Below are 110,142 nucleotides of genomic sequence, written 5' to 3'. Positions count from 1 at the left end.
GGCCGCCGGCGTCGGCATCAACCTGCAGGTGGCCTCCAACGTCGTGCTCGCCGAGCTGTCCTGGACCGCGGCCGAGCAGACCCAGGCGATCGACCGGGTGCACCGGATCGGTCAGGACCAGCCCGTCACCGCTTGGCGCGTGATCGCCGCCCAGACCGTCGAGGCCAGGATCGCCGACCTGATCGACTCCAAGGCCGGTCTGGCCGCCCGCGCGCTGGACGGCTCGGAGGAGGACGTCACCTCCTCGGCCGACCTGCAGACCGAGGCGATGGTCGGACTGCTGACCGCAGCCCTGGAAGCCCGTGGAAATACCGGCGGGTAACCCGTTGTTGCAGACCGCGTGAGCCCCTCCGATTCCCAGTCCCTGTTCCAACCCCTGACCGTCGGCGCCGTCGAGCTCCCGAACCGGATCCTGATGGCTCCGCTGACGCGGATGCGCGCGACGCCGCCCGGCGACGTCCCGAACGACCTCATGGTCGAGTACTACCGGCAGCGCTCCGGCGCCGGTCTGATCGTCTCCGAGGGCACCCAGATCTCGCCCATCGGCAAGGGCTACATGGACACCCCGGGCATCTACTCCGAGGAGCAGGTCGAGGGCTGGCGCAAGGTCACCGACGCCGTGCACGCCGAGGGCGGAAGGATCGCGGCCCAGATCTGGCACGTCGGCCGCGTCTCGCACGAGTCCTTCCACGACGGCGGCCTGCCGGTCTCGGCCTCGGCCGTGCCGTACCGCAACCGCGCCACCATCAAGGGGCCGGACGGCAAGCCGTTGCGGGCGAACTGCCCGACCCCGCGGGCGCTGAGCGTCGAGGAGATCGGCGGCACCGTCGAGGACTACCGGCGGGCGACCGTGAACGCGCGCGAGGCCGGGTTCGACCTGGTCGAGATCCACGGCGCCCACGGCTACCTGCTGCACCAGTTCCTCAGCGCCGAGAGCAACTTCCGCGAGGACGAGTACGGCGGCTCGATGGAGAACCGAGCACGGTTCCCGCTCGAGGTGGTCGATGCGGTCATCGGAGCCTGGGACGCGAGCCACGTCGGCATCCGGCTCTCCCCGCAGGGGTCGTTCAACGGTCTCGAGGACAACGCCGGTCTTCCGATGGGCCTGCACCTGGCCGGAGAGCTCGGCAGCCGCAACGTCGCCTTCCTGCACCTCTCCGAGCCTGACTGGGCCGGCGGTCCGGCGATCGAGGACGAGTACCGGCACTACCTGCGCGCCACCTTCGGCGGCGCGATCATCGGGGCCGGCAACTACACGCTGGCCAAGGCGCAGCGCCTCCTCGACGCCGGCCTCATCGACGCCGCCGCTTTCGGGCGCGCGTACATCGCGAACCCGGACCTGGCCGAGCGGTTGCGCACCGGCGCCGAGCTCACCGAGCCGGTCGGCGCGACCTTCTACGGCGGGGGCGCCGAGGGCTACACCGACTACCCGGCGCTGGCGGTCAGCTGACCGCGGCGCGCTTGACGATCTCGGTGAGGCGGGCGGTGAACACCTCTTCGGTGAACGCCTCCGCGTGCTCCTTGATCGCCTCGGGATCCCACGTGCGCGCCTCGAACCGGGCGATGCCGTCACGCAGTGCTGTCGGTGACGGTTCGTCGACGAACACCGCTGTCAGGTCCTCGACCATCGTGTCGAGGTAGCCGCCCCAGCGCAGCACGATGCACGGCGTCCCGGTGGCGGCGGCCTCGATCGGGGTCAGGCCGTAGTCCTCGTAGGCGACGGCGACCAGCGCGCGGCTGTCGTGGTACAGGCGGGTGAGGTCGGCGTCGCTGATGTCCTTGAGGAACTGCACGTTGCTGGTCGCGACCTCCTTCAGCGGGCCCTCGAGCGGGCCGTTCCCGACCACGACGAGCCGCTTGTCCGGCTCGGCGGCGAAGGCCTCGACCACGGCGGCCACGTGCTTGTACGGCAGCAACCGGGAGACGCAGAGGTAGAACCCGGGGGCGGGCTGGTGCGCCGGCCCGTCGGGGTTCTCGGCGGCGTAGGCGATCCGCTGCGGGACCGGCGCCGGCACCACCTCGGCGCTGCGGCCGTAGTGCTGCTGGATCCGGCCGGCGACCTCGGTCGAGTTGGCCAGGTACACGTCGGCACGCCTCGCGGCGCGCTTGTCCCACCAACGCAGCGGCCGACCGAGGAAGAACATCGCGATCCGGGCGACGGGGGAGCGTCGGCCCAGGTAGTCCTCGCCCTGGTAGAGCCAGTGCGCGGGAGAGTGGCAGTAGACGACGGACGTGCCGGACGTGCGGAACCCGTGCGCCCAGCCCGAGGTGCTGGCGACCACGACGTCGGCGTCGATGGTCGTCGCCCCGACGACCGGCGCGTAGAACGGCAGCGCCGCCCGGTGGTGCCGGCGGAAGAACCCGACCCTGTTCAGCGGGGTCACCCGGACGTCGAGATCGGCGAACTCCGGGTAGGTGCCGTCGGGCTCGTAGACCGTCGTGTAGATCGGCGCCCCGGGGAACGCGCGCGCCATCGCCAGCACGACTCGCTCGGCCCCGCCGCGCTGGGTGAGGTAGTCGTGGGCGATCGCGACCGGTACCCGGGTCATGAGGGAGGTGCCTTCCGGGACAACCGACGCCCCAGCTGCATCGCGGGGTACTCCACGAACCGGTAGGTGATCGACCCCAGTGCCAGGGTGATCGCCGTGACCAGGCCGACGTTCCACGCGGCGCCGGGGACCGTGTCCGGACCGAACCACCCCCAGCGCGTCACCAGCATCAGCACCGGAAAGTGCCACAGGTAAAAGCTGAGCGAGATCGTGCCCAGGTACTTCACCGGCCGTACGTCGAGCAGGTCGCCGAGCCGGGACCGGTCGCCGCGAGCCACCGGTTCGGTGATGAGCACCAGCAGGATGCCGCCCGCGACCGCGAGGAACGCGCTCGCGAGCACGGAGTGCGCCGAGAGCGCAGCCAGCGACAGCACGGTGAAGACCACCAGGAGCGGCAGGCTCCCCAGCCACAACCGCGTGCCCCGCAGCCCGCCCAACCGACCGTTCTCGATGAGCACGAAGACCAGGCACGCCGCCATCCCGAAGCCGAACACGTCGGCGTACGTCAGGGTGCTCTCGGTGAGCACGGCGACCGGGTGCGGGCCGAAGGAGATCTCCTGGAGCTCCTTGGCCGAGGTCGCGTCCACGTGCTGCAGGTACCCCTTGGTCGCCCAGCCCACCAGCACCATCAGCCCGACCGGCAGCGCCAGGACCGCGGTGACCGGGCCCGTACGACGGGCGAGCCGCGCGGCGCCCAGCGCCAGCAGGGGCACGATCACGTAGAAACCCAGCTCGGCGGTCAGAGTCCAGGCGACGTTGAGACCGGTCTGCAGCTGGCTGGGCACGAACGTCTGCGCCAGGGTCAGGTGCAGCAGCACCTCGGCCGGGCTGGTCATTCGTCCGGTGCCGGCGTCCGAACGGGTGGTCTCGGCGACGAACACGTTCTGCACGAACACCGCACCGAGGACGAAGTTCGCGACCAGGAAGATCACCAGGTAACCGGGGTAGACGCGGAACAGCCGGTGCAGGCCGTAGGACCGCAGGTTCGGCAGGGGCCGCGCGGTGACGAGCGACCGGCAGAACGGCAGGAAGATCAGGAAGCCGGACAGTGCGAAGAACGCGATCACCGACTGGGCGAGCAGCCCCAGGTGCAGCTTCTCCGCCGTGGCCGGGGTGAGCAGGCCGGTGGTGTGCGCGACCAGGATCGCGACGGCGAGCAGGCCGCGGACGCCGTCCAGGCCGCTGAGGCGGCCGCTGGTCCGGACGTGCGGCGTGGCGGTCTCAGTCATCGGTGAACTCGTCGCTGAAGGCGTCGGGTCGGCTGACGAAGACGAGCAGGATCGCGAAGGCCAGCGTCGCCGCCGAGATGGTGACGACCGGGAAGTCGAGCTGCAGCGCCACCAGCATGATGCCGAGGTAGCCCGCTCCGACGGCGGCGGGCTCGAACGCCGATCCGCGCATCAGGCGCCAGCCGAAGAGCGCCGCCGTCAGCATCAGCACGGTGAACGCGAGTCCGACGACGATCCCGCCGCGGTACACGGTGAGCAAGGGCGCGTTGGCGACGTAGTTCGTCGCCGCGGCCGCCGAGGCGTCGACGAGCTCGGGAGCACCGAAGCCCCGGCCGAGGAGCCAGTGCCCGGACATCTGGTCGGGGAAGATCTCGAACGCCTCCCACCGTGCCGAGGAGCCGCGGTCGTTGGACCCGAACGAGTTCGTGAGCCGGGAGCGGATCGCGGGCAGCGCGAGCATCGCCGTCCCGGCCAGCACGCCGAGGCCGAGCAGCCGCCCGCGGATCCGTCCGGACACCCCGCTGAACAGCACGACGAGCACGGCCGCCACCGCGACCGCTCCGATGTCGGCGCGACTCAGCGTCAGAGCGATCGCCAGGACCAGCAGGCCCACCGACAGCACCCGCAGCCGCCCGCGGAGCAGAGCCAGGGCCAGCAGCAGGCCGACGGCCATGATCAGACCGCCGAGGTTGGGGTCGACGTACGTGCTGGTCAGTCGGGCGAAGTTGCCGTTCGCGCCGAAGACGAACCGGCCGTTGCCGCCGTCCGCGCTGTAGCCGAGGAACGTCAGCCGGTCGAGCTTGGATCCGTCCCGGTCGACGGCGACCAGGGCGATGCCGAAGGCGGCTGCGGCCGTGCAGCCGTAGACGAACCAGCGGCCCACCCGGGCGAGCTGCCGCGCCGGCAGCACCGAGAGCGGGTAGACGGCCGCTGCGGTGATGCTCCACCGGACGAAGTCCTGGACCGCCGCACCGGTGATCGGGTTACCGACGAAGGTGAAGAACGCGAGCCCGATGAGCACGGCGCTCAGTCCGGCCGCCCAGTTCACCCGGTGCTGCACCTCGGGCATCACCGCGAGCGCGCCCCACATGGCGGCCGAGAGCACGAAGGTGATCGACACCCCGAGCACCGGGGTCTGCACGTTGGGGGCGGCGCCGAGCGTGAACCCCATCAGGCAGAAGACCAGCACCGGCTGGTAGGCGAGCACACCGAGCCCGGCGGCGGCGACGAGGAGCAGGACGACGATCGCCGCGAGCCAGGTGATGCCGGCGAAAGCCGCGAGCGCTGCGATACCGAGTGACCCCAGGACGACGAGCTCGGTCAGCGGCGACGGCAGCCGCTTCACCGGCCCGGCCGGCACCCGTGCCGGCTTCACCCCCGGCGACGGTGCGGGCGGTTCGTCGATGATGACCGGCAGCCGGAACGACGTCTCGGTGAGCTCCTCGAGAACCGGGGCAGCGAGCAGTGCAGGCACCGGAGGAGCCGTCGCCGGCTCCTCGAAGATCGGCGGAGCGAGCAGGGCGGGCGGCGGCAGCACCAGCTCGGGGTCCAGGCGCGGCACCTCGCGTCGCACGGTCAGGTCCTCGTCGGTCATGACGCCAGCCACTCGTCGACGATGCGCTGCGGTTCGCCGGTGGACCAGTGGCCGGCGTTGGCCTGGTGCAGCCGGAGTCCTTCGGCCGCGGCGAGCGCGGCGTCGGAGAGCAGCTGCCGGCAGCGGGCGACGAAGCCGTCCTTGTCGTCGTACGGAGTGATCCCGAAGATCGAGCTCAACGACCCGATCCCGGTGGTCGTCGACACGACGGGCAGCCCGCGGGTGGCCGCCTCGAGGATCTTCACCCGGACGCCGCCGCCCGTGCGGATCGGCGCGGCCAGGCCCCGGCACGAGGCCAGCAGGGCAGGGAGGTCCGCGACGAACCCGAGCTCTCGGATGCCGGGACGCTGCACGATCTTCTCGCCCCGCGCCGGTTGCCCGACGACCACGAGCTCGTGCTCCGTCGATCCCGGCCGAGATCTCCGGCCACCACGACCGGACCAGCTCGGCCGCCTCGAGGTTCGGCGGCCAGGTCCGGTCGCCGAGGAAGACCAACCGCGGCCCGGAGCCGGTGATGTCGATGCGATCGGTCGGCGGCAGCGTGATGCCGAGCCAGGACACCCGGGCGGCGCCGCCGTCGCGGTACCACTGGGCCTCCTCGGCGTCGTACGTGCCGACGGCGTGCGCGGCGAGCGCGGTGCGCATCTCGTCGCGACGGATCCGGGGCTGCTCGATCCTGCCGATCCGACCGTGCAGGTGCTCCCAGATCAGGGACTCGGAGTTCGTCGTGTTCACGAACAGCCGCCCCGGTCCTCCGGCGCGCGAGGAACGCAGGAACGGTTCGGCCATGTAGTTGTGCTCGGCGACGTAGACGTCCGCCTCCACCTCCTCGATGGCGGCGACCATCGCGTCGGAGTTGAACCTGGCGTGCACCAGGCTCTGGCGGTGTCGGAGCGCACGGGCGACAGTCTTCCAGGACCGGGCGGGCTCCTTGGGGACTCTGACCAGACCGGGCTCGGCCGGCAGGGTGTCCGCGTCGGGGGACAGGCAGATCCGCACGACCTCGTGGTGGGTCGAGGCCAGTGAGGTGATCAGCTTCGACATCATCACGTCACCGCCGTGCGCGGTGGTCGGGTCCTTGGGGATGAGGAACGCGATCTTCACACCGCCACCTCCGACCGAGCCGCGTAGAGCGCCCGGTAGGCCCACGCGAAGGCCACCAGGTCGGCCAGCACGAACGCGATCGCCGCGCCGATGCTGCCCAGCGACCAGGCCAGCGCCAGGATCCCGGCGGTCTTGATCGCGACGGCGACCAGCGACATCCGGGCGCGCAGCTCGTCGCGGGACTGCAGGGCAAGCACCGTGGTGAACACCGCTCCGTAGAACCGGGTGCTCGCGGCGACCGACAGGACCACGAAGGCGAGCCACAAGTCGTTGTCGGTCCCCAGCAGCCACAGCACCACCCCGGTGCCGATCATGCCGGCACCACCCGCAACCGCGAGTGCACTGGTGATCTTGAACGGCGGGCCGGCCTCGACCGCGCCGCCGTGCTCGCGCAGCGGCTCGTGGAAGGTGAACGAGTAGTTCTGGCCGACCGCGGCGATGGACCAGAGCGCGAGCGTCGCGTAGGAGTAGTAGCCCGCCGCAGACTCCCCGGCGATGAGGCCGAGCAGGACGATGTCACCTTGGGTGTACGCCGCGCCCCCGAGCGCCTCGGCGACCAGGGCCACCGTGCTGCGGGTCCGCTCGGGGAGCTCGACCCGTACGCCGACGACCCGCGGCAGCATCGCCACCGCGAACGGCACGAACCCGAGGACGTAGACCAGGCTCAGCAGCCACACGGACGCGTCCTCGACAGCGACGATCACCACCATCCCCGCCACCAGGCTGAGCCCCTGGCGTGCGGAGTCGAGCGCGAACGCGTTGTCGGGTCGACCGGTGCGGATCGCCGTGCTCTTCTGCGCGTTGAAGAAGACGTCGCCACCGGCCTTGCTCAACGCCAGCCCAGCGGGCAGCCACACCGCGAACAAGCCGAGGCCGAGCGCGAAGATCAGGACGCCGAGCCAGTAGCGCGAGGCCCGGTCGACCTCGAACTGCTCGTCGTCGACCCGGGGAGACCGCACCAGGTAGTACGCGTCCACCGGGATCGAGATGAGGGCCGCGGCACTGATGCCGACCACGAACTGCCCGTAGCCGGAGATCCCGAGCTCGTGCGTCAGCAGCAGCGCCCAGAGCAGGCCGAGCCCGCGGCCGCCGAACATCCACACCGCCGACAGGACCGTGCGCCGGGTGCTCTTCTCCGGTCCGGCGGTCACGGTCGGCTCCAGACCTCGAGGAACGGCTGCGCCGGGTCCCGTACGGCGTCGGCCGCCAGGTAGGCGTCGAGGTCGCCGACCAGCCGGTCCAGCTCGCTGGCCCAGGTGGCCAGACGGCCGGCCGCTGCGGCGAGCTCGGCGGCCCCGCCGTCCACGACCACCGCGAGTCCCTCGGCCTCGAGGAACGCGGTGTCGGGCGAGCGCAGTGCCAGCGTCGGGGTCCTGTAGGCGAGGGCGTGCGTGTGCGTCGCCGAGGCCGGCAGCATCGCGTGCGCGCCGACCGGGGGGCGCGCATAAGGCATCAGCAGCACCCGGATCGAGGCGAAGAACGCGTCCTCGTCGGTTCCTTCGACCGCGCCGAGGATCTCGACCCCCGGGGTCCTCGGCAGGTTCTCGGTCCCACGACCGGCCACCCGCAGCGCCACGTCGTCGGGCAGCGCGCGCCGCAGCGCCGGCACGAGGTCGAAACCCTTGCCGGTGTAGACGTGCCCGAACAACCCGACTGCAAGCGGTCGTTGCGTCACGGGCGGAAGGGCATCGCGCACCGGCAGGATAAGCCGCGCCTCGGTGACACTCCGTCCCATCCCCAGCGCGCGGGTCGCAGCAGCCCCGGTGCTGGTGAGCACGAACAGGTCGGTGCCGGCCAGGGTGCGCCGCTCGACGCCCTCCAGCACCCGGTGCAGCGGCCGGTGGATCGCCTGGTTGAGCACACGTCCCTTGCTGACGCCGCGGGTCAGGAACGGGTACCAGACCGGCCGCGGCGGGTCGTGCAGCGTCGCGGTGACCCGGACGCCGTCGCGGATCAGCGGCCGCACCGCCCAGAACGGCACGGCTGCACCACCGCTGAGCTCGCAGTGCACGACGAGGGGTGTGCCGTCGTCGTACCGGCGGACCAACTCGCGCAGGCGCCGGCGCTCCCGGAGGATGCCCCGTGCGCTGTCGGCCCGTGCCGGCCCGTGCCGGAACTGGACCAGCTCGCGCACGTGCGGGCGCACCGCGGCCGCGAAGTCGTCGGCGTAGTCGCCCACCCCCGAGGAACCGGAGCTTGGCGCCAGGTAGATCACCCGCACGTCGGTGCTCACAGGAACCAGGGACGCCAGAACGTCTCGTGGGTCAGCGGGGCCTCGCGCTTGCCGACCACCTTGGCCGGGACGCCGGCGACCATGTCCATCGGCGCGACGTCCCTGCGGACCAGCGAGCAGGTTCCGACCACGGCACCGCGGCCGATCCGCACGCCGCCCTCGATCGTGGACCGGCTGGCGATCCAGGCGTAGTCCTCGACGTAGGTCTTGCGGCGTACCGGCGCGAAGTCGACCGAGTTCGGGTCGTGACCGCCCGGCAGGAACTGGGTGTCGCTGGCGATGATCACGTGGTCGCCGATGGTCAGACCGTCGGTGCGGTCCTTGTACAGGCCAGTGGTGCCGCGACCGTCGAGCAGGCAGCGGAAGCCGATCGAGCAGTCCTTACCGATCTTGATGCCGTGGATGTCGATGACCGTGGTGCCGCGCAGGATGTGCGAGCCCTTGCCGATCTTCGCGCCCCAGATCCGCAGGTGGGTCACCCGCACCCACTGGAACGGCTGGTAGGTGATCAGGTAGTTGTAGAGCAGCATCCCGATGTGCGCCCAGAGCTGGAAGCCGTGGTTCGGGAAGACCCACTCCTCGCCGGTCTCCGGGTCGTACTCGGGCATGTCAGCGCCTCGTTCGCTTGCCCGACCGCTTCGGGTTGGTCGGCGCCTCGGTCTGGCCCATCGCGGTCAGGACGCTGGGGGCCGGCGGGGCAGGCGGGGCCGGCACGACGGGCGGGGCCGGCGGGGCCGGGTGCACCGGCAGGGCCGGCTGCGTCCCGGCGATCGCAACGGGCCGACGCACGTACCGCACCAGCGCGACCGCCAGCCCGAGCAGCAGTCCGAGCATCGTGCCGCCCGCGACGTAGAGCTTGAGGTCCGGGGAGCTGGCAGAGTCCGGCTTGACCGGGTTGGAGATCTGGGTCCCGGTCACCGAGCTCCGCGGAGCCTGGGCCTGGCCGTCCTGGACAGGTGCCTGCAGCTCGGTCGCCGCGACCTGGGCGATGAGGCTCTGGGCGACGGCACCAGCGACCTTGCGCGCGGTCTCGGCGTTCTCGTCCTCGACGTTGATCGTCATCACGGTCGAGCCGGTGCTGAACTCACCGTTGACCCGCTCGCTGAGCTGCTTGGGCGTCTCGTTGAGCCCGAGGTCGTCCTCGTCGACGACCGGGCCGAGCACCTTCTCGCTCTTGACGAGCTCTTGGTAGTTGACCATCCGGCCCTGGGCGTAGGTTCCGGCGAAGGCCATGTCCTGACCGCCGCCGTCGCCGATGTCGGGCGTGAAGAGCACCTGGGCGGTGGCCGTGTACATCGGGGTCAACGCGAACGTGATGCCCGCACCGACGGCCGCGCCGAGCACGGTCACGACCAGGATCGACTTCCAATACGTCCGGAGTACTCGAACGTAGTCACCGAACGCCACGGGTCCACCTCGTCTGCGGGGTTACTGAGCAGGCCCAACCCTAGGCGTCACACGTGCCTCATGCGTACCGAACAGGGGATTCCGGACGGTCGTGTCCCTCAGCCCTCGGTGCGTTCCGCGAGTGCTCGCTCCACCTTCTCGCGGATGCCCGGAGCGTCCTCGAGGAGGCGCCGGAAGGCATGGCCTTCGATGACCAGAGCGTGCACCGGCGTCACGGCGACGACGCTGGCCGTGCGGGGCGTGCCGTTGATCAGCGCGATCTCACCGAAGAAGTCACCGGCGCCGATCTCGTTGACGACGGCGTCGCCCTGGGTGACGTTCGCGGTGCCGTCGATGATGACGACGAACTCCTGCCCGTCGGCGTGCTCGGTCGCCAGCCGGCGACCGGCCGCGAGGTCGATCTCATCCGCGATCGCGGCGACCTCGGCCACCTCCCCGGAGGTGCATCCGGCGAACAGCGGCAGGGAACGGATCAGCTCGGCCTTGGCGTCCTTGTGCAACCTCATGGAACGGAACCTAGACCCGCCGCGGGGGCCTTGTCTGCACCCCGACGACGGCGGTCTAGCCGGTCGCGGCGGCCGTGTATCAGGCCGGAGCTCCCGGCCCTCCTCAACTGGCTCGGGCGAGCCTCTCGGCCACGGCCGTCTCGACCCGGGCGCGGATGCGGGGGGAGTGCTCGAGCAGGCTCAGGAAGGCGTGCCCCTCGATCACCAGGGCCCGCACCGGGCTGGTCGCGACGACCGTTGCGTTGCGCCGGCGGCCGGTGACCAGGGCGATCTCGCCGAAGAAGTCCCCAGGCCCCAGGTCGGCGATCGACTGGTCGCCGTGCTGGACCTCCGCGGTCACCTCGGCGGTGCCCTCGGCGATCACGATGAACTCGCCACCTTCGGCGTTCTCACGTGCCATCACCCGCCCTGCGGGCAGCTGGATCTCGTCGGCGATGGCGGCGACCTCGGCAAGTTCCCGGGTCTTGCAGTCAGCGAAGAGCGGCAGTGCGCGGAGCATGCGGATCTTCTTGTTCTGGGGGTGCAGCCTCATGTCTTCGACGGTAGGCCGCGATCTGCCCTGCTGTCTGTGGCCCAGGTCTCAGTTTGGCCATGTGATCAAATATTTACATTCCGTTCATGTTCACCGGGCTCGGTACTGCAGCGGGCAGGGGCCGTCGGCGCGGGCCACCCCACCGATCTGCGCGGGCACCGGCACCGGGTACGACGACCAGCCCGGCTCGAGCTCGTAGGTGTTCATCAGGTGCGTGACCGCCATCGACATCGCCGCGAGCGAGAACGGTTGCGCCGGGCAGGAGTGCTTGCCGTGGCCGAACGCCGTCACGAGCGCGGGCGACGCGAGGGCGCTGGGGTCGGCCAGCCGGCTCCGGTTCCACCGCTCCGGCTGCCAGTCCTCGTAGCCGGGGGCCGAGGAGGTGTTCGTCAACGGGAGCAGCGTCGCGATCGTGGCGCCGGGCCCCACGGTGTACGTCGTGGTCCCGTCGTCGAGCTCGACGGGTGCCATCACCGTGCGTCCCATGATCGAGCGCTGAGCGAGCCGCGTGGACTCCAACGTGCAGCGCTCAGCGAGCGCCTGGTCGCCGGCGACCACCCGGGCCGCCTGCTCCGGGTGCTCGACCAGGTCGACCAGCGACCACCCGAGAGCCGCGGCGAGGTTGGACATCGACGCGATGTGGATCAGCGCTACGTCCCACGCGATGCCCTGACGTCGTACGTCGTCGGGCTCGCCGGCCCAGGCCTCCGCGATGCGGACGAAGAGGTCGCTGCCGCCCGGACGACCCAGGGAGTCCCCGACCACCTCGGTGATCTCCGCCAGCGCGGCCCGCTCGTCCGCCTTCCCCGAGGCCTCCACGGCCGCCATCGCGTCCGGGTGCACGAACGCGTCGGACCCGTCGAGGGCGTCGAAGGCGACGACCAGCCGCTCGAAGGCGTCGCCCTCGGCGCAGCCGGGCCCGGCCCACGAGGCCAGCCCCATCCGGTGGCCGAGCCGGCGGGTGACGGCGAAGACGTCGAAGGTGCCCTCGGTCCCGAGCTCTGCGCTCGTCGTCTCCAGCGCCGCCTGCAGGTTCTCCAGGTAGTGCGCGACGTCGCCCTTGCGGAACAGCCCACCCGGCAGCGTGCGCCGTCCGTCGAAGATCTCCTCAGGCAGCTTGCGGCGCAGCATCAGGTAGTCCGCGACGCCCTTGCTCGCGCTCTCCTCGGGCAGCGCGTAGAACGACTCGACGCCTACGGGGGAGAAGGTGAACAGGTAGCGGTCGCGGCCGGTCTCGACGACGAACGTGTCGCCGTACTGCTCGCGTGCCCGGGCGAGCTCCTCGACCGCGTCGTCGACGGCGACGTCCCAGGGAAGGCCGATGCCCTCGGCCAGCGGGGGGAGCGGCGAGATCTCGTTGCGGCGCACGGCCGACGGGGGAGGGGTTTTCACACGAGCATCTTTCACCGCTTCCGCACCGTCCGGAGCCGATCTAAGGTCGGCAGATGAAGAAACTTCTCGGAGCAGCCGTCGGCCTCACCCTCGTCGTCGCCGCTGCAGTACCCGCCCTCGCCGCCGACCGGAACGCCGCACCGGTTCGCACCATCAGCGGCCCGTCCTCGCAGATCCAGCACGTCTCGGACATCGCGTTGCGCAGCGACGGGACGGTGTTCGGTGCGAGTCCCTACTGGGACGCGGTCTTCGCCTACGCCCCCAACGCAGGGGCGGGTGCGAGCCCGCTGCGCGAGATCAAGGGTTCGAAGACGCTGATCAACACCCCGGCCGTGGTGGCGGTCGCCCCGCGGACCAACCGGGTCTGGACGGTGCTCAGCGCCCAGGCGCCGTACTCGATCGGCGCTTTCCCGCTCGGCTACTACAACAACGCCTCGCCGCTGAAGACGATCGGTGGGAGCAACACCGGCCTGAGCGACGTGCGGGGCCTGGCTGTCTCTTCGGGCGGTGACGTCTACGCGGTCGAGGCGTCGACCAGCTCGATCCGGGTCTTCTACGACGGCGCCGGCGGCAACGTCGAGCCGACGCGGGTGATCGCCGGCGCGAACACGCAGATCGTCGACCCGACGGACGTCGCGGTCGACAGTGCGGACAACGTCTACGTCAGCCTGGCCGGCAGTGCGAAGATCCTGCAGTTCCGTGCCGGCACCGCCGGCAACGTGGCGCCCGCCCGGATCATCGACGGTCCGGCGACCGGTCTGGTCGCACCGACCCGGCTCGCTGTCGACAGCGGTCGCCGCCTCTACGTGACCGACGTGGCGAACGACTCGGTCTCGGTGTTCGCGCCCCTGTCGAACGGCAACGTCGCGCCGGTCTCGCGGTTGATCGGTGCCAGCACGGGGCTGGTCAACCCGTCGGCGATCGCGGTCGCCGCGGACCGCAAGGTCTTCGTCCTGGACGGCGGCGGTCCGGCGATCCGCGTCTTCGACCCGTTGGCTCCGCTGGTCCGTGCCGGCGCCGTACGGGGGCTGAAGGTGGGCGGCAGCAAGGGTGCGTCCAAGCGACGGGTCTCGTGGAAGCCGCCCACGACCACCCTGGACACCGCCGAGATCTACGCCTACCGGGTCGTGGTGAAGAAGGGCTCGAAGGTCCTCGTGGCCACGAACGTTCCCTTCGGGATCAACGGCCTGACGCTCAAGCGGAGCAAGCTCCGTGCGGGGTCGCTCAAGGTCACGGTGAAGGCGCTCAACAGCAAGGGCTACGGGCCGACGAAGACCAAGAAGTTCACGGTGGTCAAGTAGTCGGCGGCGACCGGGGAACAACGGCGGCGACCGGCGTTGTTCCCCTGGTCGAGGCTCGCGAGGAGCCCCCGAAGGAGCGACGAGATGACGATGCAGGCCACCTGGAACGGTGCGGTGCTGGCGGAGAGCGACGACACGGTCGTCGTGGAGAACAACCACTACTTCCCCGAGTCCTCGCTGAACCGCGAGTTCTTCTCGACCTCCCCGACGCACACGCTGTGCCCGTGGAAGGGGACCGCGTCGTACTACACGGTCACCGTCGACGGCGAGGTGAACGCCGATGCGGCCTGGTACTACCCGGAGCCCTTCGAGAAGGCCTCGATGGTCGCCGACCGGGTCGCGTTCTGGAAGGGCGTGCAGGTCCGCGCGGTGGCGTGAGTCCTACTCGGTGATCCAGCTGGTCCGGGCGCCCACCGCGATGACCTCGCAGGCCACCGAGATCCGCTCGCGCAGCTCGGTGGAGACCTCGGGGCAGCCGAGCTCGAGGAGCAGCGAGGCGGAGTTGCGGGCGCGCTGACCGACGTGACCCTCGGTGAGGTTCTTGCTCAGCGTCCAGGAGAAGCCGATCGCCTCGGAGCAGAGCCTGATGACGAAGGCGCGGTCGGTGCCGGTGCGCAGCAGCTGGTCGTCGAGGTTCTCGACGAGCGCGGTGATGAGCTGGGGTGCCGGAAGAGCGTGCATCGGGATGTCCTTCGTCCGAGTGGGTGGTTCGGGACGTTCAACGAGCGACTCGGACATTTGTTACGAAAGGCTGCGTCTCTCGACGGGCTCACTAGGGTGTCCGCGTGAGCACCACATCCCGAGGCCCCGGCCGAGCCCGTCAGGAGAAGATCTACCGCGAGGGCGTGTTCGGGCGAGTGCCCGCCGTACCGACCGACTTCGCGACCCTCGAGGCCCGTGCGCAGAAGGCCAGCACCCCGACCGGGTGGGCCTACGTCGCCGGTGGTGCCGGCGAGGGTCGCACCATGCGCAACAACCGCGCCGCGTTCGACCGCTGGGCGATCGTGCCGCGGATGGCGCACGGCAACACCACTCGCGACCTGTCCCTGGACCTGCTCGGCTCGCACCTGCCGGCCCCCGTCCTGCTCGCGCCCGTCGGCGCCGGTGCGCTGATGGCCGAGGACAGCGACCTGAAGATCGCGCGCGGGGCTGCCGCCAACGGGGTGCCGTACGTGTTCTCCAACCAGGGCTGCAACCCGATGGAGGACTGCGCGGCCGAGATGGGGGACACCCCGCGTTGGGTGCAGCTGTACTGGAGCACCGACGAAGGACTCGTCGACTCGATGATCCAGCGCGCCGAGGCGCTCGGTGCCGGCGCGCTGGTCGTCACGCTCGACACCACGCTGCTCGGGTGGCGGCCGATGGACCTCAACATCGGCTCGTTGCCGTTCAGCCGTGGGCAGGGCATCGCGCAGTACACCTCGGACCCGCGGTTCATGGAGATCGTGCGCGAGCGGGTGGCCGCGGCCGCCGGTGCCGCGAAGGAGTCGACGGAGGTCACCCTCGGTGCGATCCGAACGCTCCTCTCGATGACCCGCAACCACCCGGGTTCGTTCGGCGCGAACCTGCGCTCGCCGGAGCCGCGGGCGGCGGTCGAGACCTTCCTCGACATCTACTCCAACCCGGGCCTCAGCTGGGACCACCTCGCGACGCTGCGCGAGCGCACCAAGCTGCCCGTCGTGCTCAAGGGGATCCTGCACCCGGACGACGCCACGAGAGCGTTCGACTCAGGCGTCGACGCGATCATCGTGTCGAACCACGGCGGTCGCCAGGTCGACAACGCGATCGCCTCGCTCGACGCGCTGATCGCTGTCCGCGAGGCGGTCGGCGACGAGCCGACCGTGCTGCTCGACAGCGGCATCCGGACCGGTGCCGACGTCTTCACCGCCCTCGCCCACGGCGCCGACGCCGTCCTGCTGGGGCGGCCCTACATGTACGGACTCGCTCTCGCCGGGGAGCGCGGGGTCACCGAGGTGGTCGCCAACGTGATCGCCGAGCTCGACCTGACGATGGCGCTGTCGGGTGCTGCCGACCTCGCATCGATCACCCGGGACCGGCTCGTGGAGAACCCCAGTGTCCGCTGACGCGGCCACGCCGCCCCTGCTCCTCGTCCACGGTGCCTGGCACGGCTCGTGGTGCTGGCACGAGAACTTCGTGCCGTACTTCGAGGCGCTCGGGTACGACGTGCACACCGTCGACCTCCGCGAGCACGGGCGGGCCCGCGGGTCGCAGCGGCTGGGCTGGCACTCGGTCGCGGACTACGTCGCCGACGTGCGGCACGCCGTCGAGAAGCTCGACCGACCTCCGGTGCTGGTGGCGCACTCGATGGGTGGGTTCGTGCTGCAGAAGTACCTGGAGAAGTTCGACGCCGCTGGCGCGGTCCTGGTCGCGTCCGTGCCGCCACGCGGGGTCATCGGCGTGGTGCTGGGCCTTGCCCGCAAGCACCCGGCCCGCCTGGCTCGCGCGCTGACCACCTTCGACCTGTACCCGATCGTCGCGGGCCCGGAGCGCACCCGCAAGATGTTCTTCTCCGACGCGATCGACGAGGACTCCGTGCGGACCTACGCCGCCGCGCTCGGCAACGAGTCCTACCGCGCGTTCCTCGACATGCTCGTGCTGAAGCTCCCGCGACGGAGGAGGATCCGCGGCAAGGTCCCGATGCTGGTGCTGGGCGGTGAGCTCGACCGGATCTTCCCGCCCGGGGACGTCCGCGCGACGGCGGCTGCGTACGGGACCGCCCCGGTGCTCTTCGACGAGATGGCCCACGACCTCATGCTCGAGGTCGGCTGGGAGCGGGTCGCGGACACGATCGACGCCTGGGTGAGCGACCTCAGGCGAGCGTGATCGATCCGCCGGCGTCCTTGTCGAGGGAGCGCCCGATCACCATCCGCTGGATCTGGTTGGTGCCCTCGAAGATCTGCATGACCTTGGCTTCGCGCATGAACCGCTCGACCGGGAAGTCGCGGGTGTAGCCGTAGCCGCCGAGCACCTGGACGGCGTCGGTGGTCACCTTCATGGCGTTGTCGGTCGCGACCAGCTTGGCGATCGACGCCTCCCGGCTGAACGGGAGCCCCGCGTCCTTGAGCCGGGCGGCGTGCAGCGTCGCGGCCCGGGCGGTCTGCACGGCCGCCTCCATGTCGGCGAGGACGAACGACAGTCCCTGGTGGTCCAGGATCCGCTTGCCGAAGCTCTCCCGCTCGCGGGCGTAGGCGAGCGCGTGGTCCAGCGCTCCCTGGGCGAGCCCGGTCGCGACGGCGGCGATGCCGAGCCGGCCGGAGTCGAGCCCGGCCAGCGCGATCTTCAACCCGTCACCCTCGGCACCGAGCCGGCGCTCGACGGGGACCCGCACGTCGTCGAGCAGCATCGTCGCGGTCGTCGAGCCGGTCAGTCCCATCTTCTGCTCGGGAGCGTCTGCGGTCAGCCCGGGGGAGTCGGCGGGCACGAGGAAGCACGAGATCCCGTTCCGGTCGTCGCTCGTCCGCGCCATCACCTTGTAGAAGTCCGCCTGACCGCCGTGGGTGGTCCACGCCTTCGCTCCGGTGAGCACGTACTCGTCCCCCTCGCGGCGCGCCCGGGTCCGCATCGCCGCCGGGTCGGAGCCCGCGTGCGCCTCGGACAGGCAGTACGCGCCGAGCAGCTCGCCGCCGAGCATGTCGGGCAGCCAGGCCTGCTTCTGCTCCTCGGTCCCGGCCGTGGCGAGCCCGAAGCAGGACAGCGCGTGCACGCTGACACCCACGCCGACGCTGGACCACACCGCACCGATCTCCTCCAGCACCTGCAGGTAGACCTCGTAGGGCTGGCCGCCGCCGCCGTACTCCTCGGGGTAGGGGAGGCCCAGGATGCCGGTGCGTCCGAGGAGTCTGAACACCTCCCGCGGGAACTCCTCGGAGCGCTCGGCGGCTGCGGCCAGAGGCAGCAGCTCGCGCGAGCCCAGGTCGCGGACCAGGGTGAGCAGGTCGACGGCTTCGGCGCTGGGTAGGACGCGGCGTGCAGGCATGAAGTCACGGTAACAGAGTCAGTACCAGAGTATCTATTCTGGTACTCCCCCTGGTACCGTACCTGTCATGGCAGCCGATGAGCGTGGCGACGAGGTCCTCGAGTCGCTGATCGACCTCTACCTGGCCGAGGGCTTCCTCGCCTTCGGCATGGGCGAGCTCGCCGCCCGGCTGCGGTGCTCGCGCTCGACGCTCTACCTGGTCGCCTCCAGCAAGGAGCAGATCATCCGCACCGCCGTACGCCGGTACTTCCGACGCGCGGCCGAGCGGATCGAGGCGCGGGTGCAGGCCGAGCCCGACACGGGCCAGCGGCTCCAGGTCTACCTGGCCGGGGTCTCCGACGAGCTCGCGCCCGCCTCCGAGCGGTTCCACGCCGACCTCGCCGCGTACCCGCCGGCCCGGGAGCTCTACGAGGACAACACCCGCCGCGCCGCCCAGCGGGTGCAGGACATCGTCGCGGCCGGCGTCGCCGACGGACGGTTGCGGCCGGTCAACGCCCGCTTCGTGGGTGCCGCGGTGGCCGAGGTGATGACCGCGATCCAGGCCGGTCGGATCGAGGCCGCCGCCGGCATCGACGACGCTGCGGCGTACCGGTCGCTCGCGGAGCTGGTGCAGCGGGCGGTCGAGTCCGACTAGCGCAGCAGGAACGCGTCCAGGTCGATGGCGCCGGCGGCGTACAGGCCCAGGGAGACCAGCAGCACCGTGCGCGCGGCGACGTCCGACCACGGCAACCTGCTGGCCGCCACCGACTCCTCGACGCGGTCGAGGTCGCGGCCGCGGCTCCGCTTGCCCGGTCCGCTGCCGGTCAGCATGCGCACGAAGCCGACCACCAGCGGGATCGCGTAGTAGGAGTAGAGCGCCATGAACACGACCAGGACGCTGTACCGCTCGAACCCGTAGCGGTGCACGTCGAGGGCGAACGCGGTCCACGACGCGATCACCGACGTACTGATGGCCACGACGGCGAGACGGCCGACCTGGGTCGCGATAGGGCCGACGGCTGACCCGGCCCCGGTCGGCACCCAGGCTGCGGATCGACGTCGTACGGCGTGGATCAGTGCGACCAGGTGCGCGAAGCTGTACGCCAGCTGCACTCGGACGACGTCCGGGCGCCAGCGCGTCGTCATCAGGCGCGGCATCACGACCATCTGGACGAAGAGCGCGGGCAGGAAAGGGAGCAGGTGCTTCGGCTGGATGTCCTCGGCGTAGAACGCCAGCATCACCAGACCCGGGATCGGGAGCACCACGGCGTTGACCGCGGTCGAGAGGTAGTACATGAACCCCGACCAGAAGCAGAGCCGCTGGCGGTACGGGACGTCGTAGTGCCGCTTCAAGCCCTTGGCCAGCAGCGACAGCGAGCCGGTGCACCAGCGGTACTGCTGGTTGACGAACGAGGCCAGGTCGTCGGGGCACAGTCCCTGGGAGAGCACCGCCGGCACGTACTGCAGCCGACTTCCGGCATCGACCACGGCGACACCGGTGTGCACGTCCTCGCTGTGCTCGATCTGCACGAAACCACCAGCCGCCTCCAGCGCCGTACGCCGGTAGATCGCACAGGTGCCGACGCAGATGGCAGCTCCGAGCGCGTCCCGGGACGTCTGGATCCAGCGGTAGAACATCTCCTGGGTCGATCCTGCCCCGCGCTCGAGCCAGCCCATCGTCGCCGTGGTGGCGAAGTACTGCGGGCTCTGGACGATGCCGACCTCGGCGTCGTCGAAGTACGGCACCAGCTGCAGCAGGTAGTCCTCGCGCGGACAGAAGTCGGCGTCGAAGATCGCGACCAGGTCGGCGTCGCTGTGCTCGAAGGCGTACTTGAGGTTGCCGGCCTTCTTCATCTCGCCCCGGTTCGGGCGGGACAGGTACTCGAAGCCGAACGAGGCGGCCGCCTCGGCGACCCTGCTCGACCCGCTGTCGTCGAGCACCCAGACGCGCAGGCCGGGACCCCACTGCAGCCGGCTGACGTGGCGGTAGGTGTTGCGCAGGACCTCCAACGGCTCGCCGCAGCAGGGGAGGAAGACGTCGACGCTCGGGAACGCCCCGTCGACGTAGCGGTCGTCGAGCCACTCGCTCCACTGCAGCTCGTGGGTCTCAGCCGTGATCGTTCCGCGGCGCAGCGCGGTGAAGGCGGTGAGGAGGAGGCCGGTCAGGTTCATCACCACGACCACGAGGAACGGCCACAGCCACGGGGACCGCAACGAGAAGATGCCGATGCACACCACGGCGGGCAGGTAGCCGACCAGGCTCGCGACCTGGACCCAGCGGCCGCCGGAGCTCAGGTAGCGGTCGACGGAGCTGCGAGCAGGAGCCGTGTGGAGCGACGGGACCTGCGGAAGCGGGTCGAGGACGTCGATTTCGGTGCTACGTTGCAGCGCCGTCATCCTGTCCCCTCCCTCCCTTGTCCCGATGCGTGGTGGGTCTCCCGCGCACCGAGGTTATCGGCACTCGGGCGTTCAGCCGGAAGGAACCGACAATCAGCACCAGGAGCAAAACGCCCGTTCGACTGCGAATCGGTCGGTACCTGACATTCCTCGCGGCCGTGGTCGTCCTGGCCGTCACGGTGGTCCTCGTCGTGGTGCCCGACCGGGTCATCCGGGACACCGTCGCCGGTGACCGCAGACCCATCTGGTCCGACGACTTCTCGGGCTCGGCCGGCGCGTCGCCGGACGCAGGACGCTGGCGGCACGCGGAGGGTGGCGACGGCTGGGGCAACGACGAAACCCAGTGCTACACCTCCGACGACGACAACGCCCAGCTGGACGGGGACGGCCACCTGGTCATCACCGCCCTGCGCGCTCCCGGGGCCGGTCACCGGTGCGTCGACGGCAACCTCAACCCGTTCACGTCGGCGCGGTTGGACACCCAGGACCGGTTCGAGTTCACCTACGGCCGCGTCGAGATCCGCGCCAAAGTTCCGAGCGGGATCGGCGTCTGGCCGGCGTTCTGGGCGCTCGGCTCCGACGACGAGGGCAAGAAATGGCCGGCCTCCGGCGAGTTCGACGTCCTGGAGTACGTCGGTCGACTGCCGCGCCGGGTGCTCGCGGCAGCGCACGCGGCGACGGCGGACGGCAAGCACGTCCCGCTGAGCAAGGAGACCCGGGCGACCGTCGACATCGACGAGGACTGGCACACGTACGGCGTCAGGTGGACCCGCGGTGCGCTCGTCTACACCTTCGACGGCGAGGAGTTCGCGACCTTCACGCGGGCCGAGGTCGAGGAGGCCGGGGGAGTCTGGCCGTTCGGACACGACTTCTACCTGGTCCTCAACCTGGCGATGGGTGGCGGCTACCCCGGTCCCGTCGCCCCCGACATCGAGAAGCAGGAGTTCGTCATCGACTGGGTGCGGATCTACCGGGTCTGAGAGACTCGTGGTTCTCTGAATTGCGAGGAATGCTGATGATTCGTGGTCGCCACGCGCAGGTTGCTGGGCTTGCCGTCGCGCTGCTCGCCGTCCTGGTGTCCGGCCTCTTCTCGTTCGGCGGAGCGTCGAACGCAGCCAGCGCGCTTCCCGACAAGAAGCCGAAGCCGATCTGGCGCGACGAGTTCAGCGGCAAGGCGGGGAGCGCTCCCTCGTCGAGGACCTGGACCGCGCAGGTCGGCGGCAACGGCTGGGGCAACGGCGAGGTGCAGTGCTACACCAACAGCCGCACCAACAGCCACCTCAACGGCAAGGGCGTCCTGGTGATCTCGGCGCGGCGCCAGCCGGGGCACACCTGCGCGAACGGAACGACGAACGACTACACGTCCGCCCGGCTGGTGACGCTGGGCAAGATGCACCGCAAGTACGGCCGGATCCTGATCCGGGCGAAGGTGCCCGCCGGCAACGGCGTGTGGCCGGCGTTCTGGGCGATCGGCGCGGACGAACCGAAGGTCAAGTGGCCGCGGTCGGGCGAGTTCGACGTGCTCGAGGCGCTGGGTCGGAAGCCGAAGATGCTCAAGACGACGCTGCACGGGGTCGACGCGCAGGGCAACCACCGCTCCGTCACGAAGGAAGGCGTCGCGAAGAAGAAGCTCAGCAAGGGATGGCACGTCTACGGCCTGACCTGGACCAGGAAGTCCTTCACCGCGACGTACGACGGCAAGGTCTACGCCAAGATCACCAAGAAACAGGTCCGTCGTACGGGGATGCTCTGGTCCTTCGACAAACCGTTCTACTTCGTGCTCAACCTCGCGATCGGCGGCGGCTACGCCGGTCCCGTCGCGGCTGGGACGACGCGCAAGGACTTCCTGATCGACTGGATCCGCGTCTACAAGCGCTGACCGGCGCGGGACACCGATCGATAGCTGTGACCGGTCGGCGTGATCGTGGTGACGGTGTGACGGCGTCCTGGCCCGGCGCGCTCGGGAACGCTCCGCCAGCCGGGTGACTCCTTGGTCTGGTTGCAGTCCTCGCAGAGCCCCTGGCCGTTGAGGTCGCTGGTGGGTCCGTCGTTCGCGCGCGGCTCGACGTGGTCGAAGTGCTTGATCCTGGCGCCGCAGTAGGCGTTGCGGCACCACTGGTCGCGAAGCTCGAGGAACTCCGCCAGCGAGCGTGGGAACAGGCGGGCGTGGGAGTCCATGGCGATCAGCTCGCCGCTGCCGGGCTGCTGGAAGAGCCGCTTGAGCCAGACCTTGTTGCCTGCCTCGAGGCTCTCGGCCACGAGCAGACGCGCGAGCTCGGCGGGGATCGGACCGTGCAGCCCCAGGTCGGCGGGCGCATCGCTGCCGCCGAGGAGGGTCTCGGCCGGCATGGTCAGCCGCAGACCGACCGGCTGCCCGGTGACGGTGCCGGTGGCGCGGCGTACGAGCTCGTCGGCCATCGCCTGACCCTGGTTGGTCGCCTCGCCGGTCCCGATCGCGGTGGCTGCTGCCTGGCGGAGCGCGGCGAACGCGGCCACGCCCTGGGCCACCGGGAGCAGTGCGGTCAGGTAGACCATGGTGTCGGGCGCGGGGCGGATCGTGACCCGGCGCCCGGACTCCGCCCGCCGTCGGCGGCGCGCGACCGAGGCCGCGTCGCGCCGGGCTGCCTCACGGATGACGAAGCTGGTGATCTCCCGGTCTCCGCGACGGGAGAGTGCGACCCCGTCGGCGGCGATCTGCTCGTCGATGGCCTGCCGGTCCTCCAGGGTCAGGCAGGCGGTCTCGCGGGCGATCAGGGTCGCTCGCCACTCGCTGATCAGGCCGGTGTCGAAAGCGGCCCGGGTGTGCGGGAGCTCGTGGAGCACCCGGGCCAGCGCCAGCACCTGACGACCGCGGTGCGGGGAGATCCGACGGGCCAGCGCGATCTCCGCGTGAGCGCCGGAGTCGCGCTGCTCGTCGAGCACGAGGGCGAGGCGCGCCTGACGGGCCTCGGCTGCGCACTTGATCTCCTCGAGGGCGCGGATCTCGTCGATCACCGCTGTGGCGTCCCGGGGCAGGGGAGTCGTCGCGACAGCGTCGAGGAACTCCCGGGTGGGGAGCTGGGCGGCCTCGAATCGTTCGAACATGTGTTCGATTTTAGAACGCCGAAAGTCCTCCGCAACGCCCCAGACCGAGAATGTGGATAACCCGCGCGAGCTCAGTCGTGCTGCGGGAAGCCCAGGTTGAGCCCGCCGTGGCTCGGGTCCAACCAGCGCGCCGTCACCGCCTTCTCGCGGGTGAAGAAGTCCACACCGTGCGGGCCGTAGGCCTTCGCGTCACCGAACAGCGAGTCCTTCCAACCGCCGAACGAGTGGTAGGCCACCGGAACCGGGATCGGCACGTTGATGCCGATCATCCCGGCGTCGACCTCGCGCTGGAACCGCCGCGCGGCACCGCCGTCGTTGGTGAAGATGGCGCTGCCGTTGCCGTAGGGCCCGGCGTTGATGATCTCGACGCCCTCGGCGTACCCGGAGACCCGCACGATCGAGAGCACCGGTCCGAAGATCTCGTCCGTGTACGCCGCCGAGGTCGTCGGCAGGTGGTCCAGGAGCGTCGGTCCGAGCCAGAAGCCGTCCGCCTCACCGTCGACGTCGGTGCCGCGGCCGTCGACGACCACCGCCGCTCCGTCGTCGGCCGCGGTGTCGATGTAGGACGCCACCTTGTCGCGGTGCTCGCGGGTGATGAGGGGTCCCATGTCGCAGGAGCGCCGGCCGTCACCGATCTTCAGGGTGGACATCCGCGAGGTGATCTTCTGGACCAGGCTGTCCGCGATCGCGTCGGTGGCGAGCACGACGCTGATCGCCATGCAGCGTTCCCCGGCCGAGCCGAAGCCGGCGTTCACCGCCGAGTCGGCGACCAGGTCGAGGTCCGCGTCGGGCAGCACCAGCATGTGGTTCTTGGCCCCGCCGAGGGCCTGGACCCGCTTGCCGTGCCGGGTGCCCGTCTCGTAGATGTAGCGGGCGATCGGCGTCGAGCCGACGAAGGAGACCGAGGCGATGTCGGGGTGCTCCAGGATGGCGTCGACCGCCTCCTTGTCGCCGTGCACGACGTTGAAGACGCCCGCGGGCAGGCCGGCCTCGGCGAGCAGGGCCGCCATCCAGTTCGCCGCCGAGGGGTCCTTCTCGCTCGGCTTGAGGATCACCGTGTTGCCGGTCGCGATCGCGATCGGGAAGAACCACATCGGGACCATGGCCGGGAAGTTGAACGGGGTGATCACGCCGACCACGCCGAGCGGCTGCTTGAGCGAGTAGACGTCGACGTCGCTGGAGACCTGCTCGCTCATCGCACCCTTGAGGACGTGCGGCAGCGAGCAGGCGAACTCGACGACCTCCTGACCGCGGGCGATCTCGCCCGCGGCGTCCGAGAGCACCTTGCCGTGCTCGGAGGTCAGGATCTCGGCCAGCTCGCCGCTGCGCTGGTTGAGCAGCTCGCGGAAGTTGAACATCACCTGCTGACGTCTGGCGATCGAGGCCTGGCTCCACTCCGTGAACGCCTTGGACGCGACCGCGACGGCTGCGTCGACGTCGGCGCTCGAGGCGAGCCGCACCTGCTTGGTCACGACGCCCCGGGCCGGGTCGAACACGTCGCCGGTGCGGCTCGAGGTGCCGGCGCTCGGGGCGCCGTCGATCCAGTGGTCCAGGACGTCGGTCATGCGATTCCTCCGGTGGTGAACAGGGTGAGTACTTCGTCGTACGCGTCGATCGCCTCGGCGACCTCGTCGGGCGTCACGGTGCAGGGCGGGACGACGTGGATGCGGTTCTCCACGGTGAACGGCAGCAGGCCGCGGGCGAGCAGCTCCATCTTGACCTGACCGACGAGAGCCGCGGCGAGCGGCTCGCGGGTCTCGCGGTCGGCGACGAGCTCGATCGCCCAGAACACGCCCGTGCCCCGGACCTCGCCGACGACGTCGTGCTTGGCGGCCAGCTTCTCGAGGGCGGGCGCGAGGTGCTCGCGCCCGACGGTGGCGGCGTTCCCGACGACGTCCTCCTCGGCCATCGCGTCCAGCGTCGCGACGATCGAGGCCATCGCGAGCGGGTGGCCGGAGTAGGTGAGGCCGCCGGGGAAGACGGTGTCGTCGAAGTCGGCCGCCACGTGGTCGCTGATGATCACGCCACCGGTCGGCACGTAGCCGGAGTTCACGCCCTTGGCGAAGGTGATCAGGTCGGGCACGACGTCGTAGGCGTCGAAGGCGAACCACTCGCCGGTGCGGCCGAACCCGGCCATCACCTCGTCGAGGATCAGCACGATGCCGTGCTTGCTCGCGAGCTCGCGCACCCCGGCCAGGTAGCCCGGGGGCGGGAGGAGCACGCCGGCCGTGCCCGGGATGGTCTCGAGCAGGATGGCCGCGACCGTCGAGGGGCCCTCCGCCTCGATCACCCGGCGCAGGTGCTGCAGTGCGCGCTCGGACTCCTGCTCGGGCGAGGTGGCCCAGAACTCCGACCGGTACAGGTAGGGGCCGAAGAAGTGCACGTGGCCGCGCGCGAACTCGTTGGGCATCCGACGCCAGTCGCCGGTCGAGACGATCGCTGCGCCGGTGTTGCCGTGGTAGGAGCGGTACGTCGAGAGCACCTTGTCGCGACCGGTGTGCAGTCGTGCCATCCGGATCGCGTTCTCGTTGGCGTCCGCGCCGCCGTTGGTGAAGAACACCTTGCGCAGGCCGTCGGGCGCTCGGTCGGTGATCCGCTTCGCCGCCTCACCGCGCGCGAGGTTCGCCGTCGCCGGGGCGATCGTTGCCAGGGTCGCCGCCTGTTCCTGGATCGCCGCGACGACCTTGGGGTGCTGGTGGCCGATGTTCAGGTTGACCAGCTGACTGGAGAAGTCGAGGTAGCGGTTGCCGGCGTGGTCCCAGACCCGGCAGCCCTCACCGCCGGCGATGACGAACGGCTGGAGCGTCCCCTGCGCCGACCAGGAGTGGAAGACGTGGGCGCGGTCGAGGTCGGCCGCGCGGGCGTCCAGGTCGTCGGTCATGCCCGGGCCTCCTCGTTGGTGTGTTGGCGGTGGATATCGTTGCGCCGGAGAGATTCTGCAACGATATTCGCGCTCGCGATGCCCATCATGCCACCGTATCGGCGGCACCCGTCACCCCAGTGTCACCCGCGCAGCCGTGTCCGCGCCAGGGGTCGTAATCTTGCGCTCGTGACCACAGATGCGACCGCCCCGGCGGCACCCGACCTGACCGGCAAGACCATCGCTGTGCTGGGTGGAACGGGCCCGCAGGGTCGGGGTCTCGCGCGACGCTTCGCCCAGGCGGGCCTGACCGTCGTCCTCGGCAGCCGTACGGCGGAGAAGGGCGCGGCTGCGGCGGCCGAGCTGTCCGAGGCGATCGGCGTGCCGGTCTCCGGGTCCGACAACCGCGGCGCGTCCGAGGCCGGGGACATCGTCCTGGTCGTCGTCCCGTGGGACGGTCACGGTGAGCTGCTCGCCGAGCTCAAGCCGGCTCTGGACGGCAAGATCGTCGTCGACTGCGTGAACCCGCTGGGCTTCGACAAGCAGGGCGCCTACGCCCTGCCGGTCGCCGAGGGTTCCGCCACCCAGCAGGCTGCTGCGATCCTGACGGACTCGATCGTCGTCGGCGCCTTCCACAACGTCTCCGCCGTGCTGCTCGAGGACCCGGAGGTCACCGACCTCGGCACCGACGTCCTGGTGCTGGGTGACGAGCGCGAGGCGACCGACCTCGTCCAGGCGCTGGCCGACACCATCCCCGGGGTCCGCGGCGTGTACGGCGGTCGCCGGCGCAACGCGCACCAGGTGGAGGCGCTGACCGCGAACCTGATCAGCATGAACCGTCGTTACAAGGCGCACGCGGGCGTGCGCGTCACCGACGTCTGATCACCGACGTCTGATCAACCGAGCACGTCCGGCTTGAACCGCCGGTAGAGCGCTTCCTGCGCGACGCTGGCGACCATCAACCCGTCCTGGTCGAACAACGACCCGGTGTACATACCGCGGTTGCCGGCGATCGCGCGCGCCGTGTAGTCGGAGAAGATCCAGTCCTCCAGGCGGGCCGGGTGGTGGAACCACACCGCGTGGTCGAGGCTCGCGGCCGGGATGAAGCCGTCTGTCTTGAACGAGTGCATGTCCGCGGAGACGTCGGACAGGTAGGTCAGGGCAGCCGCGTTGAGCAGGATGTCGTCGCCGAGCTCGGTGGTGAACCGCGACCAGAACCGTGACGGCCAGGCGGTGATGCCGTCCTCGGGCGGGATCCGGACGTCCATCGAGAACATCCGCGGCACCACCCAGCTGACGCCGTCCTCGGGAGGCGTCACCTCGGGCAGCTGTGGTGCCTGGCGGTCCATCTCGTCGCCCGGGATGGCGAACGAGGTGGACGCCGAGAAGATCACCTGGCCGCGCTGGATCGCGACGACGCGGCGGGCCGAGAACGACGAGCCGTCCCGGTCCCGGTCGACCTTGAACATCGTCGGGCGCGAGGCGTCCCCGCGGCGCAGGAAGTAGCCGTGCAGCGAGTGCGGCAACCGGTCGCGGTCGACGGTGAGTCCGGCGGCGAGCAGCGCCTGGGCTGCCACCTGGCCGCCGTACAGGGGCCACTCCTCGTCGAAGACGTAGTTCGCCCGGTAGGTGTCCTCCTCGATCTGCTCGAGCTCGAGGATGTCGCGCAGGTCTCCGGTCTCGGCGGCGTGCTCACTCACCCGGCGTACGTTAGCGCCGTCGTAGGCTCCGCCCATGAGCACCCACGTCTCCTACGCCCACGCCGACGGCGTCTCGACGATCACGCTGGTCGACGGTGATCGCGGCAACGCGATCAACGCCGTACTGGTCGACGAGCTGCACGACGCCGTACGCCGCGCTGCTGCCGACTCCGCCCGGGTGATCGTGCTGGGCTCGACCGGACGGTTCTTCAGCGTCGGCGGCGACATCGGCGCGTTCGGGTCGACCGACGACCTCGCGGCGTACATCGACGACCTGGCGGAGGCGCTGCACCGCGTGGTCAGCGAGCTGGTCCGGAACCCGGCCGTCGTGATCTCGGTGGTGCACGGGCCTGCCGCCGGCGCGGGCTTCCCGCTCGCTGCCGCGGCTGACATCGTGCTCGCCGGACTGAAGGCCAAGTTCACCCTCGGCTACACGAAGATCGGCCTCTCGGTCGACGGCGGCACCAGCCTGCTGGTGAACAGCCTCGGCCTGCACCGGGTGCTGCGGCTCGCGCTGATGAACGACACCATGGACGCCGAGGAGGCGCTCGCCGTCGGCCTGGTCGCGCGGCTCTACGAGAACGACGAGCTGACCGAGGCGGCCGAGAAGCTGGCCCGCGACCTGGCGGCCGGTCCTGCCGGTGCGTTCGCCGCGACGAAGAAGCTGATCCGTGACGCGGCCGAGCCCGCGCCGGAAGCGGTGCTGCGCGCCGAGTCGCTGTCGATCCGCGAGCTGTCCGTGCAGCCGGACGGGCGCGAGGGCGTGGCGGCGTTCCTGGAGAAGCGAGCGGCTTCGTTCAACGCAGCGCACTCGTGAGCACCGAGCCGCTCGATCTGCGCGAGCTGTTCGCGACGCCGTGGTCCGGCCCGGTGACGCTCTGGCGTCCGTGGTGGTTGCGATGGCTCCCGCTCGCGGCGCCGGTGCACTTCCGCACCGCGATCGCTGACGCCCAGCTGGCCGAGACCACCGGTCTGGTCGTGACCGACACGATGACGTTCTCGAACGGGAAGGTCTCGGTGCGCACGATGACAGCGCAGCTGATCGGACCCGGGCGTTGGCGGGTCAGCGCCGAGGACATGCCCGGCGGTGCCGAGCAGACGGTCAGCGCCGACGGGTTCGCGTTTCACGCCGTTCACGATCCTCGCGCCGGTCCTCGGGCCGCTCCGGGTGCGTCTGCGGTGCACCGATGACATCGAGCTGGTCGACGGCACGATGGTCGACACGAGCGAGATGCGGTTTCTGGGCGTGCGGGTCGGTCGGATGGTCATGCGGCTGGAGCGGGAGTAGCGCGTTAGGAGTGCGGTCCGCTCGTCGTAGCGCTGACGCGAGCCACGGACTCGAGCCACTGGTCGAGTTGCTTCCTGCCATAGATCCGTTGGAGGGGCCGCAGGATCCTCGGCACCTCGACTGACATCGCGTAGGCGAGGACGCACGCCGTGCCGTCCGCCCGGAGGTGAGCCTCCTGTGACCCCCGGGCGCGACCGTTCCACTCGATTGTGGTGATGTGCCGCGCCCCGGGCTCGGCATCGGTGACCGTCAGGCGCATCGGCGGCCGACCGCGCATCGCGAGCTCGTACCCCGAGCCCACCGTGCCCGGCTGGCCCCACTCGGTGACGAGGTGGACTCGGTCGTCGATCAGCGGCTGCTGGGTCGGTGTGGCTAGAACCCACCACACGGTCGAGGCGGCGGCGGGAATCCGGATCTCGCGACTGATCGTGACCATCGACGGGAGACTAGCAATCGGGGCGAGAGCCCTAGTCCGGCATCAGCTCCGAGGCCACCAGCCGCGCGCTCGCCAGGATCTCCTCGTCCGGGGCGTCGATCCCTGCGCCGACCATGCCGGCCATGTTCACCGTCATCAGCGCCAGCCGGACGCGCAGCTGCTCGGTGACCGACGCCGTGGCAGGCGCGAGGATCTCGTAGAGCTCGCCCATGATCGTGTGCATGCCGCTGCGATCGGGACTGAGCTCGAGGACGATGCGGCGGTTCGCGACGAAGAACCGGAACGCCGTGAGCCCGTGCGCCTGCATGATCTCCGACCATCGAGCCAGGACCTCGACCCGCAGCTCGGTGGAGAACGGTTGCTCGCGCGCCCACGCGACCAGCTCGGTCGTCTGCTGCTCGATGTCGGCGAGCAGGGTGCGGACGATGTCCTCCTTGCTGTCGAAGTGGTAGTAGAGCGCCGGCTTGGTGATGCTCAGCCGCTCGGCGATCTCGCGCATCGAGGTGCCGTCGTACCCGTTCTCGGTGAACAGCTCGAGCGCGACGTCGAGGATGCGGTCGCGCGTGCGCGGTGCCTCGGGGTCGGCCGGGGTGCTCATGGCGCGGAGTTTAGCGTTTGCTTACCGATCGGTCAGGAGAGTACTTTCCGGATCGTGACCGACCAGCCCGCAGCCCCCGTCGCCCCGGCCCTGACTCCCCGCCAGATCATCACCGCAATGAGCGGCCTGATCGTCGCGATGCTGCTGGCCCAGCTCGACAACATGATCGTGGCGCCGGCGCTGCCGACGATCGTGGGCGAGCTCGGTGGCCTCAAGCACCTGTCCTGGGTCGGCACCGGCTACATCCTGGCCTCGGCGGTCGCGACCCCGATCTGGGGCAAGCTCGGCGACCTGTTCGGTCACAAGCGCACCTTCATGATCTCGATCGTGCTGTTCCTGATCGGCTCGGCGCTCTGCGGTGTCGCGCAGAACATGACCGAGCTCGTCTTCTTCCGTGCGTTCCAGGGCCTCGGTGCCGGCGGCCTTCTGGTCGGCATCATGTCAGTGCTGGGCATGCTCGTCCCGCCGCGGGAGCGCGGCAAGTACATGGGCGTGATGATGGCGGTCATGCCGGTCTCGATGATCGGTGGCCCGCTCGTCGGCGGTTGGATCACCGACCACGTCTCGTGGCGGTGGGCGTTCTACGTCAACCTGCCGCTCGGTGCCCTCGCGCTCTTCGTGATCTGGTCGACGTTGCACCTGACCACCGAGACCAAGCGGACCGAGAAAGTCGTCATCGACTGGTCCGGGATCGCGGTGCTGACGGTCTGGATCGTGTGCCTGGTGCTGGGCATCACCTGGGGCGGCACCGAGTACGCCTGGGACTCCTGGCAGATCATCACGCTGTTCGCGGTGGCCGCGGCCGGTCTGCTCAGCTTCGTGCTGATCGAGCGGAACGCCGTCGAGCCGGTCATCGGCCTGCACCTGTTCGCCAACAAGAACTTCACGCTGAGCACGGTGGTCGCGTTCGTCGCCGGGTTCACGATGTTCGGCACCATCTACTTCCTGCCGCAGTTCCAGCAGTTCGTGCAGGGCAAGTCCGCGACGAACTCCGGCCTGCTGCTGATGCCGCTGATGTTCGCCCTGATGGCGACCTCGATCGGCGGCGGTCAGGTCATCAGCCGCACCGGTCGCTACAAGGCGTTCCCGATCGTCGGCACGGTGCTGCTCGGCGTCGGTCTGTACCTGTTCTCCACGATGGACGTCGACACCACGACCTTCACCTCGGCGCTGTTCATGATCGTGATGGGCCTGGGCCTGGGCTGCCTGATGCAGACGACCAACTTGATCGCGCAGAACAGCGTGGAGATCAAGGACCTCGGCGCAGGAACCGGGACTTTCACCTTCGTGCGCACGCTCGGTGGCTCGATCGGACTGGCGATCCTCGGCAGCATCTACACCCACCAGCTGACCGGTGAGCTGACCAAGGACCTCGGCGGCAGGCTCCCGAGTGCGAGCGGGGAGTCGATCCAGAGCCTGACCCCGGAGCTCTTGAAGGAGCAACCGCCGCAGTTCATCGACGCCTTCCAGCACGCGGTCGTCGCCGGCACGCACTCGATCTTCTTCTGGGGTTCGCTCCTGGTGATCGTCGGCTTCGCCGCGTCGTGGTTCATCCGCGAGGTGCCGCTGAGGGGGAGCGTCCCACCGGCCGCTGCCGAGGAAGCGGCGTCGGCCGAGATCAGCCACCCAGCTGTTTGAGAGATACCCCTGGGGGGTATATGCTGCCTCCATGAGCGAGCACCAGCACTCCTACCTCGCCTCCGGGCGCAAGGACGACTACCTCAAGCGGCTCCGACGCATCGAGGGTCAGGCCCGCGGTCTGCAGCGGATGGTCGACGAGGAGGCGTACTGCATCGACATCCTCACGCAGGTCTCGGCGATGACGAAGGCGCTGCAAGCGGTCTCCTTGAGCCTGCTCGAGGAGCACGTCGGGCACTGCGTCGTCGGCGCTGAGGGCGCGGAGCGCGAGGTCAAGCTCAAGGAAGCCATGGATGCGATTGCGAGGTTGGTCAAGTCATGAACACATCGATCTACACCGTCACGGGTATGACCTGCGGCCACTGCGTCGCCTCGGTCACCGAGGAGATCAGCGAGCTCGCCGGCGTCACCGCGGTCGACGTGGTCCTAGAGACCGGCGCCGTGACGGTGACGTCGGATGCACCCCTCGACGACGAGGCCGTGCGGGCCGCAGTCGCCGAGGCCGGCTACGCCGTGGCATGAGTACGGCGGGCAAGGTCGCTGCGTTCGTCGCCGGACTGGCGGTGCTGTGCGGTGCGGCGTTCGGAGCGGGGACGTTGTTCGCCGACGATGAGCCGAAGTACGCGCTCAGCGTCGAGGCGGGTGAGCCGGATAGCGCCGGCGAGGTCGCGATCGAGCTCACCGTTCTCCGGGACGGCGAGGCCGTCACGAAGTTCACGACCCGGCACGAGAAGAAGTTGCACCTGATCGCGGTGCGGAAGGATTTCGGTTCCTACCGGCACCTTCACCCGACGATGAGCTCCGAAGGTGAGTGGACGGTTCGGAGCTACCTTCCCGGGGGGCGCTGGCGGCTTTATGCCGATTTCGACGAAGCCGGTGACCGTGAGGCGGCGGTCGCGCACCACGACGTGACGATTGGCGGGGACCCCGGATCGAAGCGAGAGGTCTCGACCTCGTTGAGCCAGTCGGTCAACGGATACGACATCGAGTTCGGCGGACCGGACACCTTGGTCCCGAACCAGGAGAGCGCCGTCAACTTCCTCGTGACCAAGGACGGCAAGGACGTCTCCCTGGAGCCGTATCTCGGCGCGTACGGGCACCTGGTCGCGATCCGGGAGGCGAACTTGTCCTTCCTGCACGTGCACCCGGATCCGGGAGGTGCGAATGGCGGGTCCGGCGTTCCGTTCCTGGTCAACGTGGGTGCGCCCGGGCGGTACCGCCTCTACCTCGAGTTCAAGCACGCCGGGGTCGTGCACACCGCGGCGTTCATCGTCCAGGCGAGGACCGGTGAGCAGATCGAGCAGCACGAGGACATGGACCATGGCGACCACTGAGCTCGAGCTCACCGGCATGACCTGCGCGTCCTGCGCGAACCGGATCGAGCGCAAGCTGAACAAGCTCGACGGGGTCACCGCCTCGGTCAACTACGCGACCGAGACTGCCCGCGTCGAGTTCCCCGAGACTGTCAGCACCGGTGACCTGGTCGCGGCGGTCGAGGCTGCGGGGTACGGCGCGTCCGTGCCGTCGGCGGAGCCGGTCGCCGAGGCGGGGGACGAGTCGGACCCGCTGCGCGAGCGACTGGTGATCTCGGCGCTGCTCAGCGTGCCGGTGATCCTGCTGGCGATGGTGCCCGCCTGGCAGTTCGACAACTGGCAGTGGCTCTCGCTGACGCTGGCCTCGCCGGTCGTCGTCTGGGGTGCCCTGCCGTTCCACCGGGCCGCCTGGGTCAACGCGCGGCACGGCGCGACGACCATGGACACCCTCGTCTCGGTCGGCACGCTGGCGGCGTACGGGTGGTCGCTCTACGCACTGTTCTGGGGGGATGCCGGGATGACCGGCATGAGGCACCCGTTCAGCTTCGCGATCGAACGCACCGACGGGTCCGGTGAGATCTACCTCGAGGCCGCCGTCGGGGTGACGACCTTCCTCCTGGCGGGCCGGTACGTCGAGTCCCGGTCCAAGCGCCGGGCAGGCGCCGCGCTGCGGGCGTTGCTCGACCTGGGCGCGAAGGACGTCGCGGTGCTGAGGGGCGGTGCCGAGGTGCGCGTGCCGGTCGAGGACCTCCGCGTGGGCGACGAGTTCGTCGTCCGCCCCGGGGAGAAGGTCGCAACGGACGGCGTGGTCACCTCGGGCACCTCCGCGATCGACGCCGCGCTGCTCACCGGGGAGTCCCTCCCGGTCGAGGTCGGGCCGGGTGCCGCCGTGGTCGGTGCGACCGTCAACGCGGGCGGTCGTCTCGTGGTCCGGGCGACGCGCGTGGGTGCCGACACCCAGCTCGCGCAGATGGCCAGGCTGGTGACCGAGGCGCAGCACGGCAAGGCCCAGGTGCAGCGGCTCGCGGACCGGATCTCGGGTGTCTTCGTCCCGGTGGTGATCGGTCTGGCGGTGGCGACGCTCGGTTTCTGGCTCGGTCTCGGAGAACCCACGTCCGCCGCGTTCACCGCTGCTGTCGCGGTGCTGATCATCGCCTGCCCGTGCGCCCTCGGGTTGGCCACACCGACCGCACTGATGGTCGGTACCGGCCGCGGCGCCCAGCTGGGGATCCTGATCAAGGGCCCCGAGGTTCTGGAGTCGACGCGCGAGGTCGACGTGGTCGTCCTCGACAAGACCGGCACCGTGACGACCGGCGAGATGGCCGTCCGCTCCGTCGAGGGTGGCGACGAGGTGCTGCGGCTCGCGGGCGCCGTGGAGGCGGCCTCGGAGCACCCGATCGGCCGCGCGATCGCCGCTGCGGCGGGAGTTGTTCCCGAGGTCGTCGATTTCGTGAGTACGCCGGGGGTCGGGGTGGCGGGTGTCGTTGACGGGCGCCGGGTCGAGGTGCGTCGTGCGGCAGGCCAGAGCGACGGGACCGCCGTCGACGTCGTGGCGGACGGCGTACGCATCGGCACCATCGTGGTCGCGGACGAGGTGAAGCAGACCTCGGCCCAGGCCGTCCGGGAACTCCGTGGGCTCGGGCTGCGGCCCTTCCTGCTGACCGGCGACAGCGTCGGGGCTGCTCGCGCAGTCGCGGCGCAGGTCGGCATCGACACGACCGACGTGATCGCCGAGGTGCTGCCTGCCGACAAGGTCGCGGCCGTGAAGCGGCTGCAGGGCGAGGGGCTGGTGGTCGCGATGGTCGGTGACGGGGTCAACGACGCGGCCGCCCTCGCCCAGGCCGACCTCGGCCTCGCGATGGGCACCGGGTCGGACGTCGCGATCGAGGCCAGCGACCTGACGCTGGTCCGCGGTGACCTGCGGACGGCGGCGGACGCGATCCGGTTGTCTCGTCGGACCCTCGGCATCATCCGCGGCAACTTGTTCTGGGCGTTCGCCTACAACCTCGCCGGCCTGCCGCTCGCTGCGGCCGGCCTGCTGAATCCGATGCTGGCCGGCGGAGCGATGGCGCTGTCCTCGGTGTTCGTCGTGCTCAACAGCCAGCGGCTGCGCTCGTTCCGCTGAGGAGCGGTCAGGCGCCCGGGCTGCTGACGACCAGCTGCATGCCGGACTCGATCAGCTCGCGCTGGTAGGCGGCGTACGACGCCCGGAGCTCCTCGGCGACCCAGGCGTCGGGGAGCAGCTCCGCGGGCAGGGCAGGATCCAGCCGCAGGTGCCGGACCACGGCTGCGGCGACCGTGAGGCGCTCGGATGCCGTGTTGGCGGAGGCGATGTCGTCGAGCAGGTGGCGTCCCGCCAGGTTCCACCCGTCCAGGTCCCAGAGCTGGGCGGCCAGGGCGCGCGGGTCGCCGGAGGGGGAGCTCGTGAAGGAGCGGATGAGGCCTTCGGGCCAGACCGGCAGCGTCCGGTCGAGGTTGGCCGGGCGGAGCCAGACACCTTCGCGAAGCTCGGCGAGCCGGAGGTCGGTGAGGTTGGCGCGCAGGCCGGCTCGGTCCGAGGCGCTGCGGCCGACCGAGGTGACGACGACCATCTCCCAGGTGCCGTCCCAGGACCCGGCAGGGTCGAGCGCCGCGTCCTGGCGACGCTGCCGCTCCAGCAGGCGGGCGCTGAGCCGGTAGGTGCCGTGGGTCCGCTCGAGGTCACCGTTCGCGACCATCCGGGTCAGGGCGACGCGCAGGGTCGGCTCGGCGATGTCGAAGAGCTCACCGGCGTCGATGATCGCGCTGACCGGCAGCTCCGGCGGGTGGGCGCCGAGCAGCAGGCTGAGCACCACGGAGCGGGCGCTGAGCGGGCGCTGACCAGTCAACGGCAGTCCTTACACTCTTGAAACGGTTGTCGAGAAGGCGTAATACTACCGCCATGACGACCAGCATCGAGCGTCCGGGCCAGACCAGTGCCGCAGCGTCGCCTCAGTACGTGACCCACGAGGTCACCAATCAGCCGCCGCCGCACGCGCCGTACGACGCCGCTGCGGACGCTGCGTTGATCGAGGGTCTGCACCGCGAGGGGGCCGGCTGGGCCGAGGCCGACGTACGCCGGCTGGGCGCGCTTGCAGGCTCCGAGGAGGCCCAGCAGTGGGCTGAGGACGCGAACCGGTTCGAGCCGGAGCTCAAGACCGTCGACCGCTACGGCAACCGGATCGACGAGGTCGAGTTCCACCCGTCGTGGCACAACCTGATGCGCACCTCGGTCGCCGAGGGCGGAGCCGGTGCCGCCTGGGTCGACCCCCGACCGGGCGCCCACGTCGCGCGCACCGCCGGCGGTCTGGCCTGGCAGCACACCGAGGCCGGGCACGGCTGCCCGATCACGATGACGTACGCCGTGATCCCCGCCCTGCGCCACCAGCCCGACCTGGCGGCGCTCTACGAGCCGGGTCTGACCAGCCGCGTCTACGACCCGGGCCTGCGCGTCCCGACCGAGAAGCGCGGCCTGCTCGCGGGCATGGGGATGACCGAGAAGCAGGGCGGTTCCGACGTCCGGACGAACTCGACGGTGGCTGTCCCGACCGCGGAAGCCGGGGTGTTCACCCTGACCGGCCACAAGTGGTTCACCTCGGCCCCGATGTGCGACGTCTTCCTCGTGCTGGCTCAGTCGCCCGGGGGCCTGTCCTGCTTCCTGGTGCCGCGGATCCTGCCCGACGGCACCCGCAACACCTTCCGGATCGTCCGGCTCAAGGACAAGCTCGGGAACCGTTCCAACGCCTCCTCCGAGCCCGAGTTCGACGGCACCGTCGCGTGGCTCGTCGGCGAGGAGGGTCGCGGCGTGAAGACCATCATCGAGATGGTCAGCTGCACCCGCCTGGACTGCGTCACCGGTTCGGCCGGGATGATGCGCAAGGCGCTGGTCGAGGCCGGTCACCACGTGAAGCACCGGGCCGCGTTCGGGAAGACGCTCATCGACCAGCCGCTGATGCGCAACGTGGTCGCCGACCTGGCGGTCGAGTCCGAGGCCGCGACCACCCTGGCCCTGCGCCTCGCCGGCTCGGCAGACCGCGCCATCCGCGGCGACGAAGGCGAGCAGGCCTTCCGCAGGATCGCCACCGCAGTGGGCAAGTACTGGGTCACCAAGCGCGGTGCAGCGTTCACCGCCGAGGCGATGGAGTGCTTCGGCGGCAACGGGTACGTCGAGGACTCCGGCATGCCGCGCCTGTACCGCGAGGCGCCGCTGAACTCGATCTGGGAGGGCTCGGGCAACGTCAACGCGCTCGACGTGCTGCGCGCGCTCGGTCGCGAGCCCGGCTCGCTGGACGCGCTGAGGGGGGAGCTGTCGCTCTCGGCCGGCGCCGACGCTCGGCTCGATGCTGCGGTGGGACGCCTGGAGCGGTCGCTCGGCGATCTCGAGGACATCGAGGTTCGGGCTCGTGGTCTCGTGGAGCAGATGGCGCTGGTGCTGCAGGGCTCGCTCCTCGTGCGCCACGCGCCTGCGGCCGTGGCGGATGCCTTCTGCGCGACCCGGCTGGACGGGCAGGGCGGGTTGGCGTTCGGGACGTTGCCGGCCGGGACGGACTTCGACGGCATCCTCGCCCGCGCGCTGCCGGAGAACTCGTGAGCGAGTACCGGACGCTGACCTACGAGGTCGACGACCGGATCGCCCGGATCACCTTCAACCGCCCTGAGCAGGGCAACGCCATCACTGCGGACACCCCGGTCGAGCTGGCCGACGCCGTTGAGCGGGCCGACGTCGACCGGCGCGTGCACGTGATGCTGGTGTCGGGGCGCGGCAAGGGGTTCTGCGGGGGGTACGACCTGGGGGTCTTCGCTGAGGGTGACATGGGCGCGTCAGAGGCCGGCTCGGACTCCGTCCTCGACGCCTCCGTGCAGCTCGCGAACCACGACAAGAACAGCACCTGGGACCCGATGGTCGACTACCAGATGATGTCGCGGTTCAACCGCGGCTACGCGAGCCTGCTGCACGCCAACAAACCGACGATCGCCAAGCTGCACGGGTTCGCCGTCGCGGGGGGCACGGACATCGCGCTGCACTGCGACCAGATCATCTGCGCCGACGACGTCCGGATCGGTTATCCGCCGACCCGCGTCTGGGGAGTGCCCGCCACCGGCCTGTGGGCGCACCGGATCGGCGACCAGCGTGCCAAGCGGATGCTGCTCACCGGCGACCTGATCAGCGGCACGCAGGCCGTGGAGTGGGGGCTGGCGATCGAGTCCTGCCCGGCCTCCGAGCTCGACGAGCGCGCCGACGCACTGGCCCGCCGGATCGCGCAGATGCCGCTGAACCAGCTCATCATGGTGAAGCTCGCGCTCAACAGCGCGCTGCTCGCCCAGGGAGTCGCCACCAGCGGCATGGTCAGCACCGTCTTCGACGGGATCGCGCGGCACACCGCCGAGGGCTACCGCTTCGTCGACCGCGCCGGCGAGGTCGGTTTCCGCGAGGCTGTCCGGGAGCGCGACGAGCCGTTCGGTGACGCCAAGGCACAATCTCCTTCGTGACACCGGACGACATCGCGGCACGGCTCCTCACCGCGGACCAGGCGAATGCGATGGACGCGAGCGGGAGGGTGGATGCCGCCGTCCTGATCCCGCTCTACTGGGACGGGGACGAGCCGGTCGTCGTCTTCACCGAGCGGCACGCGGACCTGCGCAAGCACGCGGGCGAGATCTCGTTCCCGGGCGGTCGTCAGGACCCGGCCGAGGTCCTCCAGCACACGGCCCTGCGCGAGGCGCACGAGGAGATCGGCCTCGACCCGGACGACGTCCGGGTGCTCGGGGCACTGCCGCCGCTGGGCACCTTCGTCAGCAACTTCTCCATCTACCCGTACGTCGGCGCCCTGTCCCCGACAACCGGCCCGGCCGCACGCGCGTGGAGGCTGTCGGAACGCGAGGTCGCCCAGGTGCTCGAGTTCCGGCTCAGCGACCTGGCGGCCGCCCACCAGCTCGAGCGGCTCTGGAGCAAGGGCGTTCCGGTGCGTACCTCGACATTTCGGATGGGCGAGCACCTGATCTGGGGAGCGACCGCACGGATCCTGCACGACTTCCTGCGCAGGGTCGGTAGCCTCCGGGCATGAAGCTGGCCTCTCTCGGTGTGATCACGGTGGCGCTCGGTATCGGACTCGGGCTCCCCGGGCTGATCGGGATCGGGATCTGGTGGATCCTCCTCGGACCGGTGATGCGCCAGCACGGCAAGAGCCTCACCGAGCGGCAGAAGGAATCGCCCGACGGCAAGCCTCCGGCGGACCTGGGCACGTTCCTCTACGGCACCCTGCTGTGGGCTCTCCTCGCCGTCCCGTCACTCATCGTCGGCATCCTGCTGCTCGGCATCGACGCGGACCACGAGGCCTGGCGCTGGTTGCCGATCGCGGTCGGTGGGCTGGCAGCCGCGATCGGCGGTGTCGCGCTGCTGCTCTACTCGATGGGCAACGCCGCCCAGGCGTACGCCGACAAGATCGGCGTCCCCGAGTCCGCTGCGACCATCTGGATCGAGAAGGTCACCGAGACCGGCACCTACATCAACGAGCGTCCGCGGATGGAGTTCGAGCTGCGGGTCGAGCCTGATGCGGGGACCGGACTGGCGTCGTACCAGGTGACGAAGAAGGCGACCGTCCCGTTCACCGCGATGTCCGGGCTGCGGGTCGGCGACGGGTTCCGGGCCCTGGTCGTCGGGGCGGAGAACCCCACCGCGATGGAGATCCACTGGGACCAGCCGGTGGCCGGTTCCGGGGCGCCGGCCGGGGACGTGACGGCGCGGCTCGAGGCGCTCGACCGGCTCCGCACGGACGGCAGGGTGACCGAGACCGAGTACGCCGAGCAGCGGGCGAGGATCCTCGGCACGCTCTGAGTCATTGCCAGCTGAGTCATTGCCAAGACCCGGCACAGCCGCCACGATGCGGAGCATGCGCCGCCTCTACGACCTGCACGGGCTGCACGGCCCGGACCTCCGCGGGGTGCGCCCGTTCGAGGTGATCGGACTGGTCTGGGCGGCCAACGTGATCGGCGCGGCGATCCTCATCGTCGACTACCTGGTGGTGCTGCCGTTCCCCGACGACGTCTCCACGCCGGAGGTCGTGCGCGGCAACGTCTTCCTCGGGTTCGCGCTGGTCGGGTTCAGCTGGCTGGTGCTCGGCGTGGTCGGTGCTCCTCGCGCGCGCCGTGCGCTCGGCTGGACGGTCCGCGGTACGCCGCCGAACGCCGAGGAGCGCGAGCTCACCCTGAACCTGCCGTGGTGGCTGTTCTGGATGCAGGTCGCCCTCTGGGCGTTCTCCTGCGTGGTGTTCTTCTACGCCAACCTCGACGTCAGCGCCATGTACGCGCTGCAGCTCTCGACGGCCACGATCATCAGCGGCCTGGCGACGGCGGCGACGTCGTACCTGCTCTGCATGCGGCTGTTCAAGTCCGCGATCACCCGGGTGCTGGCGCTCTCACCGCCGAAGGCCGGCACGTCCGCAGGGGTGGCGCAGAAGGCGATCTTCATCTGGAGCCTGACCACCGGGGTCCCGGTGCTCGGCCTGATCGGGCTGGTGGCCTTCGCCGGCGAGACCGGGGTGTCGCTGCGACAGGTCGCCGTCAGCGGTCTGGTCGTCGGCCTGGGTGCACTCGCGACGGGGTTCGTCGCGACCGTGCTGTTCGCCAAGTCGGTGGGCGAACCGCTCGGGGACCTCACCGAGGCGTTGGCCGCGATCGAAGAAGGTGACCTCTCGGTGGAGGTCCCGGTCAACGACGCGGGGGAGATCGGCCAGCTGCAGTCCGGCCTCAACAACATGGTCTACGCGCTCAAGGAGCGTGAGCAGCTGCGCGACCTGTTCGGCCGGCACGTCGGTGAGGACGTCGCCCGGCTGGCGCTCTCGCGCGGCGTCGACCTCGGGGGCGAGGAGCGCGAGGCGGCGGCGCTGTTCGTCGACGTGATCGGCTCGACCACCTTCGCCGCGACGCACTCCGCCGCCGAGGTGGTCGCCGCGCTGAACCGGTTCTTCGAGGTCGTCGTCGCGGTGGTCTCCGAGTTCGGCGGCCTGGTCAACAAGTTCGAGGGTGACGCCGCGCTCTGCATCTTCGGTGCCCCGCTGGAGCTGCACGACCCGGCGGCGTCCGCCCTGGCCGCGGCGCGCACCATGGCGCAGCGGCTGCGCGCGGAGGTCCCCGACCTCGACGCCGGGATCGGCGTCTCGCACGGCCTGGTGATCGCGGGCAACATCGGGTCGACCGAGCGGTTGGAGTACACCGTCATCGGTGACGCCGTGAACGAGGCCGCCCGGTTGACCGAGCAGGCCAAGGACCGGCCCGAACGGGTGGTGGCTTCCGAACGGATCATCGACCGGGCCGGGTACGGCGAGCAGCGGCGGTGGCGGTTGCTCGAGCCGATCCTGCTGCGCGGGCGGTTGGAGGAGACCACGCTCGCGGTCCCGCTCTAGTCGGTCATCGAGCGCGCCCGGTCATCGAGCGCGCCCGGTCATCGAGCCTGCCCGGTCACCGAGCCTGCCCGGTCACCGAGCCTGCCCGGTCACCGAGCCTGCCCGGTCATCGAGCTTGCCGAGATGTGGTGACCTGAGTACGCGTACCGATGTGCACGCTCCCGCGTCCGCAGAGGCTGGATCCATGAACCGACACCGTGCACTCCAGGCCCTGCTCGCGCTCACCCTCGCCTCTGCCGGACTCACCGGCTGCAGCTGGGTCGAGCACATCTGTTCCGACGGCGAGTACACCGTCGAGTACGCCGAAGGCGGCGCTGAGTGCAAGAAGCTCGCCGCCGACGACCCGGAGTGCCCGGACGGGCGGATCCTGCGGAAGGCCGAACCGAGTGGCCGCGAGGACTGCATCGTCGACGACACGACCAAGGACCCGGACCCCGTGCCGGTGGAACGCTAGCCGGCCTCGCTCGAGTGCCGGCTGCGTGCCAGCTCCAGCAGGTGCTCGAGCGACTGCCCGACCAGGTCCAGGAAGTGCGCGATGTCCGGCATCGCGGACGGCGTGGCCACCGCTCCCACCCACATCCGGCCCGCGAACCGGTGCACCGAGATGCTGAGCGCTGCCGGCGGCACCGGGACGGCGCTGGAGATCCAGCCGACAGCCTCCACGTCGTAGAAGTACCGGGGCTCGGACGGGTCGACGATGAACGCGGTGTGCAGGTGCACCGGCGTGACGGGGGAGACGTTGCCGAAGAGCTTGTGCAGGATCGGGATGATCCAGCCGAACTCGACGGCGGCAAGCTGCAGATCCATGCCGCGATGACGACGCAGTGCCAGCGCATCGCGACAGCTCTCCGCCGTGAGGCGGGCCAGCTCCAACGGGTCCTCGACGTCGATCGGCATCCACACCCTGGCGGTCGCGACGATGTTGCCGTCGCAGCGAGGGTCGCGGACGTTCTCGACGGTGCCGAAGTTCGCGACCATCCTGTGCTGGGGCAGGGCGTCGTTCTCCCGCAGGTAGGTCCGCACCGCTTGCGCGATGGCGGCGTGCAGGGCACCCATCACGTTCATGTCGAGCAGGCCGCCGAGCTCCTGGAGGTCTTCTGTCGCGATCGTCGAGCCCGCCCAGACACGTTCCGGCTGCCCGACCTTGGGGTTCACCTTGGTCCGGGGCAGGAACTTGCGGGGGATGCTCGCACCGGGACCGAACTCCTTCGTCCGGGCACGCTGCTTGCGCAGCAGCCGAGCGACGTGCGCCCACCGTTTCGGCAGCGGGGCGCGGGGCGCCGGGGTCGGAGCAGACCGGTCGACGATCACCGGAGCGGCGCCGTAGGTGTCGGTGCTCAGCTCGCGGAACAGGTTCGCCGCCGCCAGACCGTCCATCATCGAGTGGTGGATCCGGGCCAGCACGGCCTGGCGTCCGTCGGGGAGGCCGTGAACCAACGTCACCTTCCACAAGGGACGGGAGCGGTCGAGGTGGGTGCCACCGAGCTCGCCGATAAGGGCGGCCAGCCCGTCCTCGCCGTCGACCGTCCGCTCGTCGACGTGCTGGGTGATGTCGAAGGTGTCGTCGTCGACCCAGTGCCACTGACGTCGGCGCTTCTCCACGCGCTGGGTCAGGCGCGGAGTGAGTCCGAGGTGGGCCGGGCCGACGGCGATGATCTCGTCCAGGGAGACCGGGCGCCCGCGCGCGGCGGTGTCGAGGTACCACCCGTTGATGTAGTGGAACGTGACGTCGCGGCTCTCGAACTGGAGCATGAATGCGTCGCCGTACTCCATGCGTGTGGTGCCTGGCCTGCTCATGCTTCAACGTCCCGAGTTCGTTGCATGCAGGAAAGGTAGGGGAGGGCGGCGCGGACCCTTGCCCCTGAGAACGGTTGGTCTAGACAGAACTGTCGACCGGCTCCTCGCCGCCACTCTCTCGGCATGGCGATGAGCAGACGGATGGCGATTGCCGTGGTGGTCGCCACCAAGAAGGTGCCGTCCGACGCCACGGACTGCCGCACGACCTCCCATGACGGCAACGCCGGTCGTCATCTACGTCAGCCGAGGAGACGAGTCCTGGTTGTACGGCCTCGTCGGTGGGCCCTAGTCCAGAACCCGCCTACTTCAACGCCTCCGCCAGCGCGCTGATCGTCGCCGCCGGGTGGGTGCTCCCGGGGAAGTAGGCGCAGATGCGCTCGGCCACGTCGCCGAACCGGGTCTTGATCTCGGCGGCGCACTCGGCGGGCGTGCCGACGACCGCCAGCGTGCGCATCACGTCGTCGTCGATCAGGTCGATCATCTTCATGATGTCGCCGGTCTTCGACAGCGCGTTCAGCTCGGGCTGCAGGTCGCCCCAGCCCTCGATGTCGAGGACCGACTTGTACGCCGGCGTCGAGCCGTAGAACGCGAGCAGGCCCTTCACCCCGAAGCTCGCTGCGGTGATCTCGTCGGGGGTCTCGCCCATCGCGACGATTGCCTGCGGGTAGATGTCGATGCGGTCGCGTCCGGCGAGCTCGAGACCCTCGGCGACGGCCGTCAACGTGCGCTCGCGGAAGTGCCGGTGGCTGTGGAACGGCATCACCAGCAGGCCGTCGGCGACCTCGGCCGCGGTCCGCGTCATCACAGGGCCGAGGGCTCCGAGCAGGACCGGCGGGACGCCGTACGGGTTGGGGCCGGGGACGAAGGTCGGCGGCATCAACGTGTGCTTGGTGAACTCGCCGCGGAAGTCGAGGCGGGTGCCGTCCTGCCACGCGTTCAGGATCGCCTTCACGGCGAGCACCGTCTCGCGCATCCGCGCGGCCGGTCGGCTCCACTCGGCGCCGTACCGGTTCTCGATGTGCGGCTTGATCTGGGAACCGAGCCCGAGCCGGAACCGGCCGCCGGAGAGCAGCTGCAGGTCGTAGGCCATGTTCGCCAGGTGCATCGGGCTGCGCGGGATCGCGATCGCGACGTTGGTCATCAGGTCGGTCGGCGGTACGTCGGACGAGCCGGCGGCGACGATCAGCGGCAGGAAGACGTCGTGCGGTCCCTCGAAGGTGAACAGGCCGTCGACGCCGGCGTCGATCAGCTCGCGAGCACGCTGGGCCGCCTCGTCGGGACGGCCGTCGAGCTGCAGGTCGAGCTTCACGACGCCCCCACCAGGTCCAGGGTCCCGAGATCGCGCATCGCCGTGCAGGACCGGTTCACCATCGCCGCGAACATCGCGTCGCCGCGCTCGGTGCGCGCGCCGTACGCGCAACCGAAGACGCTGACGAGCGGCCCCTGCAGCATCGCGAACCGGTAGTCGTCGAAGGCCTGCTCGGCGGTGTAGTCCGTGACCCCGTAGACCAGCAGGTCGGCGTGGTACTCCTCGACGATCGCGCGTTCGTGCTCACGGCGGTCCTCGACCGAGAGGCCGGTGCCGAGCAGGTAGGCGAGGTCGCGGGCAGGGAGCCCGAGGCTGAGCGTCTGCCAGTCGACCGCGCTCACCGGCAGCGCGTCCGCGCCAGGGTCGGCGAGGAAGAGCAGGTTGTCGAGGCGGTAGTCGCCGTGCACCAGCCCGAAGCGCTCGGACTGGCGGGCCAGCGACCACTGCTCGGCGGCGCCGACGCACCGGCGCAGGGTCTCCTGCGTCTCCGGGGTCAGCGCGTCGCCCAGCTGCTCGAGGAAGGTGTCGGTGGCCGGTCCGTAGACCTCGGCGAGCAGGGCTGCGTCGTCCGGTCCGCTCAGGGTGAGGCCCTCGACGTCGTGCAGCGTGGGGTCGGACCAGCGCGGTCCGTGCAGGCCGGCCAGGTTCACCGCGGCGTCGCGGGCCTGGTCCGGGGTGCAACCGGCTATCTGGTCCCCTTGCTGCGCGGGTGCCATGTCCTCGAGCAGCATCGCGAACAGACCGTCGTCGCCGACCGTGCTGGTCGCGTAGCGGCGCGGGGTGTGGATGCCGACGGTCGGCAGCACCTCGGTGTAGAACCGCACCTCGGTGCGGTACGCGCCTGCCACCATCGCGCGGGTGCCTTCGTCCGCTGACGGCAGCTTGAGCAGAGCCGTGCCGGGCAGGGCGGTGTCACCGGTCAGGGTGATCCGGTAGCAGGACCCCATCTGTCCCGTGCCGACGGGCGACAACGTGAAGCCCTCGACCTCGGCGCCGAGCGCGGTGCTGAGCCAGGTCGTGCTGAGCTCGTCGAGGGAGCCGAGCACGGGCAGGTCGACGGGAGGGGAGCCGAGCGACGATCGCGTCATGGGCGGAACACTCCTGCGGCGGTGAGGCCGGGGTTGTCGGGCAGGCCGGCGAACCGGTCGGCAGGTCGGATCTTCTCCCACGCGGTGAGCACCGGCGCGAGCTCGGTCGGGGTCGCACCGTGCAGGATCACGCTGTCCGCCCCGGCGTCGAACTGGTCGAGCACGCGCTGGGCGCACCGCTCGGCCGTGCCCGTCGCCGAGGCGGCGAGCCAGTGCTCCGGCAGGGCTTCCTCGCGCAACCGGGTCAGCTCCTCGGTCGTGCCGATCGCGTCGAACGCGCCGGGGTAGCCCTGCACCAGCGGGTGGTTGCGGAAGGCTTCCAGATCGGCAGGGTCCCACCCGTTCGCGGTGACGAGCGCGGCGCCGTACCCCTGCAGGTAGGTGGCCAGCCGACCGACCAGCTTGCGCAGCCTCAGCTCCTCGGGCAGCGAGTCCTCGACCGTGGCGAGCACCGACCAGATCCGTACCGAGGACGGGTCGCGCCCGGCCCGCTCGGCGGCGTCCCGGATCCGGGTGACCGCGCGCGCCAGGGTCTCGTCGCTGAAGAAGGTGTGCAGCACGACGCCGTCGGCGATGCGGCCGGCCAGGTCGAGCGTGTTGTCGCCGATGGCCATCATCAGGACCGGGATGTCCTCGTCGAAGGAGGCGTCCTGGTTGAGGTAGGCGTACTGGCCCGCCGGACCGTCGTGCCCGGCGACGGCCTCGCCGTGCCAGAGCTTCCGGTAGATCCCGACGGCGTCCTCGAGCTGGGCGCTGGTCACCTTCGGCACCCCCATCAGGTCGAAGAGCAGCCCGAAGCCGCGGCCCAGCCCGAGCGCGTACCGCCCCTCGGAGAGCCGGTGCGCCGTGGTCGCCATCGTCGCGGTGACCAGCGGGTGCCGGGTGTTGTGGTTGGTGGCCGCGGTGCCGATGCCCAGCGTGCTGGTCGCGGCGATCGCGGCACCGGCCATCACGCCGGCGTCCTTGGTGTTGAACCGCTCGGACAGGAAGATCGAGCCGAGGCCGAGCTGCTCGGCCAGTCGGGCTTCGTCGATCAGGTCCTTCGGGCTGGCGGAGTGCCCGGCCAGGCCGTAGCAGCCGAGCTCGGGGAAGCGCTGGACCGAGGCGCTCATTCGAGCGGGATCCCGGGTTCGGGGGAGCGCTCGTTGGGGAACGCCTCGACGAAGTCGTCGATCGCGTCGGCCTCGACGCCGCCGCAGTAGAGCCAGTTGCCGCGCTGGGCGTCCAGGTCGGCCGGGTCGTCGGGGTCGGCCGACCAGCGGGTCAGTGCGACGTGCATGTCGTCTGGGAAGTCGTCGCCGTCCGAGGACTTCCACGGCACGGCGATGAACCGCTCCTGCTCGTCCTGGTAGTCCTGGGCGATGTCGGCGAGGTCGTCCATCGCATCCTCGTCCTTCGCGATGGCCTCGTCGTACCAGGCGATCGTGTAGCCGTGCTCCAGGTTGTGCACCAGGTGCGAGACCGGCGGGCGGTCGTCGCCGTAGAACGCGCGGCCGAACGGCTCCCACCGGGGGAAGTGCTCGCCGAAGGACGGGGGAGCGTCGGCGTAGTCGACGTCCTCGTCGTCGGTGTGCTGCTGGGTCTTGTCGGTCTCCCGGGAGATCACGCTGCCGCACGGTGCCGGGGTGGCGCCGGTGGTGCCGTCGTCATCGCTGTCCTTGGTCGCGATCAGGACGCCACCGACGGCGAGGCCGATCGCGGCCAGGACGGCCACTCCGACGAGGACCAGGCGGGTGCTCTGGCCCGTCGGGGTCGGCGGGTCGACGGGCTCGGACGGCGCGGGGGTCAGGTCGCTCATCGCTGCAGCATTCCATTCGCGGCGAAGAAGTCGACCAGGTCGCGGACCGTGTCCTGGGTCGACCTCGGTTCGTAGCCCAGCTCGGCGCCCGCCTTGGAGCGGTCGACCACCGGGCTCATCGAGATGTTCTCCAGGGCCGCGGGCGCGAACGACTCCGACCCGAACCGTCGGGCGATCGGGTCGACGAGCGGTGCGACCGTCTGCAGCAGCCGCATCGGGATCCTGATGCGGGGACCCTGCTGGCCGGCGTACGTCGCGGCGAGCACCTGCGCGTCGAACAGGTCGAACCGGTGGCCACCGAGCAGGTAGTTGTGACCGGTCCGACCCTTCTCGGCGGCGAGCAGGAAACCTTGGGCGACGTCGCGGACGTCGACCATGTCGAACAGGCCCGGCACGCTGGCCGGGAGCCTGCCGCAGGCGGCGTCGAGGAGGCTGACGTTCATCCGGGAGAGCCGGTCCGGGTGGTCGACCGGCCCGTAGATGCCGGTCGGGTTGCAGGTCAGCGCGTCGAGACCTTCGTGGACGACCTTGAGCAGCTCGACCTCGCCGTAGTACTTCGACCGGTGGTAGACCGGCAGGCGCGGGTCGGTGGAGCGGCGCGAGCCCTCGTGGACGGTGCCGTTCCGCTCGTAGTCGAAGGAGGCCAGCGAGCCGCAGTTCACCATCCGCCGTACGCCGGCGCGCAGGGCGGCGCGAGCCACCGCACCGACGCCGTGGACGTTGACCCGCTCGGCGAGCGGATCCTCCTGGCGCAGGCTGATCACGGCCACCAGGTGGTAGACGACCTCGATGCCCTGGAGGGCCGCGGTCATCGCCTCCTCGTCGAGGACGTCGACGATCTGGGAGGTGACTCGCGGGTCGTCCAGCGAGACCCGGTCGATCGCGAGCACGTCGTGGCCCTCGGCGAGCAGGGCGTTCACGACGTTGAGCCCGAGGAAGCCGGCGGCGCCGGTGACGGCGACCCTCACGACGGCGTCTCGACAGGCTCGACGACCGGACGGTACGCGCGGCCGCGCTCCTCGCGCTCCCACAGCGGGTCGGTGGTGTTCGTGCCTTCGGTGCGCAGCGCCCGCTTGAGCACCTTGTTGGTCGCCGTCGTGGGGACCTCCTCGGCGATCCGCACGTAGCGGGGCCAGCCCTTGGGGGAGAGGTCGGGCTGCTCGGCGAGGAACGCCTCGAACGCGGCGGGCTCGAGGCTCGTGCCGTCGCGCAGCACCAGGGTGACCATCAGCTGGTCGCCCACGTTGGCGTCCGGGACGGCGTACACGGCAGCCTGGCTGATGGCGGGGTGACGCAGCAGGAGGGCCTCGATCGGGGCGGCAGCGAGGTTCTCGCCGTCGACCCGCAGCCAGTCGTCGGTGCGGCCGGCCAGGTAGATGAACCCGGCCTCGTCGCGGTAGCCGAGGTCCCCGGACCAGTACATGCCACCGTCGAGGCGGTCGTTGGTCGCCTTCTCGTCGTTGTAGTAGCCCGAGAAGAATCCGGCGCCCTGGGTGTTCACCAGCTCGCCGACGGCCTCGTCGAGGTTGGTCACCGCACCGGAGGCGTCGAAGACGGCCCGCGGGCACTCGGTGCGGGTCTCCTTGTCGTAGACCGCGACGCCGTCGAACGGCTGGCCGATCGAGCCGAGCGGCGTGTCGTCGGTGCGGGTGATGATCACCGCGGTCTCGGTCGAACCGAAACCGTCCCAGACGGTGCAGCCGAAGCGGCGGCCGAACTCGGCGATGTCCCGGTCCGAGGCCTCGTTGCCGAACGCGGTTCGCAGCGGGTTGTCGGCGTCGTCGGGCAGCTCCGGGGTGGCCAGCACGTACGCGAGCGGCTTCCCGACGTAGTTCATGTACGTCGCGCCGTAGGAGCGGATGTCGCTCAGGAAGCTGGTGGCGCTGAACTTCCGGGCCAGCGCGATCGTCGAACCGCCGCAGAGCGCCGGGGCGAACGAGGCCATGATCGCGTTGGAGTGGAACAGCGGCATCGCGCAGTAGCAGACGTCCGCGGGGGTCAGCCCGTACTTGTCCGACAGGACGCTGCCGGACATCACGACCATGAAGTTGCTGACCTGGACGGCCTTGGGCTCACCGCTGGTGCCCGAGGTGAAGATCAGCATGAAGGTGTCCATCGCACCGACCTCCTCGAAGCCGTCGGTGCTCCGGTCGGCCGCGCCGACCAGGGAAGCCCACTCCTCGCCGTCGGTGTTCACCACCCGTGCGCCGCCCAGGTCCAGACCGTCGAGCAGCGGGAGGTGCTCGGTGTCGGTGAGCAGCACCTGGCAGTCGGCGCGGCGTACGTCGGCCGCGAGCGACTCGCCACGGCGGGTGGCGTTGATGCCGGCGGTGACGTGCGCGCCGATCGCTCCGGCCAGCAGGGCACGGATCATCTCGGGGGTGTTCTCGAGGAGGACACCCACGTGCAGGGGTCGGTCCGGTGCTGCCCAGCCGCGCAGCACGTGCGCCCGGGCGGCGGCGTCCCCGACGGTCTCGCGCCAGGACCAGGAGTCCTCGCCGAAGGCGAGGCCGGGGGAGTCGGAGTCGGCGAGGGCGCGGACGAGCTGCTGCACGGTCTCAGCCACGGTGCGCTCCCTGCGTCGGTGCGGACGTCTCGACGAGCTCGACGGCCGAGCCCTCCGGTCGTCGAGCTTGCCGAGACGTGGTGACCTCAGCACCCAGCTTCCGGGTCAGGAAGCTGACCGCGTGCTTCACGGCCGGCTCGTGGAACGGCTTGCCGGGGAAGGTGTCGAAGTGGTCGCCCGGGTAGTGCCGTACCTCCGCCTGGGCGGCGAAGGCGGCCTTGGCCGCGGCGTGCGGGGGAGAGCTCTGGTCGAAGTCGCAGATCTGCACGAGCACGGGGGCTTTGATCCGCGAGGCTGCCTTGGCGGGGGCACGCGTGCCGAGCTCGAGGGTCACGTGGGCGGCGATCTCGTTGCGCCAGGTCGGTCCGGCGATGCTGAGCATGTCCTCCAGGGCGCCGGCGACCGTGAGCGCGCCGACCTCGCCGGGGCGGGCGACGATCGGGATCATCGAGGCGCCGCGTCCGCGGGCCTCGGAGATCTTGCTGGCGATGCCGAGGCCGGTGGCCTTGAGCAGCTCGCGGGCGCTGTGCGACTTCGTCGCGTGCAGCCCGGCGGCGATGCCGTCGACCATCGGGACCACCGAGACCACCGCGGCGATGTCGGTGCGGTCGGCCGCGGCGCTGAGCACGTGGCCGCCGGCCAGGGACTCGCCCCACAGCACGATCCGCTGGGGGTCCACCCCGGGCAACCTGCCTGCGGCGGCGATCGCGGCGCGCCAGTCCTCGAGCTGACCCGGGAGCGAGACCGTCTGTCGCGGCGCCCCCTCGCTCTCACCGAAGCCGCGGTAGTCGAAGACGAACGCGTCCAGGCCGGCCGCGGCGAACGCCTCGGCGAACGGGGCGAGCCCGGAGTCCTTGGTGCCACCGAGGCCGTGCGCCATCACGACGACCGGGCGACCAGTGGCCGTCGTCAACCCGTCGTCGGTGGCGGGGAAGTGCCAGGCCGCGCAGGTCGTGCCCTGCGAGCTGAAGGTGAGGTTCTCTGGGGTCATCGGTTCTCTCCGTAGATGGTGCGCAGCCAGGTGAAGGTCAGGGTCGCGATGTGCTGGTCCCGCGGTGGGCCGGAGCCGAGCGAGTGCCGCTCGACGGCGTGGTCGTTGAGGTCGAGCAGGACCGAGGCCAGCACCTCGGCGTCCGGTCCGGAGGTCGCGCGTCCGGCGGAGCGCTCGGTGGCGATCATCCCGGCGATCACGCTCGCGAATTCGGCGCGACCGGCGTCCCACATCGCGCGCACGCCCGCGCTGGACGCCCGCGCCTCCAGGAGCGCCCGGTAGGTGTGCGGGCTGCTGTCGACGGAGTCGAAGAGGCCGGTGATCGCCGTGCGCACCCGGTCCTCGGCGTCGCCCTCGGCCGCGACCAGGAGCTCGTTGGCGGCGGCAGCGGCGTCGTACAAGTCGCTCATCAGCGCCATCACGGCCATGGCCTTGGACTCGAAGTAGAAGTAGAAGGCCGAGCGGGTCACGCCGGCGCGTCCGGAGATCTCCGCGACGTTGACCTCCTCCAGCGTCTTCTCCTGGAGCAGCTCGTCGAGCGCGGTGAGCAGCGCGTCGCGGCGGACGTCGCCGCGGTTGCCGCTGCGCCGGTCGACGAGGCGGTTCCAGGCTCCGGGCTCGGGAGCCGCCTCGGAGATGGCCTCGCTCACCGGGCGGCCAGGGTCGACTGCTGAGCCTTCGCGCGCGCCCTGCCGGCCGGGATCTCCTTGGCGCGGATGTCGTGCTCGTAGATGAAGTAATCGACCTGCTGGGTGTGCCGGGCCGTCTTGAGCACGTGGCCGATGTACTTCTCCTCGTCCTCGGCGATCACCCGCTCCATGGTCGCCTCGTCCGGCAGTGCGTACTCGCCGATCAGGTGCGCGGCCGCGAGCCGCGACTGGCTCTCGACGAACGGGAACAGCGTCGGGGTCGACTGGGCGAACCCGATGAAGGTCAGGTCCTCCTGGCCCGGCTTGAACATCCGCTTGTACAGCGGCAGGTGGTTCTCGGGCGCCGAGAGGAAGTCGCGGTCGAAGAACGGGAAGGTGATGTTGTAGCCGGTGGCGTAGACGATCACGTCGAACTCGCCGCTGGTGCCGTCCTCGAAGTGGACCGTGCTGCCGTCGAGGCGGGAGATGTTCGGCTTGGGGATCACGTCACCCGAACCGAGCCGCAGCGGCAGCTCGACCGACTGGGTGGGGTGGGCCTCGAAGAACTTGTGGTTCGGCTCCTTGAGCCCGTACAGCGCGCCGTTCGAGCCGTTCATCGGCTGGGCCAGCTGCATGATCTTCCGCTGCCACGACAGCGGCAGGTACGGCGTGGTCCGGTACATCGTGTCGGCGGGCTTGCCGTAGACGTACTTCGGCACGATCCAGGCCCCGGACCGGGTCGAGAGCGAGACCTCGGTCTGCAGCGACTTGCTGGACAGCTCGACCGCGATGTCGGCGGCGCTGTTGCCCAGGCCCACCACGAGGATGCGCTGACCGAAGAAGTCCAGCGGCGCCTTCGGGTCGATGTAGTGGTGGCTGTGGATCGAGACGCCGGAGAACTCGCCGGGGAACTCGGCGAAGCGGGGGTCCCAGTGGTGGCCGTTGGCGACGACGAGGTGGTCGAAGTGCCGGGTCGCCCCGGCCTGGTCGAGGATCTCCCAGCCGAGACCGTTTCCCAGGTGGGTGGCGTGCTCGACGCCGTTCTCGAACTCGATGTTCTCGCGCAGGCTGAACGCGTCGGCGTAGGAGTCGAGGTAGGCCTTGATCTGGGTGTGGTGCGGGAAGTCCGGGTACTCCGGCGGCATCGGGAAGTCCCGGAAGGAGAGCCGCTCCTTCGAGGTGTCGATGTGCAGCGAGCGGTAGGCGCTGCTGTGCCCGTTCGGGTTGCCGAAAGCCCAGTTGCCGCCGACCCGGTCGGAGGACTCGAAGACGGTGTGCTGCACGCCGTAGTCGGTGAGCATCTTCGAGGTCGTCAGGCCGCTGATGCCGGCGCCGATGATCGCGACGTTCTTGCTGGTGCTGGGCACGGGTCCTCCGAAGGGCTGGGCTGCGCGGAGCGAGGGGGTGACGGGCGTCACGTTAGGCGCTATGTTGACACGTGTCAATCAACCCAGACACCTGTCAGGAGAGCAGATGAGCCTCACCACCGTCGTCATCGGCGGAGCGTCCGGAATCGGTCGGGCGACCGTCGAGGACCTTCGTGCGCACGGCCACACCGTCGTCGTCGCGGACATCACCCCGGGGGACGACGTCATCGCCGTCGACGTCGCGGACGAGGACTCGGTGGCCGCGCTGTTCGACCGGGTGCTGGCCGAGCACGGGTCGTTCACCGGCGTGGTCAACTGCGCCGGCGTGAGCACGCTGGGTGCGGTGATCGACCACGACGCGGCCGAGTTCCGACGGGTCGTCGACGTCTGCCTGACGGGCGCCTTCCTGGTGCTCAAGCACGCGGGTCGCCGGGTCGCCGACGGGGGATCGCTGGTGACGCTCTCGTCGCTCAACGGACGGCAGCCCGGTGGCGGCCTGGTCGCGTACTGCTCTGCCAAGGCCGGGGTGAACATGCTGACCGAGGTCGCGGCGCTCGAGCTCGCGCACCGCGGCATCCGGGTCAACTCGGTCGCTCCGGGTCTGGTCGTGACGCCGCTGACCGCCCCGGCGATGGACATTCCCGGGATCGAGGACGACTACCTGGAGAACACCCCGCTGGGTCGCAGCGGCGAGCCGTCCGAGATCGCGGCGGCGCTCCGGTTCCTGCTGTCCGACGACTCCCGCTGGATCACCGGGGAGAGCCTGGACATCAACGGCGGCGCGCACCTCAAGCGCTACCCGGACCTGCAGGCGCACGTGATGAAGGCGTTCGGGTGAGCCGCCGGGCCACCGTGCCTCCTGACTGGTACGTCGGCAAGACCGCGATCGTCACCGGCGGTGGCTCGGGCATCGGCGCCGCGCTGGTGACGGCACTGCGGCAGGCCGGGGCCATCGCGGTCGTCGCCGACCTGGAGCCAGGGGCAGAGGGTCGCGCGCTGGACGTCACCGACGCGGAGGCTGTTCAGGCGCTGGTCGACGACGTCGTCGCCGAGCACGGCCGTCTGGACCTGCTGTTCAACAACGCCGGCATCACCTTCATCGGCGAGACCCAGGACATCACGCTGGCGCAGTGGAACAAGATCATCGACGTCAACATCCGGGGCGTCGTCCACGGCGTCGCGGCGGCGTACCCGCAGATGATCAAGCAGGGCTCGGGCACCATCGTGAACACGGCGTCGATGGGCGGGTTGATGGCGGCCGGCTTGATCACCTCCTACGTGACCACCAAGCACGCGGTCGTCGGTCTCTCGGCCGCGCTGCGCTCGGAGGCGGCGGCGTACGGCGTGGGGGTGACGGTGGTCTGCCCGGCGGCGGTCGACACCCCGATCCTCGACCAGGGAGAGATCGGCAGAATCTCCGGCCGGGACTACTACCTGAAGGGCCAAGGCGTCCGGAACCCGGTCGATCCCGCCGTCCTGGCCGGCAAGGTGCTCGAGGCCGTAGCGGCAGGTGAGGCGATGGTCATCGAGCCGGTCCAGGCCCGGATGGCCTACCGGTTGCAACGTCTCGCGCCCGGTTTCACCCGCCGAGCGTCCGTCAAGTTCGTCGACAAGCAGCGCAAGCGCGCTGCGCGGAAGAAGAGGTGAGCTCGTGGCCGAGCTGAAGAAGAAGCCCGAGGGACTCGACTCCCCGATCGTGCCGAACGTGATGAAGTACGCCGGCAAGGCGCACGTCCGGGTCTACCGGTTGACGAAGGGACGCATCGGCGGCAAGTGGCGGATCGGTGCGGGCTGGAAGAAGCCGGTCCCGACACTGCTGCTCGACCACGTGGGCCGCAAGTCCGGCAAGGCGTTCACCACGCCGCTGCTGTACCTGGTCGACGGCCCCGACGTCGTGATCGTCGCGTCCCAGGGCGGGTTGCCGAAGAACCCGCAGTGGTACGCGAACCTGATGGCGACCCCGGACACCCGGGTGCAGATCAAGGGCGAGGTCCGCGCCGTGCACGCCCGCACGGCGAACGCCGAGGAACGCGCTGCGGTGTGGCCGAAGCTGGTCGACCTGTACGCCGACTTCGAGAACTACCAGTCCTGGACCGAGCGCGAGATCCCGGTGGTCATCCTCAGTCCCCGGTAACGCCGAGAGGGCACAGATGTCCCGCGTGGCGACGCCGAGAGGGCACAGATGTCCCGCGTGGCGACGTCGAGAGGGCACAGATGTCCCAGATCTCGCTGCCGAGATCCGGGACATCTCAGACCGGTCGGCGCGTGTGGGTGGGACATCTGAGCCCGGTCGGCGTCAGGGGGAGGTCTTCTTCTCCAACGGCCACACGACCCACCTGTACGCCGCGAAGTTCAGCACGAAGCTGATCCCGATCGTGCAGGCCTTCGCGACCAGCACCCGGTCGACGGGCAGGTCGTGGGGGAGCACGCCGAGGAGCAGGTGGATCGCGATCGGCTGCACCACCCACAGCACGGTCCCGGTGGTGCCGATGAAGGTGAGCGCGTGCCGCAGCGTGAGGCGCTCGGCCTTGAAGGTCACCAGCCCGTTGACCACGAAGCTGAAGGTCATGCCCGCCGCCGTCGAGAGCAGGTTCCCCAGGGTGATCCCGAGCGGGTCGTGCAGCAGGGCGAACAACCCGAAGTCGATGATCGTGTTGATGACGCCGACGACGGCGAAGGTTCCGGCGGTCCGGCGCAGACCGTGCTCGAGCGCGGTCACGAGTCGTCCGGTTTCCCGCGCGCGACCAGCGCCAGGGCGTACAGCGGACGGTCCTGGGTCTCGACGTAGACCCGGCCGAGGTAGCTGCCGATGACGCCCATCATGATCAGCTGCAGCCCGCTCAGCAGGAACATGCCCACGCCGAGGAAGGCCCACCCGGGTACGGAGTCCTCCGGCCGGAACAGACGCACGAAGAGCACGTACGCCGCCAGCAGCACCGAGATCCCGGAGATGGCGAACCCGAGCCGCGAGATCAGCTTGAGCGGGGTGGTCGAGAAGCCGATGATGCCGGTCGCGGCGAAGCTGAAGAGCTTGCGCAGCGGATACCCGGTCTCGCCGGCGAACCGGGCGTCGCGGTCAAAGAGCAGTGCCTCCTGGCGGAAGCCGACGTGCGCGACGATGCCACGCAGGAAACGGTCCTGCTCGCGGTACCGGTTGACCTCCGTGACGACCCGGCGGTCCATCAGCCGGAAGTCGCCGACGTTGCGCGGGATGTCGATCGACGCCAGCCGGTCCAGGACCCAGTAGAACGCGTACGCCGTCGAACGCTTGAAGACGCCGTCCTTGCGGGTGCGCCGTTGGGCGTAGACGACGTCGACGCCGCCCTCCCACATCGTGATCATCTCCATGCTGACGGCAGGGGGGTCCTGGAGGTCGGTGTCCATGACGACGACCGCGTCGGCGTCGCCGGCGGCGTCCAGGCCGGCGGTGACGGCGATCTGGTGGCCGCAGTTGCGCGACAGGCTGAGCACGGTCGCCCGCGGGTCCTGCGCGCGCACCTCGAGAAGCTTCTCCAGGGAGGCGTCCTTGCTGCCGTCGTCGACGTAGAGGAACTCGAAGTCCAGGTCGGGCCGGGTCGCGGTCGCGGCGGCCAGCGCGTCGTGGAACGCGCCGATGGCCTCCTCCTCGTTGAACACCGGGAGCACGTAGGCGATCGTCCGTCGTCCGGTGCCGGTCATCGTGCGTCCTCCTGGTCGGTGGGCGACCAGTCGACCTGGTCCCCGACGTGCAGTGTCCCGGATTCGAGGACCCGGAAGACAGTTCCCGCGCGGCGGCGCAGCGCGGCCGCTGCTCCCGGTCCGAGGTTGTCGTCGAGCAGACGGCAGGGCGCGGCCACCCGGACGACCTCCAGCAGGCAGTCCCCGATGCGCACCCGCGTGCCCGGTGCGGTCGGCACCTCGCCGACGTCGACGGTCACGTTGCGCCGTGTTCCCTCCGGCGGGACCGCACGGCCGAGGTCCTCGCCCGCGAGCGCGAGCGCCTCGGCGGACTGCAGGGTCACGTGGCGGTGCTTCGCGCCGTGGTACCGGTCGCCGACCAGGCCGCGTCCGGCCTCGGCGAGCACGGCGTCGACGGACTTCATCGGGAGCCGGCGGCCGGGGGCGACGTGGATCGAGGTGATGGTGCTCATCGGTCGACGACCGTAACAACAAGTGCGGTGCGGTTCAGGCCCCGGTCGCCGGAAGGGCGACGCCGGAGGTGGCGTCAGGGGTGGCGGCCTCGACGACGCAGGTGCCGCCCAGACCCGACTGGCTCACCACCTCGTCGCCGACGAGCAGGTTGATCATGCCCGTCGGGCTGAGTGCGGCGAGCTCGCCCATCTCGGTCTCGCCCAGGACCCGCTCGTACGCCGGCGTGGAGGAATCCAGGGTGAAGGTGTCGATCGGGGTCGGCGGCACGTCGAGGGGCAGGCCGACGCCGTCTGCGTCGGTGGCCCACGGCTGGAACGACAGGGTGAAGGTGACCGGCTGCAGGTCCGCGGTGTTCCCGCCGATCGGCTCGTTGGTGGCGGTGACCACGGCCTCGTTGCCGCAGAAGACCTCCACCGACCCCTTCGGGTTGGTGTAGGCGCCGACCGGGGCAGCGTCGCACGCGACCTCGCGGGTGGTGCTGACCAGGTTCTCGGGGTCCGACTCCGGGTCCGATCCTGGGTCCGATCCTGGGTCCGCCCCCGGGTCGCCGGGGAGGACGACGTCGAAGGCGTGGCCGCCGTCAGCCAGTCCCGCCACCGTGATCGTGGTGCTGGTGCCCCCAGGGACGGCGACGGCCTCGTCGCCGTACGGCTCACCGTCGAGGTACAGCTCGAAGTCGGTCGCGGCGGCTCCGGCGGTGAGCGTGACGGGCACTGAACCGTCCTCGGCGTCGCAGGTCACCGACCCCACGACCGCCTCCACGCCGACCGGGACGTCGGCCCGGGTGGGCCCGGTCCAGGCGAGCGCGCCGAGTACCAGAACTGTGACAGTGCCCAGGCGGGGGCCCAGGCGCAGGGACGGGGCGGGAGCGGGCATGGGCCGACCCTACGGCGGTGACCAATTCGGTGGGAGGGGTTTCAACCGGTCCGCTGACCCGGCATACTCCCCAAATAGAACACGTTCCAGAAAGTAACTTTCTGCCCGCTTCGCAGTTATGTGATGCACATCTACTTTCTGGTTCGTCCTCACCTGGAAGAACTGGCGTCAGGAGTATGGCTGTGCAGAGCGTTGTGGAATCCACCCGGATTCGTCGACTGCTGGGGATCGGGGCACTCGCACTTGTGCTCGCCGTTCCCACGGCGTGCGGGGGCTCGGCCCTCAGTCCGGAGAAGGTGAAGTCCGCCAACGACAAGGTGAACGGCATCACGGGCGCGACCGGCAACGGCGGCGTCGGGGACCCGGGCACCGGCACGGGCACGGGGACCGGCACCGGGACGGGAACCGGCACGGGTACGGGGACCGGCACCGGGACCGGCACGGGAACCGGGACCGGGACGGGGACCGGCACGGGGACGGGTACCGGCACGGGCACGGGGACCAGCACCGGTGGCAGCAAGCCGCCGGCGGTGGCCGCCGGTTCCTGCGCAGGGTTCAAGAACCAGAAGGGCATCACCGCGAGCACGATCGAGATCGGGAACTCCTCCGACATCTCGGGTCCGGTGCCCGGTCTCTTCACGGCCGCCCAGCAGGCGACCAAGGCGTACGTCGCCTACTTCAACTCGACGTCCAGCATCTGCGGACGCAAGCTCAAGCTCACGACCTACGACTCGCGGACCGATGCTGGTGCAGACCAGCAGGCGTACCAGAAATTGTGCGACAACGTGTTCGCCTCGGTCGGTTCCATGTCGGCCTTCGACTCCGGTGGTGCCGGTGTCGCGCAGGGCTGCGGACTCCCCGACATGCGGACCGCCGCGGTGACCGCGACGCGCAACGAGTGCAAGACCTGCTTCGGTGCCCAGGCAGTCGGTCCGCGCGAGTTCTCGAACGCCGTTCCGGACTACATCGTGAAGAACTACAAGGCCGCCAGCCAGAAGGCTGCCTTCCTCTACCTGAACGCCGGTGCGGCCGCGGAGAACGCGAAGTACCAGCAGAAGGTGGAGGAGCAGAGGGGCATGAAGTTCCTGTACAGCGCGGGAATTGACGTCGCCGACTTCAACTACGGGCCCTACGTCCAGCAGATGAAGAGCAAGGGCGTGGAGTTCGTGCAGTTCATCGGCGCGTACCAGCAGTCGGTCCGTCTGGCCCAGGCGATCCAGCAGGCGAACTTCAAGCCGCAGGTCCGTCTGTACGACCCGTCGGTCTACGACAAGAACTTCCTCAAGACCGGCGGAAGCGCCGTCGAGGGCGTGTTCATGTTCATCAACTTCACGCCGCTGGAGGAGAGCCAGCCCGAGCTGAACCTCTACAAGAAGTGGCTCCAGCAGGTCGCGCCCGGCGCCGACCCGACGTTCTTCGGCGAGTTCGCCTGGTCGGCCTCCAAGCTGTTTGTCGAGCAGTCGATCAAATTGGGTGGCAAACTCAGCCGAGCATCCCTGGTGGCGGCCCTCAAGTCCCAGCACAAGTGGACCGGCGGCGGGATGCACGGTCCGATGGATGTTGGTGGCAAGCACTCGCCGTCCTGCATCCGTTTCATGCAGGTCAAGGGCGGCAAGTTCGTCCCCCTCGGCTCGAAGGAGTACACATGCCGCGGAAGCAGTGTCGGGCGGTGACCGCATGAGCGCGTTCATCTCCTACACCCTCCAGGGTCTGTTCACCGGCGCGGCTTTCGCGATCGCCGCCAGCGGCCTGGTGCTCACCTACAGCACCACCCGGGTGTTCAACATCGCCCACGGTGCCGTCGGCATGCTCTTCGGCTACATGTACTGGGACTTCTCGGTCAAGCAGGGGATCCCGGTCTGGATCTCGTTGATCCTGGTGCTGCTGGTCATCGCTCCGCTCCTCGGTGTCTTCTTCCAGCGGGTGCTCACCCGGGGGCTGGGGTCCGCGCCCATCGGCGTGTCCCTGGTCGTCACGGTCGGCATCCTGGTCGCACTCATCGGTGTGGCCACCCAGATCTGGAAGGCCGACGAGGCGCGGGTGATCCCGCAGTTCTTCCCGGACCAGTCGCTGAGCATCGGCAGCGAGGTCAACATCAGCTACCACCGCGTGCTGACGATCGTGCTGTCCGCGCTGGTCGCGGCCGGCCTCTACGTGCTGCTGACCCGCACCCGGGTCGGTACGGCGATGCGGGCCAGCGTCGACAACCCCGACCTGCTCGAGCTGTACGGCGGACGTCCCAAGTCGGTGGCCGCGCTGTCGTGGGCGGTGGGCACCTCGCTCGGTGCGCTGTCGGGCATCCTGCTGGCACCCGAGATCGGGTTGGAGTACTACCAGCTCACGCTGCTCGTCATCTCGGCGTACGCCGCGGCGATGCTCGGCAAGCTGACCAGCCTGCCGCTGACCTACGTCGGCGCGCTGGCCCTGGGCCTCGCCCAGTCCTACCTGGTCGGCTACCTCGACAAGCTGCCCTTCAGCGAGAAGCTCGGTGGGCTTCCCGCCGTCGTCCCGGCGCTGTTCCTGTTCGCCATCCTGGTGATCCTGCCGCAGGCTCCGCTGCGCATCGGTCAGGTCAAGGGCCTGGTCGCCGCACCGGTCCCGAGCCTGACCAAGAGCCTCGGCTGGGGAGGCGCGTTCATCGTCGTCTCGATCGTCCTGGCCGGCACGCTCAGTGACGCCAACCTGATCCTGATGGGCACCGCCGCGACGTTCTCGATCGTGATGCTCTCGCTGGTGCTGCTCACCGGCTACGGCGGCATCGTGTCGCTGGGTCAGTTCACCTTCGCCGGCGTGGGTGCGATCGCGTACTGCAAGCTCGACCAGCCGAACCTGTTCGGCCTCGCGCTGGTCATCCTCATCACCGCTGCGGTCGGTGCCCTGGTGGCCTTCCCGGTGCTGCGGCTGACCGGTCTCTACCTGGCTCTCGCGACGCTCGCGTTCGCGCAGCTGATGGAGAAGCTGATCTTCCAGCAGAGCTTCGCGTTCGAGTTCTCGAACCTGCTGTCGGCCAAGCGGCTCTCGATCGCCGGGTTCGAGTTCGACAGCTACAAGTCGTACGTCGTCCTCATGGTGATCTTCTTCGTGGTCACCGCGGTCGGCGTCCTCGCGATCCGCCGCGGACGCCTCGGTCGGATCCTCATCGCGATGCGTGACAGCCAGGCCGCGTGCGGAACCCTCGGACTGGACCAGCGCTGGTTCCGGGTCGGCCTGTTCGCCGCCTCGGCCGGTATCGCGGGTCTCGGTGGCGCGCTGTTCGCCGGTCTCCGCGGGACCGTCGGCTCGGCGGACTTCATCTACTTCCAGAGCCTGCTGCTGCTCCTGTTCGCCGTCGTCTGGGGCGTCACCTCGGTCACCGGCACGGTCTTCGGCGGCTTCTCGATGATGTACCTGCCCGTCGCCCAGGGCGACCACCCCGAGATCGGCGGGTTGCTGTTCGTCCTGCTCGGCATCGGCGCGGTCGTCATCGGTCGCGACCCGAACGGTCTGGCCAACAAGCTGTTCCAGTTCCCGGGCTGGATCCAGAACACGGTCTACCCGGCGCTCGTCGAGCGGTACCCCGGCATGGCCCTGCGCCCGAAGGAACCGGGTCTCGCCGATCCGGGCCACGACGACCTGACCGAACCTGTCAACGAGCTCGAGGAGGTGGATGCGGATGCCGCTGCTTCACGTTGACGACGTCGTCGTCCAGTTCGGCGGCGTGACCGCTGTCAACCACGCCAACTTCGAGGTCGAGGAAGGCACCATCACCGGGCTGATCGGCCCCAACGGTGCCGGCAAGACCACCACGTTCAACGTGGTCACCGGCCTGCAGACGCCGACGTCGGGCCGGGTGGTCTTCGACGGCAAGAACATCAACCGCCTCCCGGTCAACCGCCGCGCGAAGCGGGGGATCGGTCGCACCTTCCAGCGCCTCGAGGCGTTCGGGTCGCTGACCGTGGCCGACAACGTCCGGGTCGCGCTCGACATCAACGACGGCTTCAGCGGGATGTTCCGCTCGGCCGACAACGACGTCGACGACCTGCTCGAGCTGGTGGGCATCGCCTCCTACGCCTCGGACCGTGCCGACTCGATCCCGACCGGCACGGCGCGGCTGCTCGAGCTCGCCCGTGCGCTCGCCTGCAACCCGCGGCTCCTGCTCCTCGACGAGCCCTCCTCGGGTCTGGACGAGGACGAGACCGAGGCGTTCGGTGACCTGCTCAAGCAGCTGGCTTCCGAGGGCAAGACCATCCTCATGGTCGAGCACGACATGGACCTGGTGATGAGCGTCTGCGACGACATCCACGTCCTCGACTTCGGCACGATCATCGCGCACGGCACGCCCGCCGAGATCCGCGTGGACCCGGTCGTCCAGAAGGCCTACCTCGGCTACTCCGACGAGGGCCCCGCGAACGACGACACCGCGATCATCCCGCTGGTGGGCGAAGGAGCACAGGCATGAGTGTCCCCATTCTGGACGTGATCGACCTGCACGCGGCGTACGGCCGTATCGAGGTCCTCCGCGGCGTGAACCTGACGGTGCCCAAGGGAGCCGTCGTCGCGCTGCTGGGACCCAACGGTGCCGGCAAGTCCACGCTGCTGAAGGTGATCTCGGGACAGATGGAGCAGACCTCGGGTGACATCCACCTGGCGGGCGTGCACGTCACCGGCGCGAAGTCCGACGACCTGGCCCGGCTCGGTCTGACCACGATCCCCGAGGGCCGCAGTGTCTTCCCGAACCTGACGGTCGAGGAGAACCTGCTGCTGATGTCGTACGCCGGGGTCGCTGCCGACGCCGTGTTCGACACCGCCTACACCTATTTCCCGCGGCTGCACGAGCGCCGCTACCAGCTTGCCGGAACCATGTCCGGTGGAGAACAGCAGATGCTCGCAATGGCGCGCGCTCTGGCTTCCGACCCGGCGCTCCTGCTCCTCGACGAGCTGTCGATGGGCCTGGCGCCGCTGATCGTGGACGAGCTCTACGAGACGGTCGCGCAGATCGCGCAGACGGGTGTTTCGATCCTGGTTGTCGAGCAGTTTGCCCGGACGGCACTCCGTGTCTCCGATTACGCTGCCGTCATGACGGGTGGTCGGGTCGTCGCCACGGGCGAGCCCGACGAGATCAGCGACATCATGGCCGATGTGATTCTTGGGGGTGCCGCATGACCTGCGTGCAATGCAATGAGAAGACTCTGTACGACAAAACGATCGCGCGCCGCGTCCGGACGGCGAGCCGCCGGTCGAAGCGCACGGCGGCGTCGGTGCTGGCGCTCGGCCTGCTGGCGGGGGCCAGCGCGTCGTCGATGAGCCCGGCCAACGCTGCCCCGGACTTCACCGGTTTCACCACCTTCGCGCTGGCGACCCCGCTGCGCGTGGAGATCTACGAGCCGGCCATCCCGGTGCCGTCCTCCCCGCAGCTGGAGTTCAACTTCTCCTACACCAAGGTGCAGGGTGCCTCCGGCCCGATCGGGTCGGCCCGTGCCTCGGCGATGTGGCCCGGCGACGCGGTCGGTGAGGGTCTCAAGACCTTCGGCGAGCAGCTCGGTCTGCCCGGACCGCTCACCGACGGTGGTTACCCGGTGCAGGTCAACGCCCAGAACCCGGGCGACACCCAGTCCGCCAGCCAGGAGTTCCTGCCCGGCAGCGTGGGTCGTGTCAGCACGACGGACAAGAAGGCGACCGCCAAGGTCGGCTACGGCACCGCCGGCGACGTCGCCGACGGCGACACCGGGTCCACCCCGCCGCCGAACCTGCTCGACCTGCTCAAGGACCCCACCGGGCTGACCGGCATCCTGCTCGGTACCAAGACCGACAAGGACGGTGGGTCCACCCCGTCGGGCAGCCCGCTCGGTGCGCTCAGCGCCCTGGTCAACGTCGCGGGCATGGACAGCATCTCCTCGACGTCCTACGACCCGGAGTCCGACACGGTCACGGCGAGCGCAACGGCACGGCTCGGCACCGTTGGCCTGCTCGGTGGTCTCATCAAGCTCAACGGCGTCGAGGTCGTCACCAAGACGGTCAGCAACATCGCCCAGGGCGCGGTCACCACGAAGAAGATCGACATCGGCTCGATGAGCATCCTGGGCAACAAGTTCGGGTACACCGGCAAGGGCTTCGAGGCGATGGGCAAGGAGAACCCGCTCCCGGGCCTGCCCGACGACGCGATCAAGGCGCTGGCCAAGCTCGGCGTGAAGTTCGAGATCGGCGAGTCCAAGGTGACCAAGGAGGGGCCGGTCGGCTCCGTGTCCGCCGAGGGCCTGCGGATCGAGATCGACACCCAGCCGCTGCTCAGCCTGCTGCCCAAGCTGCCGCTCGACGAGCTCGTCGGCCAGCTCCCGGACCTGCCGGGCCAGGCCGCGATCCTCAAGGGCCTCATCGTCGCGCTCGGCGACGCGCACCCGAAGGTCGCGCTGGTCCTGGGGCAGAGCCGGGCGGACGCGCAGACGGTCAAGGGCATCGACCCGGACGCCGTGGTGACGCCGCCGGTGGTCGACACCCCGGTCACCGACACCCCGGTCGCGGACGTCCCCGTCGGCGACGTGCCGATCACGGATCCGGGTGCGCCTGCGGAGACCCCGCCGGGCAACGCGCCGACCGACCCGTTCGTGCCGCAGAAGGTTTCGGGTCTTCCGCCGCTCGGGAGCATCCCGATGGCGCTTCTGCTCGGAGGTCTGATGCTCGCTGCAGGCCTGGGCTGGTACATCCGACGTGCCGGCTTGATCATGTTCGGGGGATCCGCAACCTGTGCACACGGCCTCAAGGCCGGCATCCCCGACCTCAGGAAGGTATGAGATGACCACCATCGAAGTTCCCGGAGCAGCCGCCGCCCCGGCCCAGAAGATGCCGAAGGCGAAGGCCAAGGAAGGGGTGGCCCCGCTGAAGGGCAACCCCATCCAGCAGCTGCACTTCATCCTGTTCATCGCGGGTGCGGTCCTGCTGCCCGGCGGCCTGATCGTGATCGGGCTCGGCTGGTACGGCGCGGCGCACACGCCGTACGAGTACGACCAGACCTCCTACCTGATCTCGGGCGGCATCCTGGGCCTGGGCATCACCTTCGTGGGTGGCTTCCTGTACTTCGGTTCCTGGCTCGCCCGGATCGCCGCCGAGCAGAAGGAGTCGGCGCAGAGCCTGTCCGACACCATCCTGGTGCTCGCCGAGGCGATCTCGGACCGGCACGCCTCGGACCAGGCCGCGCTGGCCACGGCGGTCGAGTCGGCCGCCGCTGCCTCCGCCGCCCCGGCTGCTGCTCGTACGGCGGCGACCCCGGCGCGCGCGAAGAGCAAGGTCGACGGCGCCGAGCTGGTGGTCGCCGGTCGCGGCAAGACGGTGCACCGTGCGGACTGCGACCTGATCGCCGGGCGTGAGGACCTGCGTCCTGCCGGCAGCGACGTCTCCGACCTGACGCCGTGCAGGCTCTGCCAGTCGTCCTGACATGACGGAGGTTCGGACTCCCGTCCCGGCTCAGCCGGGCCCGGGAAGCCGGCCTCGGCGTACCCAGGCCGAACGTCGCGCCGAGAGCGACCGGCGGTTGCTGGAGGCGACTGCCGAGCTCGTCGTGGAGCGCGGCATCGAGGGGACGTCCCTGGCCGAGATCGGACGGCGCGCTGGCTACAGCCACGGGCTGGTGCACGCCCGCTTCGGTTCCAAGGACGCGCTCATCGAGCGGCTCAACGCCGAAGCCGTCCGGATGTTCACCACCACGACGGTCGGCCGGGTGGGGGACACCCACGGCGCCGACGCGCTCCGCATCGTCGGCGAGACCTACCTGCGCCTGGTCCTCGGCCCCGACCCTGTCGCCCGGGTGCACCTGCTGGTGTGGAGCGAGGCGATCGCCACGGGCGTAGGCAAGCGTCCCTACCGGGCGGCCTGGGACCGGCTGTTCCGCTCGTCCCTGGTCTCGATCATCGAGGCCGGGATCGCCGACGGCAGCATCCGGCCGAGCATCGACCCGGAGGCTGCCGCGGTGATCATCGTCGGTCTGCTCCGCGGTGTCGCCCTCCAGCTGCTGCTGGATCCCGGGGCCGGGTCGGCGGCGGCCGTGACCGAGGTGGTGCTGAACCACTTCGACCGGGTGCTCAGGCCCGCAGCTCCGCCAGCACCAGCGACCGTACGAGCGACTTGGAATCCGGCAGGCTGACGCCCTCGTCGAGCATCAGCTGCATCGCGATGCCGCGCAGCACCCCGACGATGGTCAGCGCCGTCTCGGCGACGACCAGGTCCGGCCGGATCGTGCCCGCCGCGATGCCGTCCTCGATGAGCTGGGACAGGAAGTCGCGGAACTGCCGGTCCCACTCGGTCTGCGCGGTACGCCGGGTGGCGGTGTTCGCGATCGCCTCGCTCCACAGCACGACGTGCACCCGGCCCAGCGGGTCGGCCCCCACCACCAGGTCGAGGTAGAGGTCGCCGACCACCAGGACAGCGTCCAGGCCGGTGAGCCGGCCGATCCGCTCCGCCGCGACCTCGGCGTAGTGGGCGGTGGCCACCTCGATGATCCGGTCGACGAGCTCGTCCTTGGAGCCGAAGCGGTGGTTCACCAGCGCGTGGCTGGCGCCGGCACGACGGCCGATGTCGGCCAGCGAGGTGTTCGCCAACCCCTGCTCGACGATGAGCTCCACGGACGCCTGGATCAGGCGCTGCTCGCTGTCGGCACGCCGCTCCGCCTGGGTGCGGCGCGAGGACTCCGCGGGTGGGCACGCACCGACGTTAGTGCACCGCTTTCGGGCCGGGTGCGACCCAGGTCACATCCGCAGCGCCGTCGGCCGCGAATACCAGGTGTCGACGGTCGGTCGTCGACCTTGACCGAGGTGGTGCGCGATGGTTCCCATGTTCGTGGTCGGAAGTCTGGTGGCGATGGCGTTCGTCGTCGCCCTGGTGGCTGCGGAGGTCGCCGACCGACGACGCGCGCTGCGCGTCGTCGCCGATGCGTCCCGGTTCGCGGGGCCGGCGGTCGACCCCCGGCTGCCCTGGCTCTAGACCGACGCCAGGTACTCCAGGACCAGCTGGTTGACCAGCTCGGGCTGCTCGAGCTGGAGGAAGTGCCCCGCGCCCGGCACCATCGCGACCGAGCTGCCCGCCGGCAGGTTCGGTTCGGCGGTCGCGACCAGGCGCGGGTCCAGGCAGCCGTCGTCGGCGCCGTGCAGGTAGAGCAGCGGGACCAGCGGGTCGCGCAGCTCGGCGCCCTTCCAGCGCCGGTACGCCGCCGGCGGACCGAAAGGGCTGGCCAGCGCCCGGTAGTAGCCGATCACGGTGCGCCGGTTCGCCGGGCCGGCCATCGCGGTCAGCACGTGCGGCAGGTCCTCGCTCGCGTCGAAGCCCGGCGACCAGTCCTTCCACAGGCGCCGGACCAGGCGCGCGTGGAAGCGCTCGGGCAGGCGCGGCAGCTGGTTGAACAGGATGTACCAGGAGTTGCGGAGCTGCCGGGGCAGCGCTCGCAGCACCTTCGCCCCCTTGATGGCGGTGAACGGCGGCACCGAGAGCACGACGACCGCGGCGAACGGGTTGTCCTCGTGCGCGGCCAGGGCGTTGGCCGTGATGGCACCCCAGTCGTGGCCGACGAGCACGGCGTCCGGACCGCCGCCGAGCTCGCGGTGGATGCCGAGGACGTCGGAGACCAGGGCGGCCACGTCACCGGCTCCGTCGGCCGGGACCTCGGAGGGGGCGTAGCCGCGCAGGAACGGGGCCACCACCCGGTAACCGGCCCCGCCCAGCGCCGGCCCGAGGTGCCGCCAGGTGTGCGCGGTGTCGGGGAATCCGTGCAGCAGGATCGCGAGCGGCCCGTCCGTCGGTCCCCAGGTGAGGGCGGCCAGGGTGACCTCGGGGAGGTCGATCCGGATCTGGTTCATGGGTCCATCGTGGCAGCGCCTAGACTCCTCCAATGACTTCTGGGCGGAATGAACCGGTGCACCCGCGCCGGATCGTCGTCATTCCGACCTACAACGAGGCCGGCAACGTGCTCCGCGCGGTCGATGCCGTGCGCCAGGCGGCGCCGGAGTGCCACGTCCTGGTCGTCGACGACAACAGCCCCGACGGCACCGGTCCGCTGGTGGCCGGGCACCCGGCGTACGGCGACACGGTGCACCTGCTGACCCGTCCCGGCCGCAGCGGCCTGGGAGGTGCCTACCGGGCCGGCTTCGCGTGGGCCCTGGACGCCGGGTACGACCAGATCGCCCAGATGGACGCCGACCTCTCGCACCCGCCGGACCGGCTGCCGGCCCTGTTCGCGGCGCTCGCCACTGATCAGGTCGCAGGGGCCGACATCGCGGTCGGCTCGCGCTACGTCAAGGGCGGCGGCGTGAAGCACTGGGGCTGGCACCGGCAGCTGATCTCGCGCGGCGGCAACCTCTACGTCCGGCTGCTGCTCGGCACCACGGTGCGCGACACGACGGCCGGCTTCAAGGCCTTCAACCGCGAGGCGCTCGAGGCGATCGACGTGCTCGACTCGGAGTCCAACGGCTACTCCTTCCAGATCGAGAACACCTGGCGCGCGACGCGCCGCGGACTGCGGGTCACCGAGGTCCCGATCACCTTCACCGACCGCACCACCGGGCAGTCGAAGATGTCCGGATCGATCGCCCGGGAGGCGCTGGCTCTGGTGCTGTCCTGGCGGATCGAGGAGTGGCGTGGCCGCTCCAGTGCCGGGAAGCGCCGTTCGACGGTCTGACCCCCGGGAATTCGCTGCGGCGAAACTCTTGTGCGGGGGACGAATCTGCCGAATCCTTGCTCATCGTGCCGGTACGTTGCGGTGACCGGTCCGACTGAGGGGGTTGTTTCGATGGGCGCACGCTCGCAGGCAACGACGGCACTACGTCTGGTCTCCGACCTCGAGGTCGCCGAGGTCCTTCCGACCCGGGTCGCACGCACCGAGTTCGGTGGCGGTTCGGTCCGCTCCTCGATGCTCTCCGCCGCCCTCTCGCGCACCGTCAAGCCGTTCATCGGGTTGTGGTCGCGCGTGCCGCTCGCGCCCTGGCCCTACTTCCTCGCCGACTACGTCGGCCTGGCGCTCAGGACCGTTCCCGGCACCACCTTCGAGCCGATGCGACTCCCGCACTGCACCGCCGAGGTGCTGCGCACGCCGTCGGTCGAGGACCGGGTGATCGTCTACCTGCACGGCGGTGCGTTCGTGGTCGGCGGCCGCTACCTGCACCGACAGCTGATGTCGCGGATCGCCGAGGACACCCGCTCCAGCGTGATCGCGGTGAACTACCGACAGCTCCCCAAGCACCCGGTGAGCGCGTCCATCGCCGACGGGCTGGACGCCTACCGCTACGTCCTGGACTCCGGGGTCCCCGCGTCGCAGGTCGTCATCATGGGGGACTCCGCGGGCGGCTACCTGACCTTCCAGGTCGCGCTGGCCGCACAAGCGGCCGGCCTGCCGATGCCGGCGGGACTGGTGGCGATGTCGCCGCTCATCGACTTCGACGGGACCGCCAAGGTGAGCGCCGCGTCGGCCGGGACCTGCGCGCTGTTCCCGCTGAGCTGCTTCGACGCGCTCGGCCAGGTCGTCCTGCGTGCCGCGCACCGCGCCGGCGAGGCGCACGGCCTGCCCGACAGCCCCAGCCGCGCCGCGCTGCACGGTCTGCCCCCGTCGCTGATCCAGGCCAGCTCCTCGGAGATGGTCTTCCCGGACGCCGAGGCGATGACCGCGGCGCTGATCAGCGCCGGGGTGGACGTCGAGCTGCAGGTGTGGGACCACCAGGTGCACGTCTTCCAGGCCGCTGCCGCGATCGTCCCCGAGGCGGCGCAGGCCGTCGAGGAGATCGCCGCGTTCGTCGACGAGGTCATTCCGGACCAGGTCTGGGCGCTGGACGCCTGACCGCTAGCCTCGGGGTGTGACCCTCGACGCCTGGTTCGCCGCGAACACCAGCTCCTGGTGCGACCGGACCCTCGCCGAGCTGCTGGAAGCGAAGTCCGCCCGTGGGCTCACGGTCAGCCTGGTCGTCCCGGCGCGCAACGAGGCCGCCACGGTTGGCGACGTGGTCTCCCGGGTGCGCACGGCACTGACCGAGACCAACGACCTGCTCGACGAGGTGGTCGTCATCGACTCCGACTCCACCGACGACACCTACGCGGTCGCCGAGGACGCCGGTGCGAAGGTTTACCGCTCGGCCGAGATCCGGCCCGACCTGGGTTCGTTCCCCGGCAAGGGCGAGGCGATGTGGAAGGCCCAGTTCGTCACCACCGGCGACGTGCTGGTGTTCATGGACGCGGATCTCCTGGACTGGGACACGCACTTCGTGCCCGGTCTGCTCGGCCCGCTGCTGACCCGGCCGGAGATCGCGCTGGTGAAGGGGTTCTACGAACGCCCCCTGGCAGACGGGTCGGAGGCCGGCCGGTTGAACGAGGGGGGAGCCTACGAGGGCGGTCGCGTCACCGAGCTCGTCGCGAGGCCGCTGCTCAACCTGCTGTTCCCCGAGCTCGCCGGCCTGGTCCAGCCGCTCGCGGGCGAGTGGGCCGTGCGCCGCAACCTCTTCGAGAACCTGCGTGTGCCGACCGGGTACGCCGTCGAGACGGCGGCGCTCATCGACACGCTGCGGTTGCGCGGCGTCGACGCGATCGCCCAGGTCGACCTCGGCACCCGCGCGCACCGGCACCAGTCCCTGCGCGACCTCGGGGGGATGGCCACCCAGATCCTGGTGGCGGCGCTCGAGCGGGCCGGGCTCGAGACGGGCTCCGGGTCCGTCTCCGGGGAGGGCACCGTGCTGCGCCAGTTCCTGCCGGTCGACGGCGTGGCCACCGCCGCGGACAGGTTCGTCCCCCGGGCCGAACGTCCCCCGGCTGCGAAGTACCTGTCGTGACCCTGAAGCTCGGACGGCAGTCCTTCACCGACGACACCACGCTGGTGATGGCCATCGTGAACCGCACGCCGGACTCGTTCTACGACAAGGGCGCGACCTGGGCCGAGGACAAGGCCTTCGACCGGGTCGTCCAGGTCGTGGGGGAGGGTGCGGAGATCGTCGACATCGGCGGCATCAAGGCCGCTCCGGGCGTCTTCATCGACGAGGTCGAGGAGAAGGACCGCGTCGTCGGCTTCGTCGCCCGGGTGCGGGAGGCGTTCCCGGACCTGGTGATCTCGGTCGACACCTGGCGGGCCAGTGTCGGTCGCGCGGTCTGCGAGGCCGGCGCGGACGTGCTCAACGACGCCTGGGGAGGTGCCGACCCGGGGCTGGTCGACGTCGCCGCCGAGTTCGACGCCGCGATCATCTGCACCCACACCGGGGGAGCCACCCCGCGCACCCGTCCGTTCCGGGTGGAGTACGACGACGTCGTCGCCTCCGCGATCGGCGACACGATCTCCTACGCGGGTCGTGCGCTGGCGGCCGGCGTCGCCCGGGAGAGCATCGTGATCGACCCGGCGCACGACTTCGGCAAGAACACCTTCCACTCCCTCGAGCTGACCCGCCGGCTGGGCGAGATGGTGGCCACCGGGTGGCCGGTGCTGGTCTCGCTGTCGAACAAGGACTTCGTGGGCGAGAGCCTCGACCTCCCGGTGGGCGAGCGACTCAACGGCACCCTGGCCGCCACGGCGATCAGCGCGCTCGCCGGTGCCCGGATCTACCGGGTGCACGAGGTGGTCGAGACCCGCCAGGTGGTCGACATGGTCAACACGATCGCGGGACGGCGACCGCCGCAGCGCGCGATCCGGGGGCTCGCGTGAGAGTCGTCGTGGTGCCCTCGACCCTGGCCCTGCTGCCGCGGTACGCCAGCACCGAGGACCCGATCGCCGACCTCCGGGCGGCCGTCGGCGACGCCGTCGCGTGGCTGGTCGAGGACGGGCCGGTGGCCGCCGTCGCCGCGACCCCGTCGGCCCAGAAGGTCGCCGACCACCTGGTCGCGCCGGCCGCGCACACGGTGCCCGGGCTGCTCCTGGTGGCGAACGGGTCGGCCACCCGTACCGAGAAGGCCCCCGGTCACCTCGACGAGCGGGCCGAGGCTTTCGACGCCGCGATCGGCGCGGCCCTGGCGGCCGGCGACCTGGAGGCTCTCGGTGCGATCGACCTCGAGCTGGCCGGCGAGCTGTGGGCCCCGGACGCGGTGGCGCTGGTGTCGCTCGGGAGGCGGTTGGTCAGCCAGGGAGTCCGTGTCACCGGGGTGAGCGTCGACTACGACGACGCGCCGTACGGCGTCCAGTACTGGGTGGTGAGGTGGCAGTGCGAGTCCTCCTAGACGCCTTGTCCTCCTCGAGCGAGGAGCTCGCCGAGCTCTACCGGCCGCCGCGGTTGCCGTGGCTGCGGGTCAACATGGTCTCGACGCTCGACGGCGCCGCCACCGGCGAGTCCGGCCAGAGCGGCTCGATCAACAACCAGGCCGACAAGGCGGTCTTCGACGCCTTGCGCGCCCAGGCGGACGCGATCATCGTCGGGGCCGGCACGGCACGGACCGAGAACTACCGGGTCGCCGACGTCCCGCTGGTGCTGGTCTCGCGCTCCGCCCAGGTGCCCGAGCAGCTGCTCGAGGCTCCGGCGGGCAAGGTCCTGGTGGCGACCTGCGCGTCGTCGTCCGGGCTCGCGCACGCCCGCGAGCTGCTCGGTGACGACCAGGTCGTCGTGGTGGGGGAGACGGAGGTCGACCTCGCCGCGCTCAAGGCCGCTCTGGTCGACCGCGGTCACCTCAACCTGCTCAGCGAGGGCGGGCCGCACCTGCTCCGCGACCTCGTCGCCTCCGGGGCTGCCGACGAGCTCTGCCTGACGACGGTGCCTCGCCTGATCGGGGGCTCCCACCCGCGGATCCTCGGGGGCGACCCGGTCGGTGCCGACCTCGAGCTCGCGCTCCTGCTGGAGGACGACGGCACCCTGCTCGCTCGCTGGTTCGTGGCATGACGCACTACGACGTCCTCGTCATCGGGTCCGGGTTCGGTGGCAGTGTCAGTGCGCTCCGGTTGAGCGAGAAGGGGTACACGGTCGGGGTTCTCGAGGCCGGTCGGCGCTGGGACCCCGAGGACTTCCCGGACACCAGCAAGGACCCGCGCCAGCTCGTCTGGCTGCCGCGGCTGAAGATGACCGGGACGATGCGGATCAGTCCGATCGGCACCTGCACCGTGGTCAGCGCCGCGGCCGTCGGAGGTGGCTCGATCATCTACGGCAACACCCTCTACGAGCCGCTCGAGGAGTTCTGGACCGATCCCCAGTGGGCGCACATCACCGACTGGAAGGCCGAGCTGGCGCCGTACTACGACCAGGCCAAGCGCATGCTGGGCGCGGAGCAGAACCCGCGGACCAGCGCTGCCGACGACCTGCTCCTCGACGTCGCGCGCGACCTCGGGGTGGCCGACACCTTCCACCGCACCCAGGTCGGCGTCTTCTTCGGTGAGCCCGGCCGGACCGTGCCGGACCCGTTCTTCGGCGGTGCCGGTCCGGACCGCACCGGCTGCACCTTCTGCGCCCGGTGCTTCTCGGGCTGCCCGGTCAACGCCAAGAACACCCTGCTCACCAACTACCTGTACCTGGCCGAGTCGGCCGGTGCTCAGGTGCACGAGCTCACCACCGTCACTGACGTCCGGCCGTTGCCGGACGGCGGGTACGAGGTCACCGCGTCGCGGTCCGACGGCTGGTTGCGGCGGGGACGCCGCACCTTCACCGCCGACCAGGTGATCTTCTCGGCAGCTGCCCTCGGCACCCAGAAGCTGCTGCACCGGCTGAAGCAGACGGGCGCCCTGCCGCACCTGTCGGACCGCTTGGGCGAGCTGTCCCGGACGAACTCCGAGGCCGGTCTGATGGCGATGAGCCGGACCCGGAGGGACATGGCCGACGGTGTCGCGATCAGCGCGTCGATCCATCCCGAGCCGCACACGCACGTCGAGATCTGCCGCTACGGCCCCGGGCAGGACGCCCTGCTGTCCAGCAGCGCGCCGCTGATCGACGGCGGCCCGCGGCGTCCGCTGCGGCTGCTCGGCCAGCTGCTGCGGCACCCGCTGACCCAACTGCGGCTGATGACGATGAAGCAGAAGGCCGAGGGCTCGGCGTTCATCCTGGTGATGCAGTCGTTGAACAACTCCGTCACCTCCTACCTCGAGCGGGGTCGGTTCGGGTGGAGGTTCCGAACCCGGCAGGGGATCGGCGAGCCGAACCCGGACTGGATCCCGATCGCGCACCGGATCACCCGGTCGTTCGCGGCGAAGATGGACGGTGAGCCGCGCGGCTCGATGGCTGATCCCTTCAACCAGCCGGTGACCGCGCACTACCTCGGCGGGGCGGTCATCGGCCTGACTCCGGCCGACGGGGTGATCGATCCCTACCAGCGCGTCTTCGGGCACCCGGGCCTGCACGTCGTCGACGGGTCGGCGGTCTCGGCCAACCTCGGGGTCAACCCGTCGCTGACCATCACCGCCCAGTCCGAGCGCGCGGTGGCGCTGTGGCCGAACAAGGGCGAACCGGACCCTAGACCGACGGTCGGGGAGCCGTACGTCCGGCTGGACCCGGTCCCGCCGCGCCGTCCGGTCGTTCCGGTCGGCGCGCCGGGGGAGCTCCGGATCGGTGGCTGAGGCTCAGACGGTGTCGGCGGGCAGACCGAGCGCCAGCCGGCCCGCGTGGACGAGGGTGTCCTCCGGGCTCAGCGGGTGGAACTTGGCTGCGCGGATGTCGCGGTAGGCGCGCTCGATCGGCGAACCCTTGAAGAACGCCGGACCGCCCGCGACCTCCATCGCCAGGTCGCAGACCTCGACCCCCGCCAGCGCGATCTCGCGCTTGGCCGTCATCACCGCTGCCACCGTCTCCAGCGACGGTGCCGGGTCGTCCCCGACGGCGCGCAGTGCCCCTTCCAGGGCCCAGCCGGCCACCTGCAGGCGGTTCGCCATCAGGCCGACCTGCCGCTGGACCAGGGGGTCCTCGCCGCGGTGGCCGGCGAAGGCCAGCGATGCCTGGTACGCCGACTCGGCGACCCCGAGGTAGACCGCCGAGACGATCGGGAAGGCAACGCTGGAGATCACCTGCAGCGGCGCGTCGATGACGCCGTACGGGCGGTCGGCGAGCACCTTGTCCTCGGGCACGAAGACGTCGGTGACCTGGAGGTCGTTGCTGGCGGTGCCGCGCATGCCCAGGGTGTTCCAGTTGTCCGCCACGGTGATGCCCTCGGCGGCGATCGGCACGGCCATGTTCAGCACCCGCCGGCCGCGCTCGGGGTCGTCGTAGGTGAACATCGTCGACATCACCGTGCCGACCTCGGACTGGCTGGCGAACCGCTTGGTGCCGGAGACCCGGTAGCCGCCGTCGACCTTGACGGCCTCGCCCCGCGGCTGGGTGTAGTCGCCGCCGCCGGTCGAGACGAGCACGATGCCCTCCTCGGCGACGCGGCGCAGGGTGGCCTCCGCGCCGGGCAGACCGCGGCGGTACCGCCACGCGGTGAACGCCACCACGTGCTGGTGCATCGAGCTGGCCAGCGCGGTGGAACCGCAGTGGTGGGCCAGCTCGCGCTGCAGCGCGGCGAGGTCCGCGATGGTGGCGCCGTCCCCGCCGAGCTCGGTCGGTACGGCGGCACGGAGCAGGCCGGCCTCACGCAGGGCTGCGTGCGACTCGGTCACGAAGGTGCCGTCGGCGTCGTGGCGGACGGCGTGCTCGGTCAGGGTCGGCGCCAGGGCGCGAGCCCGCTGGACAAGGGTGTCGGCGGTGCTCTCGCTGGTGGACGCGCTCGGGGGGATCTCGGTCATCGTGGTCATGTACCGAGGCTGCTCCTGCGACCAGGCCCCGGATAGTCCAAGAAAACGACCTGGCCGGTCCAGATTCGGGACTTCCGGTCGGGTGGGGTCGGTGGGAGCATCAGTCATGCCCGAATACGGACGCTACTGCCCGGTCGCCCTGGCCAGCGAGGTCATCGCGGACCGGTGGACCCCCTTGATCCTCCGGGAGCTCATCCTCGGGAACACCCGCTTCAACGACATCGCTCGCGGTATGCCGGGGATCTCCCGGTCGCTCCTGGTCGCCCGGCTCCGGCACCTGGAGAAGAACGGCGTGATCGCGACCTACCCGTCCCCGACCGGGAAGGGCAGCGAGTACCACCTGACGCCGGCCGGCAAGGACCTCGAGCGGGTCATCGACAGCTTCGGTCGCTGGGCGATCGAGTGGCTCTTCGACGAGCTCCGCCCGCACGACGTCGACCCGGTCACGCTGACCTGGTGGATGCACCGCCGGATCGCTGCGGACCGGTTGCCCCCGGTCCGGACCGTCCTGGAGTTCCGGCACGTCGGCGCCGAGCAGGAGGTCATCTGGCTGGTCCTGGAGCGCGGCGAGGCGTCGGTCTGCATCCAGCACCCCGGCTACGAGGTCGACCTGCGGGTCACCGCCACGACGGCGGAGCTCGCTGACGTGTTCCAGGGGTACCGGCACTGGGACGAGGCGGTCAAGGAGGGCCGGATCGTCGTCGACGGGCTGCCGCGCCTGGCCCGGGCGCTGCCGACCTGGTTCGAGTGGAGTCCCTGGGTGGAGGTCACCCACGAACGGGCGCACCGCCCGGTCGAGGTGCGCGCCGAGGTGCGCTGAGGGTTCAGGCCCAGGGGTTCTCGCGTTCCCACACCGTCGGGAACGAGAGGGCGACGCCGTCACGCGTCGCCAGCCGGGTGAGCACCCGCATCGTCACGTCCAGGTCGTCACCGGCGTACGGGAGGGCGCGCAGCTGCTTGTCGCCGGGGTGCATCGGCAACGGCCGGAAGAAGTCGTCCCAGTGCGTCAGGACGGCGCGGCGGGCACCGACGGTGCGCACGGTCTGGTCCCAGTAGGTCTCGATGTAGGTCTCGCTCTGGAGGCCGAGTTGGCCGACGCCGAGGTACGCGACCTCCGCGCTGCGCCCGGTCAACGCACCCTCGACGAAGCCGGCGCTGCCCTGGACCAGCGCACTCGGCCCGCTGCGGTGCCCGACCAGGATCGACCAGGCTTCCCCGCAGCGGTAGGCGCCCGCGCGCACCGGCGGTACCACCGGCGTCGTGATCTCACCGGGGTAGCGGTCGGGCGGGCAGTGGTGGGACTCGACCAGGGTCAGGGTCCAGGCGCCGAGCTCGATCGGCTCCCCGGGCTGCGCCACCGTGATCCGGTCGGCGGGCAGCCGGGCGCCCCGGCCGACGTTCGCGGTCGAGGACCCGCCGATCAGCCGGGCCCCGGTGCGGTGGGCGACGACGCCGGAGTCCATGGCGTGGTCGAAGTGGCTGTGCACCGGCACGACGGCCTCGACCGGACGACCGCCCAGCGCCCGGTGCAGGCAGGCGTCGATCCGACCGACGTCGGGACGCATCTTGCTCAGCAGCACCTCGAGCATCGGCGGACGGCTGAAGAAGCCGTCGGTCAGCACCGCGGACTCACCGTCGTCGAGGAGCAGCGTGCTGACGCCGAGGAAGGTCACGGACAGGTCGCCCTCGGCCGCGGGGACGTCGAACCGGTCGGCGTACGCCGTGATGTCCGGGCGTCCGGGCTTCAACCTCACGGTGCTGTCCTCATCGTCGGCCGTCCACGTGGAACAGCTCGTGCTCGCCGTCGAAGCCCTTGAGCTCCACGGCCTCGGCCGGGGTGAACCCGAAGACGTCCTCGGTGGAGCTGACGATGTCGCCGGTGACCAGGATCTCGCCGCCCTGGGCCTGGCCGGCGACCCGTGCCGCCAGGGCCACGTTCTGGCCGAAGTAGTCGCCGCCGCGCTCGATGGCGGTCCCGGTGTGCATCCCGATCCGGATCCTGATCGGCGTACGCCGCAGCTCGCGGCTCCGGTTCCAGCTGGCGTTGAGTGCCCGCTGGATGTCCAGAGCGGCCGCGATCGCCAGCTCGGGTGTCGTGAAGACGACCATGTGCCCGTCGCCGAACGACTTCACGATCAGGCCGCGGTACTTCTCGACGTAGGTCTCGACGAGGCGGTCGTGCGCGGTGAGGACCTTGAGCCAGCGGGAGTCGCCCAGCTGGTTGTTGAGCGCCGTGGAGTTCTCGATGTCGGAGAAGAAGATCGTGACGGTGCCGTCCTCGTCCGCGATCCGACCGATCGCGGTGCGCTGGTCGGCGGCCCAGCGGTTGAAGTCCTCCAACGTGCTGACCAGCATCCCGCCGACACCCTGCTCCCGGACCCGGCTGACCGCCTCGAAGACCGAGCGGACGGCGGTGCCGGCGGTGAGCACGGCCCGCTGGGTGGGGTTCTCCGGGGGCGGGGGTGGGACCCGCAGGTTGGCCTCGGCGAGCTCGGCGGAGGTCCGGCGCCAAGCCATCACGGCCGCGGCGAGCGCGCCGGTCACGACCACCAGGGCGGCCCCCAGGATCCAGACCAGTGTCGTCGCCTCCACGCGTGAACTCTGGCACACGCGGATGACGCCCGGGTTACCGCGTGAGATAGTGAGAACCTGTTCTAGTTTGGGAGGACCCATGACCGCCACCCCGGCCATCGAGGGCTGGTTCACCGACGGGGCCGAGCCTGCACTGCTCGGCTCGAAGTGCACGACCTGCTCGACGGTGTTCTTCCCGAAGACCTCCGGTTACTGCAAGAACCCCGCCTGCGACGGCGAGGAGTTCGCGGACACCGAGCTCTCCCGGACGGGTCGGATCTGGTCCTACACCGACGCGCAGTACCAGCCGCCGCCGCCGTACATCCCCGCCAGCGACCCGTACGTGCCGTTCGCGCTGGCCGCGGTCGAGCTCCCCGAGGGCCTCGTGATCCTCGGCCAGGTCGCCGACGGCTTCGGCGTGAAGGACATCAAGGTCGGTGACGAGGTCGAGCTCGTCGTCGAGACGCTGTACACCGACGAGACCGGGGAGCGTACGACGTGGCGCTGGCGCCCGACGGGAGTGGACGCATGAGCAACGACATCGCCATCGCCGGGGTGGGTATGCACCCCTGGGGCAAGTGGGGCAAGAACTTCGTCGAGTACGGCGTCGTCGCCGCCCGCGCGGCCCTCGCCGACGCCGGCATCCCGTGGACCGACGTCGACCTGGTCGTCGGCGGCGAGACCGTGCGCAACGGGTACGGCGGCTACGTCGCGGGAGCAACGTTCGCCCAGGCTCTCGGCTGGAACGGCGCCCGCGTCGCCACGTCGTACGCCGCCTGCGCCACCGGCGCTCAGGCGCTGGACACCGCTCGTGCCCGGATCCTGGCCGGCCTGTCGGAGGTCGCGCTGGTCGTCGGGGCCGACACCACCCCGAAGGGGTTCCTGGCCCCGAACGCGGGCGAGCGCTGGGACGACCCGGACTGGCTGCGCTTCCGCCTCATGGGCATGACCAACCCGGGGTACTTCGCGCTCTACGCACGGCGCCGGATGGACCTGTACGGCGCGACCAGCGAGGACTTCGCGCAGGTGAAGGTCAAGAACTCCCGGCACGGCCTGAGCAACCCGAACGCGCGCTACCGCAAGGAGGTCGCTGCGGCAGACGTCCTGGCCAGCGCGATCGTGTCGGACCCGCTTCACCTGCTCGACATCTGCGCGACCTCCGACGGCGCGGCGGCGGTCGTCGTGTGCTCGGTGGAGTACGCCCAGAAGCTCGCGCAGCAGCGCGGGTCCGGTGACCTCGTGAAGATCAAGGCGATCAGCACGGTCACCCCGACCTTCCCGAACACCGTCATCGACATGCCGCTGATGTCCACCGACTCCTCGGCCGTGGCCGGGGTGCCGGAGCGGACCTTCAAGGAGTCGATCGGCGACGCGGCGTACGAGGAGGCGGGCATCTCGCCCGAGGACGTCGACGTGGCAGAGGTCTACGACCTGTCCACCGCGCTCGAGCTGGACTGGATCGAGGACCTCTCGCTGTGCAAGCGCGGCGAGGCCGAGCAGCTGCTCCGGGCCGGGGACACCACCATCGGTGGTCGGATCCCGGTCAACCCCTCAGGCGGTCTGGCGTGCTTCGGTGAGGCCGTCCCCGCGCAGGCGCTGGCCCAGGTCTGCGAGCTCACCTGGCAGCTGCGCGGCCAGGCCGAGGGCCGTCAGGTCGAGGGAGCCCGCGTCGGGATCACCGCCAACCAGGGTCTGTTCGGTCACGGCTCGTCGGTGATCGTCGCGCGCTGAGCGTGACGATTCGGGCGTTCGGGTCGTTGGACCTGCTGTGCGACGTACAGGTACTCCCGCCCGCGCGCTGGGCCCCGTCTTGGGCCCCGCGCTGGGTCTCGCGCTCTGCCTCGTTCTGGGCGGCCTCGGCCTGACCGCGGCGTACGCCGACGACGGTCCGTCGGGGCACGGGTCGCCCGGCGACCCGTTCGGTGGCCAGAGCATCCCGCCGGGGCCGGTCTACATCCTGACTCCGGGGGCGAGCCCGGGCACGGGCCTGCCGGCGACCAGCGACCCCGACGACGTCGAGAAGCAGATCCAGGAGGACATCGAGAAGAACCGGACGGCCTCGGTCACACCGGGAGCACCGTCGGGGACACCGACGTCCTCCGGCACGCCCGTCACCGGCTCGGAGGAGGACGTCGACGGCTCCCCGGGGACCGCTGGTGCAGCGGACGCGGTCGCGGAGAAGACCGACGCCGACGGCTCCAGGACCTGGGTGATCGTGGTCGGCGCACTGCTCGCGATCGTCGTCGCGGGTGGGGCTGCCCGGGTGGTCCAGGTGCGACGCCGGTCGGCGTGACCGCACCGCGCGCTGCTCGTTGATGCAGGTATGCGTCGTACTGCTGCCCTCACCCTGTTCGCCTTCCTGGCTGCCGCCCTCGTCGCCGACGTCGAGGCCGGGCCGCGCAAGGCCTCGGCCGCGGGAGCGGTGCCCCTGCGCGACGTCATGCTCGTCGGCAACAACTGGGCCGGCACGGCGACCGTCGTCGACGCCCGGACCCACAAGCTCCTCAAGACGGGGATCAACTTCGTCCCGGACGCCTCCCAGGAGATCGCCGACATCCGGAAGAAGCCCGACCAGCTCGCGTTCTACTACCTGATCCAGCAGGGTCCCGGCGAGGGCCACGACCAGTACGTCGACGACATGTTCACCACCAACGACGGGAAGTACGTCGCGGTCTCGCGCCCCAGCTTCGCGGACGTGGTCTGGATCGACCTGGCCAAGGCGGCAGCCGCGGGCCCGGCAGGCAGCGTCAGCAGCATCGTCCGCGAGCAGCAGATGGACGGCTACCGGACCGACCACATGGGGGTTTCCCCGGACGGCCGGCGGCTGCTGGTCAGCGACTCCACCGAGAACCAGGTGATCGAGTACTCGATGGTCGACGAGGTCGTCGGTGGCAAGACCATCAAGATGGGCGACCGGCTCCGCAGCTTCGAGTCCGGGGAGACCCCGCACGAGAACAACTTCTCACCCGACGGCTCGCTGATCTACCACGCCTCGATCGGCAAGGTGTACCTGCCGGGCGACCAGCACTCGCTGGGCCCGGTCAAGATCGGTCCGCTCCACGACGCCATCAAGGGCGACCGCTGGTACGAGATCGTCGACAACACCGACTTCTCCATCAAGCACCGCTGGGACATGGGCAAGGAGCTCGAGGAGGCCGGCCACCCGGGGATGAGCTCGGCCGTCCGTCCGATGGCGGTCGCACCGGGAGGACGGTTCATCTACTTCCAGGTCTCCTACTTCCACGGCATCGTCGAGTTCGACACCCAGGCGGCCGACCTGGACGGCAAGGTCACCTACAAGGCGGGCACGATCCCCGAGCCGCGCACGGGCGCCGTCACCCGGCTGATCGACCTGCCCAACCGCGTGCCGAAGATGCCGCTGGAGGAGTACGTGAACGACTCCGCCCACCACGGTCTCGCGATCAACGGCGCGGGCACGACCCTGTGCGCGGCGGGCACGATGGACGACTACGTCGCCTTCGTCGACCGCGCGACCGGGACCCACCGGATCTTCGACAAGGCGACCACCGGTCACGACTACCTCAAGCCGTACTGGACGACCGAGGGTCTGGAGGACACCTGCTGGGTCTCGCTGTCGGACTCGGACGCGGTCGCGGTCATCGACTTCGCAACCGGCGAGGAGCTTGCGTTCCTGCCCGTGGGCGACCACCCGCAGCGGGTCCGGCACGGCTACGTCCCGGAGTCCGTGGTGAGCACCTGGGCTCCCGTCGAGCCGGGGCCGATCGGTGGCCCGAACGGCGGTGGCAAGGGCCTGATCAACACGGTCAGCGCTCTCCTGGGCGGGGTCATCGCGCTGCTGAACCCGGTGCTTCCGGTACGGTGACGCCCGAACGGCTCGACGAGCCCAACACGTGCGGGGAGGCGGACGGTGCTGCTCGGTCCCCGCGTGTCCCGACGGGCGCGGTCCGCGGTGCTGGTGCTTGTTCTGCTGCTCGGCGCGGTCGTCCTCACCAGCTGCTCGCGAGTCCCGAAGGACGCCACCAAGGAGGACTTCTGCACGGCTGGTGAGAAGTTCTCGGCGCTCCAGAAGGTGCCGTTCTCCGAAGGTCAGAAGGCCGTGGACCGGCTGGCTGACATCGGGACCCCGAAGGACATCGACGACTCCGCCCGGGACGGGTTCACCGAGCTGATCGACCGGATGAACGACTCCGACGACGCTGCGGACTTCATCCGGCGTACCCGGACGATGACCGACGACGAGCGCAAGCACCTGCTCGCGCTCGACACCTACATCCAGGGCACCTGCAGCGACCGGCTGCCGGCGACCGCGTCGCGCAGCGCCTTCTGCGCGCCGGGCAAGGACATCCCGGCGCTGAACAAGGCGACCTACGAGGCGGCCAGGACGACGGTGGCGTCGCTGATGCAGGTCGGGACGCCGAACGACATCCCCGCCGGTGCCCGGCTGGCCACCATCGAGCTGATCGACCGGATGAACGCCTCGAAGGACGCCGACGACTTCGCCGAGGCCACCCGCACGATGAACGACGCCGAGCGCAGCCACTACAAGGCGCTGGTCGCCTACGCCCGCAAGACCTGCTGATCCCCGGGCGACCGTTCCGGTGGACATGCACCCCGGACGCTCACATCCCGGGGTCGATTCCTCAGTTTGAGCCTCGGCGGTTCAGAACCAGGACTGGCAACGCGGGTTGTGGACCTCGCAGGCTCAAAAGTCGATGAGGGGCTCGGGTTCTGGACCCCGTCGGGTCGGCTCAGGTGTCGCGGGTGTCGCCCTCGACGTAGACCCAGCGACCGCCGCGTACCTCGAACCGGCTGCGCTCGTGCAGGGCACCGGTCTGGTCGTTCCAGGTCCAGTGCGCCCGGAACTCCACGACTCCGTCGGTGTCCTCCTGCACGACGTCGACCACCTCCAGGCCGGTCCACACCAGGTTCTCGTCGGGGGTGAGGTCGAGCGGCCGGGTGCGGGGGTGCCAGGTCCGGAACAGGTGGTCGGAGGCTCCCACGACGTACGCGCTGTAGCGCGAGCGCATCAGCTCCTCCACCCCGTCGGCAGCGCGCTCGTTGCGGTGCAGCGGACCGCAGCAGGCGTCGTAGGGGAGGCCCGATCCGCACGGACACGCAGAGGCCGGGCCGAGCACAGACATATTCGGGAGGTTAGCGTCACCGGGAGTGAGTAGCCTGCAAAGGTGACTTCGAACTCCTCTCCCACCCCTGCTCCGGCTGCTGCGACCGTCGGAGAGCTCCGCGCCACCGGGCACGTCCACCTGACCCTGCGTGAGGAGCTGCGCGGCAACCTCCTCGCGGCGCTGGCGTCCGGTCGGGACCCGTGGCCCGGGTTGCACGGCTTCGAGAGCACCGTCATCCCGCAGGTCGAGCGCGCCATCATCGCCGGACACGACATCGTCCTGCTCGGTGAGCGCGGGCAGGGCAAGACCAGGTTGCTGCGCACGCTGGTGGGTCTCCTGGACGAGTGGACCCCGGTGATCTCCGGGTCCGAGCTCGGCGAGCACCCGTACGACCCGATCACCTTCTCCTCGAAGGCGGCCGCGGCGCAGTACGGCGACGACCTGCGGATCAGCTGGCGCCACCGCGACGAGCGGTACGCCGAGAAGCTCGCCACCCCCGACACCAGCGTTGCCGACCTGATCGGCGACGTCGACCCGATGAAGGTGGCCGAGGGTCGCTCGCTGGGCGACCCGGAGACGATCCACTTCGGCCTGATCCCGCGCAGCCACCGCGGCATCGTCGCGATCAACGAGCTGCCCGACCTCGCCGAGCGGATCCAGGTTGCGATGCTCAACGTGATGGAGGAGCGCGACATCCAGATCCGCGGCTACGTGCTCCGTCTCCCGCTGGACCTCCTGGTCGTGGCCAGCGCCAACCCCGAGGACTACACCAACCGCGGTCGGATCATCACCCCGCTCAAGGACCGCTTCGGCGCGGAGATCCGGACGCACTACCCGATCGACATCGCCGACGAGATCGCCGTCATCCGACAGGAGGCCGACCTCGTCGCCGACGTGCCCGACCACCTCGTCGAGATCCTCGCCCGGTTCACCCGTGCACTGCGCAGCAGCCAGTCGGTCGACCAGCGCTCCGGCGTGAGCGCCCGGTTCGCGATCGCCGGTGCCGAGACGATCGCGGCAGCCGCACTGCACCGCGCGACCGCCCAGGGCGAGCCCGAGGCCGTGGCCCGGGTCGTCGACCTGCAGACGGCCGTCGACGTGCTCGGCGGCAAGATCGAGTTCGAGTCCGGGGAGGAGGGTCGCGAGGACGAGATCCTCACGCACCTGCTCCGGACCGCCACGGCAGAGGCCGTCCGCGGCCACCTCGGCGGCCTCGACCTCGGGTTGCTGGTGGAGACCCTCGAGCAGGACGGCGTCGCGGTGACCACCGGTGAGCAGGTCACCGCCGCCGACTTCCTGGCCAGCCTGCCGGCACTGCCCCCCACCGAGGCCAGCGAGTCCGACCTCTACGACCAGATCGCCAGCAGGCTGGGTGCGACCAACGACGGCCGGCGCGCGGGTGCGATCGAGCTGGCCCTCGAAGGCCTCTACCTGGCGCGCAAGGTCGCCAAGGACGAGGAAGACGGAGGCACGGTCTACCGTGGCTGACGGCCGTTCGCGCAGGCGTCGCTCCCGGTACTCGCGCTACGCGGGAGGACCTGACCCGCTCGCGCCGCCGGTCGACCTCGCGGAGGCGCTGGAGTACATCGGGGACGACGTCATGGCCGGCTACTCCCCGGAGCGTGCGATGCGGGAGTTCCTGCGCCGTGGTGGTTCGGAGGGGCGGGGGCTCGACGAGCTCGCTCGCGAGGTCGCCCGCAAGCGACAGGAGCTGCTGAGCAAGCACTCGCTGGACGGGACGCTCCAGGAGGTCCGCGACCTGCTCGACAAGGCGGTCCTGGCCGAGCGGCAGCAGCTCGCCCGCGACGTCACCATGGACGACGGCGACCGGGCCTTCCGCGAGATGCAGATGGAGGGCCTGCCGTCCTCGACCGCTGCCGCTGTGAGCGAGCTGGCCCAGTACGACTGGCAGAGCGCCGAGGCGCGCGAGAACTACGAGAAGATCAAGGACCTGCTCGGGCGCGAGCTGCTCGACCAACGCTTCCAGGGCATGAAGCAGGCGATGGAGGGAGCGACCGAGCAGGACCGCCAGGCGATCAACGAGATGCTCGAGGACCTGAACGAGCTGCTCGAGAAGAACCGCCAGGGGATCGACACCCCTGAGGACTTCGCAGACTTCATGGACAAGCACGGCGACTTCTTCCCGGAGAACCCGCGGAACATCGACGAGCTGATGGACGCCCTGGCCCAGCGCTCGGCCGCGGCCCAGCGGATGCTCAACTCGATGACCCCCGAGCAGCGGCAGGAGCTGATGGAGCTCTCCGCCCAGGCGTTCGGCTCGCCCGCGCTCATGGAGAGCCTGAACCGCCTCGACGCGAACCTGCAGGCACTGCGCCCCGGGGAGGACTGGGGCGGCTCCGCGGAGTTCAGCGGGGAGCCGGGGAGCTCCACCGGCCTCGGACTCGGCGACGGCACCGGCGTGCTCCAGGACCTTGCCGAGCTCGACGACCTGGCCGACCAGCTCTCCCAGTCCTACGGCGGGGCGCGGATGGACGACCTCGACCTGGACAAGCTCGCCCGTCAGCTCGGCGACCAAGCGGCGGTCGACGCGCGCACGCTCCAGGACCTCGAGCGCGCGCTGCGCGACTCGGGCTACCTCAAGCGCACCTCGGACGGCCAGCTCCGACTCTCGCCCAAGGCGATGCGCCAGCTCGGCAAGGCGCTGCTCAAGGACGTCGCGACCCGGATCTCCGGGCGTCAGGGGCAGCGCGACCTGCGCCAGGCCGGCGCGGCGGGGGAGCGCAGCGGATCCTCGCGCGAGTGGGCATTCGGTGACACCGAGCCGTGGGACATCCCGCGGACGGTGCTCAACGCCGTACGGCGGCGAGCGGAGTCTGCCGGTGATCGAGCCGAGTCGAGATCAGGTCGCCTCTTCGAGATGTCCGACATCGAGGTCCACGAGACCGAGGCCCGCACCCAGGCCGCCGTCGCGCTCCTCGTCGACACGTCGTTCTCGATGGCGATGGACGGACGCTGGGTCCCGATGAAGCGCACGGCGCTGGCCCTGCACCAGCTGGTCAGCAGCCGGTTCCGCGGCGACCACCTCCAGCTGATCGGCTTCGGTCGGCACGCCGAGGTGATGGAGATCGAGCAGCTCACCGCACTCGACTCGATGTGGGCCAAGGGCACCAACCTGCACCACGGGCTGCTGCTCGCCAACCGGCACTTCCGCAAGCACCCGAACGCGCAACCGGTGCTGCTGATCGTCACCGACGGCGAACCGACGTCGCACCTGGAGCCCGACGGCCAGGTCTTCTTCTCCTACCCGCCGCACCCGGTCACGATCGCGAACAGCGTCCGCGAGCTCGACAACGCCGGTCGGCTGGGGGCGCAGGTGACGTTCTTCCGGCTGGGGGAGGACCCGGGTCTCGCCCGGTTCATCGACCAGATGGCGAAGCGTGTCGACGGGCGGGTCGTCGCGCCGGAGCTCGATGACCTAGGAGCTGCGGTCGTGGGGAGCTACCTGGGGTCCCGCGGAGGCGGACGCCCGTCGTCCGACGACTTCGGGATGGGCGGGTTCCCCGGTTTCTACGGCGGCAACCGAGGCTTCTGGGTCGGCTGACGTTCCCGGTCGTCGAGGCCCCGGTCGTCGAGCCTCCCGGTCGCCGAGCCTGCCGAGACGTGGCGACCTACGGAGCTTGCCGCACCACATCTCGACAAGCTCGATGACCGAGGTCAGCCGCCGAAGAGCTGCTTGCCCATCGCCGCGATCACGACCTCGAGCGCCTGGAACGGGCGCACCATGACGGTGAAGTCGGTGATCAGGCCCTCGTCGTTCCAGGTGATCATGTCGATCCCCTCGACCTGCTTGCCGTCCACGACGGTGTGGAAGCGGAGCACGGCGTCGTTCTCGTTCTTCCAGGTGTCGGAGTAGCGGAGCTCGGGTCCGAGGACGACCAGGGCGGCACCGAGGTAGGCGCACACGGTGTCGCGGCCCTTCTGCGGCGTGTGCACGGCGGGGGAGTGGAAGACGGCGTCCTCGGTGATCATCGCGGGCAGAGCCGCGGCGTCACGGGACTCGACGACGTCGTGCCAGCGCTGCAGGCCGATCTCGGCAGGGGTGGGCATCTCAGTACTTCGCGATCGCGCGGATCTTGAACATCTGGTTGTTGTAGTAGCCCGTGCTGCCGTTGGTCATCGTGATGACGGTGGTCCGCACCTTCTTGGGGTTGAACGGGAACCGCTTCTTACCGTTGCCGGCGGCGTTCAGCGGCATCACGTAGGTGGCGACCTTGCCGGACCGGTAGCGGACCTGCACCCGGATCTCGGTGCCCCGGTTCGTGTTCGGCGCGTCGATGATCAGCTTCAGCTGTGCACGGGAGGGGAGCTTCTTGCTCGGCTTCAGCACCAGGGGCGCCGTGGCCAGGTGGTTGACCCGGACGTCGAGCGTGCCGGTGTCCTTCGCCTTGCGGCTCAGCGTGCCGCGCGCCCACGCGCCGGGCGACGGGTACGCGCCGCGCTCGGAGTAGGTCCCCGGGGGCAGCGTGTTCCAGACGGCGTACCGGGCGAACTCGAGAGGGAAGTCCTTGTACCCGCGCGCCTTGAGCACAGCCACGACCGCCTGGATCGCGTTGCGTCCGCCTGCGGAGACGCGGGCGGCGTTCCAGACCTCGCGGATGATGTTGTTGCTCCTGAAGCGCTCGGACATGTACTTCCACCAGGTGACCGCGCCGTAGCGCTCGAGCCCGCCGGCGTAGTCGAGCGCGTTGCGCGGCTTCACGATCTGGCTGTAGTTCAGGTACTGCAGGTAGTCGTTGATGCCGTCGTAGACGAAGTCCTCCATCCAGACGGCAGTGCCCTCCATGAACCAGTCGCTCTCGTTGGCGTCGTAGCCGAACTGGATCGCGTGGAAGAACTCGTGGGCGGCGGTGACCCGCAGCGACGCGCCCGGGTCGGCGCCGAACTCGCTACGGGCGAAGTCGTTGTCCAGGCCGCACCACGCCGTCGAGGTGGAGGCGCCCGAGTCGGTGGTACAGAAGCCGTAGTAGCCCTGGTCGCCGAGCTGGTCGAGGAAGACGTCGGTCTTGCCGTCGCCGTCGTTGACCGGCGGCTGGTAGCCGAGGACGCCGACCTCCTTGACGTAGACGACCTTCTCCATCACGTAGAGCGTCTCCTGCGCCTGCGCCAGCGACGCGCCGCCGCTCGAGGCCGACAGTCCGTCGCGGTAGTGCACGCAGAAGTGCGCGCTCTCCACGACCTTCCAGGGTGACAGGAACGGGGTCGTGCAGTTGGCCGACTTCGGGACCGGCCGTCCGCCGTCGATGATCGAGGCCTGCCGTGCGGTCATCGAGCCCTTCGCCAGCTGGGCCTCGCGCATCAGCCGGCCCAGGTCCTTGCGGGGCAGCGGGTCGCCGAGCTTGCGCTTCGGCAGGTCCTTCGGCGAGAGTGCCGCCTGCAGCTCGTGGAAGATCGCGGTCGCCTCGGCGCGGGTGTACTTCCGCGGCTTCTCGGCCTTCGTGGATGCCCCGCCAGACGTCACAGCCGATGCCGCGACCGGCGTCGCGCCCGCCGTCGTCGCGGTCGCGGCCGCGGAGAACGTGGGAACGCTGAAGACCACGGCCGTGGTCAGGACGGCTCCGAGGGCGGCCTTGAAAGAGGTGTGCACCCCCGAAGCCTAGGTCAGGGACCTGTGCATGCCGAAGTGAACCTGGACGAAAGGGGCGAGCGATCGGCCGCGGCTCCCTCCGGTAGCGTCGGGGTCACGATGACGATCCCGATGGTGATCCCCGACGGCGCCTCCCCGGACGCCGTGCGCCGCCGCCGACTGCGGCAGATGAAGTCGGTGGCGTTCGGCCTGCTGGTCCTGGCCGCCGTGGTCTACGTGGTCACCCGCGACCACCACGGGTTCCTCGGCTACGTCAACGCCGGGGCCGAGGCCGCCATGGTGGGCGCGATGGCCGACTGGTTCGCCGTGACCGCGCTGTTCCGCCACCCGCTCGGCCTGCCGATCCCGCACACGGCGCTGATCCCGCGGAAGAAGGACGAGTTCGGGAAGAGCCTCGAGGACTTCGTCAGCGAGAACTTCCTCCAGGAGGAGATCATCCGCGAGCGCCTGTCCGCGGCTCGGATCGCCGAGCGCGGCGGGGAGTGGCTGGCCGACCCGACCCACGCCGCCAAGGTCGTCGCGGAGGGCTCCTCCCTGATCACGCTGGGTCTGAACCGGCTGCGCGACAGCGACGTCGAAGCGGTGGTCGCCGACGTGCTGCTGCCCCGGCTGATCAACGAGCCGATCTCGCCGATCGCGGGCAACCTGCTCGCCGAGGTACTCCAGGACGACGCCCACCACGGCTTGGTCGACCTGGCGCTGGAGGAGGGCCATCACTGGCTCGTGCACAACCAGGACACCTTCACCGCGGTGCTGGGGGAGCGTGCACCGAAGTGGGCACCGGACCGCCTCAACGAGATCGTCACCGAGCGGATCCACCTCGAGGCGATCCGCTGGCTCGCCGACATCCGGGCCGATCCGCAGCACCGCGCCCGTCAGGCGTTGGACAGCCTGCTGACCCAGCTCGCCCAGGACCTGCTCACCCGCCCGGAGACCCAGGCACGTGCCGAGCGGCTCAAGACCCGGCTGCTCGAGCACCCGCAGTTCATGGCCAGCGGGATGGCGCTCTTCGACGCCGTCAAGCAGGCGCTCCTCGATGCGCTGGCAGACGACCAGGGGCCGCTGCGCGCGCGGGCGACCGCGGAGCTGGTCCGGTTCGGCACCCGGCTGCAGACCGAGGCGCGGCTGCAGCAGCGCGTGGACACCTGGGCCGCCGACGCGGTGGTCTTCGGCGTACGCCGCTACGGCGGCGAGCTGACCGCCGTGATCACGCACACGATCGCCCGGTGGGACGGCGAGGAGGCCGCCGCGCGGATCGAGCTCCAGGTCGGCCGGGACCTGCAGTTCATCCGGATCAACGGCACCATCGTCGGTGGACTGGTGGGCGTGGCGATCCACGCGATCAGTACCGTGCTCGGGTGAGGAGGCCCGCATGAAGGAGATCGAGATCCGCGACGACGCGATCCGGCTGGGGCAGCTGCTCAAGCTGGCCGACTTCATCGACCACGGCAGCGAGGCCAAGGAGCTGCTGCTCCAGGGCCAGGTGCAGGTCAACGGCGAGGTCGAGACCCGCCGGGGTCGGCAGCTGGTCGTGGGAGAAACCGTGACTGTCCACGGCCAGACCGTTGTCATCGCCGCCCGCGAACTCTAGATTCGCCAGCATGAAGATCAGTGAAGTAGTTGCCGGCAAGGCCAGCCAGAACATCATCACGATCAAACCCGACGCGAGCGTGCGGGACCTGGTGGCCCTGCTCGCCACCAACAACATCGGTGCTGCGGTCGTCTCCGGCGACGGCACCACCGTCGCCGGGATCGTCAGCGAGCGCGACGTCGTACGCCGCCTGAACGGCAACGACGGCGCCCTGGACGCGGCGGTCTCGGAGATCATGACCAGCAACGTGCGCACCTGCGAGTCCGGTTCCTCCCTGGACGAGGTCCGCTCGATCATGACCGAGGGTCGCTTCCGGCACCTCCCGGTGGTCGACGACGGCCGGCTCGTGGGCGTCGTCAGCATCGGCGACATCGTCAAGAACCACATCGACCAGGTCGAGTTCGAGCGCGACCAGCTGGACTCCTACGTCCACCAGACCTGACGGCTACCAGTCAGTACCCGAGACCCCCGCAGGGACCGGACCTCGTCACGGCATAATGAGGCCATGACTTCGATGTTCGACCAGCTCGCCAGCAGCATCCTCGACGGGAAGCCGGCGACGGCCGACGACGCCCTCGCCGTCCTCCGGGCGCACGACGACGAGCTGCTCGACGTCGTCGCGGCTGCGAGCCGGTTGCGCCGCGAGCACTTCGGCAACACCGTCAAGGTGAACTACCTGGTCAACCTGAAGTCCGGCCTGTGCCCCGAGAACTGCAACTACTGCTCGCAGGCCGTCGGCTCGACCGCGGACATCCTCAAGTACAAGTGGCTGAAGACCGACGAGGCGCTCGCCGCGGCCGAGGCCGGCCTCAAGGGTGGCGCCACCCGGGTCTGCATGGTCTCCAGCGGCCGCGGACCGACGAATAAGGACATCGACCGGATCACCGACATGGTGGGCGCGATCAAGGACGAGTACCCGCAGGTCGAGGTCTGTGCCTGCCTGGGCCTGCTCAAGGACGGGCAGGCCGAGCGCCTCAAGGACGCTGGCGTCGATGCCTACAACCACAACATCAACACGGCCGAGTCGCACCACGACAACATCGTGCAGACGCACACCTACGCCGACCGCGTCGACACCGTCGGCAAGGCGAAGTCGGCCGGCCTGTCCCCGTGCAGCGGGTTGATCGCGGGTCTGGGCGAGTCCGACGAGCAGCTCGTCGAGGCCCTGTTCGCGCTGCGCGACCTCGACACCGACTCCATCCCGGTGAACTTCCTGATGCCCTTCGACGGCACGCCGTACGAGAACACCTGGGAGCTGGCTCCCACCCGGTGCGTGAAGATCCTCGCGATGGCCCGGTTCGTCTGCCCCGACAAGGAGATCCGGATCGCCGGCGGTCGCGAGATGCACCTGCGCAGCCTGCAGGCGATGGCTCTCCACGTGGCCAACTCGATCTTCCTCGGCGACTACCTGACCTCCGAGGGCCAGGCGGCCGAGGAGGACCTGGCGATGATCCGCGACAACGGTTTCGTCGTCCTCGGCGCCGCTGAGGACACCGCCGCTCCTGCCGCCACCGCCACGCACGACCCGGTGAAGCGCCGTCGCGGCGCCGGCACCGACCTGCCCGCCAACGCATGATCCGACGCATCCTCCAGTCCCTCACCACCCCAGGAGCACCCATGTCCGAGAAGCCCGAGGTCGAGTTCTACGAAGGTCCCGTCCCGACCGACCTGGTCGTCACCGACATCACCGTGGGTGACGGCGACGAGGCCGTCGCCGGCCGCGACGTGTCCGTGCACTACGTCGGTGTCGCGCACTCGACCGGTGAGGAGTTCGACGCCTCCTACAACCGCGGCTCGGCGTTCCGGTTCCCGCTCGGTGGCGGTCGCGTCATCGCCGGCTGGGACCAGGGCGTCCAGGGCATGAAGGTCGGCGGCCGTCGTCAACTCGTCATCCCCGCGCACCTCGGCTACGGCGACCGTGGCGCCGGCGGCGCGATCAAGCCCGGTGAGACGCTGATCTTCGTCGTCGACCTGCTGCAGGTCCACTGAGCGTCCGCTAGACCCCTTGGCCCCGGCCCTCGAAGGGGGGCCGGGTGTCCTCGTCCGCGCGACGCATGTCCGCGGGCTGCTCGTTGATGCTCGTCATCGACCGGCGCAGGCTCACGGTCAGCGCGATCGTGCCGACGATCGCCGCGACCACCACGATGCTCCAGAAGACGCTCATGGGCGCGCGGTAGACGGCCCGGGTGAACGCCGGAAGAACTAGTCCTCCTCGGTGAGCCGACGGAAGTCGGCGAGGTCGTGCACCGAGCCGCCGCCGCGCTGAGCGTGCCGCGACTCGTCGTCGACCGACCCGAGGAACGCGAGCGCCTGGTCGTGCAGCTTGCCGTTCGAGGCGATGGCGTTGCCGCCGGTCGGCCCGGGCTCGCCGTCGAGCGAGGTGAAGATGCCGCCGGCCTCGCGGACGATCACGTCCAGCGCCGCCATGTCGTAGAGCTCCAGCTCCGGTTCGGCGGCGATGTCGACGGCCCCCTCGGCGAGCAGCATGTAGGACCAGAAGTCGCCGAACGCCCGGGTGCGCCAGCAGCGGCGGGACAGTGCCAGGAAGTCGTCGAGCTGGTCGCGCTCCTCCCAGCCGCCGATCGAGGAGTAGGCGAACGACGCGTCCTCGACGCGGGAGACGTCGGAGACCTGGATCGCCGAAGCGCGCAGGAGCGACGTACCGGTCCAGGCGCCACCGTCCTTCATCGCCCACCAGCGCCGGTTCAGCGCGGGCGCGGACACGACACCGACGACGACCTCGTCGTCGACCATCAGCGCGATCAGCGTGGCCCACACCGGCACGCCGCGCACGAAGTTCTTGGTGCCGTCGATCGGGTCGACCACCCAGCGGCGCTGGCTGTGCCCGGCCGACCCCTGCTCCTCGCCGAGGACGGCGTCGCGGGAGCGGGCCCGGGACAGCGTGCGACGGATTCCCTCCTCGACGGCCTGGTCCGCGTCGGTGACCGGGGTCAGGTCCGGCTTGGTCATCACGTGCAGGTCCAGCGCCTTGAACCGCGCCATCGTCAGCGCGTCCGCGTCGTCCGCGAGGACGTGGGCGAGCCGGAGGTCGTCGGTGTAGTCCAGAGCCATGGGGACAGGCTAGCGAGCAGGTGCCGGCGGCGCGGCGGCGAGGGCGACCTGCTCAGTCGCCTTCCTTGACGTCCCGCGTCGCCAGCAGGCGTCGGAACGACTCCACCCGGTCGCGCTGATCGCCCTCGGCTTCGTCCAGGCCGCACTCGGGCTCACCGAACCCGTGCGTGCAGCCGCGCGGGCAGACCTCGGTCAGCTCGTGCAGGTCCGGGAACGCCTCGATGAGCTGGTCGGGCTGCACGTGCGCGAGGCCGAACGAACGGATGCCCGGGGTGTCGATGATCCAGCCGTCCGGCGGCCCGGCCTCCGACGGCAGCGGCAGCATCAGGGCGTTGGTCGAGGTGTGCCGCCCGCGCCCGGTCACCGCGTTCACGATGCCGGTGGAGCGCATCGCGGTGGGGACCAGCGCGTTGACCAGCGTCGACTTGCCGACGCCGCTGTGCCCGACCAGCACGCTGGTGCGCCCCGTCAGCAGTGCGCGCACGTTGCTCACGTCCGTCCCGCGCTCGGTGACGACGTACGGGACGCCCAGCGGGCGGTAGATGCTCACCAGGGTCTCCGGGTCGGCGAGGTCGGCCTTGGTGAGGCACAGCAACGGGTCCATGCCCGAGGCGTACGCCGCGACGAGAGCACGGTCGATGAGCCGGGGGCGGGGCTCGGGGTCGGCCAGCGCCGCCACGATGACCAGCTGGTCGGCGTTCGAGACCAGCACCCGCTCGACCGGGTCGGTGTCGTCGGCGGTACGTCGCAGCGTCGTCTCGCGCTCGTCGACCAGCACGATCCGCGCCAGGCTGCCGTCGTCCCCGGAGGTGTCGCCGACGATCCGGACCCGGTCGCCGACCACGACGCCCTTGCGGCCCAGCGGCCGCGCCTTCATCGCCATCACCACGGTGCCGTCGTCGAGCAGGCAGGTCAGCCGGCCTCGGTCGACGGTGACCACCCGGGCCGGGACAGCGTCGTCGTACGTCGGGCGGTCCTTGGTGCGCGGACGGGTACGCCGCCGAGGTCGCTCGTAGGACTCCGGGTCGTGCTCGTCGTAGCGCGGGCTCACGGTCGGGCAGCCCCGTCCAGCAGACCGGACCAGACCCGCTCGAAGCCCGGGAAGGTCTTCGAGGTCGTGGTCACGTTCTCGACCAGCACGCCGTCGACGGCGGAGCCGATCACCACACCGGCGTGGGCCATCCGGTGGTCGGCGTAGGTGTGGAAGACGCCGCCGTGCAAGGGAGCGGGCGTGATCTCCAGGCCGTCCTCGTGCTCGACGACCCCTGCGCCCCGTGCGGTCAGCTCGGCGGCCAGCGCCGCGAGCCGGTCGGTCTCGTGCCCGCGGATGTGCGCGATCCCGCGCAGCCGTGAGGGGGAGTCGGCCAGAGCGGCCAGCGCGGCGACGGCCGGCGCCAGCTCGCCGACGTCGTGCAGGTCGATGTCGAGCCCGGAGATGATGCCGGTGCCGGTCACGGTGAGCCCGTCGCCGTCCAGGGACACCTCGGCGCCCATCGTGGCCAGGATCTCGCGGAGGGCGTCGCCGGCCTGGGTGGTGGCGGTGGGCCAGTCAGCCACCTGAACCCGTCCGCCGCTGGTCATCGCCAGCATCAGGAACGGCGCCGCGTTGGAGAGGTCGGGCTCGATGGCCACGTCGAGCGCACTGATCGGTCCGGGGTGCACCCGCCACCGGTCCGGAACGCTGTCGTCGACCTCGACGCCACGGGCGCGCAGGCAGGCCACCGTCATCTCGATGTGCGGCAGGGAGGGCACCGGGGCGCCGACGTGCAGCACCTCGATCCCGTCGTCGTACCGGGGTGCGGCGAGAAGGAGAGCCGAGACGAACTGGCTGGAGGCGGACGCGTCGATCCGGACGCTGCCTCCGGCGACCGCGCCGGAGCCGTTGATCGTGAAGGGCAGCCGGTCCTCCGCCGCGTCGACCTCGACGCCCAGTCCGCGCAGCGCGGTCAGGATCGCGCCCATCGGTCGGGTCCGGGCGTGCGGGTCGCCGTCGAAGGCAGTCGGGGCGCCGCGCAGTGCAGCGAGCGGCGGCACGAACCGCATCACCGTGCCGGCCAGGCCGCAGTCCACGCTCGCTGGTCGGTCGGCGGTCGCGAGGATGCCGGGCGTAACGCTCCAGTCGGAGCCGCGGGTGTGCACCGCGGATCCCAGGCTGGTCAGGGCGGCCGCCATCAGCGCGGTGTCGCGCGACCGCAGGGCACGGCGTACGACGCCGGGGCCCTCGGCCAGGGCGGCGAGCACCAGCTCGCGGTTGGTGAGCGACTTGGAACCGGGGAGCTCGACGCGCAGGTCGACCGGGAACCGGGCGCGCGGAGCCGGCCACGGGTCGGCTACGGCGTCACTCACAGGTGAAGGCTACCGAGATCGGGATCAGAGCAGGCCGAGCAGGGCGCTGTCGCGGTTGTTCAGGTCGTTCGGGTCGGCGACGTTCTCCGGACCGATCACCGTCGCCGCCGCGGTCAGGGGAAGTCCGTTGACCTTGAAGGTCATCGGCGCCGTGTCCGGGCCGATCGGGCACAGCAGCGTCGCCGCGGTCTGCGGCGTGGTGCTCGGGGTGGGTACCGCGGTGCTCTTGGCGGCGGCGGCCTCGGCGGTGACGCACCCGCTGCCGATCTGGGTCAGCGTGCCGCCGAAGACCTGGACCTTGAGGACGCCCTCGGTGCCCTCGGGCAGGCCGGCCGCGCTGGCGTTCAGGTTGCCGATGGTGCCGGCGTCGCTGGCGCCGAGCAGGCCGAGCTTCGGCTGGAAGGCGAGGCGTGCGCTCATGTCCGCCGAGGAGACCACCGGTGCGGTGGGCGTCGTCGGCGGCGGGCTCGTCGGGGTGACCGGAGGCTTGGTGGGCGTCGTCGGCGAGGACGGGTCGCTCGAGGGGCTGGTCGGCCCGTCCGGGGTGTTGGCGACGGGCTGGTTGCCGCCGTCGTCCGGGGCGTCGCTGCTCGGGGCGTCGACCGGGTCCGGGGTCGGGGTGGGGGTCGGCGTCGGCGTCGGCTGGCTCGTCGGTCCGACCGTGATCGGCGGCAGGACCTGCGGCGGGAACGAGGTGGTCTCCCCGGAGTTGCTGACCATCACCGCGAACGCGACCAGGCCGGCGAGCGCGACGGCACCGCCGGCACCGAGTGCGACCCGGCCCTGGGCGGCGATGGTCTCCCAACCCCGTGCGAAGGCGGCGGCCACCGCGGCACCGGCGCCCTCGAACGAACCTCCCAGGACGGCCCCGAGACCGCGGTTGCCCTTGATGCTGGCCAGGTAGGCCTCCGTGGCCTCACCAAGGACGACCGGTCCGATCACGCCCGCCATCGAGGAGTTCACCTCGGAGAGCTCCAGGAGCAGGGCGGTGCACTTGCGACAGGTGCGCAAGTGCTCCTCGACCTTGGCGGCGTCGCGGCGCGAGAGTCCGTTGCGGACGTAGGCGCCGAGCTTGTCGTGGGTCCAGCGGCACTCGGAGTCGCCGATGTCGGCGGAGTGCATCTGCAGGTACGCCTGACGCAGGCCCTCACGAGCCCGGTAGGCGAGCGCGGAGACCGAGTTGGGGGTCATGCCGAGCAGGGGTGCGACCTCGGCCGGCTTCTGACCCTCGACCTCGAGGTGCCACAGCACCAGCTGCCAACGCTCCGGCAGGCTCGCGTACGCCTTCGCGGCGACGCCCCCTTCGAAGCCCGCGATGACGGTGTCCTTGAAGGGTTCACCCTCGTCGTACGGCGTCAGGTCGTCGGTAGGCATCGCCCGGTTGGTGAGCCGGACCTTGTCGACGTGCAGCCGGCGGACCGCGGTGAGCAGGTACGCGCGGAAGGCGACGTCCGGGCCGCCCCCGGCGAGCAGGACGTTGAGGACCTTCGCGAACGCTTCGGAGACCAGGTCGTCGGCATCCGGGGCCGAGACCAGCTGGCGCGCCAGCCGGGTGGCCGCGTCCCGGTGCCGCGCGAACAGGTCGCCGTACGCGGACACGTCGCCACCGCGCACGCTCGAGATCAGCTCGGCGTCGCTCAGCTCGCCCTGCTCGGGCACGCGGTCCATAACGGTCATTTGGCTCTATAACGGGTGAGAGGGGAATTAGTAACGCCATCCTGTCACGGCTGCCGTGGAACGGGGTGTTTCGCGGAATTTCCGGGAACTGCGAAATATCCTCGAAGTCGCGTCATGAATGCGCCCGAGCGCCGTTCCTCCTCCGAGTTCGATCGTCGGGGAGGACCGAACTCGTCAAGGAACAGTGAGCCTGAAGGACATGGTGATGGGACTCTTCACGACGAAGTCGAGGAGGTCCCGCACCGCCAGCGGCAAGAGCACGGAGATGCCCGAACGCCTGCGGAAGAAGTTGCCCGCACGCTTCGAGGCAGTGGGGGAAGCTCTGTCCGCGGGAACTGACGCTCACGCCGCCTGTGCAGTGGTGGGCCGGGATCTGGCTCGGGACGGGATCGACCTCAACGAGGCGCTCCACGACCTCCGGTCCACCTTTGCACTGGTCACGAGGTCCGATCCGGACTTCGGGTCCACCCACGCGCTCAGCATCGCCTGGGCCGACGAGACCCTCGGCTACCTGCACGAGGTCTCCTGCGAGAACCCGCTGACCGGGTTGGCGACGCTGGCCCACGTCCGCGGGAGGCTCGCCGAGATCCAGCGCGGGGCCGAGTCCCGCGGGGTGGTCGGTGACATCGGCTACGCGCTCGTCGTCGTCGACGTCCCGCTGCTGTCCGCGGGTGACCGCGAGGCACGCCTGGGCAGCGCCCTGGTGATGGCGCAGGTCGCCAGCCAGGTGCGGATGGTCTTCGAGGGCGAGGAAAGCATCGGCGAGGCCAGCCCGAGCCGTCTGCTCGTCGTCGCCGAGCGGACCGACTTCCTCGGCACCCGGGTCAGCACCCTGCGCGACCTGCTGATCGAGGCGACGCCCGCCGACTGCGTCGTGCGGGTCTGGATCGAGGGCCTGCCGGCGAACGCGTCGGCGACGTCGACCTTGCTCGACGAGCTCGCCCGCACGTAACTGTCCTCGGCCCGCACTAGCCTGCTCCTATGTGTGGTCGCTACGCCTCGAGCATGGATCCCGAGGACATCGTCGAGGAGTTCGAGCTGCACTCGGCGCTGCCGTCCGACCTGCCGCGGATCGCGCCCGACTACAACGTCGCGCCGACCAAGGAGGTCTACGCGGTGCTCACCCGGCCGCCGCGGGGCGAGGAGGTGGCCGAGCGTCAGCTGCGGGTGCTGACCTGGGGACTGGTGCCGTCGTGGGCCAAGGACCCGAAGATCGGCAGCCGGATGATCAATGCGCGGATGGAGACGGTCGCGGAGAAGCCTGCTTACCGCAAGGCGTTCGAGAAGCGGCGCGCGATCCTGCCCGCCGACGGTTACTTCGAGTGGTACGCGAGCGAGGAGCTGACCGCTGCGGGCAAGCCGAAGAAGCAGCCGTTCTTCATGCGCCCCCGGGACGGCTCGATGCTCGCCATGGCCGGTCTCTACGAGCTCTGGCGCGACCCGACCCGGGCCGACGACGACCCGCTGCGCTGGAAGTGGACCTGCACGGTGATCACCACGACCGCCACCGACGACCTCGGTCGGATCCACGACCGGATGCCGTTGATGCTGCCCCGCGACGCGTACGACGCCTGGCTCGACCCGTCCCCGCGCAAACCGGCCGAGCTGCTCGAGCTGCTGCAGCCGGCTGCTCCCGGGTTGCTGGAGGCGTTCCCTGTCTCGACCCTGGTCTCGAACGTCAGGAACAACGGTCCCGAGCTCGTCGAGCCGCTGCCTCTCGAGGGCCCCTGATGCCCACTGAGCGACTCGTCCCGACAGCGGTCGGAGAGGCGCGCGTCGTCACGTACGCCGCCCGCAGGGCGCAGGTCCGGCTGGTGCTCACGCACGGAGCCGGAGGCGGTGTCGACGCCCCCGACCTGGTCCGGCTCACGGCCGACCTGCCTGGGCAGAGGATCACGGTGGCGCTGGTGGAGATGCCCTGGCGCGTCCAGGGCAAGAAGCTCGCGCCACGCCCCGCGGTGATCGACGAGTCTTACCTCGCCGTGCTCTCCGCGCTGCGCTCGACCACGCCGTTCGTCCTGGGTGGTCGCAGTGCGGGTGCACGCTCGGCCTGCCGGATCGCTGCGGGTGCCGGCGCAGTCGGGGTGCTGGCCCTGTCCTTCCCGCTGCACCCACCGGGCAGGCCGGAGAAGTCACGGCTCGAGGAGCTCGCAGGTGCCGGTCTGCCGACCTTGGTGGTCCAGGGAGGCAACGACCCGTTCGGCCGGCCCGAGGAGTTCCCGGGCGACGTCGAGCTCGCCACGGTGCCGTTCGGCGACCACAGCATGAAGGTCCCGAAGCGTGCGCCGCTGACCCAGGACGACGCGCTGGCGATCGTGACCGAGGCGACGCTGGAGTGGCTGGTGCGTGACGTGGTGGGGAATCGCGAGGCCTGAGGCGTTGTTGTCACCTCTGACGGCAGGGCGCCGTCGACGACGTACGAGGGGACAGGAGACCGACGATGCTGGCCACTTTGGAGCGACCGACGGGTGCCACCCTCGTGGAAGGGTCGGTAGTCTTGAACACGATGACCGATTCACCGGAGAGCGAGAAGGCAGTCGTGGACGTGGCGACCGAGACCGAGGCTGAGCGCCAGCTCCGCTTCGAGACCGATGCGCTGCCGTACCTCGACCAGCTGTACTCCGCGGCGATGCGGATGACCCGCAACCCCCAGGATGCCGAGGACCTGGTCCAGGAGACCTTTGCCAAGGCCTTCGCGGCGTTCCACCAGTTCAAGCCGGGCACGAACCTGAAGGCGTGGCTGTACCGCATCCTCACCAACACGTTCATCAACACCTATCGCAAGAAGCAGCGCGAGCCGCAGCAGTCGATGGCTGAAGATGTCGAGGACTGGCAGCTCGCGCGCGCGGAGTCGCACAGCTCGACCGGGCTGAAGTCCGCCGAGATGGAGGCGCTCGAGCACCTTCCCGACTCGGACGTGAAGGCCGCCCTGCAGCAGCTGCCCGAGGACTTCCGCCTGGCCGTGTACCTGGCCGATGTGGAGGGTTTCCCGTACAAGGAGATCGCCGAGATCATGGACACCCCCATCGGCACCGTGATGTCGCGGTTGCACCGCGGTCGGCGCCAGCTGCGCGAGATGCTCTCGGACTACGTGCGTGACAACGACCTGACCCCCTCGGGCTCCCGAGGAGACGCGTCATGACCCAGCACCAGCACGACACCGACTGCTCCCAGGTCATCCACCAGATCTTCACGTTCATCGACAACGAGATGCCGCAGGCGGACTGCGCGGTGATCCAGAAGCACCTCGACGAGTGCGGACCGTGCCTGGCCAAGTACGACCTGGAGCGCACCGTGAAGTCGCTCGTCGCGCGGTCGTGCTCCGAGCAGGCCCCGGACGCGCTGCGGGAGAAGGTGCTCTTCCGGATCCGCGAGGTCCAGATCAGCATCGACGCCCGCGTCGAAGGTCCGTAGGACGAGCCGGGTTCGCATCCCGGCGCGATACCTGAGAAGATCGTCCCTGCTCCGCGTGCTCGTGGAGGAACACATCTCCAAGGAGGCCCCCATGGGTAAGACCGGACGCAAGCGCCGCGCTCGCAAGAAGAAGGGCGCGAACCACGGCAAGCGCCCCAACGCCTGAGCGTTGACCTTTCCGTGACAGACAGCAACACCGAGCTCCTGGGTCGCACCGCGACCCGGGAGTTCGTCGTTTCTCCGGAGTTCACCGCGGCTGCCGTGGGCTCCGGGTCGCTGCCCGTCCTGGGCACCCCGGCGCTGCTCGCCTGGTGCGAGGCCGTCACCTGCGAGGCGCTCGGCCTGACCGATCCGTCGACCTCGGTCGGCACCCGGGTCTCGTTGGAGCACCTGGCTGCGTCAAAGGTCGGCGCCACCGTCGCGGTGACCGCCACCGTCGCCTACGTCGACGGACGCCTGGTGCGGTTCGCCGCAGAAGCCCGTGACGCCGCCTCCGGCAAGCTGCTGGGGTCGGGCGAGGTCACGCGCGTGATCGTGGACGCCGAGCGCTTCCTGTCCCGCCTCTAGCGCCGACCCGGCACCGATGTGCAGGTAACGACGCCGACCCGGCAGCAATGTGCACGCGAGTGCGCTGACCCGGCACGGATGTGCACGTTCACCTGCACATCCCTGCCGGGTCACCGGTGGGCAGGTGCACATCGGTGCCGGGTCGGCGTCAGATGCCGAAGGTGGCCCGCGGGTACGCCGCGTTCACGTCGGTGATCACGTTGATCAGGTACGGCACGTTCGCGGCGAATGCTCGGTCGATCGCGGGGCCGATCTGCGCCGGGTCGGTGACCAGCTCGCCGGCGCCACCGAGGGCCTTGACGACCTCGTCGTACCGCGTGGCCGGAGCCAGGTCGGCGGCCACGTCGTACCCGTAGAGGAACTGCATCGGGCCCTTCTCCAGGCCCCAGGCGGAGTTGTTGCCGCAGATCATCACGACCGGCAGCTTGTGCCGGACCAGGGTGTCGACGTCCATCAGGGACATGCCGGCGGCGCCGTCGCCGTACAGGAGCACGACCTGGGCCGAAGGTCGTGCGAGCCGGGCGGCGATCGCGCCACCCATGCCCGCTCCGAGGCAGCCGTACGGGCCCGGGTCGAGCCAACCGCCCGGACGCTTCGGCTCCACGAACTTGCCGGCGAAGGAGACGAAGTCACCACCGTCGCCGATCACGATCGCGTCGTCGGCCAGGCGCGGCAGAAGCTCGCCGTAGATGCGTGCGGGATGGATCAGCTCGGCGGTCGATCCGAGTAGGTCGGCGTCCCGGGCGTTCGTCGCGGCGCAGGTGTCCTGGAGCGCGGTCACCCAGGGGCTCCAGTCCGGTCGGGCCTGCCGCCCGAACGCCTCGGCGATGCCGTCGAGGGCGAGCGTCAGGTCGCCGTACGCCGACGCGGCCAGCTCCGCGTGCCCCGAGACCTGGCCGGCGGAGTCCGCCAGGTGCACGACCTTCGCGACCGGGGCTCCGTCCTTGCCCCCGAAGATCCCGTAGCCGAGACGGAAGTCGAGCGGGGTCCCGACGACCACGACCAGGTCGGCGGTCCCGAGGGCCTGGCCGCGCGCCTTGGTCACCAGCAAGGGATGACCGCCGGGGACGATGCCACGACCCATGCCGTTGGTGATGGTCGGGATGCCGAGGTCCTCGACCAACCGGAGCGCCGCGACTTCGGCGCCGTCGGCCCAGACGTCGGTGCCGAGGATCAGCACCGGGCGAGCGGCAGCGGCGAGCAGGCCGGCGATCGTGTCCAGGGCGTCGGAGTCCGGGGCGACCGGGGTCGCTGCCGTCACGACGGGGCGCACCACGTCGGCGGTGTTGAAGAACTCGTCCATGGGGACGTCGACGAACACCGGTCCCCGGTGCGAGGAGCCTGCGACGGTGAAGGCCTCGTGCAGGCCGGCCGCGACGTCCGCGGCCGTCTGCAGCGTCGTGGCCAGCTTGGAGACGGGGGCCAGGATCGGCGGCTGGTCGAGCTCCTGGAGCGAACCCGTGCCCCAGCGGTTCTGCGGTGCGCGGCCGCCCACGACCACCATGGGGGAGCCTGCGAACTGGGCCTGCGCGATCGCGCTGACGCCGTTGGTGACTCCCGGGCCTGCGGTCAGCACCGCCAGGCCGGGCTTCCGGGTCAGCTTGCCGGTGGCCTCGGCCGCGAACGCGGCTGTCTGTTCGTGCCGGACGTCCAGGATCGTCATCTGCGGGTCGGCGGTGACGGCACCGTCGTACATCGGGAAGACGTGCGCGCCGGAGAGCGTGTACATCGCCTCGACCCCGTGCGCCCGCGCCACCGCCACGGCGTGCTGGCCGGCGTGGGCCTCGATCGATCCGGTGGGCGGGGTGCTGCTGGACGAGTCCGGTGAGGTCATGCGCCCGAACGTACTAGTGACTCCGCGGCGGCGGGAAGTACGCCGGGTTGGTGCGTCGCAGCTGGCCGATCAGCACGAGCAGCAGGTCCGTGCGGACGGCCGGGTGCTCCGCGGTGAGCGCGAGCTGGAGGTGCAGGCTGCGCAGGTACCCCTGGACGTTGCCGGCCACGCGGAACGGGTTCTGGTCAGCGTTGCCGCGTCCCTGGGCGTTGGCTGCCACCCGGGCCACCCACGGCTCCAGGACGTCGAGCCCGAGGATGTTGCGCTGGAGCACGTGCATGGTGGCCAGCGCGAGCCGGTCGTCCTCGCCGCTGACCCAGAAGGCGTCGGTCGGCGCGAGCAGCCGGTCCGCGATCACGTCGAGGATCACGGTGAGCTCAAGGCGCCCGACGTACGGCGAGCGGGCGAGCGCGGCCAGCGCGTCGGCGCCGTGCGCCACGGCGTGCGCCCACCCCTTGCCGACGACGAAGTCGCGCAGGTCCTCCTCGCGGGAGAGCCAGCTCATCACCCGGTCGCCCCAGCGGAGGATCACCTCGGGGCCGACCAGGCCGGTCACCGTGCTCCGGTCGATGCACTCGGTGAGGATCAGCGCCGAGAAGCTGCGCCGGAACACGGAGTCGTCCGCACGCAGGCCCAGGCCGATGTCCAGCCCGTGGCACATGCCGTCGCCGAGCCCGACCAGCAGGTCGTCGTAGACGCCCTCGTCGATCCAGGTCGCCAGCGTCGGGAAGGCGATCCCGTCGCGGATGTCGGGGTCGGGGTCGCCGAGCATCCGGGTGAGCTCCTCGGTCATGTCGACCAAGGACCTCTCCGCGGGCACCTTGAGCCCGTCGGCGACTACCTGCTCCCAGAATCCCGAGGCCATGGCCTGATTGTTGCATCCAGCACTGACGGGTCTCGGAGGGATCATCCAGCGACCCCTCCTGAGCGCGGTCGATAGGCTCGCCCCGTGCCGTCCCTGCCCGAGCTCGCCCGCGCTCACACCGACCTGACCGAGGACGACCTCGCCTGGTTGGCACTGCTCCAGGCGGACTGGCAGATCATCGCGGACCTCTCCTTCGCCGACCTGGTGCTCTGGCTGCCCGATCGCAGCGGCAGCGGGTACTGGGCGGCCGGTCAGATGCGACCCACCACGGGTCCCACCGCGCTGGTCGACGACATCGTCGGCACCTTCGTGGCGACCGGGCGCCGTCCGCTCCTGGATGCCGCGGTCGCGCAGGGCCGGATCGCGCGCGACGGCGACCCCGAGTGGCGTGACGACGTCCCGGTCCGCGTCGAGGCCATCCCGGTACGCCGCGGCGACCGGGTGATCGCCGTGGTCGGACGCAACACCAACCTGCACGGCGTCCGCACGCCGAGCCGGCTGGAGCTCTCCTACCTGCAGACGGCCGGTGAGCTCACCCAGATGATCGCGAACGGGTCGTTCCCCTACCCGGGTCAGCGCTCGGACCACGCGGACTCCCCGCGGGTCGGTGACGGTTTCATCCGGGTCGGCGCGAGCGGTCGGGTGGCCTACGCCAGCCCGAACGCGCTCTCGGTCTACCGCAAGCTCGGACTCTCCACCGACCTCGCCGACCAGAACCTGGCCGAGGTGACCCGCGCGCTGATCCCGGCGTCGATGCGCCCGGACGAGGAGACCATCAGTGCGGTGCTGGGAGCGCGGATGCCCCGGGACTCCGAGATCGGCAACCGCGAGGCGACGGTCATCGTGCGTGCGATCCCGCTACGCCCCACCGGGGAGCTCACCGGTGGTCTCATCATGCTGCGCGACGTGACCGACCTGCGCAGCCGGGACCGTGAGCTGGTGACCAAGGACGCGACCATCCGGGAGATCCACCACCGGGTCAAGAACAACCTGCAGACGGTGGCCGCGCTGCTGCGCCTCCAAGCGCGCCGGATCGAGTCGGTGCGCGGACGCGAGGCCCTCGAGGAGGCCGTACGCCGGGTGGGCGCCATCGCGGTCGTCCACGAGACGCTGAGCCAGAGCTTCACCGAGGCGGTCGAGTTCGACGTGGTGGCCGACCAGCTGATCGGCCTGGTCAGCGAGGTGGGCGCGCACGCGGGGTCGGTGGCGCTGCGGCGTACGGGCAGCTTCGGCACGGTCGAGTCGGACAACGCGACCCCGCTGGCGATGGTGCTCACCGAGGTGCTCCAGAACGCGATGGAGCACGGGTTCCCCGACGGTCGGTCGGGGACGGTCGAGGTCGCGGCCGGCGACGTGGGGGAGGAGCTCGTCGTGCGGATCTCCGACGACGGCATCGGCCTGCCGGCCGGGTTCGATCTCGCCTCGGCGAGCAGCCTGGGCCTCTCGATCGTCCAGACGCTCGTCGCCGAGCTCGGCGGGACGTTGCGACTGGGTCCGCGCTCCGAGGGTGCGGGGACGGTCGCGGAGTTCGCGTTCCCCCGGTGAGTCAGCCTGCGATCAGGCGGTGCGGACCCGGGCCCGCGCGTTGCGACGCTTCAGGGCGCGTCGCTCGTCCTCGCTGAGTCCGCCCCAGACGCCGTGGTCCTGGCCAGCTTCGAGCGCCCACGCGAGACACTGCTCGCGCACGTCGCACCGTCGGCACACCTGCTTGGCTTCCTCGATCTGGAGGATGGCCGGCCCGGTGTTGCCGATGGGGAAGAACAGTTCCGGGTCTTCGTCGAGACACGCGGAACGGTGGCGCCAATCCATGGCGATGAACTCCTGTTCGAGAGGTGTGTGAACGCGTTCACTAGGTCAGTCCTGGCGCCGTACCGATCGGGTCCGGCGCAGGGGGTTGTCACTACGTCGGAGGTACACAGGGCGCAGTTACAGACCAATCCTGGCAACGTCTGGCTGTCAGCACAAGGCCCCGCGCAGGTCACCTTCATCACAAAAGGTCGGATTTCCGGGCCTGGGACCCGAGGATTTCGTTGCGATTCAGGCGACTACCCTGGTTTCTCGTGGAAGCCGAGACCTCGCCCGACCCGCGTCAGGCCCCTGTCCCGCTCAGGGTGGCAGCGGCGGTCGTCGCCCTCGAGGGTGTGTTCGCGGTGGTGTTCGGGGCCGTGGAGGCGTTCGCCACCACGTCCGAGCGCGCGGTGATGGGCGCGACCACCTCGCTGTTCTTCGTCGCCTTCGGGGCCGGGATCGTGCTGTGCGCCTGGGGGTTGTCGAAGGTGCGCTCCTGGGCCCGCGGGCCGGTGATGCTGGCCCAGCTGATGTCGCTCGGGCTCGCCTGGAACTTCCGCGGGGGCGAGACCTGGTGGATCTCGGTGGTGCTCGCCGTCCCGGCCGTGATCGGCCTGGTCGGCATGCTGCACCCCGAGACCGTCGCCGCGCTCAACGAGGAGTAGCCCTACTCGATCTGCTGGCGCAGCTGCTCCAAGGTCCGGTTGAGCAGCCGGGACACGTGCATCTGGGAGATGCCCACCGTCTCGGCGATCTGGGACTGGGTCTGCTGGCGGAAGAAGCGCAGGATCAGGATCTGCTGCTCGCGTGCGGGCAGCCGCTCGATGAGCGGCCGCAGCGACTCGCGGATCTCCACGTGCTCCAGCGCCTCGTCGTCCTCCCCGAGGGTCTCCAGCACCGACTGGCTCTCGTCGCTGCTGTTGCCGGCGTCCAGCGACATGGTCGCGTACGCGTTGGCGGACTCGATGCCCTCGAGCACGTCCTCGACGCTCACCTCCAGCCGGTCGGCGATCTCGCGCGGCGTGGGGGAGCGCCCGAGGGACTGGGACAGGTCGCCGGTGGCCGTCGCGATCGACATCCGCAGCTCCTGGAGCCGACGGGGTACCCGTATGGCCCAGCCCTTGTCGCGGAAGTGCCGCTTGATCTCGCCGATGATCGTCGGTGTCGCGTACGTCGAGAACTCCACCCCGCGCTCGAGGTCGAACCGGTCGACGGCCTTGATCAGCCCGATCGTGCCGACCTGGACGAGGTCCTCGTAGGGTTCGCCGCGCTGGGTGAACCGGCGCGCGCAGTGCTCGACCAGCGGGCGGTGGAGCTCGATGAGCGCGTTGCGCGTCTCGACGGCTTCCGCTCCGGCGTCGGCGCTGCTGAGTGCCTCGAAGAGGGCACGGCTGCGCTCTCGCACGGTGTCGAGCACCAGGGGGCTTTCGTCGGCCATGGGTCAGGCGCGGGCGCTCGACGCGGTCGAGGACACGCTCAGGGACACCGTGAGCCGGCCGTCGGCGGCGGCTGCGTGCACGTCGGCGGCGGTCGAGGTGAGCACCTGCCAGGTGAACCCGTCCGGGTCGGGGACGGTCGCGTCCGCGACGTCGGCGCTGACCTCGATGGTGATCCGGCCGTCGCTGAGGAAGAACTCGGCCGTCAGGGATCCGCTGGGAGTGGCATCGGCCAGGACGAGCGCGCTCGCCTCGCTGATCGCCATCTTCAGGTCCTCGATGTCGTCGAGGGTGAAGTCGAGCCTGGCGGCGATACCGGAGGTGGCCATCCGCAGGACGGCGACGTACGCGGTATCCGCCGGGAGACGAACCTGTGCGTCGGGGTGCATGGGAACACCCTAGGCGAGGAAGCGGAACGGGGCCGGACCAGTGGTCCGACCCCGTTGCGGAGTTCGATTCAGCCTTGGCTCTGGACGTCGAAGGCCTTCACTCCGTTCAGGCCTTCTTGGTCTCCCAGAAGATCTCGGCGATCTCGTCGATCTTCGCGAGCAGCTCGTCGGCCGCCGCGGCGTCCAGGCTGCCCTTGGTGCCACCGGCACCGGCGAGCTTGGTGGCCTCGTTGACCAGGGTGTGCAGCTGCGGGTACTTCTCGAAGTGCGGCGGCTTGAAGTAGTCGGTCCAGAGCACCCACAGGTGGTGCTTGACCAGCTCGGAGCGCTCTTCCTTGATGATCAGGGCGCGGGTGCGGAAGTCGGGGTCGTCGTTGTCGGCGACCTTGGCGATCAGGGCCTTGATGGACTCCGCCTCGATGCGGGCCTGGGCGGGGTCGTACACGCCGCAGGGCAGGTCGCAGTGCGCGGAGACCTCGACGGTGGGGGCGAACAGACGCGCGAACATCACTATGTCCTCTCGATGGGAACTTCAGGATCCAGCCTCGCTGGTACCCAGCGAACGCCGGATCACGCCGGGATTGTTCCTGGGTACAGGTGCGACACTACTCCGCGTGGCGGCTGGTCGGCGGTGGGGTCTCGCCCGGGTGACCGGGAGGTCGATGCTGCCGACCCTCGAGCCCGGTGACCGGCTCCTGGTCCGGTACGGCGTCGAACCGGCGCCCGGTGACGTCGTGCTCGCCCGTTTCCCCGACGGCACCCTCGCCGTCAAACGCATCTCGTACGCCGCCGAGACCGTCGCCGGGACGCTCGGCTGGTACCTGCTCAGCGACAACCCCGAGGAGGGGGTCGACTCCCGGCACCGCGGTGCGCTCGCGGCAGAGTCCGTCCTCGCCGTCGTACGGGGGAGGGTCTGGCCTCGCCCCACGATGTCTGTTCGACCACATTCACGGCGCTGACCTAGGTGTCGGTCCGCGGTGTGTGAGACGATCTGTGCGGGAGATCCCCCAGTTCTGGCACTCCGTGGACCCGATCAAGGTCAGCGTCGAGCAGCCTCAGTCTCAGCCCTTGCTTCCCCGGAGCCACCCCGTGGCTTCCCGATGTCACGAGAGAGCCAACCTCATGGTTGCATTTGACCCCATGCCCGACCTGGACCCCGCGCTGAACGACGCCCGCGCCGACGACCCTGTCTTCGCCCTGCACGTCGGCGGCAAGATGGAGATCGCCGCGACCGTCGCGCTCAACGGCCCCGACGAGCTGTCCCTGGCCTACACCCCCGGCGTGGCCGACGTCTGTACCGCGATCGCGGAGGACCCGTCGATCTACTACGACTACACCTGGACGTCGAACACCGTCGCGGTCGTCACCGACGGCACCGCGGTGCTCGGGCTGGGCGACATCGGTCCGCGCGCCGCGATGCCCGTGATGGAGGGCAAGGCCGTCCTGTTCAAGCAGTTCGGTGGCATCGACGGTGTCCCGATCTGCCTGGAGACCACCGACGTCGACGAGATCGTCGAGACGGTCATCCGGCTGGCGCCCAGCTTCGGCGGCATCAACCTCGAGGACATCTCGGCGCCCCGCTGCTTCGAGATCGAGGAGCGCCTGAAGCAGGCCCTCGACATCCCCGTCTTCCACGACGACCAGCACGGCACCGCCGTGGTGACCCTGGCTGCGCTCGAGAACGCGATGAAGCTCACCGGCAAGTACCACGACACCGTCCGGATCGTCGTCTCCGGTGCCGGCGCCGCCGGGGTCGCGGTGACCCGGATCCTGCTGGCCGCCGGCTTTAAGGACATCGCGGTCGTCGACCGGGCGGGCGTGCTGCACCGCGACCGCGACGACATGAACTCCTCCAAGCGGGCGCTGGCCGCTGACACCGCCGACACCACCGGTCGCTGGGGATCCCTGGCCGCCGTGATGGACGGCGCGGACGTGTACATCGGTCTGTCCGGCGGCACCGTGCCCGAGGAGGTCGTCGCGTCGATGGCCGAGGAGCCGATCATCTTCGGCCTCGCGAACCCGACGCCCGAGGTGCACCCCGACGTCGCGCACAAGTACGCGCGCGTGGTCGCGACCGGTCGCTCGGACTTCCCGAACCAGATCAACAACGTGCTGGCGTTCCCGGGCATCTTCCGAGGTGCCTTCGACGT

The 110,142-nt window shown here is 70.3% G+C and carries 120 protein-coding genes (2 of these 120 running past the window's edge); 66 read left to right on the top strand and 54 right to left on the bottom strand.

The annotated features are described in order from the left end of the window. Positions 1-322 carry the 3' portion of a DEAD/DEAH box helicase gene (locus ABIE44_RS04140; protein WP_209721721.1) on the top strand. 1,841 nt of this gene lie to the left of the window's left edge, so the window shows 322 of its 2,163 coding nt (coding positions 1,842-2,163); the start codon falls outside the window, past its left edge; it ends in the stop codon at positions 320-322. Between the two features lie 18 nt (positions 323-340). Then, the gene (gene nemA, locus ABIE44_RS04135) at positions 341-1,450 is read left to right on the top strand and encodes an N-ethylmaleimide reductase (protein ID WP_209721724.1); all 1,110 of its coding nucleotides are present in this window, start codon (positions 341-343) and stop codon (positions 1,448-1,450) included. Here nemA and ABIE44_RS04130 read toward each other — a convergent pair. The 4 genes from ABIE44_RS04130 to ABIE44_RS04115 are packed head-to-tail and all read right to left on the bottom strand — an operon-like array spanning position 1,443 to position 5,761. After that, positions 1,443-2,549: a glycosyltransferase gene (locus tag ABIE44_RS04130; protein WP_209721727.1), complete on the bottom strand. Its 1,107-nt coding sequence runs from the start codon at positions 2,547-2,549 to the stop codon at positions 1,443-1,445. The two genes, nemA and ABIE44_RS04130, sit on opposite strands and share 8 nt — an antisense overlap. Further along, complete coding sequence (locus ABIE44_RS04125) at positions 2,546-3,778, bottom strand: acyltransferase family protein (RefSeq protein WP_209721730.1); 1,233 nt, start codon at positions 3,776-3,778, stop codon at positions 2,546-2,548. The genes ABIE44_RS04130 and ABIE44_RS04125 overlap by 4 nt, the downstream gene beginning before the upstream one ends. Next, entirely contained in the window at positions 3,771-5,372 is a 1,602-nt protein-coding gene (locus tag ABIE44_RS04120; RefSeq protein WP_209721733.1) for an O-antigen ligase family protein, read from the bottom strand. The genes ABIE44_RS04125 and ABIE44_RS04120 overlap by 8 nt, the downstream gene beginning before the upstream one ends. After that, positions 5,369-5,761, bottom strand: a complete 393-nt coding sequence (locus ABIE44_RS04115; RefSeq protein WP_354437834.1) for a glycosyltransferase family 4 protein — start codon at positions 5,759-5,761, stop codon at positions 5,369-5,371. The genes ABIE44_RS04120 and ABIE44_RS04115 overlap by 4 nt, the downstream gene beginning before the upstream one ends. A 125-nt stretch (positions 5,762-5,886) precedes the next feature. Between ABIE44_RS04115 and ABIE44_RS04110 the strand changes: the two genes are divergently transcribed. Next, positions 5,887-6,165: a hypothetical protein gene (locus ABIE44_RS04110; RefSeq protein WP_354437833.1), complete on the top strand. Its 279-nt coding sequence runs from the start codon at positions 5,887-5,889 to the stop codon at positions 6,163-6,165. Positions 6,166-6,472: 307 nt separating this feature from the next. Here ABIE44_RS04110 and ABIE44_RS04105 read toward each other — a convergent pair whose 3' ends face one another. From ABIE44_RS04105 to ABIE44_RS04075, 7 genes are all read right to left on the bottom strand, one after another. Next, the gene (locus tag ABIE44_RS04105) at positions 6,473-7,627 is read right to left on the bottom strand and encodes a lipopolysaccharide biosynthesis protein (protein WP_209721739.1); all 1,155 of its coding nucleotides are present in this window, start codon (positions 7,625-7,627) and stop codon (positions 6,473-6,475) included. Further along, positions 7,624-8,709, bottom strand: a complete 1,086-nt coding sequence (locus ABIE44_RS04100) for a glycosyltransferase family protein (protein ID WP_209721743.1) — start codon at positions 8,707-8,709, stop codon at positions 7,624-7,626. The genes ABIE44_RS04105 and ABIE44_RS04100 overlap by 4 nt, the downstream gene beginning before the upstream one ends. After that, positions 8,706-9,317, bottom strand: a complete 612-nt coding sequence (locus tag ABIE44_RS04095; protein ID WP_209721746.1) for an acyltransferase — start codon at positions 9,315-9,317, stop codon at positions 8,706-8,708. Before ABIE44_RS04095 ends, ABIE44_RS04100 begins: the two co-directional genes overlap by 4 nt. A gap of 1 nt (position 9,318) precedes the next feature. Continuing rightward, positions 9,319-10,116 carry a YveK family protein gene (locus tag ABIE44_RS04090; protein WP_209721748.1) on the bottom strand — a complete coding sequence of 266 codons (798 nt, stop codon included), beginning with the start codon at positions 10,114-10,116 and terminating at the stop codon, positions 9,319-9,321. 98 nt (positions 10,117-10,214) lie between these two features. Continuing rightward, on the bottom strand, positions 10,215-10,622 hold the full coding sequence (locus tag ABIE44_RS04085; RefSeq protein ID WP_209721750.1) for a cyclic nucleotide-binding domain-containing protein: 408 nt from the start codon (positions 10,620-10,622) through the stop codon (positions 10,215-10,217). Positions 10,623-10,725: 103 nt separating this feature from the next. Then, a complete protein-coding gene (locus ABIE44_RS04080) occupies positions 10,726-11,154 on the bottom strand; it encodes a cyclic nucleotide-binding domain-containing protein (RefSeq protein WP_209721752.1) in 429 nt (142 codons plus the stop codon). Positions 11,155-11,244: 90 nt separating this feature from the next. Further along, positions 11,245-12,546 carry a cytochrome P450 family protein gene (locus ABIE44_RS04075; RefSeq protein WP_209721755.1) on the bottom strand — a complete coding sequence of 434 codons (1,302 nt, stop codon included), beginning with the start codon at positions 12,544-12,546 and terminating at the stop codon, positions 11,245-11,247. A 53-nt stretch (positions 12,547-12,599) separates the two neighbouring features. Between ABIE44_RS04075 and ABIE44_RS04070 the strand changes: the two genes are divergently transcribed. Next, positions 12,600-13,847: a hypothetical protein gene (locus ABIE44_RS04070; RefSeq protein WP_209721757.1), complete on the top strand. Its 1,248-nt coding sequence runs from the start codon at positions 12,600-12,602 to the stop codon at positions 13,845-13,847. Positions 13,848-13,931: 84 nt separating this feature from the next. Further along, entirely contained in the window at positions 13,932-14,225 is a 294-nt protein-coding gene (locus ABIE44_RS04065; RefSeq protein WP_209721760.1) for a DUF427 domain-containing protein, read from the top strand. Between the two features lie 3 nt (positions 14,226-14,228). Here the strand turns inward: ABIE44_RS04065 and ABIE44_RS04060 are convergent, their stop codons facing one another. After that, positions 14,229-14,528: a hypothetical protein gene (locus tag ABIE44_RS04060; RefSeq protein ID WP_209721763.1), complete on the bottom strand. Its 300-nt coding sequence runs from the start codon at positions 14,526-14,528 to the stop codon at positions 14,229-14,231. A gap of 104 nt (positions 14,529-14,632) precedes the next feature. Between ABIE44_RS04060 and ABIE44_RS04055 the strand changes: the two genes are divergently transcribed. Together ABIE44_RS04055 and ABIE44_RS04050 are read left to right on the top strand one after the other, a co-directional pair. Beyond that, the gene (locus ABIE44_RS04055) at positions 14,633-15,931 is read left to right on the top strand and encodes an alpha-hydroxy-acid oxidizing protein (RefSeq protein ID WP_209721766.1); all 1,299 of its coding nucleotides are present in this window, start codon (positions 14,633-14,635) and stop codon (positions 15,929-15,931) included. After that, positions 15,921-16,691: an alpha/beta hydrolase gene (locus ABIE44_RS04050; protein WP_209721769.1), complete on the top strand. Its 771-nt coding sequence runs from the start codon at positions 15,921-15,923 to the stop codon at positions 16,689-16,691. The genes ABIE44_RS04055 and ABIE44_RS04050 overlap by 11 nt, the downstream gene beginning before the upstream one ends. Here ABIE44_RS04050 and ABIE44_RS04045 read toward each other — a convergent pair. Then, on the bottom strand, positions 16,678-17,844 hold the full coding sequence (locus ABIE44_RS04045) for an acyl-CoA dehydrogenase family protein (RefSeq protein ID WP_209721773.1): 1,167 nt from the start codon (positions 17,842-17,844) through the stop codon (positions 16,678-16,680). The genes ABIE44_RS04050 and ABIE44_RS04045 overlap by 14 nt on opposite strands. A 67-nt stretch (positions 17,845-17,911) precedes the next feature. Between ABIE44_RS04045 and ABIE44_RS04040 the strand changes: the two genes are divergently transcribed. Continuing rightward, positions 17,912-18,478, top strand: a complete 567-nt coding sequence (locus ABIE44_RS04040; protein WP_209721776.1) for a TetR/AcrR family transcriptional regulator — start codon at positions 17,912-17,914, stop codon at positions 18,476-18,478. Here the strand turns inward: ABIE44_RS04040 and ABIE44_RS04035 are convergent. Then, the gene (locus tag ABIE44_RS04035; protein WP_209721779.1) at positions 18,475-20,220 is read right to left on the bottom strand and encodes a glycosyltransferase family 2 protein; all 1,746 of its coding nucleotides are present in this window, start codon (positions 20,218-20,220) and stop codon (positions 18,475-18,477) included. The two genes, ABIE44_RS04040 and ABIE44_RS04035, sit on opposite strands and share 4 nt — an antisense overlap. Positions 20,221-20,378: 158 nt before the next feature. Here ABIE44_RS04035 and ABIE44_RS04030 point away from each other — a divergent pair, with 158 nt between their 5' ends. Further along, on the top strand, positions 20,379-21,200 hold the full coding sequence (locus ABIE44_RS04030; RefSeq protein ID WP_209721783.1) for a glycoside hydrolase family 16 protein: 822 nt from the start codon (positions 20,379-20,381) through the stop codon (positions 21,198-21,200). Positions 21,201-21,235: 35 nt separating this feature from the next. Further along, positions 21,236-22,099, top strand: coding sequence for a glycoside hydrolase family 16 protein (locus ABIE44_RS04025; protein ID WP_209721786.1), 864 nt, complete (start codon positions 21,236-21,238; stop codon positions 22,097-22,099). On the opposite strand, the gene ABIE44_RS04020 is transcribed toward ABIE44_RS04025, so the two are convergent. The 3 genes from ABIE44_RS04020 to ABIE44_RS04010 all read right to left on the bottom strand — a co-directional run bounded on the left by ABIE44_RS04020 (position 22,087) and on the right by ABIE44_RS04010 (position 26,185). After that, on the bottom strand, positions 22,087-23,304 hold the full coding sequence (locus tag ABIE44_RS04020; protein WP_209721788.1) for an HNH endonuclease: 1,218 nt from the start codon (positions 23,302-23,304) through the stop codon (positions 22,087-22,089). The genes ABIE44_RS04025 and ABIE44_RS04020 overlap by 13 nt on opposite strands. 71 nt (positions 23,305-23,375) lie before the next feature. Continuing rightward, entirely contained in the window at positions 23,376-24,869 is a 1,494-nt protein-coding gene (locus ABIE44_RS04015; RefSeq protein ID WP_209721791.1) for a CoA-acylating methylmalonate-semialdehyde dehydrogenase, read from the bottom strand. Then, on the bottom strand, positions 24,866-26,185 hold the full coding sequence (locus ABIE44_RS04010) for an aspartate aminotransferase family protein (protein WP_209721794.1): 1,320 nt from the start codon (positions 26,183-26,185) through the stop codon (positions 24,866-24,868). The genes ABIE44_RS04015 and ABIE44_RS04010 overlap by 4 nt, the downstream gene beginning before the upstream one ends. Before the next feature lie 168 nt (positions 26,186-26,353). On the opposite strand from ABIE44_RS04010, the gene npdG reads away from it, so the two are divergent. Beyond that, the gene (gene npdG, locus ABIE44_RS04005; protein WP_354437831.1) at positions 26,354-27,046 is read left to right on the top strand and encodes an NADPH-dependent F420 reductase; all 693 of its coding nucleotides are present in this window, start codon (positions 26,354-26,356) and stop codon (positions 27,044-27,046) included. Between the two features lie 14 nt (positions 27,047-27,060). Here the strand turns inward: npdG and ABIE44_RS04000 are convergent, their stop codons facing one another. Then, the gene (locus ABIE44_RS04000) at positions 27,061-27,864 is read right to left on the bottom strand and encodes an acyl-CoA thioesterase (protein ID WP_354437830.1); all 804 of its coding nucleotides are present in this window, start codon (positions 27,862-27,864) and stop codon (positions 27,061-27,063) included. A gap of 34 nt (positions 27,865-27,898) precedes the next feature. Between ABIE44_RS04000 and ABIE44_RS03995 the strand changes: the two genes are divergently transcribed. Both ABIE44_RS03995 and ABIE44_RS03990 read left to right on the top strand, forming a co-directional pair. Further along, the gene (locus ABIE44_RS03995) at positions 27,899-28,681 is read left to right on the top strand and encodes an enoyl-CoA hydratase/isomerase family protein (protein ID WP_209721800.1); all 783 of its coding nucleotides are present in this window, start codon (positions 27,899-27,901) and stop codon (positions 28,679-28,681) included. Continuing rightward, positions 28,678-29,055, top strand: a complete 378-nt coding sequence (locus ABIE44_RS03990) for a hypothetical protein (protein WP_209721804.1) — start codon at positions 28,678-28,680, stop codon at positions 29,053-29,055. The genes ABIE44_RS03995 and ABIE44_RS03990 overlap by 4 nt, the downstream gene beginning before the upstream one ends. A 101-nt stretch (positions 29,056-29,156) precedes the next feature. On the opposite strand, the gene ABIE44_RS03985 is transcribed toward ABIE44_RS03990, so the two are convergent. Both ABIE44_RS03985 and ABIE44_RS03980 read right to left on the bottom strand, forming a co-directional pair. Next, positions 29,157-29,588: an SRPBCC family protein gene (locus ABIE44_RS03985; RefSeq protein ID WP_209721807.1), complete on the bottom strand. Its 432-nt coding sequence runs from the start codon at positions 29,586-29,588 to the stop codon at positions 29,157-29,159. Between the two features lie 31 nt (positions 29,589-29,619). Further along, positions 29,620-30,186 carry a TetR/AcrR family transcriptional regulator gene (locus tag ABIE44_RS03980; RefSeq protein ID WP_209721810.1) on the bottom strand — a complete coding sequence of 189 codons (567 nt, stop codon included), beginning with the start codon at positions 30,184-30,186 and terminating at the stop codon, positions 29,620-29,622. Between the two features lie 54 nt (positions 30,187-30,240). Here ABIE44_RS03980 and ABIE44_RS03975 point away from each other — a divergent pair, with 54 nt between their 5' ends. Genes ABIE44_RS03975 through ABIE44_RS03955 form a run of 5 tightly spaced genes read left to right on the top strand, consistent with a single transcriptional unit; the run spans position 30,241 to position 35,262 of the window. Further along, on the top strand, positions 30,241-31,824 hold the full coding sequence (locus tag ABIE44_RS03975; RefSeq protein ID WP_209721813.1) for an MDR family MFS transporter: 1,584 nt from the start codon (positions 30,241-30,243) through the stop codon (positions 31,822-31,824). A gap of 31 nt (positions 31,825-31,855) precedes the next feature. After that, positions 31,856-32,146 carry a metal-sensitive transcriptional regulator gene (locus tag ABIE44_RS03970; protein ID WP_209721818.1) on the top strand — a complete coding sequence of 97 codons (291 nt, stop codon included), beginning with the start codon at positions 31,856-31,858 and terminating at the stop codon, positions 32,144-32,146. Continuing rightward, positions 32,143-32,346 (top strand): heavy-metal-associated domain-containing protein, encoded by a 204-nt coding sequence (locus tag ABIE44_RS03965; protein ID WP_209721821.1) that lies wholly within the window; start codon positions 32,143-32,145, stop codon positions 32,344-32,346. The genes ABIE44_RS03970 and ABIE44_RS03965 overlap by 4 nt, the downstream gene beginning before the upstream one ends. Next, entirely contained in the window at positions 32,343-33,158 is an 816-nt protein-coding gene (locus ABIE44_RS03960; RefSeq protein ID WP_209721823.1) for a DUF8832 domain-containing protein, read from the top strand. Before ABIE44_RS03965 ends, ABIE44_RS03960 begins: the two co-directional genes overlap by 4 nt. After that, complete coding sequence (locus ABIE44_RS03955) at positions 33,145-35,262, top strand: heavy metal translocating P-type ATPase (RefSeq protein ID WP_209721826.1); 2,118 nt, start codon at positions 33,145-33,147, stop codon at positions 35,260-35,262. Before ABIE44_RS03960 ends, ABIE44_RS03955 begins: the two co-directional genes overlap by 14 nt. A gap of 7 nt (positions 35,263-35,269) precedes the next feature. Here the strand turns inward: ABIE44_RS03955 and ABIE44_RS03950 are convergent, their stop codons facing one another. After that, complete coding sequence (locus tag ABIE44_RS03950) at positions 35,270-36,004, bottom strand: PaaX domain-containing protein, C- domain protein (RefSeq protein ID WP_354437829.1); 735 nt, start codon at positions 36,002-36,004, stop codon at positions 35,270-35,272. A 53-nt stretch (positions 36,005-36,057) separates the two neighbouring features. On the opposite strand from ABIE44_RS03950, the gene ABIE44_RS03945 reads away from it, so the two are divergent. The 6 genes from ABIE44_RS03945 (at position 36,058) to ABIE44_RS03920 (ending at position 42,011) form a co-directional block, all read left to right on the top strand. Further along, entirely contained in the window at positions 36,058-37,746 is a 1,689-nt protein-coding gene (locus ABIE44_RS03945) for an acyl-CoA dehydrogenase family protein (RefSeq protein ID WP_209721829.1), read from the top strand. Further along, positions 37,743-38,645, top strand: coding sequence for a crotonase/enoyl-CoA hydratase family protein (locus ABIE44_RS03940; RefSeq protein ID WP_354437828.1), 903 nt, complete (start codon positions 37,743-37,745; stop codon positions 38,643-38,645). Before ABIE44_RS03945 ends, ABIE44_RS03940 begins: the two co-directional genes overlap by 4 nt. Further along, entirely contained in the window at positions 38,642-39,220 is a 579-nt protein-coding gene (locus ABIE44_RS03935) for an NUDIX hydrolase (RefSeq protein ID WP_354437827.1), read from the top strand. The genes ABIE44_RS03940 and ABIE44_RS03935 overlap by 4 nt, the downstream gene beginning before the upstream one ends. After that, positions 39,217-39,990 carry a hypothetical protein gene (locus ABIE44_RS03930; protein WP_209721832.1) on the top strand — a complete coding sequence of 258 codons (774 nt, stop codon included), beginning with the start codon at positions 39,217-39,219 and terminating at the stop codon, positions 39,988-39,990. Before ABIE44_RS03935 ends, ABIE44_RS03930 begins: the two co-directional genes overlap by 4 nt. Before the next feature lie 55 nt (positions 39,991-40,045). Next, positions 40,046-41,557: an adenylate/guanylate cyclase domain-containing protein gene (locus tag ABIE44_RS03925; RefSeq protein WP_209721835.1), complete on the top strand. Its 1,512-nt coding sequence runs from the start codon at positions 40,046-40,048 to the stop codon at positions 41,555-41,557. 184 nt (positions 41,558-41,741) lie between these two features. Next, entirely contained in the window at positions 41,742-42,011 is a 270-nt protein-coding gene (locus tag ABIE44_RS03920; RefSeq protein WP_209721838.1) for a hypothetical protein, read from the top strand. On the opposite strand, the gene ABIE44_RS03915 is transcribed toward ABIE44_RS03920, so the two are convergent. The 10 genes from ABIE44_RS03915 to ABIE44_RS03870 all read right to left on the bottom strand — a co-directional run bounded on the left by ABIE44_RS03915 (position 42,008) and on the right by ABIE44_RS03870 (position 53,102). Continuing rightward, positions 42,008-43,354, bottom strand: a complete 1,347-nt coding sequence (locus ABIE44_RS03915) for a wax ester/triacylglycerol synthase domain-containing protein (RefSeq protein ID WP_209721841.1) — start codon at positions 43,352-43,354, stop codon at positions 42,008-42,010. The genes ABIE44_RS03920 and ABIE44_RS03915 overlap by 4 nt on opposite strands. Before the next feature lie 301 nt (positions 43,355-43,655). Then, the gene (locus tag ABIE44_RS03910; RefSeq protein ID WP_209721844.1) at positions 43,656-44,663 is read right to left on the bottom strand and encodes a TIGR03617 family F420-dependent LLM class oxidoreductase; all 1,008 of its coding nucleotides are present in this window, start codon (positions 44,661-44,663) and stop codon (positions 43,656-43,658) included. After that, a complete protein-coding gene (locus tag ABIE44_RS03905) occupies positions 44,660-45,751 on the bottom strand; it encodes a phosphotransferase family protein (protein ID WP_209721847.1) in 1,092 nt (363 codons plus the stop codon). Before ABIE44_RS03905 ends, ABIE44_RS03910 begins: the two co-directional genes overlap by 4 nt. After that, positions 45,748-46,863, bottom strand: a complete 1,116-nt coding sequence (locus ABIE44_RS03900; RefSeq protein WP_209721850.1) for a TIGR03857 family LLM class F420-dependent oxidoreductase — start codon at positions 46,861-46,863, stop codon at positions 45,748-45,750. Before ABIE44_RS03900 ends, ABIE44_RS03905 begins: the two co-directional genes overlap by 4 nt. After that, positions 46,860-47,549, bottom strand: a complete 690-nt coding sequence (locus tag ABIE44_RS03895; RefSeq protein WP_209721854.1) for a DUF3105 domain-containing protein — start codon at positions 47,547-47,549, stop codon at positions 46,860-46,862. The genes ABIE44_RS03900 and ABIE44_RS03895 overlap by 4 nt, the downstream gene beginning before the upstream one ends. Continuing rightward, the gene (locus ABIE44_RS03890; protein WP_209721858.1) at positions 47,546-48,517 is read right to left on the bottom strand and encodes an NAD-dependent epimerase/dehydratase family protein; all 972 of its coding nucleotides are present in this window, start codon (positions 48,515-48,517) and stop codon (positions 47,546-47,548) included. The genes ABIE44_RS03895 and ABIE44_RS03890 overlap by 4 nt, the downstream gene beginning before the upstream one ends. Continuing rightward, positions 48,514-50,115, bottom strand: a complete 1,602-nt coding sequence (gene fadD1 / locus ABIE44_RS03885) for a fatty-acid--CoA ligase FadD1 (protein WP_209721861.1) — start codon at positions 50,113-50,115, stop codon at positions 48,514-48,516. The genes ABIE44_RS03890 and fadD1 overlap by 4 nt, the downstream gene beginning before the upstream one ends. After that, a complete protein-coding gene (locus ABIE44_RS03880) occupies positions 50,108-51,106 on the bottom strand; it encodes an alpha/beta hydrolase (protein WP_209721864.1) in 999 nt (332 codons plus the stop codon). Before ABIE44_RS03880 ends, fadD1 begins: the two co-directional genes overlap by 8 nt. Beyond that, positions 51,103-51,756, bottom strand: coding sequence for a TetR/AcrR family transcriptional regulator (locus ABIE44_RS03875; protein WP_209721868.1), 654 nt, complete (start codon positions 51,754-51,756; stop codon positions 51,103-51,105). The genes ABIE44_RS03880 and ABIE44_RS03875 overlap by 4 nt, the downstream gene beginning before the upstream one ends. After that, the gene (locus tag ABIE44_RS03870) at positions 51,753-53,102 is read right to left on the bottom strand and encodes a flavin-containing monooxygenase (protein WP_209721871.1); all 1,350 of its coding nucleotides are present in this window, start codon (positions 53,100-53,102) and stop codon (positions 51,753-51,755) included. Before ABIE44_RS03870 ends, ABIE44_RS03875 begins: the two co-directional genes overlap by 4 nt. Positions 53,103-53,208: 106 nt before the next feature. On the opposite strand from ABIE44_RS03870, the gene ABIE44_RS03865 reads away from it, so the two are divergent. From ABIE44_RS03865 to ABIE44_RS03855, 3 genes are read left to right on the top strand one after another with little or no spacing between them, the layout of a single operon-like run. After that, a complete protein-coding gene (locus ABIE44_RS03865) occupies positions 53,209-53,940 on the top strand; it encodes an SDR family NAD(P)-dependent oxidoreductase (protein ID WP_209721874.1) in 732 nt (243 codons plus the stop codon). Further along, positions 53,937-54,749: an SDR family NAD(P)-dependent oxidoreductase gene (locus ABIE44_RS03860; RefSeq protein WP_209721877.1), complete on the top strand. Its 813-nt coding sequence runs from the start codon at positions 53,937-53,939 to the stop codon at positions 54,747-54,749. The genes ABIE44_RS03865 and ABIE44_RS03860 overlap by 4 nt, the downstream gene beginning before the upstream one ends. Positions 54,750-54,753: 4 nt before the next feature. Further along, the gene (locus ABIE44_RS03855; RefSeq protein ID WP_354437826.1) at positions 54,754-55,236 is read left to right on the top strand and encodes a nitroreductase family deazaflavin-dependent oxidoreductase; all 483 of its coding nucleotides are present in this window, start codon (positions 54,754-54,756) and stop codon (positions 55,234-55,236) included. 162 nt (positions 55,237-55,398) lie between these two features. On the opposite strand, the gene ABIE44_RS03850 is transcribed toward ABIE44_RS03855, so the two are convergent. The 4 genes from ABIE44_RS03850 to ABIE44_RS03835 are packed head-to-tail and all read right to left on the bottom strand — an operon-like array spanning position 55,399 to position 58,109. Then, positions 55,399-55,821: a GtrA family protein gene (locus ABIE44_RS03850; protein ID WP_209721880.1), complete on the bottom strand. Its 423-nt coding sequence runs from the start codon at positions 55,819-55,821 to the stop codon at positions 55,399-55,401. Next, positions 55,818-56,780: a glycosyltransferase family 2 protein gene (locus ABIE44_RS03845; RefSeq protein WP_209721883.1), complete on the bottom strand. Its 963-nt coding sequence runs from the start codon at positions 56,778-56,780 to the stop codon at positions 55,818-55,820. Before ABIE44_RS03845 ends, ABIE44_RS03850 begins: the two co-directional genes overlap by 4 nt. Then, positions 56,777-57,232 (bottom strand): MOSC domain-containing protein, encoded by a 456-nt coding sequence (locus ABIE44_RS03840; protein WP_209721886.1) that lies wholly within the window; start codon positions 57,230-57,232, stop codon positions 56,777-56,779. The genes ABIE44_RS03845 and ABIE44_RS03840 overlap by 4 nt, the downstream gene beginning before the upstream one ends. Positions 57,233-57,266: 34 nt before the next feature. Beyond that, positions 57,267-58,109, bottom strand: a complete 843-nt coding sequence (locus tag ABIE44_RS03835) for a hypothetical protein (RefSeq protein ID WP_209721889.1) — start codon at positions 58,107-58,109, stop codon at positions 57,267-57,269. A 296-nt stretch (positions 58,110-58,405) separates the two neighbouring features. Here ABIE44_RS03835 and ABIE44_RS03830 point away from each other — a divergent pair, with 296 nt between their 5' ends. The 7 genes from ABIE44_RS03830 to ABIE44_RS03800 are packed head-to-tail and all read left to right on the top strand — an operon-like array spanning position 58,406 to position 66,222. Next, positions 58,406-59,782 carry an ABC transporter substrate-binding protein gene (locus ABIE44_RS03830; RefSeq protein WP_209721892.1) on the top strand — a complete coding sequence of 459 codons (1,377 nt, stop codon included), beginning with the start codon at positions 58,406-58,408 and terminating at the stop codon, positions 59,780-59,782. 4 nt (positions 59,783-59,786) lie between these two features. Further along, positions 59,787-61,781, top strand: coding sequence for an ABC transporter permease (locus tag ABIE44_RS03825; protein ID WP_209721895.1), 1,995 nt, complete (start codon positions 59,787-59,789; stop codon positions 61,779-61,781). Then, positions 61,762-62,547, top strand: a complete 786-nt coding sequence (locus tag ABIE44_RS03820; RefSeq protein ID WP_354437824.1) for an ABC transporter ATP-binding protein — start codon at positions 61,762-61,764, stop codon at positions 62,545-62,547. Before ABIE44_RS03825 ends, ABIE44_RS03820 begins: the two co-directional genes overlap by 20 nt. Further along, positions 62,544-63,251, top strand: a complete 708-nt coding sequence (locus tag ABIE44_RS03815) for an ABC transporter ATP-binding protein (RefSeq protein WP_209721901.1) — start codon at positions 62,544-62,546, stop codon at positions 63,249-63,251. The genes ABIE44_RS03820 and ABIE44_RS03815 overlap by 4 nt, the downstream gene beginning before the upstream one ends. Before the next feature lie 5 nt (positions 63,252-63,256). Next, positions 63,257-64,876, top strand: a complete 1,620-nt coding sequence (locus ABIE44_RS03810) for a hypothetical protein (RefSeq protein ID WP_209721904.1) — start codon at positions 63,257-63,259, stop codon at positions 64,874-64,876. Between the two features lies 1 nt (position 64,877). Next, on the top strand, positions 64,878-65,516 hold the full coding sequence (locus ABIE44_RS03805) for a hypothetical protein (RefSeq protein WP_209721907.1): 639 nt from the start codon (positions 64,878-64,880) through the stop codon (positions 65,514-65,516). A 1-nt stretch (position 65,517) separates the two neighbouring features. Next, positions 65,518-66,222, top strand: coding sequence for a TetR/AcrR family transcriptional regulator (locus tag ABIE44_RS03800; RefSeq protein WP_209721910.1), 705 nt, complete (start codon positions 65,518-65,520; stop codon positions 66,220-66,222). Here ABIE44_RS03800 and ABIE44_RS03795 read toward each other — a convergent pair. Next, a complete protein-coding gene (locus ABIE44_RS03795) occupies positions 66,161-66,712 on the bottom strand; it encodes a TetR/AcrR family transcriptional regulator (RefSeq protein ID WP_354438361.1) in 552 nt (183 codons plus the stop codon). The genes ABIE44_RS03800 and ABIE44_RS03795 overlap by 62 nt on opposite strands. Positions 66,713-66,899: 187 nt before the next feature. On the opposite strand from ABIE44_RS03795, the gene ABIE44_RS03790 reads away from it, so the two are divergent. After that, positions 66,900-67,058, top strand: coding sequence for a hypothetical protein (locus ABIE44_RS03790; protein WP_209721916.1), 159 nt, complete (start codon positions 66,900-66,902; stop codon positions 67,056-67,058). Here the strand turns inward: ABIE44_RS03790 and ABIE44_RS03785 are convergent. Further along, positions 67,055-67,927 carry an alpha/beta fold hydrolase gene (locus ABIE44_RS03785; RefSeq protein WP_209721918.1) on the bottom strand — a complete coding sequence of 291 codons (873 nt, stop codon included), beginning with the start codon at positions 67,925-67,927 and terminating at the stop codon, positions 67,055-67,057. The genes ABIE44_RS03790 and ABIE44_RS03785 overlap by 4 nt on opposite strands. Before the next feature lie 32 nt (positions 67,928-67,959). Between ABIE44_RS03785 and ABIE44_RS03780 the strand changes: the two genes are divergently transcribed. The 7 genes from ABIE44_RS03780 (at position 67,960) to ABIE44_RS03750 (ending at position 74,562) form a co-directional block, all read left to right on the top strand. Beyond that, positions 67,960-68,745, top strand: coding sequence for a polyprenol monophosphomannose synthase (locus ABIE44_RS03780; protein WP_209721920.1), 786 nt, complete (start codon positions 67,960-67,962; stop codon positions 68,743-68,745). Between the two features lie 111 nt (positions 68,746-68,856). After that, positions 68,857-69,897, top strand: coding sequence for an alpha/beta hydrolase fold domain-containing protein (locus tag ABIE44_RS03775; RefSeq protein WP_209721921.1), 1,041 nt, complete (start codon positions 68,857-68,859; stop codon positions 69,895-69,897). Positions 69,898-69,913: 16 nt separating this feature from the next. Next, entirely contained in the window at positions 69,914-70,879 is a 966-nt protein-coding gene (locus tag ABIE44_RS03770) for a glucosyl-3-phosphoglycerate synthase (protein ID WP_209721922.1), read from the top strand. Further along, positions 70,876-71,739 carry a dihydropteroate synthase gene (gene folP, locus ABIE44_RS03765; protein WP_209721924.1) on the top strand — a complete coding sequence of 288 codons (864 nt, stop codon included), beginning with the start codon at positions 70,876-70,878 and terminating at the stop codon, positions 71,737-71,739. Before ABIE44_RS03770 ends, folP begins: the two co-directional genes overlap by 4 nt. Positions 71,740-71,750: 11 nt before the next feature. Then, complete coding sequence (locus ABIE44_RS03760; protein WP_354437822.1) at positions 71,751-72,248, top strand: class III extradiol ring-cleavage dioxygenase family protein; 498 nt, start codon at positions 71,751-71,753, stop codon at positions 72,246-72,248. 5 nt (positions 72,249-72,253) lie between these two features. Continuing rightward, positions 72,254-72,901, top strand: a complete 648-nt coding sequence (locus ABIE44_RS03755) for a dihydrofolate reductase family protein (protein WP_354437821.1) — start codon at positions 72,254-72,256, stop codon at positions 72,899-72,901. Beyond that, positions 72,898-74,562, top strand: coding sequence for a GMC oxidoreductase (locus ABIE44_RS03750; protein ID WP_209721932.1), 1,665 nt, complete (start codon positions 72,898-72,900; stop codon positions 74,560-74,562). The genes ABIE44_RS03755 and ABIE44_RS03750 overlap by 4 nt, the downstream gene beginning before the upstream one ends. A 3-nt stretch (positions 74,563-74,565) precedes the next feature. On the opposite strand, the gene ABIE44_RS03745 is transcribed toward ABIE44_RS03750, so the two are convergent. Continuing rightward, the gene (locus ABIE44_RS03745) at positions 74,566-75,732 is read right to left on the bottom strand and encodes an acyl-CoA dehydrogenase family protein (RefSeq protein ID WP_209721935.1); all 1,167 of its coding nucleotides are present in this window, start codon (positions 75,730-75,732) and stop codon (positions 74,566-74,568) included. Between the two features lie 106 nt (positions 75,733-75,838). On the opposite strand from ABIE44_RS03745, the gene ABIE44_RS03740 reads away from it, so the two are divergent. Continuing rightward, positions 75,839-76,552, top strand: a complete 714-nt coding sequence (locus ABIE44_RS03740) for a winged helix-turn-helix transcriptional regulator (protein ID WP_209721939.1) — start codon at positions 75,839-75,841, stop codon at positions 76,550-76,552. Positions 76,553-76,556: 4 nt separating this feature from the next. Here ABIE44_RS03740 and ABIE44_RS03735 read toward each other — a convergent pair whose 3' ends face one another. Next, entirely contained in the window at positions 76,557-77,486 is a 930-nt protein-coding gene (locus ABIE44_RS03735) for an MBL fold metallo-hydrolase (RefSeq protein WP_209721942.1), read from the bottom strand. A gap of 10 nt (positions 77,487-77,496) precedes the next feature. Further along, entirely contained in the window at positions 77,497-78,324 is an 828-nt protein-coding gene (locus tag ABIE44_RS03730; protein WP_209721944.1) for an adenylate/guanylate cyclase domain-containing protein, read from the bottom strand. Positions 78,325-78,403: 79 nt separating this feature from the next. On the opposite strand from ABIE44_RS03730, the gene ABIE44_RS03725 reads away from it, so the two are divergent. From ABIE44_RS03725 to ABIE44_RS03705, 5 genes are all read left to right on the top strand, one after another. Continuing rightward, the gene (locus ABIE44_RS03725; protein WP_209721954.1) at positions 78,404-78,835 is read left to right on the top strand and encodes a Zn-ribbon domain-containing OB-fold protein; all 432 of its coding nucleotides are present in this window, start codon (positions 78,404-78,406) and stop codon (positions 78,833-78,835) included. Next, positions 78,832-80,034 (top strand): lipid-transfer protein, encoded by a 1,203-nt coding sequence (locus tag ABIE44_RS03720; RefSeq protein ID WP_209721957.1) that lies wholly within the window; start codon positions 78,832-78,834, stop codon positions 80,032-80,034. Before ABIE44_RS03725 ends, ABIE44_RS03720 begins: the two co-directional genes overlap by 4 nt. Positions 80,035-80,113: 79 nt before the next feature. Next, on the top strand, positions 80,114-80,596 hold the full coding sequence (locus ABIE44_RS03715) for a hypothetical protein (RefSeq protein WP_209721959.1): 483 nt from the start codon (positions 80,114-80,116) through the stop codon (positions 80,594-80,596). Between the two features lie 30 nt (positions 80,597-80,626). After that, positions 80,627-82,147: a YncE family protein gene (locus tag ABIE44_RS03710; RefSeq protein WP_209721960.1), complete on the top strand. Its 1,521-nt coding sequence runs from the start codon at positions 80,627-80,629 to the stop codon at positions 82,145-82,147. Positions 82,148-82,234: 87 nt separating this feature from the next. Beyond that, positions 82,235-82,864: a hypothetical protein gene (locus ABIE44_RS03705; RefSeq protein ID WP_354437820.1), complete on the top strand. Its 630-nt coding sequence runs from the start codon at positions 82,235-82,237 to the stop codon at positions 82,862-82,864. Positions 82,865-83,033: 169 nt separating this feature from the next. Here the strand turns inward: ABIE44_RS03705 and ABIE44_RS03700 are convergent, their stop codons facing one another. Then, complete coding sequence (locus ABIE44_RS03700; protein ID WP_209721970.1) at positions 83,034-83,426, bottom strand: YchJ family protein; 393 nt, start codon at positions 83,424-83,426, stop codon at positions 83,034-83,036. Positions 83,427-83,468: 42 nt separating this feature from the next. Between ABIE44_RS03700 and ABIE44_RS03695 the strand changes: the two genes are divergently transcribed. Together ABIE44_RS03695 and ABIE44_RS03690 are read left to right on the top strand one after the other, a co-directional pair. Then, positions 83,469-84,896, top strand: a complete 1,428-nt coding sequence (locus ABIE44_RS03695) for a MoxR family ATPase (RefSeq protein ID WP_209721971.1) — start codon at positions 83,469-83,471, stop codon at positions 84,894-84,896. Continuing rightward, positions 84,889-86,970 (top strand): VWA domain-containing protein, encoded by a 2,082-nt coding sequence (locus ABIE44_RS03690; RefSeq protein ID WP_209721972.1) that lies wholly within the window; start codon positions 84,889-84,891, stop codon positions 86,968-86,970. Before ABIE44_RS03695 ends, ABIE44_RS03690 begins: the two co-directional genes overlap by 8 nt. A 113-nt stretch (positions 86,971-87,083) precedes the next feature. Here ABIE44_RS03690 and ABIE44_RS03685 read toward each other — a convergent pair whose 3' ends face one another. Both ABIE44_RS03685 and ABIE44_RS03680 read right to left on the bottom strand, forming a co-directional pair. Further along, positions 87,084-87,476 carry a nuclear transport factor 2 family protein gene (locus ABIE44_RS03685; protein WP_209721983.1) on the bottom strand — a complete coding sequence of 131 codons (393 nt, stop codon included), beginning with the start codon at positions 87,474-87,476 and terminating at the stop codon, positions 87,084-87,086. 1 nt (position 87,477) lies between these two features. Continuing rightward, positions 87,478-89,013: an MXAN_6640 family putative metalloprotease gene (locus tag ABIE44_RS03680; protein WP_209721986.1), complete on the bottom strand. Its 1,536-nt coding sequence runs from the start codon at positions 89,011-89,013 to the stop codon at positions 87,478-87,480. A 99-nt stretch (positions 89,014-89,112) separates the two neighbouring features. On the opposite strand from ABIE44_RS03680, the gene ABIE44_RS03675 reads away from it, so the two are divergent. From ABIE44_RS03675 to ABIE44_RS03655, 5 genes are all read left to right on the top strand, one after another. After that, a complete protein-coding gene (locus ABIE44_RS03675) occupies positions 89,113-90,375 on the top strand; it encodes a DUF445 domain-containing protein (protein WP_209721989.1) in 1,263 nt (420 codons plus the stop codon). Between the two features lie 10 nt (positions 90,376-90,385). Beyond that, on the top strand, positions 90,386-90,604 hold the full coding sequence (locus tag ABIE44_RS03670) for an RNA-binding S4 domain-containing protein (protein ID WP_209721993.1): 219 nt from the start codon (positions 90,386-90,388) through the stop codon (positions 90,602-90,604). 10 nt (positions 90,605-90,614) lie between these two features. Next, positions 90,615-91,046, top strand: coding sequence for a CBS domain-containing protein (locus ABIE44_RS03665; protein ID WP_209721996.1), 432 nt, complete (start codon positions 90,615-90,617; stop codon positions 91,044-91,046). 63 nt (positions 91,047-91,109) lie between these two features. Then, positions 91,110-92,180: a biotin synthase BioB gene (bioB, locus tag ABIE44_RS03660; protein WP_354437819.1), complete on the top strand. Its 1,071-nt coding sequence runs from the start codon at positions 91,110-91,112 to the stop codon at positions 92,178-92,180. Between the two features lie 41 nt (positions 92,181-92,221). Continuing rightward, positions 92,222-92,593 (top strand): FKBP-type peptidyl-prolyl cis-trans isomerase, encoded by a 372-nt coding sequence (locus tag ABIE44_RS03655; RefSeq protein WP_209721998.1) that lies wholly within the window; start codon positions 92,222-92,224, stop codon positions 92,591-92,593. Positions 92,594-92,600: 7 nt separating this feature from the next. Here the strand turns inward: ABIE44_RS03655 and ABIE44_RS03650 are convergent, their stop codons facing one another. From ABIE44_RS03650 to ABIE44_RS03630, 5 genes are read right to left on the bottom strand one after another with little or no spacing between them, the layout of a single operon-like run. Continuing rightward, a complete protein-coding gene (locus ABIE44_RS03650) occupies positions 92,601-92,768 on the bottom strand; it encodes a hypothetical protein (RefSeq protein WP_209722000.1) in 168 nt (55 codons plus the stop codon). 38 nt (positions 92,769-92,806) lie between these two features. Continuing rightward, on the bottom strand, positions 92,807-93,676 hold the full coding sequence (gene hisN, locus ABIE44_RS03645) for a histidinol-phosphatase (RefSeq protein ID WP_209722003.1): 870 nt from the start codon (positions 93,674-93,676) through the stop codon (positions 92,807-92,809). A 52-nt stretch (positions 93,677-93,728) separates the two neighbouring features. Continuing rightward, positions 93,729-94,727, bottom strand: a complete 999-nt coding sequence (gene rsgA / locus ABIE44_RS03640; RefSeq protein ID WP_209722005.1) for a ribosome small subunit-dependent GTPase A — start codon at positions 94,725-94,727, stop codon at positions 93,729-93,731. Beyond that, positions 94,724-96,022 (bottom strand): 3-phosphoshikimate 1-carboxyvinyltransferase, encoded by a 1,299-nt coding sequence (aroA, locus tag ABIE44_RS03635; protein WP_209722007.1) that lies wholly within the window; start codon positions 96,020-96,022, stop codon positions 94,724-94,726. The genes rsgA and aroA overlap by 4 nt, the downstream gene beginning before the upstream one ends. Positions 96,023-96,046: 24 nt before the next feature. Further along, complete coding sequence (locus ABIE44_RS03630) at positions 96,047-97,699, bottom strand: sigma-70 family RNA polymerase sigma factor (RefSeq protein WP_209722009.1); 1,653 nt, start codon at positions 97,697-97,699, stop codon at positions 96,047-96,049. 184 nt (positions 97,700-97,883) lie between these two features. Between ABIE44_RS03630 and ABIE44_RS03625 the strand changes: the two genes are divergently transcribed. The 7 genes from ABIE44_RS03625 (at position 97,884) to ABIE44_RS03600 (ending at position 101,680) form a co-directional block, all read left to right on the top strand. Further along, entirely contained in the window at positions 97,884-98,651 is a 768-nt protein-coding gene (locus ABIE44_RS03625) for a hypothetical protein (protein ID WP_209722011.1), read from the top strand. A gap of 29 nt (positions 98,652-98,680) precedes the next feature. Continuing rightward, entirely contained in the window at positions 98,681-99,430 is a 750-nt protein-coding gene (locus ABIE44_RS03620) for an SOS response-associated peptidase (protein ID WP_209722013.1), read from the top strand. After that, entirely contained in the window at positions 99,430-100,074 is a 645-nt protein-coding gene (locus ABIE44_RS03615) for an alpha/beta hydrolase family protein (protein WP_209722015.1), read from the top strand. Before ABIE44_RS03620 ends, ABIE44_RS03615 begins: the two co-directional genes overlap by 1 nt. Before the next feature lie 131 nt (positions 100,075-100,205). Further along, positions 100,206-100,841, top strand: a complete 636-nt coding sequence (locus ABIE44_RS03610; protein ID WP_209722017.1) for a sigma-70 family RNA polymerase sigma factor — start codon at positions 100,206-100,208, stop codon at positions 100,839-100,841. Then, on the top strand, positions 100,838-101,113 hold the full coding sequence (gene rsrA / locus ABIE44_RS03605; RefSeq protein ID WP_209722019.1) for a mycothiol system anti-sigma-R factor: 276 nt from the start codon (positions 100,838-100,840) through the stop codon (positions 101,111-101,113). The genes ABIE44_RS03610 and rsrA overlap by 4 nt, the downstream gene beginning before the upstream one ends. Before the next feature lie 91 nt (positions 101,114-101,204). Further along, the gene (locus ABIE44_RS19605; protein ID WP_369759046.1) at positions 101,205-101,279 is read left to right on the top strand and encodes a 50S ribosomal protein bL37; all 75 of its coding nucleotides are present in this window, start codon (positions 101,205-101,207) and stop codon (positions 101,277-101,279) included. A 14-nt stretch (positions 101,280-101,293) separates the two neighbouring features. Beyond that, complete coding sequence (locus tag ABIE44_RS03600; RefSeq protein WP_354437818.1) at positions 101,294-101,680, top strand: thioesterase family protein; 387 nt, start codon at positions 101,294-101,296, stop codon at positions 101,678-101,680. A 148-nt stretch (positions 101,681-101,828) separates the two neighbouring features. Here the strand turns inward: ABIE44_RS03600 and ABIE44_RS03595 are convergent, their stop codons facing one another. Further along, complete coding sequence (locus ABIE44_RS03595; protein WP_209722022.1) at positions 101,829-103,514, bottom strand: acetolactate synthase; 1,686 nt, start codon at positions 103,512-103,514, stop codon at positions 101,829-101,831. Between the two features lie 13 nt (positions 103,515-103,527). Continuing rightward, positions 103,528-104,379, bottom strand: a complete 852-nt coding sequence (locus tag ABIE44_RS03590; protein WP_209722024.1) for a DUF2785 domain-containing protein — start codon at positions 104,377-104,379, stop codon at positions 103,528-103,530. A gap of 84 nt (positions 104,380-104,463) precedes the next feature. On the opposite strand from ABIE44_RS03590, the gene ABIE44_RS03585 reads away from it, so the two are divergent. Beyond that, positions 104,464-105,924, top strand: coding sequence for a sensor histidine kinase (locus ABIE44_RS03585; RefSeq protein ID WP_209722027.1), 1,461 nt, complete (start codon positions 104,464-104,466; stop codon positions 105,922-105,924). Between the two features lie 12 nt (positions 105,925-105,936). Here ABIE44_RS03585 and ABIE44_RS03580 read toward each other — a convergent pair whose 3' ends face one another. Next, a complete protein-coding gene (locus ABIE44_RS03580) occupies positions 105,937-106,188 on the bottom strand; it encodes a WhiB family transcriptional regulator (RefSeq protein WP_027863177.1) in 252 nt (83 codons plus the stop codon). Positions 106,189-106,439: 251 nt separating this feature from the next. Between ABIE44_RS03580 and ABIE44_RS03575 the strand changes: the two genes are divergently transcribed. Beyond that, positions 106,440-106,832: a hypothetical protein gene (locus ABIE44_RS03575; RefSeq protein ID WP_209722029.1), complete on the top strand. Its 393-nt coding sequence runs from the start codon at positions 106,440-106,442 to the stop codon at positions 106,830-106,832. A 2-nt stretch (positions 106,833-106,834) separates the two neighbouring features. Here the strand turns inward: ABIE44_RS03575 and ABIE44_RS03570 are convergent, their stop codons facing one another. The 3 genes from ABIE44_RS03570 to sodN form a co-directional block, all read right to left on the bottom strand. Further along, the gene (locus ABIE44_RS03570; RefSeq protein WP_209722032.1) at positions 106,835-107,605 is read right to left on the bottom strand and encodes an RNA polymerase sigma factor SigF; all 771 of its coding nucleotides are present in this window, start codon (positions 107,603-107,605) and stop codon (positions 106,835-106,837) included. A gap of 3 nt (positions 107,606-107,608) precedes the next feature. Continuing rightward, positions 107,609-107,992 carry an ATP-binding protein gene (locus tag ABIE44_RS03565; RefSeq protein WP_209722035.1) on the bottom strand — a complete coding sequence of 128 codons (384 nt, stop codon included), beginning with the start codon at positions 107,990-107,992 and terminating at the stop codon, positions 107,609-107,611. A gap of 106 nt (positions 107,993-108,098) precedes the next feature. Then, positions 108,099-108,500: a superoxide dismutase, Ni gene (gene sodN, locus ABIE44_RS03560; RefSeq protein WP_209722037.1), complete on the bottom strand. Its 402-nt coding sequence runs from the start codon at positions 108,498-108,500 to the stop codon at positions 108,099-108,101. 106 nt (positions 108,501-108,606) lie between these two features. On the opposite strand from sodN, the gene ABIE44_RS03555 reads away from it, so the two are divergent. Continuing rightward, positions 108,607-108,951, top strand: a complete 345-nt coding sequence (locus tag ABIE44_RS03555) for a S24/S26 family peptidase (protein WP_354437817.1) — start codon at positions 108,607-108,609, stop codon at positions 108,949-108,951. Positions 108,952-109,132: 181 nt separating this feature from the next. Further along, on the top strand, positions 109,133-110,142 hold the 5' portion of the coding sequence (locus ABIE44_RS03550; RefSeq protein WP_354437816.1) for an NAD(P)-dependent malic enzyme. It continues 181 nt past the right edge of the window; only the first 1,010 of its 1,191 coding nucleotides appear in the window; the start codon lies at positions 109,133-109,135; its stop codon lies off the right edge, out of view.

The sequence above is a fragment of the Marmoricola sp. OAE513 genome (assembly GCF_040546585.1).
Taxonomy (GTDB): domain Bacteria; phylum Actinomycetota; class Actinomycetes; order Propionibacteriales; family Nocardioidaceae; genus Marmoricola.
Note: the sequence above shows the minus strand (reverse complement) of the source record. Positions and strands in the feature narration are given on the sequence as shown.

What these genes read in the sequence shown, in the direction of transcription:
- ABIE44_RS03970 (WP_209721818.1), top strand. Translation starts at nt 31,856, where the DNA reads ATGAGCGAGCACCAGCACTCCTACCTCGCCTCCGGGCGCAAGGACGAC.
- sodN (WP_209722037.1), bottom strand. Translation starts at nt 108,500, where the DNA reads ATGTTCGCGCGTCTGTTCGCCCCCACCGTCGAGGTCTCCGCGCACTGC.
- ABIE44_RS03710 (WP_209721960.1), top strand. Translation starts at nt 80,627, where the DNA reads ATGCGTCGTACTGCTGCCCTCACCCTGTTCGCCTTCCTGGCTGCCGCC.
- ABIE44_RS03740 (WP_209721939.1), top strand. Translation starts at nt 75,839, where the DNA reads ATGCCCGAATACGGACGCTACTGCCCGGTCGCCCTGGCCAGCGAGGTC.
- ABIE44_RS03955 (WP_209721826.1), top strand. Translation starts at nt 33,145, where the DNA reads ATGGCGACCACTGAGCTCGAGCTCACCGGCATGACCTGCGCGTCCTGC.
- ABIE44_RS03750 (WP_209721932.1), top strand. Translation starts at nt 72,898, where the DNA reads ATGACGCACTACGACGTCCTCGTCATCGGGTCCGGGTTCGGTGGCAGT.
- ABIE44_RS04045 (WP_209721773.1), bottom strand. Translation starts at nt 17,844, where the DNA reads ATGCCTGCACGCCGCGTCCTACCCAGCGCCGAAGCCGTCGACCTGCTC.
- ABIE44_RS03800 (WP_209721910.1), top strand. Translation starts at nt 65,518, where the DNA reads ATGACGGAGGTTCGGACTCCCGTCCCGGCTCAGCCGGGCCCGGGAAGC.
- ABIE44_RS04020 (WP_209721788.1), bottom strand. Translation starts at nt 23,304, where the DNA reads ATGTTCGAACGATTCGAGGCCGCCCAGCTCCCCACCCGGGAGTTCCTC.
- ABIE44_RS03865 (WP_209721874.1), top strand. Translation starts at nt 53,209, where the DNA reads ATGAGCCTCACCACCGTCGTCATCGGCGGAGCGTCCGGAATCGGTCGG.
- ABIE44_RS03820 (WP_354437824.1), top strand. Translation starts at nt 61,762, where the DNA reads ATGCCGCTGCTTCACGTTGACGACGTCGTCGTCCAGTTCGGCGGCGTG.
- ABIE44_RS04110 (WP_354437833.1), top strand. Translation starts at nt 5,887, where the DNA reads ATGTCGATGCGATCGGTCGGCGGCAGCGTGATGCCGAGCCAGGACACC.
- ABIE44_RS03720 (WP_209721957.1), top strand. Translation starts at nt 78,832, where the DNA reads ATGAGCAACGACATCGCCATCGCCGGGGTGGGTATGCACCCCTGGGGC.
- ABIE44_RS03985 (WP_209721807.1), bottom strand. Translation starts at nt 29,588, where the DNA reads ATGGTCACGATCAGTCGCGAGATCCGGATTCCCGCCGCCGCCTCGACC.
- ABIE44_RS04080 (WP_209721752.1), bottom strand. Translation starts at nt 11,154, where the DNA reads ATGAGGCTGCACCCCCAGAACAAGAAGATCCGCATGCTCCGCGCACTG.
- ABIE44_RS03895 (WP_209721854.1), bottom strand. Translation starts at nt 47,549, where the DNA reads ATGAGCGACCTGACCCCCGCGCCGTCCGAGCCCGTCGACCCGCCGACC.
- ABIE44_RS04060 (WP_209721763.1), bottom strand. Translation starts at nt 14,528, where the DNA reads ATGCACGCTCTTCCGGCACCCCAGCTCATCACCGCGCTCGTCGAGAAC.
- ABIE44_RS04070 (WP_209721757.1), top strand. Translation starts at nt 12,600, where the DNA reads ATGAAGAAACTTCTCGGAGCAGCCGTCGGCCTCACCCTCGTCGTCGCC.
- ABIE44_RS03815 (WP_209721901.1), top strand. Translation starts at nt 62,544, where the DNA reads ATGAGTGTCCCCATTCTGGACGTGATCGACCTGCACGCGGCGTACGGC.
- ABIE44_RS03610 (WP_209722017.1), top strand. Translation starts at nt 100,206, where the DNA reads ATGACCGATTCACCGGAGAGCGAGAAGGCAGTCGTGGACGTGGCGACC.
- ABIE44_RS03790 (WP_209721916.1), top strand. Translation starts at nt 66,900, where the DNA reads ATGGTTCCCATGTTCGTGGTCGGAAGTCTGGTGGCGATGGCGTTCGTC.
- ABIE44_RS03880 (WP_209721864.1), bottom strand. Translation starts at nt 51,106, where the DNA reads ATGACCCCAGAGAACCTCACCTTCAGCTCGCAGGGCACGACCTGCGCG.
- ABIE44_RS03945 (WP_209721829.1), top strand. Translation starts at nt 36,058, where the DNA reads ATGACGACCAGCATCGAGCGTCCGGGCCAGACCAGTGCCGCAGCGTCG.
- ABIE44_RS03900 (WP_209721850.1), bottom strand. Translation starts at nt 46,863, where the DNA reads ATGAGCGCCTCGGTCCAGCGCTTCCCCGAGCTCGGCTGCTACGGCCTG.
- ABIE44_RS04085 (WP_209721750.1), bottom strand. Translation starts at nt 10,622, where the DNA reads ATGAGGTTGCACAAGGACGCCAAGGCCGAGCTGATCCGTTCCCTGCCG.
- ABIE44_RS04125 (WP_209721730.1), bottom strand. Translation starts at nt 3,778, where the DNA reads ATGACTGAGACCGCCACGCCGCACGTCCGGACCAGCGGCCGCCTCAGC.
- ABIE44_RS03595 (WP_209722022.1), bottom strand. Translation starts at nt 103,514, where the DNA reads ATGACCTCACCGGACTCGTCCAGCAGCACCCCGCCCACCGGATCGATC.
- ABIE44_RS03565 (WP_209722035.1), bottom strand. Translation starts at nt 107,992, where the DNA reads ATGCACCCCGACGCACAGGTTCGTCTCCCGGCGGATACCGCGTACGTC.
- ABIE44_RS04010 (WP_209721794.1), bottom strand. Translation starts at nt 26,185, where the DNA reads ATGACCGACGACCTGGACGCCCGCGCGGCCGACCTCGACCGCGCCCAC.
- ABIE44_RS03925 (WP_209721835.1), top strand. Translation starts at nt 40,046, where the DNA reads ATGCGCCGCCTCTACGACCTGCACGGGCTGCACGGCCCGGACCTCCGC.
- ABIE44_RS04040 (WP_209721776.1), top strand. Translation starts at nt 17,912, where the DNA reads ATGGCAGCCGATGAGCGTGGCGACGAGGTCCTCGAGTCGCTGATCGAC.
- ABIE44_RS03620 (WP_209722013.1), top strand. Translation starts at nt 98,681, where the DNA reads ATGTGTGGTCGCTACGCCTCGAGCATGGATCCCGAGGACATCGTCGAG.
- ABIE44_RS03835 (WP_209721889.1), bottom strand. Translation starts at nt 58,109, where the DNA reads ATGCCCGCTCCCGCCCCGTCCCTGCGCCTGGGCCCCCGCCTGGGCACT.
- ABIE44_RS03930 (WP_209721832.1), top strand. Translation starts at nt 39,217, where the DNA reads ATGAAGCTGGCCTCTCTCGGTGTGATCACGGTGGCGCTCGGTATCGGA.
- ABIE44_RS03570 (WP_209722032.1), bottom strand. Translation starts at nt 107,605, where the DNA reads ATGGCCGACGAAAGCCCCCTGGTGCTCGACACCGTGCGAGAGCGCAGC.
- hisN (WP_209722003.1), bottom strand. Translation starts at nt 93,676, where the DNA reads ATGGCTCTGGACTACACCGACGACCTCCGGCTCGCCCACGTCCTCGCG.
- ABIE44_RS03665 (WP_209721996.1), top strand. Translation starts at nt 90,615, where the DNA reads ATGAAGATCAGTGAAGTAGTTGCCGGCAAGGCCAGCCAGAACATCATC.
- ABIE44_RS03725 (WP_209721954.1), top strand. Translation starts at nt 78,404, where the DNA reads ATGACCGCCACCCCGGCCATCGAGGGCTGGTTCACCGACGGGGCCGAG.
- ABIE44_RS03670 (WP_209721993.1), top strand. Translation starts at nt 90,386, where the DNA reads ATGAAGGAGATCGAGATCCGCGACGACGCGATCCGGCTGGGGCAGCTG.
- ABIE44_RS03780 (WP_209721920.1), top strand. Translation starts at nt 67,960, where the DNA reads ATGACTTCTGGGCGGAATGAACCGGTGCACCCGCGCCGGATCGTCGTC.
- ABIE44_RS04095 (WP_209721746.1), bottom strand. Translation starts at nt 9,317, where the DNA reads ATGCCCGAGTACGACCCGGAGACCGGCGAGGAGTGGGTCTTCCCGAAC.
- bioB (WP_354437819.1), top strand. Translation starts at nt 91,110, where the DNA reads ATGACTTCGATGTTCGACCAGCTCGCCAGCAGCATCCTCGACGGGAAG.
- ABIE44_RS03905 (WP_209721847.1), bottom strand. Translation starts at nt 45,751, where the DNA reads ATGACGCGATCGTCGCTCGGCTCCCCTCCCGTCGACCTGCCCGTGCTC.
- ABIE44_RS03840 (WP_209721886.1), bottom strand. Translation starts at nt 57,232, where the DNA reads ATGAGCACCATCACCTCGATCCACGTCGCCCCCGGCCGCCGGCTCCCG.
- ABIE44_RS04120 (WP_209721733.1), bottom strand. Translation starts at nt 5,372, where the DNA reads ATGACCGACGAGGACCTGACCGTGCGACGCGAGGTGCCGCGCCTGGAC.
- ABIE44_RS03650 (WP_209722000.1), bottom strand. Translation starts at nt 92,768, where the DNA reads ATGAGCGTCTTCTGGAGCATCGTGGTGGTCGCGGCGATCGTCGGCACG.
- ABIE44_RS03590 (WP_209722024.1), bottom strand. Translation starts at nt 104,379, where the DNA reads ATGGCCTCGGGATTCTGGGAGCAGGTAGTCGCCGACGGGCTCAAGGTG.
- ABIE44_RS03805 (WP_209721907.1), top strand. Translation starts at nt 64,878, where the DNA reads ATGACCACCATCGAAGTTCCCGGAGCAGCCGCCGCCCCGGCCCAGAAG.
- ABIE44_RS03580 (WP_027863177.1), bottom strand. Translation starts at nt 106,188, where the DNA reads ATGGATTGGCGCCACCGTTCCGCGTGTCTCGACGAAGACCCGGAACTG.
- ABIE44_RS04130 (WP_209721727.1), bottom strand. Translation starts at nt 2,549, where the DNA reads ATGACCCGGGTACCGGTCGCGATCGCCCACGACTACCTCACCCAGCGC.
- ABIE44_RS04065 (WP_209721760.1), top strand. Translation starts at nt 13,932, where the DNA reads ATGACGATGCAGGCCACCTGGAACGGTGCGGTGCTGGCGGAGAGCGAC.
- ABIE44_RS03615 (WP_209722015.1), top strand. Translation starts at nt 99,430, where the DNA reads ATGCCCACTGAGCGACTCGTCCCGACAGCGGTCGGAGAGGCGCGCGTC.
- ABIE44_RS04035 (WP_209721779.1), bottom strand. Translation starts at nt 20,220, where the DNA reads ATGACGGCGCTGCAACGTAGCACCGAAATCGACGTCCTCGACCCGCTT.
- ABIE44_RS03980 (WP_209721810.1), bottom strand. Translation starts at nt 30,186, where the DNA reads ATGAGCACCCCGGCCGACCCCGAGGCACCGCGCACGCGCGACCGCATC.
- ABIE44_RS03630 (WP_209722009.1), bottom strand. Translation starts at nt 97,699, where the DNA reads ATGACCGTTATGGACCGCGTGCCCGAGCAGGGCGAGCTGAGCGACGCC.
- ABIE44_RS03685 (WP_209721983.1), bottom strand. Translation starts at nt 87,476, where the DNA reads ATGCCCACCCCTGCCGAGATCGGCCTGCAGCGCTGGCACGACGTCGTC.
- ABIE44_RS03675 (WP_209721989.1), top strand. Translation starts at nt 89,113, where the DNA reads ATGACGATCCCGATGGTGATCCCCGACGGCGCCTCCCCGGACGCCGTG.
- ABIE44_RS03995 (WP_209721800.1), top strand. Translation starts at nt 27,899, where the DNA reads ATGAGCACCCACGTCTCCTACGCCCACGCCGACGGCGTCTCGACGATC.
- ABIE44_RS04025 (WP_209721786.1), top strand. Translation starts at nt 21,236, where the DNA reads ATGATTCGTGGTCGCCACGCGCAGGTTGCTGGGCTTGCCGTCGCGCTG.
- ABIE44_RS03915 (WP_209721841.1), bottom strand. Translation starts at nt 43,354, where the DNA reads ATGAGCAGGCCAGGCACCACACGCATGGAGTACGGCGACGCATTCATG.
- ABIE44_RS03775 (WP_209721921.1), top strand. Translation starts at nt 68,857, where the DNA reads ATGGGCGCACGCTCGCAGGCAACGACGGCACTACGTCTGGTCTCCGAC.
- ABIE44_RS03960 (WP_209721823.1), top strand. Translation starts at nt 32,343, where the DNA reads ATGAGTACGGCGGGCAAGGTCGCTGCGTTCGTCGCCGGACTGGCGGTG.
- ABIE44_RS03700 (WP_209721970.1), bottom strand. Translation starts at nt 83,426, where the DNA reads ATGTCTGTGCTCGGCCCGGCCTCTGCGTGTCCGTGCGGATCGGGCCTC.
- ABIE44_RS03655 (WP_209721998.1), top strand. Translation starts at nt 92,222, where the DNA reads ATGTCCGAGAAGCCCGAGGTCGAGTTCTACGAAGGTCCCGTCCCGACC.
- ABIE44_RS03825 (WP_209721895.1), top strand. Translation starts at nt 59,787, where the DNA reads ATGAGCGCGTTCATCTCCTACACCCTCCAGGGTCTGTTCACCGGCGCG.
- ABIE44_RS03965 (WP_209721821.1), top strand. Translation starts at nt 32,143, where the DNA reads ATGAACACATCGATCTACACCGTCACGGGTATGACCTGCGGCCACTGC.
- ABIE44_RS04015 (WP_209721791.1), bottom strand. Translation starts at nt 24,869, where the DNA reads ATGACCGACGTCCTGGACCACTGGATCGACGGCGCCCCGAGCGCCGGC.
- ABIE44_RS03920 (WP_209721838.1), top strand. Translation starts at nt 41,742, where the DNA reads ATGAACCGACACCGTGCACTCCAGGCCCTGCTCGCGCTCACCCTCGCC.
- ABIE44_RS03785 (WP_209721918.1), bottom strand. Translation starts at nt 67,927, where the DNA reads ATGAACCAGATCCGGATCGACCTCCCCGAGGTCACCCTGGCCGCCCTC.
- ABIE44_RS03845 (WP_209721883.1), bottom strand. Translation starts at nt 56,780, where the DNA reads ATGACCGGCACCGGACGACGGACGATCGCCTACGTGCTCCCGGTGTTC.
- rsrA (WP_209722019.1), top strand. Translation starts at nt 100,838, where the DNA reads ATGACCCAGCACCAGCACGACACCGACTGCTCCCAGGTCATCCACCAG.
- ABIE44_RS03745 (WP_209721935.1), bottom strand. Translation starts at nt 75,732, where the DNA reads ATGACCACGATGACCGAGATCCCCCCGAGCGCGTCCACCAGCGAGAGC.